We start from the raw sequence: 115,343 nt of genomic DNA, 5'->3' as shown, positions 1-115,343 counted from the left end.
CGATATGCAGATTATTGTGTTTAAGCAGAATGCACGAAGGGGAACTTGCGTCGCCTTGATAGCCAATGAACTGGTCGCTATCAATTAGAGTGACTTCCTCACCGTTATCCAGTGTCGCTATCAGCTTATTACCGATACTAGCGTTACTGATGCTGTATTTGGTTACGTCTTTATGAGAAACGCCATTTAGTGGCGCAGCATCATCAAGGAACTCACGAGCATAAGTCACGACTTTAGCGCCACGCACAGGGTTAAAGCTTCCACCTTTTTCCGCGCCGTCACTTTCGCTGATCACATCGGTTCCGTAGAGCGCATCGTATAAACTGCCCCAACGCGCATTAGCCGCGTTAAGTGCAAAACGTGCATTCATAATAGGTACAACAAGCTGCGGGCCCGCTTGTGTTGCAATTTCAGGCTCAACGCTTGCGGTGGTTACTTGAAAGTCTTCGCCCTCAGGCACTAAGTAGCCAATCTGTTGCAAGAACTGTTTGTACTCTGCCGCATCTAGCGTTTGTCCAGCACGCTCTTGGTGCCAAACGTCAATTTGATGTTGAAGATCGTCGCGCTTAATAAGCAATGCGCGGTTCTTTGGAGCCAAGTCTTCAAGGATGGTTGCAAATGATTGCCAAAAGTCTTCAGCGACAATGCCTGTTCCAGGAATGACCTGATCATTAATTAATTGGTAGAGGGTGCTATCAATGTTCAAGCTTCCCTGTTGAATACGACTGCTCATAAAATCTCTCTCAAGCTAACTGATGACTACTCAATATATTTACTTAACTGACTTAAATCTAAATAACTAGTTTAAACTTACTTAACGGGCGTAAATTTAGCTAATTTATGCCAGTTATACTGGATATTCATATAAAAAATACCCTACAAGCTGTGTTATCCCGTCACTCCACTCTCTATCTCGTTGGCAACACTTTTAATTAAGCGGCGCATCCATTGGTGGTCGGGATTGGTTTGTAATAATGGACTCCACGCCATTTTTACCTCAAAGGGCTCAATCGCAAATGGCGCAGGTTTGATCAACAACCTAGGATTATTGCGCTGCAATTGTGCAGCTTTGGTTGGAATGGTAAGAATCAAATTTCTCTGTTGAGCGAACAAAATCGCCGACAAGTAGTGTCGAGTAAACACCGTAATATTTCGTGTTTTACCAATACGCATTAGTGCTTCATCTATCCAACCCAGCTTTTGTGCTTCACTCGGATTGATCCCGACTCCGGTTCCCATTCCGGTTTTACTCACCCAAATATGTTGTGCCTTTAAATAAGACAAAATATCAAAGTTGTCGGCTATTGGATTGTCACAGCTAAATAAGCAAGAAAACCCGTCGTGCCAAAGGCTCATCTGGTGAAACGACTGTGGAATATCGTCAAAACGATTGATAATAATATCAACAGTTCCTTGCTCTACATCCTGATAACTCACGTCACTTGGCGTCATGATATCCAGTCGTATTTTCGGCGCGATCTCACTCAACTTTTTTAGCAATGGTTGAATGATGGTCGATTCAGCATAATCACTCGCCATAATACGAAACACACGTTCACTGTCTTCCGCACTAAACTCAGTGGTCGGTTGTAGCGTCTTCTCTACATTGGCCAGTATGTTGCGAATCAGCGGCTGTAATTTGTGCGCTCGCTCGGTAGGAACCATTCCTTCACTTGTTCTCACCAGTAGTGGGTCTTCAAATAAATCCCTCAGTCGGCGCAGTCCATTACTCATGGCTGGTTGAGTAATTCCTAGCTGATTTGCCGCACGAGTTACGTTTCTTTCACGTAACAACATGTCTAAATACACAAGTAAATTAAGGTCTATACGAGCAATATTCATAAGAAAAATACCGAATATAATAACTATAAATTAACAAAATTATCACATGCATGGTTATTCTTTGTCCATAGCAAAGTTTTAATCCAAGCCAATTTGGCTACCATACCCCACGTGAAACTAAGGAATAGTTATGTCGCAAATTACACAAGATATCGAAATGATAGAAGTTGCAAAAAGCGCTGCAGGTGCACCATGGGATGCAATTAACCCTGAATCTGCTGCTCGTATGCGAGCTCAAAACAAATTCAAAACAGGTCTGGATATCGCGCAATACACGGCAGATATCATGCGTGCGGATATGGCGGTTTACGACGAAGACAGCTCTCAATACACTCAGTCTTTGGGTTGCTGGCATGGTTTCATCGGCCAACAGAAGCTGATCTCTATTAAGAAGCACTTTGATGGCAAGACAGACCGTCGTTACCTATACCTTTCAGGTTGGATGGTAGCAGCACTTCGCTCTGACTTCGGTCCACTTCCTGACCAATCAATGCATGAGAAAACGTCGGTTGCAGGTCTAGTAGAAGAGCTATATACCTTCCTACGCCAAGCAGATGCACGTGAGTTGGGCGGGTTATTCCGTCAACTAGACGCAGCACGTGAAGCCGGCGATGTTAATCAACAGGACCTTATCCAAGACAAAATCGACAACCACGTGACACACGTAGTACCAATCATTGCCGATATCGATGCTGGTTTCGGTAACGCAGAAGCAACTTACCTAATGGCTAAGCAGATGATTGAAGCCGGTGCGTGTTGTCTACAAATCGAAAACCAAGTAGCTGATGAGAAACAGTGTGGACACCAAGACGGAAAAGTAACGGTTCCACACGCTGACTTCCACGCGAAACTTCGCGCACTTCGTTACGCATTCCTTGAGCTGGGTATCGACAACGGCATCATTGTTGCTCGTACCGATTCACAAGGTGCTGGTCTAACAAAAGAAATCGCAGTAGTGAAAGAGCCGGGCGACCAAGGTGACATCTACAACTCATATCTAGATGTTGAAGAGATTGATGTTGCTGATATGGCTGAAGGTGATGTTTGCTTCAACCGCGACGGCAAGCTGGTTCGTCCTAAGCGTCTGCCTTCAGGCTTATACCAATTCCGTGAAGGTACAGGTGAAGACCGTTGTGTATTTGATTGTATTGAAGCAATCAACGCGGGTGCTGACCTACTTTGGATTGAGACAGAGAAACCACACATTGGTCAAATAAAAGAGATGATGGATGGCGTACGTGAAGTGCATCCTAACGCTAAACTGGTATACAACAACTCACCATCATTCAACTGGACGTTAAACTTCCGTCAGCAAGCGTACGATGCAATGGTAGCAGCAGGTAAAGATGTATCAGCTTACGACCGTGCAAACTTAATGAGTGCGGAATACGACGAAACGGAACTGTCTGCAAGCGCTGACGAGAAGATTCGTACATTCCAAGCGGACGCATCTCGCGAAGCGGGTATCTTCCATCACTTGATTACTCTGCCGACTTACCACACAGCTGCACTGTCTACCGACAACCTTGCAAAAGAGTACTTCGGTGACCAAGGCATGTTGGGCTACGTTGCAAATGTTCAGCGTAAAGAGATTCGCCAAGGTATCGCATGTGTTAAGCACCAAAATATGTCTGGTTCAGATATGGGCGATGACCACAAAGAATACTTTGCTGGTGAAAATGCATTAAAAGCAGCAGGTGAAGCGAATACATCAAATCAGTTTGATTAATCGCTAACCGTTTTCCCCAATAAAATCTCCTCCTTCCCCATTCCCTGTTAGGTTTTCGGAGGGAGGAGGTTTTGAAATGAAGATTGTATTTATTATAAGCTTCATCTCAAAGCCTCAGATTTGTGTTCCACACCACGGTTAACTGAACAACTTCTGTTTAAGCTAATTACATTCCCGTTCGTTGACTTTCCTATTTATTGAGAGTGCCTATGACTTCAATTCCTACACACTTACAAGATGCAAAAACACTGCTATCAGAAAATGGTTTCGCGACGGGGGATACTTGGTATCACGGTACATCTTCAGCCTTACTTGCTTCAATCCAAGGTCAAGGGCTAAAACGCTCTGGCGATAAATCACTCACCGAAGCCGCCTTAAAAACCATGGCGACTATTGGAAACGACTACACAGAATCCGTTCAACCTATCTTTCTTACTCAGAGTAAAGAACTCGCGTATTACTGGGCTCAGCAAACGGTTCGAGAACGCACGGTTCGTTTTGCAGGCACAGAACTCCCTGTCGTTTTAGCAGTGAACCTACCAGAAAAACAACGTCAAAAAGTAAGGCCTGACGTTGGTGCAATGAGCCTACTAATGATGAGTGCTGGAGAGCAGTTCATGGAACACTTGGCTCAGATCTATCAAGAGAACAACATTGAAGGCCCAAACATAGAACTACGTAATGCCGATCGTATGGACTACCTCAACAAACTTGGGATGGCATACATTGATGAAGACATAAGTCGCGCTTGCGTGAAAGAGTTATCGGAACCCGAACTGGCTAACTAATATAGCTAGCTAATAACAGCTAACTATTAACTACTAGCTAGTTAATAGTTAATAACGTTTAAACCGCTCCTACTGACATTAAAAATGGCTCAGTTGAGAGCCATTTTTTTAACCACTTGTTGAGCTGTGCAACCCAACTTAACAGCCGAATTTGTTAAACTTGTTTATTGGCACAAACGGCCTTGTTGCGCGACTTCCATCATCTCGATATCACCTTGTAACGAACGATAGACGATAGTATTCCATACCTCACCATTATCCATTTCAAACTCAATAGCATAGTTCAAGCCAGCAACGACCTGAGTACGAACACTCAGAATTTGTTTGAGCTCAGCTGCAGTGTTCATTTGACCAAGAACTGCGTCTAAAGCTTGCTCTGCCTGAGGCGTGATATCACTTTTCGACCAACCACCGGTAAGGTTTTGAGTGCTACAGATTGGATTCGTATTCTCTTGTGATTGGTTCATAGCTTCTCCCTTCTGACTGCACCCAGCCAAAACCACAACGCCTACCAAAGTAACCAGTAATGTTTTTTTCATAAACCCTCTCTAATAGGTCAAGCCTCTAGTAACAAGCAATTACTCGCAACAATGTTTCATATGCTGTCAAGATTAAACCTCAAATGTCATCACTTCATCAGAAATTACGGTGTACCAAACCCATAATCACAGAGCAGTGTCAAAAAACAAAGCCGGACATTTATGCCCGACTTTTTGTTCTGCTATTGAGCTTATATTTAGACCAATTAGGTAGGGGGACGTTTTCGTCATTTCTAGTTGGACTGATGCCCTTTTATTAATACTATTGACTTAATACGTCTTATTGGTGCTCTCTACTTAGTGAACGTACACCAACATCTCAACATCATCCCCTTCTAAGTTTGCGCTGAGTAAGAAATGCAAATAACCCGCCTCGCTCACCGGAATTTGCAGATATTCATTACTACCTGTGTAGTTCGACGTATACTCGTGTTTCCCTGCGGTTGGCCAATATGAGCGACTAGCAAACAGATCGACATTACCGGTATCTGATTGAGTCGCTTTTTTATCCGTTAACCACACTCGCACCTCCTGCACACCTTCAGGAACATACACCGCAGCATAGCGGCGTTGATGAACAGTAAGTATTTGTGGCTGACCTGACTCGAAGATTATTGGTGTTAAATCATCTTGTTCTTGGACTGGTGGTAGCGTTTCTGTTTCTAACGATGCCAATAGTTTTACGTCATTGAAATCGGTGCGCCCTGCGATACTCATGTAGTAACGACCTGTTTGGATGTAACCCGACGCTTCTGGCTCAAACGTCACAACTTCATTACTGCCGTTACCGTATTGACTGAACTCGAAATCATAATAATGCGCCTCTTTGTTGTAACTCATATAAAGGTCTGCATCACTTTGACCCAGAGCACTACCTTCAATCGAAACCTCAAAATGCGTGGTGTTCTCTGGTACATCGACGTAGAACAACTGCTCACTGTACGCCTCGCCGCTCAACACCACACCTTGGTTTGCTGCAAGCACTATGGCTTGGTCTGTTGGATTTGTAGGATCAGTTGGTTCTGTGGGATCAGTCGGCTTTGTTGGTTCACTTGAAACAGTGTCTAGCCAACGCTCAAACTCACCATTGTATTGCAGCCCAAGCACTTTCACTTGTTGTGCCCATTCTGAAAATTTGCCAGCACGAGACAGTGCCAATAAGCTTTGTACCTCTTGAGGATGTTCTTCTATCATAAAGCGCACCGCCAAGTAGCCCCATCGGTAGATACGGTTAGAATCATGGGAGTAAGTGGTCGCAAGCACATCCGACAAACTCATCTTCCCGCTACGAATCAAACCAACAGCGGCATCGTAACCTTGCTTGTAATGCATGAACTCAGCAAAACCTTCTAGCCACCACACAACGTAACCATGTGCCAAGTTGTCGTTAAACGACCCGTATTGGTTAAAGCGCGCATCGAGATAGTGAGTGTACTCATGCTCTAAATTGAGAATTGAAAGGTCATCGCCGTTAGCGTAACGGTAAGCTACAAAGCGAGCGACGTTACCCACTTCTGATGGGTTTCCTTCTAAGTACTGACCACCGTTGTCTGTGGTGTTTCCAAACAAGAATGCAGAGTAATCAGTGTAGCTACCTTTACTGCCAAACACCGCGACTTCAACTCGCTCGTTATTATCGTCGGCGACAGGTTGTTGACCTGTGTTCGCTATTTGATGGAAGTCCGCCTCTTTCCCCGCGAGTACATCACACGCTTCTTGTGATTGTGCTTGCGTTAAATCTTGAGAACGAATAATCGCAGGTCCTTGGCACTCATGACGATTGGGAAGTACACGCATTGATAAATCACGCTTTGCTTGCTCTAAATCCAATCCATTCAAGCCGTCTGGCGCGTAATACCCCATCATCTCAACCGCCGCTAACCAAAGCTTGTCATGCTCACTACCAAGTGGGTTTTGTACCATCACTTGCTGCATAAAACGCAGCGCTTTGTCTTTCGTTGATTTATCTGGGCTTGCCAGCAAACGACCGGTTTCACGCACGGCGTTATAAACAAGGAAGCTCGCATCAGTATCTAAAGCCCACGTGTTATCACGAGCGAATACCGCCAACGTATCGATGTGCTGGGTATGGCTCGCCATGTAATCGTAGAAGTCATCTCTAGCTGCGTGCCCTGCCATTGCTCGAAACAGGTTGTTTAACCCGTCGACCCATTGTGAGTCTTGCGCCGTTTCTTGATTAAAGTGACGTAATGCCGCAAGTTGAGCATCCATTGTTAGTGGCAATTGCTTAACGTTATCGACCATTAACGTCAGGCTCTTCATTGCCCCGACTTGTTCGCGACCTTGGTCTAATGCATTTGTATTCGCAAGAAAAGCATTGGTCGATTGAGCAAAACGTTGACTCAAGGCTTTAGAGAAATCTTCAGCTTGCGCGTTATAGCGAACGTAATAAGCGGCACGAACAAACTCACCAAGGTTTTCGATTTTACGGGCTTGTTGTTCTTCCCCTCGATAGCCGGCAACTTCCAAGCTCAGCGCGATTTGAATGCGGCTAAGACTCGCTTCACTATAAATATTATTTAATGCATTTTCCGGTGCAGAGAACCAAGATCCATAGCACCTATTACTTGCAGCAGAGACAGAAAGAGCAAGATCAGCGGCCTGTTGAAGATCAATGACATCACATTGATGTTCGGCAAAAGAGAAGCTGGAAACACTGGCAAGGATGCAAGCGATCGCCAAACGATGACGCGGGAATAAACGGGTATGAGACATACTACACTCATTAGTTAATTATATATTTTGGCTCGCCGTTATATTCCTTGCGATTATCAAGGTGAATCTAGTTGCTTATGATTTATGAGATTGGTTCAAAAAATAGATATTTTTCATAATTTTATAAATTTAAAAGCTTATGCTCACCTGATTAGATCATATTAAAACTACAACTAACACATACAAACTGTTGATAGTAAGACAGTTTATTTTCATGTTAATTAAAACAGATATGATAAAGCTATATTGTTAAGGACGAGCACAAGTAGTAAACTTGCGCCCAATTGTGCAACATGTTTTATACAGTGCGAGCACAGGTAAAGTCACTATTACCCTGTTAGTGGCGTACCACATATCAATACTAAAATTAGTGCTCGTAAATCATGACTCGTGCAGACCAAATAATAACTATTATATAAACCTAGGCTAAGTTAACTCCATGAAATTAAAGTTGTCTTTAGACTCACTGTTGGCTAGCAGTCTGCCTATCGAAAAGAAACAGCGAACGCTGATCGAGATCATGCTCAACGCCTATCTGCCTCAAGAACGTACTGTGCTTTTCCAAACCATTACAGACTATCGCAGAAGCCAATTAGAATCGCTCTTCCCTAAACATCAAAACAAAAGCTTATCTGTATTATTTGAATTGATGAGCTACCGCGATCTCCTACAACGATATCCAAACACTTTGTCGATAGAAATGGCTTCGCTGGAAGCCATCGTTGGCCACTGTTATAAGCATTGGTTAGATTTTTGGTGTGAATGTGAAATTGCCTGGATAAAAGCAAAGGCACCCATCGATGTGAACGAGACACTTCATGTAGAACTACCTATCAAAGACAGTGCTTATTACGGTGCAATTATTGAACAGATAGAAGCTTCTTCACTTGTGGTACAAATACCCAGCCACCCTCAAGCCATGCCAATCTGTGATGCCATTGCTTTATGCAACCTTGAGGTTTTCATCAAAGGTGAGAAATGGTTTGAAATGTTACCTTTACTGCACCTATCACAAACAGGTAAACACTTTGTCTTACTCAAACATCCAACTGGTGAAGTACACACTACGCTGGTCTCATCTGCCTTAATTCAAGATTGGTCGAAGAATGAAACATGGCTAAGTTACGCGCCACCATTTAGCAATGAACAATGGCAATACTGTTTACCTAAGCAGGGTTACGATGATTTAGCAGGATTACAACTTTTCACACCACCAAAACTGCCGAAATGTCATTCTCTCGTAGAATTTGATAATCACTTCCAGTTACAATTGTCTGACAAAAACGCTGTGTGTGAAGTGTTGCGCTTGACAGTAAGTGGCAATACTCAACAAAAACTCTATTTTCTCTACCTTGCTCAGAAAGAATTGATGAATGCCTTACATCAAATAGAGTACAAAGTCGGCTTCACTATTATCGAGCAACCTTTCATGCTCCAATTTTATCAAGCTACCGATCCCAAAGCGTATTTCCATTCTGGATATTGCGAGTTGAATGACGACGGTACAACCATTTATCGTGGGTTCTGGAATTTCGAAGTGATGACCAAAGTATTCAATAACACCGATTTTCGTCGCTACAAGCGCACAGTGCGGGACAATAGAAAGCTCAGTTCTATAGAAAAAGTAAGCTCAGTAGATAAATCCAGTTCAGTAAAAAGAGATGAACATGTTTGATTTCGGCCTAGAGGCGATCGCTTATGCCAAAGCAATAACGCTCCTAATGACGGCAGCAATCGTCGTAATGTGGTTGCTCTACTATTGCTATCGCCTTAAACAAAAAAGAGAAGTAATCGCAGGCACGCATCATGTACCTTACATTGCTTATTCCGTCTGCATCATTGCTTGGATTGGTAGCAATGCTTATTTCCATACTGAGTTGTTACCGGAACTTGGCGCTTCGGCCGCTGTGTTTGCGGCAAAATTTGCCAACCTTGCATCTTTCTTTGCGTTTGCCTTCGCCTACTACTTCTCGTGTCAGCTCGCAGCCGAGCAACGCAATGGCAAAGTACACTTATGGCAACAAGCCATTTTCGTCAGCTCATCTGTCTATTCCCTGTTTATTAATTTAAGTCCAGGATTAACCGTTGAACACGTCGATATTACCGGCCCAAGCCAATTCGTTATTGAGTTTGGTCCTCATACGCCATACTTCTTTATCGGACTGGTGAGCTTTGTTGTCCTAACCTTAACCAACCTTGTCGCTATGCGAACCAATAGCAGCAAACTCATACTCGCCAAGACAAATTACATGATTGCGGGCATCTTAGTTTTCATGCTTTCAACTGCGACCATTCACCTTGGCATGACCTACTTCATGCGTGATTTCTCACTGACCTGGCTACCACCTGCTTTATCGATTAGTGAGATGATGTTCGTTGGTTATGCCCTGCTTACTTCACGCTTTTACAGTGTGAAATACCTCGCTTATATGAGTCTCAACGCGCTGTTAGTCTGCGCGATTCTAGTGATACCTTTCGGTGCAATCTTCATCCCACTGACCGATGACAATCAGTGGCTAGTAGCCATTCCTATCTGTGCGCTGATAGGCATTACTTGGCATGTACTCTACAAACGCGTGAGCCACTACGCCTCCCTCTTGGTTTACAGAAACAAGAAAACGCCAGTACAACAAATCCTTGCTTTGGAAGACGATTTCAAACTTTCGATTGATGATGCGATGCGTCGTTTAGGTAACCTGCTGCAGATACCAGAAGACAAACTGCGCCTCGTCAATAGCAACTACAACGAGACTTTTTACGAAGAGTACCTTTCAACCAATAAGTCCGTATTGTTATTCGATGAACTTTCTGAAGAACTCGATTACTCAGAGCCTACGAAAAGCTCTATCAAGGCGCTTTATGACAAAATGAGCTCGAATAACACCGCCTTGGTTATGCCTCTATTCGGCAAAGGCCAGTCTGTTTCGCACTTATTGATATCGTCACACAAGAATAACGACCAGATGTTCTCTAATGAAGAGATCCTAGCACTGCAAACCTTATTAACTCGTGTGCAAAGTACCATCGAAGCCGATCGTCGTATTCGCCAAAGCCGAGCACTAGCTAACTCGATTGCTCATGAAATGCGTAATCCTCTCGCTCAAGTACAATTACATTTTGAAGTGCTAAAGCAGCATATTGATAACCAAGCACCGGCTAAACAGATATTACTCGATATCGAGAATGGCCAAACGGCTATTCAGCGTGGGCGTCAGCTGATTGATATCATCTTACGCGAAGTCAGTGACAGTTCTCCGGAGCACGGTCCCGTTACCATGACCTCTATTCACAAAGCGGTGGATCAGGCGGTAAGCCAATACGGTTTCGAGAATGAGAAGATTATTGAGCGAATTCGTTTACCACAACATGCTGATTTTGTAGTAAAACTCAATGAAACCTTGTTCAATTTTGTCATTTTCAACCTGATACGGAATGCGATCTATTACTTTGATTCTTATCCAGAAAGCCAAATAGAGATCAGCACTAAAGCCGGATCATACGAGAACGTTCTGATCTTCCGAGATACAGGCCCGGGCATTGACGAAACCATAGCTCACAAGATCTTTGATGACTTCTTCTCTTATCAAAAAAGTGGAGGTAGTGGACTAGGATTAGGTTATTGCCAACGCGTGATGCGTTCATTTGGCGGCAAAGTTGAATGCCACTCTAAACTTGGTGAGTTTACAGAATTCCACCTTTACTTCCCTGTGGTGCCAAATGCACCCAAAGCAGATGCGCTTCGTACGCCTTACTTCAATGATTGGAAAAGTAATCAAACCGCAACTGAAAACAAAACCAACGCCAAGGTTAAGCCAGATAACCAAGCGGAAACGCAACATTCAGAACCAAGAAGTACAGTAACCCCAGAAAACCATTTGGCTCCAACCGTGCTTATCGTCGATGATAAAGAAGTACAACGCACGCTTGTTCAGATGTACCTGAGTCGACTTGGTGTAAATAGCTTACAAGCCAAAAACGGTGAGAACGCCGTTGAGCTGTTCAAAACACACAAGGTCGATTTGATCTTAATGGACGTACAAATGCCGATAATGAATGGTTTTGACGCAAGCCAAATCATCAAGGCACGCTCTCCTCAAACGCCAATCATTGCTTTGTCCGGCGAATCAGGACAGAACGAGTTAGATATGATCAGCCAGTTGATGGATGGTCGCCTAGAGAAACCAACCTCTTTGAATGCACTGCAACACGTGCTCGATAACTGGCTTGATAAAGGCTGGGCGTCAAATGCTTCCAAAGAAGCCGAAGGTGAAGAGTAGATGGCTAATGACTAATGGCTAATGACTAATGGCTAACAAGTTAATCAACGACTGATAAAAAATCCCCTCAAGAAAGGTTCTTGAGGGGATTTTTATTTGGGGATATTTCAGGAATTAGAAGAAATACTAAAGCTCTTTAATCTCGATCTGACGCAGCGTTTCCATGTACTCCAAAGTTTCATCCACATCGACTGGCTCATATAAGTGCAACACTCCCGCCCAGCCTTCAGACACTTCAAAATCATAAGCTTCACCTGAGCCACAGTTAAATGTCACTGACACCGTGCCATCACCGTTATCACGCATGGACTCGCCCGACGCATAGAAATGCTCAGAATCAATCCAACCGTCCGCACCATAGGTTGTCAAAGAGTAATAACCACCACGCCCTACAAAGTCCAAGTTTGGTGTTGGAATCCTCCATTCTTGGCAGCTTATTGTCTATAGTGAAACAGAGCGACGTATTATTCCCATGCTCAAAGCTACTGGCCAATTCGCTTTCAAATGAATTTTCCTTTGTGCAGTTTCCTCACATGCCCAACATGCCAAATGGCGACATAGGCATGACTATCGGGCGTAAACATCGCAATCAACCGAAAATGCGCTGGTTGGAATCATGTATCGAAGAGGTATTCAGAGGCTAGGGCCTCTAAAAAGTAGAAAACAAAGCTCGCCCTTACTGGTGATTAGCCTCTGCCATCGCCGTTTCAATCAAATCCAGCAGCCATTTGTATTTAGCTGAATGTTGGTTTTTCTTATGAAGATAGGCGAACACCTCCATCTCCTCGGTTCCCTCTTCCAATCCCTCAATCCCTCAATCGCGATTGAGCGCAATACACCTTTATGTTGTTCAATCACAGGAGGCATACAAGGGGCGATAATATTAGAGTGCTTGATCGTTTCAATTAACCCAACGATAGAAGTAGTCCGAAGCGCCATGTTAATCGATTTACCTTGGCTTATGACTTCCTCTTCCAATCGCGAGTGCTTGTTTTGGTCGAAGTAAGCGAGGTCAACATGAGCGAAAGGGAACGCCAACAAATCATCAATCGTTGCGATGGACGCCTTGAAAGGATGACCTTCTCTTACTGCCAGTACAAACTTTAAGGTCACGAGAGGTACGGCAATGATCTCAGCAGGCAAATTCTCAGCTTCGAAATGAATGACAAAATCAATCTCATCACTCTTAAGTCTTTCTAGGGAATTTTGGGAGCTAGTATGGCTTATCAGTCTTGAAAATGGACTTTCTACTGATAGCTGATGAAACAGTGCGGGAGTCAACCAAGGCAGAACATGAGGATTCGCATCAATTTTAAAATCTTCACTGAGGTCCACGGGATTAAACTGTTTTCCTTCTTCTATCGCCGTGACCAATCCATCCAATAACGGAAAAACGCGCCGATACAGGTCGTCCGAATAAGGCGTGGGTAAAAACTGCTGATGGGACAGCACAAACAATTCTTCACCTAAGGATTCTTTAAGTTTCTTGATGCTTTGGCTAACTGCAGGTGTCGAGACAAACAACTTCTCAGCCGCTTTTCTCAAGCTCTTTTCCTGATACACCACCACAAACACTTTCAATAAGTTCAGATCGACATTGTTCAGTTTCATGAGACACCATAAAGCACTGCTTAACGAATGGTTAAGTTTATATGAATTAACTTAACAAAGTCCACTTTGTATAGTTATCCCACCTTCACGAAGACACGGATGTAGTGAGATAACTCTATGAGGCAACTATGTTATTACAACGTTCCATCCTAACTCTAACCCCTCTCTTTTTAGCAAGTAACGTTCTCGCGGAAGAGGCCGAAATTCAAGATATGTCAGACCCATTGGCGGTCTACACACAAGCCGGCTTCGGCTACACCGACAAGGGCTTAAACCTAAAAGTTGGACAAACCTACGACACTGGTAGTGATACCACCATGGGCATGAATGTGTTTGAAATCAAAGGTATCGCTGGTGAGGCTATTGGTTGGAACGGTCGAGATGCAGACGACAGTATTGATTCCATCCGCTTTAGAAACTTTGGTGTAGACCTAACTAACGGCCGAGGCACTCAGGTTGATATGTCTTGGGATTTCGATAGCAACCAAGGCAGTGCGTCTTACAGCTTTATTCAAGCATTACCACAAATGGGCATGTTTAACTTCTACCCGCTTGCGGGTGTCGGTGTTGCTGCAGGTGAAGAATTGGTTGAAGGCACTGGAGGCAATCTCGACGCCGATCAGCTTCGCGACCGCTACAACATGCACGGTACTTTCTACGTCGCAGGTATGTACGCCAAGATGCAACTGACTGACAAGATTTGGCTGAACTATAACCCAATGTATTTAGGCACAATGTCGGGGTCTTCAACATTCAAAGATTTTGGCTTTGAGGGCAGTGATTCTGTACTCGCACATGAGTTTGCAGCGAGCTATCAGATCACTCCAAGAGCCAACGTTCGTTATTTCGCAAACTGGACTGAAAACACCAGTATCGAAGACGGTGATCACCGCATCGAATTTAACTATCAGTTTTAACTAAACATTTCTAACAAAGCAGTTTTAACTGAGCATTTCTAACGAACGGTTTCAAATTCAGCGAGAAGCTTCAAATAAAAAAAACAAGCTTCGAATTTTTGAGGACACAACATGAACATTTTATCTAAAGCAATAGCCGGCACTCTCACTTGCCCACTACGATCGACAGCGATGCTTGTTTCTGTAACGGCCTTGTTTTCAGCAACAGCGATTGCAGGAAACGATAACCCAACAGAAACTCTTCAAACACGCGCGGGAGACTTCACTTTCGAAACCGACTTTCTTCACGGTATTCCAACACAAGAAAGCTCAGCACAATTGTTTGAACTGATGGACTATCAGCGTGCGTCACAAGCTTACATTTGGTCGGTACCTTTAGTTTCAAACTACGCATGGAAACAAGCCTATGCTGATATGGGTGCTGAGGACGGCCAAATTACTTATGTTGAGTCTCACGAATCTAAGCTAGGAGGCTTAACTTACAACACCTCTACGCCTTACGCGATTACTTGGTTTAACGTAGAGAAAGAGCCCGTTGTTATAGAAATTCCCACAGATGAATTGCGCGGCGCAGTACACACCATGTGGCAAATTGGTATTTCTCAGATGACAGAGCCAGGCGTCTACGTGGTAAAAGCCAAAGGAGCAGAAACACCGAGTAATCTGCCAAAAGGCGCTAAGGTATTTGAATCGGATACCAACTACGTTTTCTTCGGTGTTCGCTTAATGGCAGAGTCAGATAAGCAACGTATGAAAGACTTAGAGGCTCTCAAAATTACAGACCTCAACGGTAAGCCACTGAGTGATAACGGCGTAAACTTCCCTGAGCGTGGTGAAGATGCCAAACACCCAAGAGGCATGGCATTTTGGAATACGCTGAATGAAGCCATTCAAGCTGAGCCGGTAGCAGAGCGTGATCGCATGATGCACGACATGCTACGCCCACTGGGTATTGAGAAAGACGAAGCATTTGCCCCATCAGCTCAGCAGCGTGACATTTTAGAGCAAGCTGTCGTCATGGGTGAAGCTATGGTTAAGAACATCGACTTCAACAAAACGGAACGCTTGCCACACGCAGCTTACGGTAATGAAGGTAATTCGTGGGAAATAGCAACCGCTTCGACTCCGAACCAAGATCGTGACTACGGTATGGATCTCGATGGACGTGCGGCTTGGTTTTATGAAGCGGTGACCAACGATATTGCCATGCACGGTTTTGAAAACGGCGGTTGGGGTCAGATCTACCTAGACAACTACCGTGATGACAATGCAAATGGGCTTAATGGCAGCAATCACTATACTTTGACGTTGGATGGCGATGTTAATTTCGCCGATTTGTTCTGGACGATCACTGTTTATAACGTTGAGAACCGCGCCATCATCGACAACGACATTGAGCGTGCCGATGTAGGTTCAAACATCGAAGGAACGGTCAAAGACGCACAAGGTAATTACACCTTCCACTTCTCGCCAACTAAACCAGCAGGTGTGAATGAGGCTAACTGGGTGCAAACCCGAGAAGACGAAAACTGGTTTGTTTACTTCCGTGCCTACTCACCAAGTAAAGCGTTTGTAACGCAGCAGCCAGAAACCTTATTGCCTAACTTCAAGCGTGTGAACTGATCATCAAAAGCGAGTCACATATGATCTGTTCACGCCACAAATAACTATCAGGCTTACAGATCAAAACAAAAGAGGAGCCTCAGGGTTCCTCTTTTTTACTTTGGCTAAATAGTAAAAACTAAGGGAATCGTCTTAGGAACCTAACCCAAGGTGAAGAGTCGATGGAAAGTAGCTAACAAGTTAATCAGCGACGAATAAAGTAACACCCGTTTCTTGGTTAATTGAAATGGATTGCGCTACTCCATTTCTTATCAACCTTAGACTGATAACATCCGAGCACCACTCGATATCAGAAACTCGAACCTCATCGTTTTGCGTCAAATTATGTACCGTGGCAACTTTAAGAACCGCTTCTTGGCTACGCAAAATCGTGTAAGCTAAATCACTGGTTGCAGGGTTGTCTGGCGCATACCCCAACAACAGAGTCGCTGAACTATCCGTTATCAGCTGCTGATTAAATTCGGTTTGTCCATCAATCGAATAACGTAAATTAGTGGACGCTTTAAGAGGCATCTCATGGCAACTCGTCATTCTTGCTAAAGGCCCATCTAGTGGATTGTCGCAACCTTGTGCCTCTGCCAAAGCACAGTGTTGTCCTCTGATATGCCAGACCAAATCCAACTGTTGTTGGTGAGGATTTTCCGCGGTATTGAATTCAATCGCCACATCCCCTAACCACAGAATTTGACGACGAAACACAACGTCTTTGTACGCGGCTAAATCCCACTGAACAATAGTATGGCTATCGACCGTCGGTAACTCACCACACCAATCTGTTTGTGTGTCTAACCATTCGTAGGACTGTTCTTTTACAAACGTATTCACCTGAGGGTTGGCTGGCGGTTGATTCTTCTGATTCACCGCCAAGGTGTTGTGCGTCACCGTATTTTTATAATACCCATAATGCAGTTCAGCACCGTACCCTGTTGTTCCCAAGTCAGGCAAAATTTCTTTACCATTTCGAGTAACGATCATCCCTAGTCGATCATAGTGATCATGCTCACCACCATACGGAGAGTGCTTAATTAATAGCATGTTATCGTGCTCTCGATCGTGCATGATCGTGACGCCTGATTGTTCTGCATGAATAGACTGGCACATGAGCAGCTCTGCCACAGGTAATGCATCAACACCGTACAACAGTGCGTCGATATTGTTGCGTGGCTTATCTTGATAGATGCTCTGCAACGCCGATGCAAATAAAGCGTCTCTGAACTCACGATACCCGAATTCGAACAAGTGGCTATGAGTTAACTTCTCTTGACCCGCAATACAGTCGTTCAGACGTGGAAAGTCACCCGTATTGATGAGTAGCTTGAGCGGGAACGCCAACATGGTATGGAAGTTTGGTACCGATTGTAGTGAGTACTCTGTTTTACATGCCATTTTTTCGAAATTCAGAAGTGCTTGTAAAGCGTAGTAATGATAATGGATAGAACCTTCAAACCATAAGCCCTCCCCCTTTACACCATACTCTAACTGATACTTCAAGCCATAAGGCGTGCTCACCGCAAAGTCGATGAATTTTCGGTCACCAAGTATCAAGCCTATCACACCAATAGTCGCAGAAATTTTCATTTCATGGTTATGCAATTGATCAGATCGATGTTGCATCAGGAATTCAGCGCCTTCGCGTAACAAGCGCTGTTCAATAAACAATTGCTCTTCGGTATTCAACTGATCTTTAACGAAATCATAGCCTCGGGCAAAATCAATATTGCAATTCGCTTCGCAAAGAGTCTGCGCGTTTGCTTTGCCTGGACCATTGTATGGAATACCGCCATGTTCTTCGTAATTCGGGTAGTATTCAGCATAACCTAATAAGATCTCACGAACTTTTTCGAAGTATTTGCGGTCTTGAGTAATGTGCCAAAGCAAGCCTAGGTCATTACACGCTTTCGAATTGAGCCCATTAAGCCAACGCCACCATGCTCCGTCATAAGGTTCCCCAGTAAGCACCTCGCCATCAACAGGGCATACATGTTCAGTGGGTCGGTCTCTATCCCAACTTAAGCGAACCCCATGCGTGGGGCAAAAATAATATAAATTCCATGTTGCGCGGGCATCAGGTGGAACGAGAGTGTCTGAAGTAAGCACAACCTGATTATCTTGAATAATTTGTTCGATTATCTCTTGGCTGGCATTTTGACGAATGACCGCCATTTCCTGAGAGGTAAACTGCAGCATAATGGATACCTATACTAAATCTTTAGATGGATGAAAATTGAAGTATTGTTTGGCATTTTGATAACAGATATTCTCGACACTCTGTTTAAGCAAAGGCTCATCATTCGGTAATTCCCCGTCATCGACCCACTTACCGAGTAAGTTACATAAAATGCGACGAAAATAGTCATGACGAGAGAGTGACAATACGCTGCGAGAGTCGGTTAACATTCCGACAAAGCGTCCTAGAGCCCCTAAATTTGCTAGATCTTGAAGTTGTTTTTCCATACCCGCCTTATGATCGTTAAACCACCACGCAGAACCAAGCTGGACTTTACCTGGCTGCGCATCACTGTCTTGAAAGGCGCCTATGATTGACCCAAGCACTGAGCTATCTTTCGGGTTAAGGCTATATACGATAGTCTGAGGGAGTTGGCGGTCTTGATCTAACAAACTCAATAAATGACTCAGGTTTTCTGCAATTGGGTTGTCACTGATAACACTGAAACCCGTACCGCCACCTAGATCATCAAAGCGCCGCTTATTCACATTAATTAACACTCCAATATGAATTTGCATCGACCAACCATGCTTATGATAAGCCTTGCCAAGCACTTCAAAAACGGCCGTCTTAAACTGCGAAATTTCTTCACTATTCAGCGCATCACCACGTTTGACCTTTGCTATAGCTTGATCAAGTACATCAGGGTGATAGTGTGAAAAATCTACAACTTTTAACCCCAAGTCAGATAATCGACAGTTATGCTGGGCAAAATAGTCCACACGAGACGTGATTGCTTGAGCGTAGCTTGCAAAATCGACGACATTAATGTCAGTGATGAACGCCAGTGAATTGAGTGTATTTTGAAAACTACTTTGATTCTCTATTTCAATCAGACTGTCAGCACGAAATGTCGGCAAGACTTGTACAGAAAATCCTGAACGATTCAGTTTATCGTGATAGCTCAGATCGCTAAGTGGATCATCAGTGGTGCACAAGGTATCGACTCGACTCTCTTTAAGCAGACTTTGGAATCGGTGAGACTCTTGGCTGAGTTTTTGATTACAGTGTTGCCAAATAACCTCGCAATTCTCTGAGTTGAGCAGTAAATCGAGACCGAAGTATTTCTTAAGCTCCAAGTGACACCAGTGATACAGCGGATTGCCGATCAGATACGGCATGGTCTCACACCACTTTTGAAACTTTTCATAATCACTCGCATCACCTGTGATGTAATACTCATCGACTCCGTTACTTCGTAATGCACGCCACAAGTAGTGATCGCAACTCAACCAAGCCTGAGCAATATTGTCGTATTGATGGTTGTCATAAATCTCTTTGGCCTCTAAATGGTTATGATAATCAATAATGGGAAGCCCTGCCGCGTAATCGTGATATAAACGCTTAGCAGTGTCCCCCTTCAATAGAAAATCTTTATGTATGTATGAAGACATAATTCAAACTCTTATAAAAAACTGTATTGATAAACTTTAGGGAAAAACTCAGTCATGAAATTGTTTCCTAAAGCCCCTCTACGAGGTGGTTCTATAGGCCAGAGAGACACTCTCTCTGACCTATACTCGTGTTACTTTTATCTAACTAGTTGTTGCTGATTACTTGGATGTAGACATTTCTAAACGAGGCGTTTTTCTCGCACTCTTTAATAACAGAGAACCCACAGTCACAATTACCGCGCCACAGAAGACAAAGGCCATGCGACCCCAGAACGGGTTCGGGATTAGTACCATCGCCGTTACAAGTGCACCGAAAACCAGAATGAGCTTGCCTAGCATATCGCGTTGTTGGCGATCCATTTCATCTTGTCCTTCCTCTTCGATAACAGGAGTCGCAACATCACTCCAAAACTCTTTAAGTTCTGTATTTCTTTTGCCCACTGGCTCTTTGTAGAACTTAGTTGTTAGACAGAAGAAACCACCCGTGATCACAAGGTGCCCAATAACCCCAAGCAGAACTTTTAGGTCACTCGCTTCACGTCCCGTGAACGGAACCTCTAAGTTTAATAAATTGGCAACAACGTCTGCTGTAAGCACAAAACTCACGATGTAAGACACCAGCATGCCCACAGCCAATGTCGCCCAAGCTGCCCAGTCGGGCGTTTTCTTAATAAACATACCGAAGAATAACGGCACTAGAATTGGCATCTGTAACAGCGTACTTACGTACATCATTGCGTCGAAAAGGCTCAAGCCACGAAGAGAGTTAATGAACAGAGCTACCATGATGATCAATATGCCGAAGACCATAGTCATGAATTGACTCACTCGCATCAGCTTCTTGTCATCCGCGTTTTTGTCTATGATTGGTGCGTAAAAGTTACGCACGAACACACCTGAATTTCGGTTTAGACCTGAATCCATTGAAGACATTGTTGCCGCAAATACAGCCGACATAAGCAGTCCCACCATACCAACCGGCATGACGTTTTCGACAAACACTAGGTAAACTGCATCCGCTGCTTTACTACCAAGTTCAGCCGCATGTACAGTTGCCGCTTCAGGATAGATAATTGCCGTTACCCAGGGTGGTAAGAACCAAATCGCCGGCCCAATCAGCATTAATACGAACGCAAGTAGGGCGGCTTTACGTGCGTTAGTAGAGTCTTTTGCCGTTAAGAAGCGATAAGAATCTTGCATGTTGTTGATGTTTTGCAATTGCTTAACGAACATGAAGATAAACCAAGATACGAACAGCAATGGATAGTTCATATCAGAGCCCATGACACTGTCGGCAGGGAATTGCTCGATAAGATTCGCTGGGCCACCAATTTTTGCCAATGCAGCTACCGCACAAACCACGGTCACCGCCATTATCACCACCATTTGTACAAAGTCTGAAGCTACTACACCCCACGCTCCGCCCAACACCGAAATAAAGAGAACAATCAAACCAGTCACAACGATCGTGGTTTCGATATCAACTTTAAACACAGCACTAACGAAAAGTGCGAGACCATTTAGCCAAATACCGGTGTAGACCACGCTTGTCGGCATTGTTGCCCACGTAAACACTTGTTCATTCGTTGCACCGAAGCGACGACGCACACCTTCAATAGGTGTAACAACACGCATTTGTCGAAAGCGGTATGAAAAGAACAACCACGAAAGTAGAAAGCCAAATGCGTTCGCCATGAAAATAACCATGATTGGGAACCCATCGGTAAAAGCTTTACCCGCAGCGCCAGTAAATGTCCAGGCACTAAACTGCGTCATGAATGCGGTAGAGCCAACCATCCACCACAACATCTTGCCTCCTCCACGAAAGTAATCACTGGTAGAACTGCCTGCAAAACGTTTGAAGATGACGCCAATCGCTATCATAAAGATAAAGTAGACACCAACAACGAGCATGTCGATATTCATTACGAACCCCTTTTCATTATTGTTCCGTTTAAGTGATTTAATTTTTAAAATACCGTTTCATTATTACATTAACGATATTTTATTTAAGGGTTTCCTGTGATTTTTGTGATCCAAACAATGCAAAAGTCATACAAATGAGATCGAGTTTGGATTATTGAGTTCTGCGCTTTTTAATTTAAAAAGATCATTGATGGATATTTAGATACATCGTGGCGAGAAGGGGCGAAAATAGATCAAGTAACCTAGGGGTATAGCGACCAAATTACGCGTCTAGGAGGTATACCAAGCCATGACTCAGGCGCCGATTGCTTTGGTATTAACTAAACATCAGCTATTAGTTATCCAAACTCCTGATATAAAAAAGCCAGCCTCATTGGGCTGGCTCTCTGAAATCAAGCGTTTCAATTAGTCCAAAAGCGAACGGACATAATCAGCAATTGCTTGGTTTTGGCAATTATCAAAGAAACACTGTTGGAAACGAGGGCTACCCACAGCAGTCTTCACTAGATCTTGATCGATAGCGCGCAGTGAATCAATAAAATTATCCTTCACTACCGCTGCTTTTACCTCATTAAGAAGCGCGGCATTGCGTTGTTGTGGCTCTGCTCGCTCTAACGGGTAACCTTGACCACGCTCACCTGTGAAAGCTTTTTCAAAGATGTAACGAACGTTCAGTTCACCAGCCCAACCAAAACCTTTCGCAAAAGCGAGCGCGATAGCGTTGCCGTTGTTGATTTGGTTGAACAAGAACGCATCAGAAGGTTCTAAACAGTAACCACAAACCACGCCTGGATGTAAGTTCAGCGACATCAAAGCACCTTGACCAGTGCCACATCCTGTCACAACAAAGTCAACAGCCTTTGAGTTAATCAGAATGCTCGCCATAATACCTAGATGAATATACGTTAAGTGGTGATCGTTCTCATCTGTCATTCCTAGGTTGAAAACATCGTGACCAAAACCACCAGCAACTGACTCTAGTTCAGCTGATACCATTGCATTTTTGCCTGCTTGACTGTTTTCCATCATTAATGCGATTTTCATTTACTTTCTCCCGCAGCATTACTGCAAATTTAAAAATTAGTGCTCAAGTGTTCGCTCTAAAAAATTTAGAGCTTAAACAAAGTCTTTACGCATTGGCGTAAAGTTATCAATTAATACGCCGGCTTCTAGGCAAACACAGCCATGTTCGATACCCGGCTCTTTGTACATAGTGTCGCCTGCGCGCACCACTTTCGTTACATCGCCAATCGTGAACTCAAAGGATCCCGACAAAACGTATGTGAGCTGCTCATGAGGATGGGTATGCAACGCACCAACTGCGCCTGTTTCGAAATGAACTTCTACAGCCATCACGTTCTCGCTATGAGCAAGCACCTTGCGGGAAACTCCCGCGCCAAGATCTTCCATTTTCACGTCTTCGTTATACACAAACATGTCGTTTTTATTCCTGTTGTTGCGGCGTAATTTTGCACTTGGCGTTATCTTGGTATAGACGAAAAATAGTAACGAGGTTAATCCCTATCACTGATATTTCCATCAGCGAGCCACCAATTGAACCAATAATCAGATTATTAGTTAGCCAGCATGCAGCTCCCAATAAAAAGCCGACTCTTAGTGCAATACCATTCAATCTAAATATTGAGTACGTTCCAATAATCGTTCCGGCTAAAGGCAGAAGTTGATACCAATACTGAGCAAAACCGATTCCGCTACCAACTGCGAGGGCAATAAAGAACCCTGCAGCCCACAGCGATTTTGTGTACATAGCAGTGCAAGTCCTGAGTGCTGAGTGCTGAAATCAAAGCACCGATTGCCGATGTAATAGAACCCAATAATAAAAAGTGGATAAGATGGTTAACGTTCAACATCAACATGACCACTTTGAGCTTTTTGTCGTCCTTCTGGTAAAAGGTCGAAAGGCCCAGAAGGAAACTTAGTAGCCCTACAGCTTGTGCAACGATCTCGTTAACCATCTTATATTACAAAAATCGTTAGCGTGCTAACCATCCACCATCGACAGCAATGGTATAACCATTAATATAATCCGATGCAGATGATGCTAAGAACACACATGGGCCAGCGACATCTTTAGGTGTACCCCAGCGATCAGCAGGAATGCGCTCAAGAATAGCTTGGTTACGATCAGCATCTTCACGCAGTGCTTGAGTATTGTTGGTTGCCATATATCCAGGTGCAATCGCATTGACATTAATGTTATCGCTCGCCCATTCGTTCGCCATCGCGCGGGTGATACCCATTACAGCACTCTTAGACGCTGTATACGAAGGAACACGAATACCACCTTGGAAAGAGAGCATTGATGCGATATTGATGATCTTGCCGCCAGTACCTTGCGCTTTAAACTGCTTCGCAACCGACTGAGACATAAAGAAAACAGTCTTAGTATTGATGTTCATTACGTCATCCCAGTTTTGCTCAGAAAACTCAATCGCATCTTCTCGACGAATGATGCCGGCATTATTAACAAGGATGTCGATGCGACCAAATTCAGTCAGCGCTTTATCTATAATTCCAGGAATCTCTTCTTGCTTTAGAAGGTCGGCACGTACGTCTAAAAACGTATGACCCGCTTTATTCATTTTTTCAATGGTATCTACTGGCTCAACACGATTAACGCCCACCACTTTACATCCAGCTTCAGCCAGACCAATTGCCATACCTTGACCAAGGCCAGTATCACAACCCGTCACTATCGCTACTTTACCTTCCAGATTGAATGACTCTAACATCATGTTTGCTTCCTCAATTACGTTTAGTGTTGTGGCATTTCTGTAATGTCGCCCACTCGATTTAGTCATACAATAAAACATAAAATCATTGCTGACAATTATTTTTGAAACGACATTTCAAAAATAATTTCTACTTATCCTAAAAGTTTGAAGTTGATCGTTATCTTTTTTTATTTTTTTGAAAAGGCTTTTTAGAAATTACGAAAAATGGTATTTTGTCTTGATATTAGATAGCTCAAAGGAAGAAAAATGGAGAAGTCCACCCAGCCAGAAGCCGTTTCATCGGTATTAAAAGTTTTTAATATTCTTGAATCTCTGGGGGAACAGAAGGAAATAGGCGTATCAGACCTTTCACAACGTCTAATGATGTCTAAGGCCACTACCTACCGCTTTCTACAAACCATGAAAATGCTTGGCTATGTATCTCAACAAGGCGAAGCTGACAGATACTCACTTACATTAAAGATGTTTGAGCTTGGCTCAAAGTCACTCGAATGGGTTGATATGATCACAATCGCCGAGAAAGAGATGCGTGTGATTTCAGAAGAGACCAATGAAACCATTCACTTAGGTGCGTTGGACCATGGCTCTATCATCTACATACACAAAATCGATTCTAGCTTCGCCCTACGCATGCACTCACGCGTTGGTCGAAGAAATCCTCTGCATACGACTGCGATTGGTAAAGTATTATTGGCAGAACGTGACGAAGAATTCGTTCGCACTCAGTTGGCAGACGCCGAATTTGTGAAAAGTACAAAAAATACCCTTGAAAATGTCGACCAACTTGTCGATGAACTTAAAGCGGTTAAGCTACAGCACTTTGGCGAAGATAATGAAGAACAAGAGCCAGGCTTACGTTGTATCGCAGCTCCAGTTTACGACCGCTTTGGTACCGTAATTGCCGGTGTCTCAATTTCATTTCCTACTATTCGATTTGATGAAGAGAAAAAAGCTCACTATGTGGAGTTACTGCACAACGCAGGCAGAAATATATCCAAGCAATTAGGGTTTAATGATTACCCAATCAAATAATAAAAAAGGCAGCAATTATTGCTGCCTTTTTATTACGCGTTGTCCCATCGATTACCAGCCCAAGAATCATGACAAGCCATGCTATGTGTAAATAGAAAGACTTATAGATCAGATAAATAGCTTCCACCGTCATCAGATCGCACGAAGACCTGCAAACCTATAACCCACCATGAACGATGTTCTCAAAGATCCCCTAAACCAGATATTCTAGGGATTTAGAAACAATCCCATGATTTAAAAGAGTAAAAGGGTTATACATAATGATGTGTTATCTAAATGACTGAAAATATCATGACGCTCACAGAGATCCTTAAAACTCCCAATGTCCGCTACTTCTTAATGTTTCGAAGTAGCTACTTTGCGCGTTTTTATTACCCTATTTTCACCCTACTCTATTTAGATTACGGCTTAACCCTGTCTCAGTTTGCCATGCTAAACGTAGTCTGGGCAGCCACCATTGTGCTTGCTGAAGTACCGTCGGGCGCATTCGCCGATACCTTAGGCCGTAAGAAACTGGTGGTGCTATCTTCGATTGTGATGTTTGTTGAGATCGCGATGATCGCCTTAGTGCCAACCGGAAACCCTAACTTGGTGTTCATTGTCTTTCTAATTAATCGGATTCTCAGTGGCTTAGCGATGGCACTGGCGAGCGGCGCCGACGAGGCATTAGCTTACGACACCTTAAAAGAACAAGGCAATGAAGAGTTGTGGCCCCGAGTGCTGCAAATCCAGCTTCGTGTCGCCTCAACTGTCGGTATCTTTGTCACTCTAATTGGTGCGGCGATGTACGATGTGAACTTTATGGCGAACATCTTTCATTTCTTTGGACTAGCGGAGCCAGAAAGCACTAAAGACCTGATGCGTATTCCCGTGTTCGCCACCTTATTTGTTGCGACGATCGCCATCTATGCCGCGATTAATATGCGCGAAGAGAAAAAGGTGATGCCAAGCGACCAAACCAAATTAGCAACCACCATCGCAAGCCTCAAGTTAACGATCGATGCAGGTAAATGGGTATTTGCTACGCCTTACGTGCTGTTCATCTTGCTCTACTACAGCCTATTCGAACACACCTCGCGAATGTTCCTAACCATGAACAGCCAATACTATCTGGCCATTGATATTCCAATTATCTACTTTGGTTTTATTGGCGCGGGTATCAGCTTGCTTAAGATTATATTGGCAGGGCAAAGCCGAAGATTGGCAGAAAGCATCGAGCCCAAAACCTTTATTGTGTTCATGGGGTTAGCAAGCATGGCGACCTACTATTGGATCAGTTTAGGTTGGTCGATTTATGGCGTAATTCCCGCGTTGGTACTGATCTTTATCATCATGACGATGAACATATTCATTAGCTACCATCTGAACAAAAAGACGGAATCACACAACCGAGCGACCGTTCTCAGTTTCAAAGGCCTGATGTTTAACCTTGGGTATGGCTTGATCGGTATTTTGTATGCCTACTACTATAAATTGGTGTCTCAGAGCTACACCGCACAAGAGATAGAACAAAACCTCGACTTCTTAGCTTCACTGTCTTCGTTCTTCTATTACTTCACCTTATTGTTCGTTTCGATCAGCGTACTGTTCTATTTCAAAAACAAAAAAGGACCCATTTTTTGAAGGGGTTAGCTGTATTTTGTCGAAATTAAAGCTTCACCTCTGGCTATAACAAGACTAAGTCGCTTCTTATATTGGTATGGTTTGTTAGTATAATCATTAATTTATATAACACATGGAAGCGTCATGTCTTTTAGTTGGATAGCTTTTACTCTTCTTGCTGCCTTCAGCCAATCTTGGCGTAATGCATTTCAAAGCAAATTAAGTGGCACAATGAGTGTGGCGGGAGTGACGCTGGCTCGCTTTATTTGGGCTGGCCCTATTGCACTTATTTACCTATGCGCGCTCTATCAATGGCAGCCAGTCGCTGTTCCTAGTTTTTCCGGCAAGTTTGGCTTTTTTATCGTTGCAGCAGCCATTATGCAGATCCTCGCGACCGGTTTAATGGTGATGCTATTTAAACTCGAAAACTACGCGATTGGAGCCGGACTCGCTAAGTGTGAGGCTCCCGTTTCGGCAGTGCTTTCTGTGTTGTTCTTTGGTACCGCGTTAACGGTGACAGGTTGGATAGGAGTACTTATTGGCACGTTAGGCGTGCTAATAATGAGCAGCTCTTCCGGTTGGCGAAGCCTCTCTCCCAAAGTCTTTCTCTTAGGTATGGCTTGCAGCACAGCCTTTGCTTTAACGTCTCTTTGGGTACGTGAAGCTAGCTTGAGTATTGGCCTGCCCTTCCCTCATAGCGCCGCATGGGTGCTGTTTCTCGTCATTTCCCTTCAGACAGTGATTATCTGTACGTATCTTTTTTTCAGAGAACGCGACACATTGCGCCAGATCTTTACCAAGTCGAAACTGGTGGTAATGACAAGCCTAGCAAGTGTAATTGGTTCTCTTGGCTGGTTTAGCGCGATGTCACTTCAAGCCGTGCCTTATGTAAAAACATTAGGGCAAATCGAAGTAGTCTTTATGGTATTGATCTCTTACTTCTGGTTGGGGCAAAGTATTGCTCGCAAAGACATTCTTGCGCTGATCTTACTTTCTATCGCAGCTGTGTTGGTAATGTGGCAGTAGTTGAACTACGTCATACCGTGGTGTTTAATCATTCCCTCATTCCTTACTTGGTTGAATCACTACAGTCTGGCATTATGCGCTCGAGAAATCCGTGCACATTCACGGTATAGATAGCACGAAGGTAGTCAGTGTTAGAAAACAACCAACAATTAAGTAACCAATACGACGAGCAGGGTTACTTTGTTCTCAGAAATTATTTCGATGAAGCTCAAATTGCATCGCTTAGAAAAGTCGTACTTAAATTCCATGAATCGTGGAAGGCCGACAACGAAGAGTTCTATCAAGAAGAAGCGTTTAACTCGTCTCTAATTACGGGAAGCCAATATTTACCTACTGATGATAGAACTGCACTCTTTGATTTCATTAGCTCAAAAAAAGTCATGGATGTCGTTGATGCGGTAATTCCGAACAACCCTGCATTCATGAACACGCAACTATTCTTCAACCCTGTAAACCCGGAGCAGAAAGACTTTTGGCATCGTGACTGTCAATACGATTATGACATTGATGACCAGATGAGAGTAATACTAGAAACGCAAGTATTACACCTACGCGTCCCCTTATTTGATGAACCCGGAATGGAGCTCATCCCCGGAACACACAAGCGATGGGACAATGAAGAGGAATACAATGTTCGCCAAGAAGTGAATGGTAAAGAGAGCAGTGATGACATCTCTGGCGGGAAGCAAATACCGTTAGCTGCAGGCGACTTGTTGGTATTTTCGGCGGATATGATCCATCGAGGCCGATACGGGCTGGATCGGTTGGCTTTGGATATATTGATCTTTGATTCTGCGGCCGATTATGTAGACTACGTCGATGACGATTGCTTGCCAACTCCATCAATGTTGAACAAGTTTAACGATCCTAGATTGTTTATGAACACGCTACAGTTAAAATCGATGCTGTGCTAGCAATCAATTAACATCGCGAATTTTTAACAAACTAGAGTAGAGAATATCGCACATATTACGGCTTAGAGTTGAAATATCTAATCCCAGATCGCTGATTTATGATTGGCGAGACCACGCCCTTATCTGCGCAATTTCATCTTCATCGATATTTAAAGATTGCAGGAATTTGAGATGTCCTAGCGGCTCCATCTGCTCAAAGCGTTTGTGCCAATTGATCATACCCTGTTCATCCATTCCTGATTCTTTAAGTATTTCTGTCCAACGCTCTTTGGTGAGTAGGCCTTGATTAAGAAGTTCAGGGTCTTTGAGTAACGCCATTATGGACTGTTGCTGCTGGCGCAATTTTTGAATTTCTAGATCGAGGGCAGCAAACTGTTGTCTTAGTACCACATCTCGGTCTTCATCCTGAGATTGCTGTAGCAGGCTCTCAATCTCACTGACGGGAATACCATAAGAGCGATAGGCAAGTATTGATCTAAACCTATCAAGTTCTCGCTCTCCATATTGGCGATAACCGTTAGATGCTCTAGCTGCGGGAGTAATTAGCCCCTTTCGCTCGTAGTAGAGAACCGTTGTTCGACATACCTCAAGTTGCTCACAAAATTGTTTGATGCTCAACACTTAGGGCTATCCTCTTTGGTTGTTTGATAGTGAGACCAAATCAATGGAATCAATGCACTGATAAGAATAATCAGTGCGCCAATCATTGACCATAAATCAGGAATTTCAGAAAAGACAACTAAGCCAATAATAAGTGAATAGATAATCTTTACATACTCAACATTGGCAATGATGTTGGCTTGCACCCATTTATATGCAGAGATACCAACATACTGAGCAAACGAAGAGATGATGCCAACTAACAGCAGTAGCATAAAGTCTTCGACTGTTGGTGTGCGCCATAAGTAAAGGGTTGGTATTAATGTCATCAAACCAATTGCCAGAGCTTGGTATGCCATCAATGTTATCTTTGGTTCGCTCTGTGCCACTTTCCTAACACACACTACCGCTACCGACGCGCCTAGTGCGGCAATCACGCCAGATAAAACATAAAGGTTATGGCTTGCAAAGGTCGGTCGAACAACCGTCATTACCCCGATAAATCCAACCACAATCGTGAAAATTCGACTGCTGGTGATCTGCTCTACCAATACGAAATGAGCGATTAGAGCCACAAAAAGTACCTGCAGAAAACCGAGTGCTGTTGCGTCAGAAAATGGAATGTTGCTCACTGAAATAAAGCCAAAATATAGAGCGGTAAAAGCGCCTAGTATTCTTAGTAGGTGAAGCGATATTTTGTTGGGCTTAAGCAGCACACCAATATTTTTTCTGATCGCAGGCAGGAGCAAGAGCATAAAGATGAGCTGGCGAAAGAACAGGATCTGAAATGTGTCATAGTCTGTACTGAGTTGTCGAACAAATACCCCAACTATAGTAAACAGTGCTGTAGATATAAGGGCAAGAGTGATCCCTTTCATTGTCGATGAAAGGTGGTTAAAGAGCTGAAGTATCTTTGATTGCTGTAAGTCTCGTAATTGGTACAACGAAATGTGCCTCTTTAGTCATGATAAGTATAAGGCTAATCATTCTAAAGTCGTTACCTGTAGACAGGTCAAGTGATATGAGTTGTTAACGGATAAAAGTAGTCTCTTTGAAACATGAAAAAGGGTAATTCTGAGTTAAAAATTGACGTTGGTTAAGATTTAAAGTGACAAGGTTTTGGACAAAATAATAGCTCGTCCTGTTTTTCAAATTGCTTACTCAAAGTGACAGAGGTAGTTTGCGTTATTTTATGCAGGGCCTTTAGAAACCGTTGTCTATCAGCCTTAGCTCTTATATGTCACTCTCATTTTGATCGATTTCAATTTTTTCGATTAAATGCAACCTATAACGCCTAGTTTCACTATCGTCAAACTCAGTTTCCAGCCAAATATCAACTAGTTTTATTGCTAGTGTCGGTTCAATAGTCAAGGCTCCCAAAGTAAGTACATTAGTATCATTATGTCGCCTAGCCTGCTCAACAGTATGGGATTCAAAGCCCATCACAGCTCTTATACCATTAACTTTGTTAGCACAAATATTCATTCCTACACCTGTCCCACAGATTAATATGCCCATATCTACGCGTTTAAGTTTAACCAATTTGGTTACTTTATCTGCATAGAGCGCTGAATGTGTACGTTCCTTATTTCCTGTACCCATATCAATAACGGTATGGCCTTTATTTTCAATATGAGTGACAAGCTTCTGCTTTAATTCAAGTCCAGCGTGGTCATTACCTATTGCAACTTTCATACAATTACTTTCTACCTCATAGGTTTTATATAAATGTAGTGGACAATTAAATTTAGCCACATAGCTCGATGAAAAAATATACCAAATGATGCCAGAGTGAAGCATATATTGAATCAGCCGAAACAAAGAACGGAATATTTCTGCGTTACGATGTTCCCCCTCCTCTCTTCTGCACAGCAACGTATCAATGAGTGGACTAAATTAGCATCTCACGGATAGTTTCAAGTATTACAAATCTCCAATCAAGTAGCCAATTCATTGAGCTATTACAAACTGCCCATCAACATGATTGGGAGCGTTAGGCGACGACATTTTTTACTGTCTCCGGTTCCTTTGCTTACTTAGTTTACCTCTAAACCATGCGGCATTAATAACGTGTTCCTTTTCCTATTGATTAGTTGTTATGTCTTTTTGGACAAATTTACACCAACCAGAGAGCTGTGATTTAAACACAGAAAGTGTAAGAAAATGTAAATAATGTAAATTCAATGCAAATGTAAATCATTGTCATTTACCTTGCGGAGGAATAAACGACTCGTTAGACGTCATCAAAGAATGAGCGCGGTTCAGGTTACGGATAATTTGTTTCTTCCATCGCTTAAACAACGACAGGGTCTATGGAAGCCAATACGGTCAATCTTTGGTATTGGCGAAACTGGTTACGCGAAGAAAAAATCTAACGATGATAAAAAATAATAAATAGGAGTTAAAAGTACAGTGTTTTTCAAAACAAAGGTATCGCTACTAATCAGTGCAGTATTAGCGAATCAAGCATTTGCAGAAAGTCATACGACTGAAGAGCCAATGGTGCCAGCTGAAACAATGACAATTGTGGGTAGCGAGTTTGCTCATTATAAGAATGATACCAACAACACCGCTATGCGTATGGAGATGACTCAATTAGAAACTCCGGGGCAAATTACGGTCATAGACAGTTCAATGTTCGAAGAGCAAGGGGCAAGTAGTCTTGGAGAAGTTTTAGAGTATGAGTCAAGTGTAACAACAGGGAATACCAAAGGGCACAACATTGAATACTTTACCATGCGTGGTTTTGATGTTGGTAGTGGTAGCGGGATCATGAGAGATGGTCATCAACTCTGGTCGTATTACCCACAACCGACCGAGCTACTAGAACGAGTCGAGGTGTTAAAAGGTCCATCAAGTTTACTTTATGGTCAATCAGAGCCTGGCGGTCTAATTAACATGGTGACAAAAAAGCCAACGTCTGAGACGCAACTCATTTTGCGCCAAGACATTGGCTCTAACGATAAATCTAAAACTATGATAGATCTCAGTGGCTCACTTAACGAAGATCAATCTTTGCGCGCAAGAACTATCCTAGTAAAGGATAGCTACAGCTCTTGGCGCGAATATGCTGATGGAAGCAACCCTCAAACAGAACGCATGATCGGTGCACTAATGGTTGATTATGACATCAATGAAAAAGCGATGTTATCTCTGCATTATGACTATTTTGATTATGACGGTGATGTTGATACTGGCTCTTACATTGTGGATGGTAAGCCAGTTGCAGGCAGCAAATATATTTGGGACGCTGATTGGGCTAATACTGATATTAAAGTTCAAAACTACGGTTTTGACCTTCTCCTATCACCAAGTTATGACACCAACATAAAGACGGGATACAACGCCCAAAGATATGAACGTGATTATCGTTACACATGGACTAACTTTAGCAACTATGAAGAAAATGGGACTGTCACTCTGACCCCCGGTGAACAGTATGACGAGTGGAACCATGATACCGCTTATGTTGATCTTACCCACAACTTCGATTTAGTTGGAACTGAGAATACTCTATTAATTGGTGCGAACTACTTGAGGTATTCTTTCGACCGTATAAATCATACAGGTGATGTAGTTAGTGCAAGTGTTGGAGAGTCTGTCGACTTCCCTGAATCGTTGAATACTAGCATAAGAGCGTCTTCTTACGATCTTTGGGGTACTTACATCCAAAACTTAACAAAATTCAATGATCAATGGCATCTTCTAGTGGGTGTTCGTTATGACGAGAAACATGATGATATTACTGAAAGCCAAGTTTCACCAAAAGCAGGGATTATTTACCACCCTTCAGATAATAGCTCTATTTATGTCCAGTACTCAGAAAGTTTCATTCCACAAGGTGAAGTGGGTACATCTTATATAAACGAAGGTGAAAAACTCGACGCTGAATTAGGTAAATCTTATGAAGTCGGAACCAAATGGGAGCTATTTGATCGTCGCTTATTTTTGACTGGGGCTTTGTTTGAGACAACTTTATCGAACATTCAACTAAGCGTTGAAAACCCAGATAATGCAGATGAAGATATTTTGACTCAAGATGGCGAACAGGTTCATCGAGGAGCTGAATTCGCAGCACAGGGGCTCGTTAGTAGTAAGTTAAGTCTTTCAGGATCTGCTACATATCTTGATGCAGAGATAACAAACAGCGCTTCTTACGAGGGTAATGTACCAGCGAATACACCTGAGTTTTCAGCGTCAATATGGTCAAATTACAAACTTAGAGATGACACCAATCTAAATCTAGGCGTTGTCCATGTCGGAAGCCGCTACGGTGACTCAGGTAACACTTTCAAGAAAGATGCATATACGCGTATTGATACCGGTATCTCTTACACTCAGAAGTACAACGACCTCAACATCGTAGCTCGCTTCAATATTGAAAATCTATTTGATACTGATTATCTAGATGGAGGCGGCAATACAAGAAGCACTCAATTAGGTGGTGAGGATGTTGATATTGGTGAGGGTCGAAATTATATGGCTAGCATCCAATTTGAATATTAATTAGCTGGCTCTCAGCTTAAGCCATTGCAACCAAAACCGTTTTTCAATAGGTGTGATGTTCGCGATGGCTTTTCTGATTTTAGGTTAAGTTATAAGCTGATTGGTTTTTACCTTTCAGCTTATAGCTTTAGCTATAATATCAGGATTCATTTAACACCGACCTTACTTTTAGGCTTCTTACCAAGGAAGAACTTGCCTAGATTTAAGTGCTCCTTTCCCCTGCGACACCTAGAGGCAATCAGAAGCCAGTATTTAACTCCATCTATCAGATACCTACCCAGAATATCTCTTAAAACGAATTGGCAGAGCGACTTTCGTAAGTCGATATAAAACAAAGAAACGATGAAGAACAATTTTATTTGTAGAAGAGTTTAGATCTAGTCTATTAATTGGTTTTGTCAGTAACCTTGGTGCATAACAATAGCTATTGTGTCAATGCTTTGGACACTCGACTAACATGAACTAAGCTCATTAGCTTAATTGATGGTTTGATGATTAGCTGCGCACTACCTACTATAAATAACCAAGTACCACTTTCAATCAGAGACTCATTTAAAAAGAAGAAGCTACCAACCAAAAACCAAACTGCAATTAATAAATCATTGAATGCTCCTAAAGCCTCATAACGACGCTGAATCACTATATGTTTTTTACCAATATCTACATCCAACTCTACACCTTGATTCACAAACTCTCCTAAATCGAACTACAGTTAAAGATACAAAGGGCTATTAGCTCATCAATATGTTAATTGCCCTATCAAGACTTTCATTGAAGCCATCAAGTGTTGGAAGTTATTCAGAGAGTATCAATTATCGGTAGATTACCGACATTAATAACACACTCACCTTTCCAAGTAGTACCCGATATAAACGCTTCTCTTTAGAGCCTACATAAACAATTACAGAGTGTAAACCAGGCGTAATTGAAAATTATTATGTCCTATTGATTTATACAGTGCTGGCTACACCAATGGCATAACAACAGTGGTAAACTCAACTCATTTATGAGTGTTCAGCTAACTTTGGGGCAGATCTGAGCTAGAAGCTAACTCATGACTTGATATAAAAACCTAGTTCAAGCATTCACCAAGCCAGCACGGCCCTCGAATCTCAAGTTATAAGCCGTCCAAATTGCCCTTCAATCGTTATCCCCTCTTCTTATATTGATCTATTTTCTCCTAATCGAAGTACAAGTTATTAATAATTCGATGTAAATCGCTAATTTTTTTAAATTGTTGTCTAGAATCTCATAGGGCCTATCGCTTCGGTAATTGCCAATAGAAACGACACCTTTTGATTCTGTTTTTGGTTTTAGGGAGATGAAATGGAAAGCCCAATTGTCACGCTCAAACATGCGAGCAAAAGCTTTGTTGATGGCAAAGAGACCCATAACGTATTGGAAGGCGTCGACTTCACATTGGCGACAGGCGCAAGTGTGGCTTTGACAGGAGCGAGTGGCAGTGGCAAAAGCACCCTACTCAACGTGATTGCTGGTTTCGAACCACTTTCAGTTGGTGAGTTGTGGCTAGATGGCGATAACGCGATGGTTTGGAAGGATCCGCAATGGAGTCGCTTTCGCCATCACAAACTCGGCGTTATCTTTCAACAGTTCAACTTACTCACCCCGCTCAACGTAAAACAAAACATCGCCTTCCCGCTTCATTTAAACCAACAAAAATGGAACGATTGGTGTGATTATTTGGTGGAAGCTTTAGGCATCAGCGAGCTACTTGATAGGCATGTTTCTGCGCTCTCTGGCGGCCAGCAGCAACGTGTCGCTATTGCACGTGCGCTAGCCCACAAACCCAAGCTACTGCTTGCCGATGAACCGACAGGCAACCTCGACCAAAAAGCAGGCTTGGAAGTCATGAAGTTGCTGAGTGAAATCACCACACAAGGCAACACTGCTGTACTGTTGGTCACACACAGCCCTGAGTGTGCCAGTTTTATGCAAACACAGTTGGTTTTAGATGATGGTCGTTTGAAGACCGTTGATTTGAAAAAGGCTCTATCGCAAGCCAGTGAGCAGCCCTATGAAGCAAGCTAGGTTTGCGAGCACCAAGTTCACCCATACCAAACTGACTCTAAATCTGTTCGCGGCGCACTATCGCCAATCACCGTTACAAGCTGCTGCAATTTTAATCGGCATCGTGCTGGCGGTGACCTTGTTTGTCGCCGTGCAAGCCATTAACCTTAATGCGAAACGTAGTTATTCAGAATCGACTGAGCAACTTAGCGCACAGGCGCAAAACTTAATCATTCCGCCATCAGGGCAAAACTACTTACCAGAATCGCTTTACTTCACCTTGAGACAAAATGGATTAAGTGCCGCGCTGCCTGTGATTGAAGGGCAAGTGAGAGACGAGCAAGGACGTCGTTGGTCAATACAAGGCAGTGAATTAATCGCCGCTCTCACCTCAAGAGCTCGTTACTCTGGCGTCGATGAAAAAAGCGATAACGAAAAAGACAATACTCGAGGCAATGATCCAAACATTTCCCTGTTCGATACCGCCTTACCTTTACCGCCACTCTTAGCGGGCGAGCCCATCGTGATGATGAGCCAATCGCAATACCAAAACTTGGGCGAAGTAGACACGCTCACTCTGGATGAAATCAAAACCAAAGTCGTGGTGCTACCAGACGAATGGCAACTGGGTAGTAGAATGCTGATGGACATTGGATTCGCTCAGCTACTGCTCAACAAACAAGGACAACTGAGCTACATCGCTGTGTTTAATCCCAATAACAACTCACTCGATAAATGGCAAAGCATCGTTGGCGAACAAGGGCAATGGATCACCAATAATGAAAGTACCGATCTCGGCTCGATTACTGACAGCTTTCACCTCAATCTCACCGCCATGAGTTTGTTGGCGTTTTTGGTTGGCCTGTTCATCGCTTACAACGGTGTTAAGTACAGTTTGCTGAAACGTAATCGGCTGTTGGTGCAAATTCAACAAGCTGGAATTGCGCCAAGCATCGTATTTTCAGCTCTGTTAGTCGAGCTGACTCTTTTAGTCACATTGGGTGCGTCGCTTGGTTTCATTTTAGGAATTCAATTAAGCCACTGGCTCCACCCCACCGTCGCGATAACGCTTGAGCAACTTTATGGTGCAACACTGCTTCCCGGTACATGGCAGTGGCAATGGTTAGCGCAAGCTTTACTGCTCACTCTAGCCGCAACGCTGGTTGCATGTTGGCAGCACTTTAAGCAGCGCGTCCGCCAGCCTCTCTCTTCACATGGTGGTTTTTATCAAGCGCCGGAAGCCTCGAACGAAAATCAGCTATTTGTTGTTGGTGTGGTACTCACTGTTTTGGCGTTGGCCGGTTTATGGCTTAGCGAACACCACCGGTTCACGATGGCCTGGCTCGGTGTGTTAGTGGTGTCGATACCTTTGTATCTACCGAAAACCCTAAGTGTGCTAGCGAGTTGGAGCGAAAAGCGCGCCCAATCAGGTTTAATACAATATCTGTTTGCTGAACTGCGTGAGCTGATCTCCCCTCTTTCCCTTGCCATGATGGCCCTGCTTCTTGCTGTTACCGCCAATATAGGAATGAATACCTTAGTTGGCAGTTTTGAGTCCACCCTAAAGCAATGGCTTGAACAGCGATTGCATGCCGACATTTACGTTAGCCCCGCCCAAGGTGAAATTGCCAATGTTGAACATGCCTTAACCCTGTTTGATAACGTTGAAACCGTCTACAAGCAATACTACGTTGATGATAACTTGCAAGGCTTGCCTATTTTGCTCGGCACCAAAGACAATGAAACACTTGAACAAACCATGGTGTTCCAATCTCATGTTTATAACTTCTGGACGCGCTTTTACCAAGGTGAATTAGTGGCGATAAGCGAACCTACGGCGGTGAAGCTCGGCTTGTCCCTTGGAAGCCAACTCAAATTAGACGCTATCCAAGACAATACATTGAGTGTTGGCGCGATTTTCCATGACTATGGCTCACCAAATGGGGAAGTGTTATTGGCTCCCAACTTATGGCTTGAAAACGGCTTTACGGACTTACCCACCAGCTTGGGAATCAAAGTATCTGGCGACCCACAACAGGTGTACGAACAATTACGCCAACAATTGAATTTGCATCCTAGTCAGCTTTACGATCAAGCCCAAATCAAGTCCATCGCTTTGGACATTTTCTCACAAACTTTTGCCATTACGCGAGCGCTCAATGGCGTCACTTTAATGGTTGCTGTTATTGGTTTGTTCTGTGCATGCTTTATGTTGCTCGACGCACGCAAGGCCGCTATTGCAAGGTTGTATGCGCTTGGCGTTAGTCGGAAGAAATTAATGGTTATGGTGGTGGGGCAAATCGTTGTTCTGGTCGCTTTTACTCTAGTGGTCGCCGTGCCGCTTGGTGCCATGGTAGGCTATGTACTGACGGACATCGTCACCCTTCGCGCATTCGGTTGGAGCTTAAATTACGTATGGAGCTGGAGTGACGCACTGAACATTGCTGTCATCACTATTTTAGTCGCAGTGGTTGCTACCTTAATTCCGCTGTGGCGTTTGGTCAGTAAGCCGGTCGTGTGCAGCTTGCAAAGTGAGGTGTTGTGATGAACCAACTAATTAAGGCAACAGCGCTCATTCTGTTGAGTTTATCTCTTATCGCATGTGAAGACTCACGGCCCCAAAACATGGGCTCAATCCTCAGCACTGAAAGACAAACTGACGAAGAAACGCAAACAGACAAAGCGCAGTTCACTACAGTGGTAAAAGGCATCGACATCACCTTTCCTGCCGACCATCAAGCACACCCTGATTTTCGTCATGAATGGTGGTATTTAACTGCCAATCTGACTGATGAAGAAGGTCACTCATTAGGTGTGCAATGGACTCAATTTCGTTTCGCAACCGCACCACAAGAAAGTGACCACAGCACTCAGAAAACAACATGGCAAAGCCAACAGATCTATATGGCGCATAGTGCCGTCACCACCAAAGACAAACACTATGCCAACGAAAAATGGTCTCGCGGTCAAGCTAAGCTAGCAGGTGTCGATTCTTCACCATTTCGAGTTTACCTTGATGATTGGCAATGGACCTCGGCTACCGATGATCTATTCCCTGCTACGTTGAATGCAGATTCTGAACAGTTTGGTTACTCGCTCAAATTAACTAACGATGCACCCTACCAAAAACAGGGCGACCAAGGCTACAGCACCAAGAGCGGTGACGCGAAGGTAGCTTCGTATTACTACAGTCAGCCGTTCATTGATGTATCAGGCAAAGTGATCATTAATGGAGTCGCACATCAAGTATCAGGCAAAGGTTGGATCGATAGAGAGTGGAGTTCGCAGTTTTTGCTCGACTCACAACAAGGTTGGGATTGGTTTGCTCTAAGGTTAAACGATGCAACCAGTTTGGTCGTGTTCCAACTTCGAGATTCAAAAACAGGCAAAGCCAGCTATTCCCATGCGAGGTTAATGCAGCGAGAAGGTTCTGGCATCGCGATTAAACAACAAGACATCAGCTTAACCGTCACCAAGAAAACAGAGATCGATGGGCGTGACTATCCAACAGAATGGCAAATTAAGATTCCGACGCAACAAATTAAACTGACTGTTTCGGCACTTAATCCAAATGCGAAAATGCCACTATCGGTGCCCTATTGGGAAGGACCAATCATGATTAAAGGATCCCACTCTGGTTCTGGCTATATGGAGCTGACAGGATATTAAGCAAAATATCTCTGGCTACTTAGGCATTTCAATCAGCAATTTGTACCCTACCCCATAAACCGAACGGATAGGGTTTGCTGTTGGTGCTACGGCATGGATTTTTTTACGGATGTTCTTTATGTGGGTATCAATATTTCTGTCTGATACATCGGCAAGGTCGCTGTAAAGCGCATTGAGAATATCATCACGACTATACACTCGGCCCGGATGCTCCACTAGCAGGCGAAGTAACATGAATTCTTTGGGCGTTAAGTCAAGAAAGCAGCCACCAAATCGGGCCTCATATTCGTCAGGCTTTAATACAAATTGTCCCAAAACTAACTCAGCGCTAGGTTGAGAAGAACGGTTAGATACTAGGTTTGGTTGAATGCGGCGCAGTACCGTTTTGATCCTCGCAATCACTTCTCTAGGGCTAAACGGCTTGCAGATATAATCATCAGCTCCGAACTCTAAACCAATTAATCGGTCAATCTCTTCACTTTTTGCGGTCACCATGATGATAGGTAATTGAGAAAATTGACGTACTTGTTTGCATATTTCCACACCATCTACATCTGGCAGCATTAAATCAAGTAACATTAAGTCAAACGCCTGCGATTTCACCGTCTCAACAACATTCGCACCCGACGCGAGGTGGGTCGCTTCAAAGCCGCTATTTTGGCAATACGCGATCAAGACTTCGGCAATGTATTCCTCGTCTTCCACAATCAAAATATGCGTCTTCATTCTCTCTTTCCTCTATCGAAATCTTATTGTGAGCCAGTATGGTGATGGATCGGTAGGGTTATCATCATTTTAACACCGCCCAGAACTGATTTTTTAGCACAAATAGTGCCTTGATGCGCCTCGATAATTTGATAACACAATGCTAAACCAATACCAGAGCCACCATGCTCTCGACTGCGAGATTGTTCTACTCGATAAAAGCGTTCAAATACCCGCGTGAAATCTTGCTCAGGTATGGATGGAGATGTGTCTTCGATTGCCACCTCAACGGTATTTTTGTCTTTGTGAAGGGATAAAGTAATGTTTCCCGGAGCATCGGTATAACGACAGCTATTCTCCAATATGTTGGTAAACAACTGCGTCAAACGTTCTCGATCAGCCACCACAAAACACGCTGCATGCTCTTTCGTATACAGCGATTCACACTCTAAACCTAGCCCCAATTCATCGGTCTTAACCTTAAAGCCAAGTAAGATATCTTTGAGAAGTTCAACAAGATCGAATGAAGATTTTTGGTATGACAAACCGCCAATATCAGTAATAGACAACTGATAAATATCACCGACTAAATGGCTCATGCTATCAATTTGATCAATCATCACCTGTAAGCGCTTTTCATCCGCTTTAAAAATCCCATCTTGGATCGCGTTAAGTTGCCCTCGAACCACTGTGAGCGGTGTTTTCAGTTCATGAGCAACGTCTGACATCCACTTTGAGCGTTCCGTTTTGTTCTTCTCCAGTGTCTGAGCCAGAACGTTAATATTGTCTGTGAGTACGCCAAGTTCATCGTTACTAGCGCTCTCCACCCTTGTTGAAAAATTACCTTGAATCAACTGAGTCGTACCTTCATTCACTTTAAAAATGGGCGCAACCAAGTGACGAGAGAAAAGCCAAGCTGTTATAAACGCAAGAGCGATAACGGCCAACGTAATCGCAACATAACTTTGGTATTGCTCAGCCAAAAATGCGTTGGCAGGGCTGTGTTCAGCCAGCCGCGAAGGGACATAACTGAGCCAGCCGATCACGACACCGTCTAACACAATGGCGTGAGTAAAGGCGCTTTCATCAATTCGAGAGCGGCCTACCACCACCGTTTTATCGACATCATATAAACTGAGTCTTCTCTGCGTTTGCAATAACTGGCTCATTCCCGTCGTATCCGTCGGTAAAGCGAGTGACTCACGCTCCTCTGGCCCTTTTCGAGTGCCCACCAAACGTCGCCAATGCTTCTCGTCTTCTTTTAGCGATTGCCACGACCCATTGGTTTGATAGTACTCTCCCAACTTTTGGCTGACTTGCTTGATATAGCTCGATTCGGCCTCTTTGATAAAGTCATGAAAACCCGACGACAGGTTCTGCATGATCAAAGCGAGCATAATGCACACCGCGACAAAGCTTGTGATACAAAAAGCAAAGAAGAACTTATGAATGAGTTTCAATTTATAATCTATCTTCAACGTTCTTTCCTTATCCTCGAGATAACGCATCCACCGGGTTTAATCTTGCTGCATTTCTAGCAGGTAAGAAACCGAAGAGAATCCCGATCAGTGTTGAGCAAATAAAGGCCGCAATAATTGAGTTTGTCGAATAAATCATACTCAAACCACTGCTCGTCGATGAGACAATCAAGCCCACAGCGTAAGCTAACCCTATCCCCAAAGCGCCCCCACACAAACACACTAAAACGGCTTCTATTAAAAATTGTCTTAGAATATCCGCTTGCCTTGCTCCAACTGCCATACGAATACCGATTTCTCGCGTTCGTTCGGTTACCGACACCAGCATGATATTCATAACACCGATGCCACCCACCACCAATGAAATAAAGGCAATAGCCGAGATAAGTAAGGTCATCGTTGATGAAGTTTGTTCGATATTTTCTCTGACCGTATCCGTATTCACGGTAAAGAAATCTTCCACACCATGGCGCATTTTAATTAAATTAATGATCGCTTGCTCTGCAGCGGTACTGGATACTTCGTCGCTCACCCTAACCGTAATATCATTAACGTAATTTTGGCTATAAATACGAGAATTTACCGTGCTATAAGGTAACCAAACATTCAGAGCATCACTATTGCCAAACGCCATTTCTCTTGCTTCGGTAACCGCGATAATACGCACTGGCAAGCGACCTAAAAAGATGACTTTGCCAAGTGCTTCACCATCAGGGAAAAGGTCATTTAAGGTATTGTTATCAATAACCGCCACTTGCTCTAGTGCATCGATACTTCCCTCATCAAATAACTGCCCTTGTGCGACTTCAAAACCTCGAACGCGAAAGTAGTCAGGACCAACACCTTGCACTTCTGCTGTCACCGCCTCATTACCATAGCGCACCGCCACATTCACACGCACAGTCGGTGTCACACTATCAACAAAGGAGAGATTCGTTAAAGCGTTTGCATCACTTGCTGTCAAGGTTCTCACTCGCCCAGCACGTCGGTCGCCCAGCCCAGAACCAGGTTTGATTTCAATAGTATTGGTGCCCATTGAAGCCATTCGTGACAAAACCTGAGCTTGAGAACCATTGCCAATCGCTACAACGGACACCACAGACGCAATACCGATGATGATCCCCAGCATCGTCAGAAACGTTCTTAGTCGATGGCTTCCCATTGCGGATAGCGACATTTTGAACGCTTCAACAACGCTGAACCACTGTGCAGAAAACGGCTTTGATATAGGTTTATTGACACTTTGTTTCTCTTCGATTCTTGTCGCTGAATATTCAGTTGAGGCGCTATCATTATTGGCACCGCTCGTTATATCACTCACGATTTCTCCATCAGAGATCTCGATTACGCGCTCCGCGGAGGCGGCGATCTTAGGGTCATGAGTAACCAGAACAATAGTATGCCCTTGTTGATGCAACTCACGAAGTAAGTCCATCATCTCTTTACCGCTATGGCTATCGAGAGCCCCGGTTGGTTCATCGGCAAGGATCACAGTACCACCATTAATCAAAGCGCGGGCGACACTAACTCGCTGTTGTTGCCCACCACTAAGTTGACTTGGCTTATGATCCATTCGCTCCGCTAGCCCCAACCTTTTTAACAGTTGCTCAGCTCGTGCTTGGCGGGACGCTTTGTTTTCGGCTGAGTAAAGCGCAGGGATCTCGACATTACCGATAGCAGTGAGATCATCTAACAAATGATAACGTTGAAATATAAAACCAAAATAGTCACGGCGTAATTCCGCTAATTGATCAGGGTTCATTACCGATGTATCTCGACCATTAACAAGATAAGTTCCTTCGCTAGGAGTATCTAAGCAACCTAAAATATTCATTAAAGTCGATTTACCCGAACCAGAAGCCCCCATTATCGCGATCATTTCACCGCGACGTATGGTTAGGTTAACGTTGTTCAATACCGTTAACTGATCATCACCTGCAGGAAAACAACGACTGAGTCCTGAGATTTCTAATAGAACGTCACTCATAACTAAGGTCTCCCGCCATTACCTTGACCACGACCTCCAGGACCTCCATTACCACGACCACCTTTCTCAGGCCCTAATGTCGATGACATATCAAAACCTGATGACGATTTGGCGTTCGCTTGACCAATAACAACTCGATCTCCTAGCTCTAGCCCATCCAGAACTTGTGCATACACTTTATTATTGATGCCAATCTCAACATTTCGCATCTCTAATGCGCCTTCAACTAAAACAGGGACACGATAACGATTCTTGCCGGGAAGCTTTTTAGTCAGGACTTGAGACGGAACCAATAGTGCTTCTTGTGCATCATCTAGTACGATCGAGACTTGCGCTGTCATACCAAAGCGCAGCAACCCTTCCGTGTTATCGACATCAAATACCGCGTTATAATAAATAGCATCATTATCACCAATGTTTAGCTCGCTATCGTCGCCAGTCAAAAGGGTTGGGCCAGGCTCAATTGATTTCAGTTCACCATAAAAATTGTGTTGTGGCGCGCCTAAAATCGAAAAATACACTTTTTGCCCCGTCGCAATGTGAATGATATCGGCTTCAGACACTTGTGCCTTGACCGTCATAACATCAAGTTGAGCGACTTCAACAATGGAAGGTGTCGATTGATTTGTGTTAACGGTTTGCCCCTCTTCAACAGAGACATAAACAACCGTGCCATCAATCGGTGATTCGATCTTTGTATAGCTTAAATCCAGTTGAGCGTCATCGACACTGATCAGCGCTTTCTCTTTTTCTGCAACCAGTTGGTCGAGTTCGGCTTCATAAACAAGAAGTTCGGCCTCTGCTGCGTCATACATGGATTGCGAGCTGGCATTTTTTAACAACATCGCCTTTTGTCGTTCAAAAGCAAGTTGTGACTGATAAATCTGCGCTTTTTTCGCTCGATATTGCGCATTAATGTTAGTGAGTGAAGCATGGGATTCTTTCAATGCGTTTTCTTGTGAAAGGTTATCAATTTGAGCAATAACATCACCAGCTTTAAGTGTGTCACCGACCGTCACGGCTATCGACTCTAACTTGCCTGAAACTTGAGCACCCACATTCACCATTTTGTAGGGATATAGCACACCGTTAGTGAGCACCACCTCTTCGATGTTACCGATGCGAACAGGCTCCGTAGAATAAGTGACGATTGAGGCATCGTTCTTCATATAAAAATAAGCGGCGACAGCACCGATAGCGATAACAAGTAAAGTGATCGTCACTAACTGTTTGATGTTTTTCATGCGAAGGTTTTCCCAATTTTTTCATTACTCCTAGGATAACGAAAAAATGTGAGGGAACTTTGAGACGTTAACACCATGCAACACACTGATAATAAATAAGTTTTATTAAAAAACATTAAATTGTGTGATAAATGTGTGGTGATAAAGAAACAACGAACAACAGAGAGACGTATAACTAAGCGTTTCTAAGTTCAGGAATGCAATCTGCATCAAGTTATTTGCAGCTATCCAATGACTCGTATAACCCCTGAGCCTTAACCCTGCCTTAACCATATAACTGCTATCCTTTTTTCTATGTTTGCAATTCTGCTTCTAGGATAAGGTTTCATTATGTTTCTACCCCGCGCGTTAAGATTGCCTTTGGGCTTACTTCTCTCTAGTTCTCTACTATTGGGCTGTGGCGAACAAGCTATGGAACAACGACCAGCCCCAGGTCCTATTCATGTCGACGTTTTAGACTTGACTCCAACAACACTGCGTTTGACGACCCAGTTGCCAGGACGAATTGCCGCGTTCAAGCAAGCAGAAGTGAGGCCTCAAGTAACAGGGATTCTCAAAAGCCGCCTATACAAAGAGGGCTCTCACGTAGAAGCCGATGATGTACTTTATGAAATTGACCCAACCACTTATCAATCCAACGTTAATAGCGCACAAGCTCAATTAGCGAAAGCACTGACGAGCGAAGATACCGCTCGAAAAACGGCACTCCGCTATAAAGAACTATTAAGAAAAAAACTGACCAGTCAGCAAGATTTTGACGATGCAGACGCCCTTTACAAAGAAGCCCAAGCTGAAGTCGCGATCCGCCAAGCAGAATTGGATTACGCCGATATTGAACTGTCTTATACCAAAATCAAAGCGCCTATCTCAGGTCAGGCTGGTCTTTCTTTGGTCTCTGAAGGCTCTTTATTGACCTCTGAGCAGTCTTCTTACCTGACGACTATTGTGCAAACCACGAACGTTTACGTGGATATGCAGCAATCTTCGTTAGCGATTACCAAAATCAGAAAAGAGTTTGCGACCTTTACCGACAAAAATGCTGAGATCCCAGTAACGATAACGTTAGAAGACGGCAGTGCGTATGACGAAGTCGGCCATTTAGAGTTTTCGGACACGCTCGTTTCAGACTCAACCGGTACGGTAACGCTACGTGCCATCATTCCGAACCCTGACAATACTTTACTCACCGGTATGTACGTACGCGCCCATATTTCGATGCCAGAAGCACGAGGCTACCTTGTTGTTCCGCAATCAGCTGTAGTAAGAAGCCAGTCTGGTGATCCTTCAGTTTTTGTCGTTAACCAAGACAACAAAACAGCGAAAAAGCCAGTCGTTCTCGGCAATGAAGTGGGTAACGGTTGGGTTGTTAAAGAGGGGCTTTCTAGCGGTGAACAAGTCGTCATCACCAACATAATTAACATGAAAAATGATGTTGCGGTTGTTGTCGATAGCAGAACAGACAGTACCGTTCCTGCTTTGGCGAGCGAGGAATAAACCATGTCCTTATCGAACTTTTTTATTAACAGACCGATTTTTGCTTGGGTGATTTCCATTGTCATTATGCTTTCAGGCATTGCGGCGATCGTCTCTTTGCCTGTCGCGCAATACCCAACAATTGCACCACCAGCCGTGACTATTTCAACGTCATACCCTGGCGCGTCAGCGAAAACGATTGAAGACAGCGTAACCCAAGTCATCGAACAAGGCATGACAGGGTTAGATAACCTTCTTTACATGGCGTCGAAAAGTGACTCTTCTGGTAGTGCGAGTGTGACCTTAACGTTTAGCGCAGACACTGACCCCGATATTGCCCAGGTACAGGTGCAGAATAGCTTACAGCAAGTGAGCAATCGCCTGCCTACAGCAGTACAAAACCAAGGCACATCTGTGACCAAGAGTACGTCGGGTTTCATGTCGGTCACCAACCTCTATTCGCCTGATGGCAGCATGAGTGCGGGCGACATTCAAGATTACGCAAACTCTAACATTAAGGACATCTTAAGCCGTGTTAACGGCGTAGGCGAAGTGACTATTTTCGGTCCATCTTATGCGATGCGTATTTGGTTAGACCCTGCAAAATTGAACAGCTACAGTCTCACCCCTGTTGACGTTTCTAATGCCGTATCGGTTCAAAACAGCCAAGTTACTGTTGGACAACTAGGCGGAACGCCAGCCGTTGATTCTCAGTTAATTAATGCCAGTATCACAGCGCAAAGCCTATTAACCAGCGTTGAAGAATTTGAGGACATCTTAATTAAAGTCGACAGTGACGGATCTCAAATTAAGCTCAAAGACGTCGCACGTGTCGAGTTAGCCAGTGAAGAATCTTCATCCATTCCAGCCTACATGGGTAAGGACTCTTCAGGTATTGCGATCACCCTCGCCACCGGCGCGAATTCGTTAGACACACAAAACGCGGTTGATGCAAAACTGGAACAACTTTCAAAAGGCTTTCCAGACGGACTAGTATTGGTTAAAACAACCGATAACAACTTGTTCATTCGCCTTTCTATCACTGAAGTGGTCAAAACGCTATTTGAAGCGGTTGGGCTTGTGTTTATCGTGATGTTACTGTTTTTGCAGAACTTACGAGCAACCTTAATCCCAACCATTGCCGTGCCAGTCGTACTACTTGGTACCTTTGGTGTCATGGCCATGCTGGGTTTCTCAATCAACACACTCACCATGTTTGGTTTGGTGTTAGCGATCGGTTTGCTGGTTGATGATGCCATCGTAGTCGTGGAAAACGTTGAGCGGTTGATGCATGAAGAGAATCTATCTCCTCTTGAAGCAACTAAGAAGTCAATGGGACAAATTACCAGTGCCCTAATCGGTATTACGATGGTGTTGTCGGTTGTATTTATTCCTATGGCCTTCATGTCAGGGTCAACGGGCGTTATCTACCAACAGTTCTCTTTGACGATTGTCTCGGCAATGGTGCTATCCGTTGTCGTCGCATTGATTCTTACTCCTGTATTGTGTGCAACGCTTCTAAAGCCTGTCGATAAAGCGTCGAGCAATAAGTTTTTTGCACTGTTTAACCGAGGGTTCGACAAGCTATCCAGCCAATACCGAGGTTCAGTTAAACACGCTTTACAGCGACCACTACGCTTCGTTTTTGTTTACCTAATGCTTTTTGCCGGCACGGCTTACCTATACAACGTGCTGCCAAGTTCATTTTTACCAAATGAAGACCAAGGTGACTTCATGGTTATGGTCACCACACCAACGGGGACCACATTACAAAAGACACAAGAAGTGATGTTGGATATCAAAGATTATTTTGAAGAGAACGAGTCACACACTGTCGACCACGTGTTTACCGTGTCTGGATTCAACTTTTCAGGCTCTGGACAAAATGCAGCAATGGCATTCATTGGCTTGAAAGACTGGTCAGAAAGGACGGAGCCTGGAACCGATGTGGATTCCATTATCGGCCGTGTTATGGGTGAATTTTCAAACTACAAACATGCACAGATCTTTGCTTTTAGTAGCCCAGCGATCCGAGAGCTTGGTACTTCAACAGGCTTTAACTTCTACTTAGAAGACGTCGGTGCTGTCGGTCATGACAAGCTGATTGAGATAAGAAACCAACTACTTGGTGCTGCGGCACAAAGTCCATTATTGCAAAGTACACGTCCAAATGGCCTGGAGGATACCGCGCAACTATTCCTTGATGTCGACTATGAGAAAGCCAAAGTGCTCGGTTTAGAAATCGATGACATCAACCAATCACTGTCGATTGCTTGGGCATCGTCATACGTGAATGACTTTATCGACCGTGGCCGCTCTAAGAAAGTTTACATTCAAGCTGATGCAGAATATCGCATGACACCAGAAGACCTGAACTTATGGTTTGTGCGTAATAACAACGACGAGATGGTGCCTATCTCAGCCTTCAGTACTTATCACTGGGGTCAAGGTTCTCCACAGTTACAACGTTATAACGGTAATCCTGCAGTGGAAATCGTCGGTGAAGCCGCCTCTGGTTATAGTACTGGTGAAGCGATGGCTGAAATCGATAGATTGGCAGCCGAGATCTCCAATGATGTACAGGTAAGCTGGACGGGAATGTCCTATCAAGAGATAGAAGCCGGCAACCAAGCGCCAATTCTGTATGCGATCTCCATCTTGATGGTCTTCCTCTGCTTAGCGGCTCTGTATGAAAGTTGGAGTATTCCAATTGCGATTATTCTGGTGGTTCCATTAGGCATACTCGGCGCACTGGCTGCGATTATGTTACGAGGGTTAGAAAACGATGTGTACTTCCAAGTAGGCGTGCTAACTACCATAGGTTTAACCGCCAAGAACGCCATTTTGATTGTTGAGTTCTCCAAAGAACTTTATGAAAAAGGCGTCAACATTATTGATGCAACGGTACAAGCATGTGAGATGCGTTTGCGCCCTATCATCATGACGTCACTGGCGTTCGGACTCGGCGTATTGCCTTTAGTGCTGAGTACGGGTGCAGGTGCTAACGCGCGTAATGCGATTGGTACGTCCGTTTTAGGCGGCATGATGGGAGCGACGTTGTTAGTGATTTACTTCGCTCCGCTATTTTTTGTCTTGATCTGCAAACTGTTCAAGTCAGATGACAAAGCAGAAATAGCAAACGACACAGAACAACCAAACTGAGCAATCACAAAACGAAGTAATAATAAAACCGAATACTAACAAAATGAAGATATGGTGAGCCTAGGAGTGGCTCATCATTACTCGCTGAAAACTTTCAAAGGATAGAAAATGACGAACAACCGACCATCTCGTATAGGAACATTATTACTAGTCATCGCTTTTACCGCATTACTCATGGTTGCGGTGATGATATTTGGATCTCGCATGGGCTTATGGGACCCTATTGTTGGCTTTGGCTACATTCGAAACTACCTCAACCCTATCGGCCTCTCTCTACTCGCTTTAAGTACACTCGGGCTCATCTACCAATGGATTACTCGTGATCGTACAGGTGCGCTCAAGTCTCTGGTTGCTGCATTCATAGGGCTTGGTCTCATCGCGCCAATGCTCCATGGCATAACTCACCCCGTAAAGCGTGAGCCTGCAATTCATGACATTACTACCGACACTATAAACCCACCTGAATTTTATAAGCTAGACGATACGCGTGCAGGTGCCAAAAACTCTCTGATTTATGCAGGAGAAGAAGTGGCTGCCATACAGAAAAAATTGTACCCATACATTAAACCTATTCAGTCGAACCTTTCTTCTGAAGATGCGTACGCAAAAGCACTGGATATAGCGAAAAATAGTGGATGGGAAGTGGTTGCAGGATACCCAGAGGCATTACGCTTTGAAGCAACGGCTCAAACAACTTTCTTTGGTTTTATGGACGATGTGGTCGTTCAAGTTACCCCAATAAACAACAAAAGCCGTATCGATATTCGTAGTGTGTCTCGAATCGGTCGCAGTGACAAAGGTGTCAATGCCGCTAGAATTGTAGAGTTCACCGAAAGTTTTAACCAGTAAGCCGTTTTAGTCACAACACCTACCTTCATTAAAGGATGAAATTAATATGAACCTAAAAAGTATGACCAACTTCATTGTTGCATCTAGCTTAATTGTTGCTCCTTCATTCCTCTTTGCAGCAGAGCCAAATGTACCGACAGAACCGCCATACATTGTCTTAAGTGATAATTTAGATGAGCCAAACGGTTATGGGTTTTGTATTGATACCTACGGACCTGGTCAATCAGAATTAATGCAAACTCATACTTGTAAACCCAAAGCGCCTGAAGGTTCTCCTCGCAACTATTCGGGTCATGATGTGAGATTTGAATTCAACAACGAAACAGACCAAATTCAGTCTTACGCGTTCGAAGGGCTGTGTATGCAAGGGCTTCTTGCGAAAGGAAAAAGCGAACTCGCGTTACTAGAGTGTAGCGACGCCAAAAACCAAGGTTTTGTTTACAGCGAAAATGATCAAACCATTCGATTAAAAGCGGACTCTAGCTACTGTTTGGCAGTGACATCAGAAACTCAAGAAGCGGGCCCATGGGTGAAACGTCCACTTGAACTGATTCAGTGTGAGGAAGCAGAACCGGTTCTAATGAAGTGGACTGTTGTTTCTAAGTAACAAGTACTCATTGGTTAATCTATTTATTTCACAACCCAATGCTTTACAGGTGACATTGCATATATGTAATGTCACCTTTATTTTGCAGGGAAATGAAAGATGGATGATTCTCATCGCTTATCACTCACCATTGAGAGTCGTAAACCGTGTTATCCAAACTTTAAAACGTTTAAATAGCATTCATTTTCGATAGCAACGAGCCTTAACTCAAGTATGTGTAAACACATAAATGAAGGCGACGTGATTTATTGCTTGTTGATGCGGTTAACAATAAAACTTAATGCCACAGCTGCAACACTAAAGCCTACTACACCTACCCAGCCGACCAATTCAAATACCTGAATACCCACAAACGAACCGAAGGCACCACCAAGATAGTAGCCAAGCATATAGACCCCATTTATACGGCTCTGAGCTTGTGGATCAATTGAAAATACGCGGACTTGATTCGATACCTGAGCACTGAACACACCAAGGTCGATAAGAATGATACCGGCGATCAACCCAATCAAGGTATCAGCAAAGAGCCCCGAAACAACAAAGCCAGCAGCAATAATGACTAACGCCATACTGATCATATTTCGAGAACCAAACTTACCTACTAATGAACCTGAAACTTTGGCACCAATCACACCAGCAAAGGCAATAACCCCAAACATCCCAGCTTGCTGAGCATTGTAATTAAATGGTGATTCGCTGACGTGCAAAGCTAACGTTGCCCAAAGTGCATTGAACGAAGCAAACCAAAGCGCGCCGGTTAAAGCAGATGTACGTAGTATCGAATGCTGCTTAATTAACGTTGCCATACTAGCAACAAGCTTAAGGTAAGGTATCTTGATTGTCGGAGTATTCGTCGGTAAAAAAGCGTATAACATTAAACCAAAGATCATCGCGATACTTGCCGACATCATAAACACAGCACGCCACCCAAACTGCTCACCAACAAAACCACTGAGTGTACGAGAAAGCAAGATGCCAACGGTCAGGCCTGTCATTAAAGTCCCAATGACTTTCCCTTTCGTTTCAGGAGTGCTTAATGACGCTGCAAATGGAATCAACTGTTGAGTGATATTGGCACTTAAGCCAATCGCAAAACACGCAACAACCAACACAATTAAGCTAGATGCAGAAAACGCAATAAATGATGACAACACTAACATTACCGATAGGATCGCAATGAGGCGTTTGCGCGGCAAAGTGTCCCCTAATGGCGATAAGAAAAGTAGCGCCACTGCATAACCAATCTGACTAGCCGCCGGCACTGCGCCGAGTTGTGCGCTTGTTAAACCGAGTTCTGTACCGATCTTGGGTAAAATCGGCTGGTTATAATAAAGATTTGCAGCGGTTGCTGAGACAGCGCTCGACATAAGTAATAAGCGCCCTGTACCCAGAGTTTCTGTCGTCACCTTTGACATGATTACACCTTAATTTTAGTTCATCGTTTTAATGAGTGATTTTGATGAAGTGAGTTTAAGGGTGACGCTTAAATAGCAAAAATACCTATTTGATGTAAATTCTATACGCAATTTGCATAGATGATTTCCTAACTCATACTCTGTTGAATTGCTTTAATTTCACTCTGTACTATCGCTGCAAATGCACTAGCAGTGGGAGATTGAGCATGTAAATGGTGTGTCATCACCAATGGCATCTCTACATCCACAGATTCAAGGTTAATAAAGACACAACCCTCACAACGTAAGTCACGAATAGCATAAGGAGCTACCGAGACACCTAAGCCAGAAGATACCTGGGTTAACACCGTTTGCATGTGGTTGGGTTGTTTTTTTATATTTGGAGAAAAACCGGATAAATCACATTGAGTAATGATGGAATCAAATAACCCCACGGCTTGCTCACGTTCAAATAAAATGAAGGGATCGAACTGCAGTTGCTTTATTTGAATGATCGAACATTGGGCGAGTTCGTGTGTGATTGGCACAACCGCAACGAGCTTATCTGCATAAATCGGAACGGAAACGTAGTCATCATCAATCAGATTTGGAAGTGGGCGAGAGAAACTGATATCAATCTCCCGCTTTTCAAGAGCTTCGATTTGTTCAGAAGCTGTCATCTCAACAAGATCGACATCAATAGTTGGATTTTCAGTAATATACTGCCGAACTAAACGAGGCAAGAAACTCAACGTTGCGCCCCCAAGGTAACCAATTGTCAAAGTACCAATATGACCAGAAGAGGCTCGAATTGCGGATTGTTTCGCTTGTTGAGTATGTTCTATGAGTTTTATGGCGTCTGTGAGTAAATGCTTTCCAGCAGCACTAATAACGACTTCGCGAGATGTGCGAAAAAATAGGCTAACCCCTAGTTCATGCTCAAGGCTTGTAATGTGGCGACTAATAGCAGGCTGAACTGTGTTCAATTCCTTTGCTGCTTTTGAAAAGCTTCTGTGTGTGGCTACAGCTACAAAACTTTTTAATACTTTGATCTCCATATGACCTCAATATAAACCTTGATGGTTAACAAGCGCGAACACTGCGCGTGTATATTATTTTATTCTCAATGACAAAGAATTGACGAGTAAACCTAAAGCCAAGAACAAGTTACAACAAACGGTTCTTATATTGTTCTGGCGTTTGGCCGGAATATTTCTTGAACATACTAATGAACGGACTAGCTTGGTTATAGCCTAAAGTCAGTGCGACTTCTTTAACGGATTGCCCATTTCTTAACAGATCCATAGAGTACAAGTAGCGTACTCGAAGTCGCCATTCAGTAAAGCTCATCCCCAGTTCACTTTGACAGTGGCGCGATAAGGTTCGCTCTGTCGCGTGCACTTTATCGGCCCAATCTTTCAGTGAGATATCATCAGTTGGGTTCTCTTCAATCGCAGCAAGAATGGGCGCAAGATATTTATTATCAGTTGAAGGCAAAAAGTGATGCTCAACTTGACGCTCTGCCAATTGATCCAACAATACTCGCACTAATCTTTGATCTTGTTCGCTCGCAGCAACGTTAATATCACGCTGACGAAAATCATCGATAATCGAGGATACGATTGGTGTGATCTTTATTAAACTGGTTTTCTCAGGCAGATGTTGCGTTAGCTCATGGGAAATATTCAAAGAGCAATAATCTAAGGGTTTGCGATTATAACTGCAGTGCATGACTCCAGCAGGTACCCAAATAGCTAGGTGTGGCGGGGCTAGAAAGCGTGTACCTTCAGCTTCCATTTCTAGAATACCGCCACTGATCAATTGTACTTGTCCCCAAGGGTGGCTATGCACGCGAGTTTCAGTGTTCGATAAGAAAGCTTCGAAATTCATAAATACGTTGGATGGTGCCTTATCGATTGATAAGGATGGGTGAAGGTTTCTTGAGTGTTTTTTCAAACTTGTCTTCCTATCGCGCCTGATGTCTTTTTAAAGATATCTGTAAGTATAACGACCTGTCAAACTAGCCGCATCAACTCATTTGCGACGGAATTCACATGCATTATCTTTTACCATTTTTTACAGTCTGCATCTGGGGTGCAAATGCTATCGTCAATAAGCTCGCTGCAAGTACCATAGAGCCGAGCGCGATGAGTTTTTACCGTTGGTTCATTGCAATGTTGATTCTGACACCTTTCTGTATTCGGTCGGTTATCAAGCAATGGCCAATCATTAAACCTAATTTGTCTAAACTGGCGTTCCTTGGCTTTTTGGGCATGGTGTTAAACCAATCTTTGGGTTACTACGCCGGCTTAACGACAACCGCCTCTAATATGGCGTTGATCACTTCATTAGTACCATTGATCAGCGTGTTCCTTAGCGTACCCTTGTTAAGCAAGTCTATTTCTGGCCTAAGCATTGTTGGCGGCGTATTGTCGCTGTCTGGGTTAGCTCTGATGTTAGGGAAAGGCGATCCTTTATTCTTCATACATCAAGAACTGACTCAGGGTGATGGCTATATGTTAATAGCCGCATTCGTTTATGCTTCCTATTGTGTACTGCTTAAACGCTGGAAAATGCCGTTAAGTAGCTGGGTAGTGATTTATATCCAAGGATTGTTTGCGGTTTCTATGTTGACGCCACTTTGGTTAACCAGCGAACAACTGTTGCCATCCCAACAAGCTATTCCTTTGATTGCTTACGCTGCCCTTGCTGCTTCTATTTTGGCCCCTTGGATGTGGGTGAAGGCGATTGACACCATTGGCGCAGATTCAAGTGCCATGTTCATGAATTTAATGCCCGTTATCGCGATTGTACTTGCGTCTACTTGGTTAGGTGAAGAAATTAACCAATTCCATATCATTGGAGGCGTGATGGTAATCTCTGGTGTCATTCTTGCTCAAATCAAGAGAAAACCAAGGCTTGAGCTTCCGCTTCCTCAACAAAGCTAAGCTCTCCCCCTCATTTATCAACGATGTTCTCAACGAGATATCCTCGCAGTACCTGCTACCACAGCAGGTATTTTTTTACTGCTTCAAACCACGGCTACTCATAGCTACCTCGTTTAAAACCACTTCCTTAGATAAGCTTTGTCGATCTAATTTTTTGTTAACAATCCTCTTAAAACTATTTAATCGTTGCTTCTTCTCTTGCAACAAGGTTATGATTTACTTTAAAGGCATTCATACCGTTTAGTTAAAGTGTTCGCTTATCGGCAGTGTAAATAATGAAGGATTACTACTACAGTGAGCCTTTGCAACAAGTTGACCAAACGTCAGATCAACCTGAATATTTGGATCTTTTACGTGATTAAGAAAAACAACTTAATGTGTTTTTATAATTAATACCTTTACAAGATTGCGGTCAGGGCCAATTTCCCTTTAATAATGACCAATCAATAACTCGACAGGCAAAGTTCACTCAAAGGATCTATACTTTGTTCAAAGAGTAAAAATGAGCTGAATAGTAAAAAAACTTTAACTACCACTTTAGGATTAATGAGGATAGAATCACTTTAACTTAACCAGATGAACAACGGTTAGTTGGCTAAAATAAAAAGGTACCGATATGAGTACCGAACGGCTTAGAAACACCTAGCGCTATGCTAGGTGTTTTTTTTTTGAAACCCACTTTCGAAATAACTTACACCCATCTTGCCCTTTCCTGTTTATCACTCATCTCGATCGCCAGAAAACACCAATGTTCATAGGTTCGTCATCCGTTTGAAAAAATAATCTTAACAGTGAGATTATCCACTTTAATTTATGTCATCTTAAGTATATTGTTATTAGCAAGTAACGAGCATGTTATGCAGCAAAATAATAATAAAGGAAGATAGATGAGCAGTAACAACAGCCGACAAGATGGCAAACGAGACGTTACTCTGCGTTTTTTAGCTGAGCCCGGAGATGTGAACTTTGGTGGTAAAGTTCATGGTGGCGCAGTAATGAAGTGGGTCGATTTAGCAGCCTATGCCTGTTCTGCAGGTTGGAGTGGCAAATACTGCATCACCGCCTATGCAGGTGGTATTCGATTCGTAGCACCCATCCATGTTGGCAACCTTGTCGAGGTAAGTGCGAAGGTCATCTATACCGGCTCATCGTCAATGCACATTGCAATAGACGTCCAAGCTAGCGACCCCAAAGAACTCAACAATCGTCTGACGACTCACTGCATCGTGATTATGGTAGCTGTCGATGAAAATGGTACCCCAACCAAAGTGCCAGAATGGATCCCTGATACCGAAGAAGACATTGAGTTGAGAGACTCGGCTATTCGTCTTATGAACATGCGAAAGCAAATCGGTGAAGAGATGGAAGCACACGTGAAATACCTCAAGTAAGGTCAATCAAGGATCTCACATACGCCTATTTCCATGCCAAGCAGATGCTTGGCATTTGTTTTACCTAACCCACTTTAAACACAAACGAAACAGTTCTGGTCTTGTGACTCTGCGACAAATCATTCCAAAGTAAATAAAACATCTCTAAGACCAATATTTCCGATAAAGCGTGATACTCAACCAAAGAGTTGAAATGAATCCACTATCGAATATGGATTTGCCTTCTCTGTAATAAAGTCGTCATTTTGCTCTGATTAAATACCGCCAATCATAATGGATGTATTAGAATTTTTTCGGAGCCACTCTTGAGCGTCACACGCCCCACTCTTAGCGAATCTACACTGAACAATTTGAAGGCTGTTGAGTATCAATGGGTTAGAACTTTGTACGTAGAAGGCTACGACAGCAATGAGATTAACCACTATATTCAAACTTGTTTTGGTGGTGACCACACGTTTGCCGATCTGTTTAGACGCGTAGCACTCGATCAAGAAAGTATCTATGTACTGTTACAGCATTTAGGCTGTGCGCCTTCTAGTCGAGAGTTTTAATCTTCACACAGCCTCGATTCTCTATGTCTGATAAGAGTCTAGCTCAAAGTATGCTGTTGAGAGCTACTCTCAATAGGCCAGTTGTATTTGGCCTTTATAGACACTTTCGGTGAAATTCAGACGCTCGTTGCATGCAAATCATTGAAGTATCACGCATTGAATTATTAGCAACATATCAATAGACCTGCTGCCCCTTATACTGAGCGTCTGATTTATGAGACAGAGTGATTATTTTGATAATAAAAGATTTAGGCATGGAATGGCTCAAATCTAAGTCACCGAGATAAGCAGATAAGCAGATAAGCAGATAAGCAGATAAGCAGATAAAGGCTGGTACAAATACATACCAAAAAGTAGCAGACATAAAAAAACCCAAGTAAATACCTGGGTTAGAGTTACAAAAACCACTAATCATTAATAGCGTAAGGAACCTGATTAGCGGCCAGCTATGCGTAACCTGAGGGTTATTTTTATTACTGATCGGCGGCCAAACCAAATGATGTAATAAAAATGCCAATATAGAGCGACCTAAAGGTCGCTCTTTTCTTTCTTATAGAGTACAGCTTATCCTTTTACACCACCTGCCGTCAAACCGCCAACTAACCAACGTTGAGCAAGTAAGAACACGATAGTAATCGGAAGTGCTGATAGTACAGCCGCTGCCGCAAAGTCACCCCATAGGTAGTTCTGAGGGTATAGGTACTGCTGCATACCTACTGCTAGTGTGTAAGAGTTCACATCTGTAAGTAAGATAGATGCTACTGGCACCTCACCAACTGTCGCGATGAAAGATAGAATAAACACAACCGCTAGGATTGGCACAGACAGCGGCAGTAGAACCAGTCTGAATGCTTGCCAAGGCGTTGCACCATCAAGGGCTGCTGCCTCTTCCAGAGAGTTATCAATCGTTTCAAAGTACCCCTTAATCGTCCATACGTGAAGTGCAATACCACCTAAGTAAGAGAAGATTAGACCACCGTGTGTGTTCAAGCCTAAGAACGGAATGTATTGACCAAGTTTGTCAAACAGCGCGTAGATTGCTACTAGAGCAAGTACTGCTGGGAACATTTGGAAAATCATCATCGCTTTCAGGATAGTTTCTTTACCTTTAAAGCGCATACGAGCAAATGCGTAAGCCGATGTCGTTGACAGTGCCACGATTAAAATCGATGTAACACCCGCGACTTTAATTGAGTTCCATAACCACGTTAGTACTGGGAATGGAGGTGGTGTCACCGAGCCGTCAGCATTCGTTACCGACATACCAAGAGCCAGTTTCCAGTGCTCCAGTGATGGGTTATCGGGAATCAAACTACCGGTTGCGAAGTTACCTTCACGGAACGAGATAGCGATGATCATCAGTAGTGGGAAGATAATCATTGCCAAGAAGCACCACAACACTGCATGCGTTGCCCACACTCGGTATTTAAGGCCTTTACCTTGTACCATAGCCATTGTCGTGCTCCTTAATCTTGAGACAGTTTAGTGAAACGAAGGTTTAGTAACGCTAGTGCACCAACCAATAGGAAAATAAGCGTTGCGATAGCACTTGCTAGACCGAAGTCTTGGCCGCCGCCGCCTTCGAATGCAATTCGGTACGTGTAGCTTACAAGCAAGTCTGTGTAACCCGCTGGCTCAGAAGTACCAATCATGTTCGGGCCACCGTTCGTCAATAGTTGAATCATTACGAAGTTATTGAAGTTAAAGGCAAACGCTGCAATCAATAGCGGTGTAAGCGGCTTAATCATCAATGGGAATGTAATGCGCTTGAAGTTATCAAGGAAGTTCGCACCATCAATCGCTGACGCTTCGTATAAATCATCAGGAATCGCTTTAAGCAGACCCATACATAGAATCATCATGTAAGGGAAACCTAGCCATGTGTTAACCATCAACACCATGGTTTTCGCTAAGATAGGGTCTGAGAACCAGTTCGGGCTTAAGCCGAAGATATTCTCGAGCACCATGTTGATCTCACCAAAGCTTTGGTTGAATAGACCCTTAAAGATAAGAATCGAGATAAACGCGGGGACGGCGTAAGGCAGAATCAGTAGAACACGATAAATAGAACGACCTTTCAACTCTTCCCATTGCACGATATTCGCAAGCACAAGCCCGATAACAAGCGTGAACGCTACGGTACATACCGAGAAGATAACCGTCCAAATAAAGATGCTGATAAACGGTTCTTTAATACCGTCATCTTTCCATACACGCTCAAAGTTATGTGTGCCAATACTAACCACAAAACCTGGAGAGATGGTATTACCCGTAAACTCACCGTTTGTATCAACAGGTTGGTAGAAACCCACATCCATATTTGGCTTAAGAACTTCACCCGTTTCATTGTTGATTAAAGTTTCTTCATCGTCTTGTAGCGTGTAAAGCGGAGCAACAGAAGCAAACTTACGTAAGCCACTCATGCGGATGTCACCACCGTCCGGTAGATTGAAATCAACACCACTGATCGCAGCTCGGTTTTGGATGATCGCTTTGATTTTCTCTTTTTCACCTTGCGCAGACTCGATGACAGATAGGTCCATCTCTGTTGCTGTCATATTGTCTAGAGAAAATACGTCAGTCGCTAACAGTTGATCGCCATCTTTTACGACGATCTGGTGACCGTCATCTGTCTTGTACAAAGTAAATGGGTAGCTCTCACCGCTTTGGAAAGAACGGTCTAAAAGAACGGTTTGAGTACGCTCTAGAGAAAGCTGATTTTTCGCGCTGTAGTTAGTAAACGCAAGCCCTACGGTGTATGCCAATGGGAAAAGAATGAACAGGATCATTCCGGCAATACCTGGGTAAATATAACGGTGGGCGTAAGTTTTTTTACTACCAAAAATGTAAAGTGCCAAAGCCGTTAAGATCACTGTAAGCAGCGCAAAAGCGAGCTCACCGCGAGAATACATAAGAATTGTAGCGTAGCCGTTTATTAAGCCAACGCTACCAAGCAACCCCCATTTGATGAAGACGCTTTTACTGCCTGGAAGGCTTGATGGTGCTGGGATAGCATCTGTACCTTGAACTGACTGCATAGAGGAACCTGCTAGCGATATAGATAAAAAATAGAAAAGTAAGGAGAGGTTACCCCCTCCTTAAAAGGTAGTGCTTGGGTGTTACTTAACCATACGACCTTCAGCAGCTTTTAGTGCTTGGTCTACTGATTGACGGCCGTCAACTACGTTGCCGATCGCTTCTTCCATGCTGTACCAGAATGTTGTGAACTGAGGGATGTTAGGCATGATCTCACCGTTCATCGCGTTGTCCATTGTTGCTGCAATACGAGTATCGCTGTCTAGTTGACGTTGGAAAGAGTTAAGAGCAACAGCGCCTAGTGGCTTGTCGTCGTTCAGGCTCTTCATACCTTCATCTGTTAGCAGGTAGTTTTCCATGAACTCAACAGCTAGGTCTCGGTTTGGAGACGCAGTGCTGATACCACCCGCCCATACACCAACGAAAGGTTTAGACGCTTTACCGTTGAACTTAGGTAAAGTTGTTACGCCGTAATCTACGCCAGCTTTCTTGATGTTTTCCCAACCCCAAGGACCGTTGATTGTCATTGCAACGTTGCCCGCAACAAATTCAGACTCAGCAACTGAGTAATCCATGTCTGCAGAGATAACTTTGTCTTGTACCATCTTCTCGATGAAACCTAGAGACTTCTGAACACCCTCAGTCGCTACGCCCGCATCTTTAATATCGTAACCTTCTGCCGTCTGTTTGAATGCGTAACCGCCGTCAGCTGCAAGTAGAGGCCATGTGAAGTAAGCGCCGCCACGTAGAGGCCACATGATCGCTTTTTTACCATCTTTTTGAAGCTCAGCATCAAGTGCTGGGATTTCTTCCCAAGACTTAGGTGGGTTAGGAACAAGCGCTTTGTTATAAATTAGAGAAACTGACTCAACCGCTACAGGGTATGCGATTGTTTTACCTTCGTATGAAACAGCGTCCCATGCGAAGTCTACGATACCTTCTTTAGTTTCTTTAGAAGGTTTGATATCAACAAGAAGCCCCGCTTCTGCATAGCCGCCAAAACGGTCATGTGCGTAGAAAATCATGTCTGGGCCATCGCCAGCCGCTGCAACTTGAGAGAACTTCTCTTCTAGTTTGTCAGGGAAAGCGACTGTTACTTTAACACCAGTATCTTCTTCGAAGCGTTTACCTACTTCAGCCATGCCTTCATAAGCTTTGTCACCACCTACCCAGATAGTTAGTTGTCCTTCTTCGATAGCAGCATTTGCACCAAAAGAACCCAGAGCAACTATTGTACCTAGAGCTACAGCGCTTAGAGCGTTTTTCATGTGAATATCCTTTTTATATTTATACGTAGGGCACATCTACCAAGACGAGCCAGTTTTCAGGGCTTATGATCTGAGAAAATAGCCTCTAGCTCATCATCCTAGCCACTACGCCCTAGCTATTATGGCTTAAAATCGTGATCGCCATCCGGTCAGATTAGAGATTGGAGTCACAAAACACATACTCATCGTGATCAACATCACCGTTATGGCGTGGATTTATTTGAACTGGATCGCCAATTATTAATAACCCCATTTATCTACTCCTCCCCTACTACTCCCCCTCGTTAATTTTACGTTGGGAGGATGTACCGTTTCGCTAATTCATCGAAACTGCATTCATCCAAGAGTGGATAGTAAGAACCCTTTACCAGTAAGTGTTATGTGTAACAGCATTGTTCATTTAGTTGGCTTCACTGCCCGCTAGTGTCTTTATTAAGCATTGAGTTAAATCTGTGATTGAATCACGGGGGAGGTTTGGCTCGATGTGGGGGAAATAGACACCAGTTTGGCTATGACGGGTGGGCTTGGTTAAAGAAATCCAAGTCTCACCCACTTTTTTTCTTACTCACTCAATACTTACCAATTCCTACAGTTACTGCTGACCCGAAAATTTCTTATAATGATAAGCAGTAAAACTTAAAATTTGATCGATCGAGGACAAGCTAGATGGCGAGTGTCACGTTAAAAAACGTTTATAAATCATATGGTGATGTACAGATTTCTAAGGACGTAACCTTAGACATCAACGAAGGTGAATTCGTAGTATTCGTTGGACCATCAGGTTGTGGTAAATCGACGCTATTACGTTGTATCGCAGGTCTAGAAGACATTACGTCTGGTGATTTGTACATTGGCGACCAACGCATGAATGACGTTGAACCGTCAAAGCGTGGCGTGGGTATGGTATTCCAATCATACGCGCTTTACCCTCACCTTAACCTATACGACAACATGTCTTTCGGCCTCAAATTAGCGAACGCTAACAAAGCTGAAATTGATAAGCGTGTTGAACATGCTGCAGAAATCCTTCAGCTTGGTCACCTTCTTGAGCGTCAGCCTAAAGCCCTATCTGGTGGTCAACGCCAACGTGTTGCGATTGGTCGTACTCTGGTTTCTCAACCAAATGTATTCCTACTTGATGAGCCGCTATCAAACCTTGATGCTGCTTTACGTGTTCAAATGCGTTCGCAAATCACTAAACTACAACGTCAACTTGGTTGCACCATGATCTACGTTACCCACGATCAAGTGGAAGCGATGACTATGGCCGATAAAATTGTTGTTCTTGATGGTGGTTATGTATCTCAAGTCGGAAAACCGCTTGACCTTTACCACTACCCTCAAAACCGTTTCGTTGCTGGCTTTATTGGTTCGCCGAAGATGAACTTTATGTCTGTTCACATCGAGCAAGCGGAAGCTGAACGCGTATTGGTACAACTTTCAAACGGCATGACTTTCTGGATTCCAGTCGATGGTACCACTGTCAATGCAGGTGACCGTATGTCTCTGGGCGTTCGTCCTGAGCACTTATTGTCTGCTGAAACAGGTGATGCGACGATTGAAGCTGAAGTGATGATGGTTGAGAAGCTAGGTAACGAAACACAAGTTTACCTAAACCTCGAAAGTGCCGATGCTGACGTTATCTATCGCCAGCCAGACACGTTGACGATTGAGTCTGGTGACAAGCTAGCGATTGGTATTCCTGCACACCGTTGTCACTTGTTCCACAGTGACGGTCGCGCATGTCGTCGCCTATACAAAGAGTACGGCACAGACTAATCGGTTCCGCCTTTTAAGATATAACTTGCCCATATCCAATCCCTCTTACGTTGTAAGGGGGATTTTCTATTTAGGGCGACTAGTTTTACTTTCATTAAATCACCTCGCCAGCAACTCTATAAACGTATTCAATTTTTTATTGATAGCAATAAAAAGGCCTAGCAAGCGCTAGACCTTTATCTATGAGTCAGGCTATAAGCCCAACCACCATTATCACTTCTTTGAGACATGCACCAGTCTAAATCAACTTAGTGAATTGGCGTATCATTCTGTTTGTTGAACTGGCCAAAATGCTTCTCTAACACTTCTGGCGTTAGTTTGCCTTCTGCTTCTAGTCGTTTGAACTCAGCGACGATCGCTTTTTGCTCTTCAAGTGATGGTAGTTTTACTTCTGGCTCATCACCCATTTCTTGAGTCATCTGCTCTAGTTCTTTTTCAAAATCGCTCATGATACTTACCTAAATATTAAATCTAACGAGATTTTACTCATTTACGACCTGTGATGCTAGAGCGATTGAGTCCAAAGCCCGAAACCAGATCAAGCGAACGTCAGTTTAAACACAGGGCTGGCTTGAAATTAGAAAGAGCTGGATTCACGATTAAATGAAGCCAGCTCTCTGTCAACGTCATTAGCTCAAGCAGTATTACAGCTTAAACGAGCCAACCATCTTATCTAGACGAGAAGAAAGGTCTCTAAGCTCTTGGCTCGCTTCTGCAAGCTGCTCGGCCGTACCCGTTGTCACTTCGTTGATTGCGTTGATCTCTTCAATGTTCTGGTTGATTGTATGAACTACGGTTGATTGCTCTTCCGTTGCCGTCGCCACTTGAGTGTTACGGTCTGTAATATCAACAATACGATCTGAAATGCCACTCAGCACATCTACCGCTTCATCCGACGCCGATACACCTTCAAGCGTGATCACCTTACCCGCACTCATTGCCGTTACTGCATCTTTAGCATCGCTTTGCAGTTGGTTGATCATCTTCTGAATCTCTTCCGTAGAATCTGCAGTGCGGCTTGCTAAGTTACGTACTTCATCTGCTACAACCGCAAAACCACGACCTTGCTCGCCGGCACGGGCTGCTTCAATCGCTGCGTTCAATGCGAGTAAGTTGGTTTGATCTGAAATATCGCGGATAACACCCAGAATAGAACCGATATCTTGAGTTGTAGAAGCAAGCTGTTCAACCACTTGACCCGTGCTTTCGATATCTTGCGCTAAACGACTGATCGCGTCTTTTGCTTTGTTTACAACAGAACGACCCACTTCAGTATTACCCGAAGCTTGCGTTGCCGTTTCTGCTGCTGTTGCCGCGTTCGATGCAATCTCGCTGATGGTCATACCCATTTCATTAATGGCAGCGACCACTTGAAGAGTTTGATCACGTTGCTCTTGGCTGTTGTCGTGGGTAATGTGTGCTTTGTTAGACACGCTCTCTGCCGCCACTTGCAGTGCTTGGCTAGTCGAACACACTTCTTTCATCGACTCGTGAATCTTTTCAATGAACCCGTTAAAGCCCTTTGAAAGCTGTGCAATTTCATCGTTACCTTTCACTTCAATACGCTGTGCAAGATCACCGTCACCTTCACCAAGGTCACCAAATCGCTTAGCCAAAAGCTTAATCGGTTGAGTAATGCTATTCGCAAGTACTACGCCCATTAGGATAAATACTAATGCCACAACCGCAGTCATGATCAGCATCTTTTGCGCTGTCGCATCGAGCTCTGCAAACACTTCACCAGTCGGAACTACACCAATAACAAACCAGTCCATTGAAGACACATACAAGCTCGCCACGAACAGCTCTTGGCCTTGGCTTTCAGTGGTAATCAGGTTAAAGCCCGATTTGTTCAGTAATTGACTTGCTTGAGGACCGTAGAGTTGTTGAAGTGAAGAGTCACTGCGTGAACGCTCGCGGTGAATTTGAACATCACCTTGGCTATCGGTTAAGAATACGAAGCCTGTATTTTCAATCTTGAAACCGTTCAGTAGGTTAACCATGTCATCCATCGACTTTGATAAACCTGACATTGCCAAACCAGAAGGCTGCTGATAGTTAGCAAACATCTTCACTTCGCCATTGGCTTCTTGGAACATGCTTACCATGGTTGGTTGTCCAGATTGCGTAAAGCCAAAGAACCAACCATCTTGTTGTTGGTTTAACTGACGTAGGAAACCATTTTGGTTCCAGTAGTAAGCAGTTTGACGGTTCGCCACTGAGGCATCGTTCAACTGATATTGGTTACGAACATTATTCAGTTGTTTAACCAGCTTGTTTTCTAATGCCGGATCGCGGTCGGTCGATTCGATAGCATCAGAAATAAATTCATTTGAAGCAATTTGCTCCGCTGCTAATAATAGCTGAGACACTTCACGGTCAATTTCACCATTGATTCGCTCCAACATTCCAGGAAGCTCAATATCGATCAGTCGATGACTCAATACATCTCTTGCTTGTTGTTGTGCCATCGCGCCGACAATTACTGTCGATGCAAGAACCGCAAAGGTAATGCCAAGTACAACTTTTTGCTTGATACTCAGAGAGTTAGTTTTGAACATATTTAGACCTTTAAAAAGAATCGCTCGTTGTTTGTAAACTTTGAACAGGACTTTGTTAACGCGCCCCAACAAAGTGATGCACAATCTGAGTTATATATCGGCCACAACCAATAAAACTGGAGACTTTTCTCTCAAAAAATTGCACATATGATGTAACAACCGAAATCATTCAAATTAAATATGAATTAACTAAGCCAATATCGTACTGTCGAGAGTCGGCTTTAGCTATCAGCCCTTAGATCTAACTGAACTCAAACAACTCCCCACAGCCAAGCTTTTGTATATAAAAACCAATTGATATAGTAATAATCACAACCTAACAATATTTTTAGCTAACCACTTGTAAATCTTTCCAATTTTGAAAAAATAAATTACGCAAATGCACTGGAACTTTTTGCTACAAATCAGTGACCAATACTCAAAATAAAATCAAATGGATACCCAGAGAGTCCAAAATGCACAAAACAAATTTCGAAGTCCTTCAAAACTATCTAGAGTCTCAAATCATTGGTCAAAAAGAGCTCGTTAAGCAACTGATGATCGCCCTTTTAGCGGATGGTCATATCCTCGTTGAAGGGCCTCCCGGCTTAGCAAAAACTCGCGCCGTAAAATCACTGGCTGATTGCGTTGAGGGGGATTTCCACCGCATTCAATTCACACCTGACTTACTGCCTGCGGACTTGACTGGTACCGATATTTTCCGACCAGAAACTGGGGAATTTACCTTCCAATCAGGCCCGATTTTCAACTCGCTTATTCTAGCGGATGAGATCAACCGTGCTCCGGCGAAAGTTCAAGCAGCAATGCTGGAAGCGATGGCAGAGAAACAAGTGACTGCCGGTCGAAAGACCTATGCTCTGCCTGAACTGTTTTTGGTAATGGCGACACAGAACCCAATTGAGCAAGAAGGGACATACCCTCTGCCAGAAGCCCAGTTAGACCGATTCTTGCTTCACCTTGAGGTCGAATACCCAGATATGGAAAGCGAGCTGGAGATCTTGCGCCTGAACCGAGGCGAAGCTCAAGGTAACGAATCTATTCAGCCACAACAGATATCTCAGCAAACGATCTTTGAAGCGCGCCAAGAAGTGCTCAACATTCATATGGCAGACACCATTGAGCAATACATCATCAGACTGGTTATGGCGACTCGCCAACCCAAGCAATACAGCGATCAACTTGATCAATGGTTAGATATGGGTGTCAGCCCACGCGCAACTATTGCTTTGGATCGCTGCGCGCGTGCTCACGCATGGCTTGCTGGCCGCGATTATGTAACGCCACAAGACGTTCAAGCGATGGCATTCCCTGTGTTACGCCACCGCCTGCTCCGTAGCTACCATGCTCAAGCTGAAGGCGTTACGGCCAATCAAGTCATCGCACATCTTATTTCATTGGTTGGCAGCGCATAAGGACACGCGTATGAATAATCAACTACCCAACTATAGTGACGGCGTCACGTTGAATTTGGATGAGCTGCTGCAATACAAAGCTCAGTCTGTTCGATGGTTGCCTCCAGCCAAGAGCCTTTGGTCTCAACTTAATGGTCAACACGAGAGTAACCACAAAGGTCGCGGGATGAATTTCTCTGAAGTTCGTCAGTACCAAGCAGGAGATGATATCCGAAGCATTGATTGGCGCGTCACAGCAAGAACGGGCAAGGCGCATACCAAGCTATTCTCTGAAGAAAGAGAGCAGCCTGTCATTTTGTTTTTGGATCTATCAAGCAGCATGATTTTCGGCTCAACCTTGTTGTTGAAATCAGTTCAACTTGCACACTTTACTAGCCAACTGTGCTGGCTCACTGTGGCTCAAAAAGACCGAATTGGCGCAGTAATAGATACTGGCAAAGAGATCATTGAAATCAAGCCCAGTGCGAGTAATCATGCGCCATTACGCATTCTTCAAAAAGTCATAGAAATCAATAATGCAGCGCTGACCAACCACGACAATCACAGCGAGACAACCTTAGAGCTTGGACTGACATCTCTTCATCAGCTTTGTCCAAAAGGCAGTGATATTATTATCCTCAGTGACTTTGTACGCTACCAAGAAAGTAACTACTCACTTATCAGCCAAATACGCCGGCACAACAGAGTCCGTTTCGTGCATTTTCATGATCCATTAGAGCAAGGTGAAACCGCCTACAAGGGATCTAAACAAGTGACGGACGGCAGTAAAACTCAATGGTTTAACTTCTCCTCGAATAAAGAGAAGGAAAAACTTAACCACGCGTTTTTACTAAAGAAGAAGCAGTTGCAGAAACTTGGTTTATCTCTCGCGATACCTTATAGCTCGCTGTCTAGTGCACAGTCATTAATGAGCCAGATATCAGGAGTTCAGTCATGAATCAGCCCTTAGATTTGAGCCCTGTCATTGCACCAGATGCACCGACTTGGTGGCCTTTAGCGTGGGGTTGGTGGGCATTGATTATCACGGCTATTGCTCTGATCGCCTTAGTGTTTTTCATTGTAAAACGCAGACAAAACAACCAACACGCGAAGAACGAAGCACTTGCTCGTTTTCGTCATGGTCAGTCTTCAGATAGCTTGTCTCCGCGCACAGCTCAAGACATCGTTCGTCAGGCAGCACTAAGCTATTTCCCACGCGAAAAAATTGCAGGTCTAGCAGGTGATGATTGGTTGAAGTTCTTAGATGCGCAATTAGAGAAGCCGTTATTTGTAGCAAAACAATCCCAGTGGCAGCAAGCGCTCTATCAAGATGCAGCCTTAATGAACGACGAACAGAAAATGGATCAACAGCAATTGGTTAATGATTGCGAAACTTGGCTTTGTAAAGCCCTTCCTCCAAAGCGAGGTCGTTATGAGTGATTTTCTAAGCCCTTTGTTTCTAAGCAGGGACTTGCTAAACATCGAGTTCGTTTGGTGGTGGATGTTCTTCATCGCGCCACTGCCGTTTCTCGTTTACTTGTTCTCACCAAAGTCAGAATCAAGCAACGCCCTAAGGCTTCCATTTCTGCCAGAAGACAGCCATACCAAAACACCGAGCAGTCGCTTACCAAAAGCGTTGTCAGTTATTATTTGGATTCTGCTGGTTACGGCGAGCGCTCGCCCTGTATGGTATGGCGAACCGGTGGAGTTTCAGCCGAAGCATCGTGATTTGATGTTGGTTGTCGACCTCTCCTACTCGATGAGCCAAGAAGACATGAAGTTCAATGGCGAATACATCGACCGCTTGTCGGCTGTGAAACGCGTATTGAGTGACTTTATTGATCGCCGTAAAGGCGACCGAGTCGGATTAGTACTATTTGCTGATCACGCCTACTTGCAGACCCCGCTTACGCTAGATAGAAATACGCTTTCACAACAGCTCAATCAAGCAGTGTTAAAGCTGATTGGTACTCAAACTGCGATTGGCGATGGCATTGGCCTTGCGACCAAGACCTTTGTTGATAGTAATGCGCCTCAACGTGTGATGGTACTACTCAGCGACGGCAGTAATACTGCAGGGGTGTTAGACCCATTAGAGGCCGCAGACATCGCAAAAAAATACGATGCGACCATATACACCGTCGGTGTTGGCGCAGGCGAAATGATGCTCAAAGAGTTCTTCATGACTCGTAAGGTCAATACTGCTCAAGACTTGGATGAACGCACGCTAATGGAAATAGCCAAACGCACTGGCGGTCAATACTTCCGTGCGCGTGACAGCAAAGAGCTGGCGACCATTTACGACACTATCAACCAGTTAGAACCCGTGACAAATGCCACCAAGGTTTGGCGACCACAACAAGAGTGGTTCGTATGGCCTTTGTCTGCGGCAATGTTCTTCGCATTTATGCTGTTAGCCATTAGGAGAAACAATGTCTAACTTTACTTTTATCTACCCATATTGGTTCTTAGCGCTTGTCGCGTTACCCGCGATTTGGTGGCTTAGTAAGAAGCAATCTAAGCAAGGGTTATTGGCGTCTCATATCGCTCGCTACTTGGCGCCAGAATCAAGCAAGCCATCAAAAAACCGCAGTACTTACTTTGGTATCTGGTGGATGATCGGTGTTATTGCATTAGCCGGCCCCAGCTTTCAAAACAATGAACAACCGAGCTTTGAAAAAACGCAGGCTCGAGTTGTGATGATGGACATGTCGATGTCTCTATACGCTACCGACATAAAACCAAATCGCCTGACTCAAGCACGATACAAGGCTCTTGACCTGCTTTCGTTGTGGAAAGAAGGCTTAACAGGAATGGTCGCGTACGCTGGCGATGCTTACACCATTAGCCCGCTAACGTCCGACATCAACACCATCAAGAGCCAAGTGCCAAACTTGTCTCCGGATATTATGCCTTACCAAGGCAGCAACGCCCCCGCTGCGGTTAAGCTTGCCATTGAGATGATGACTCGCGCTCATATCTACCATGGTGACTTGGTATTGATTGCTGATGACATAGATGACCAAGAGAAGAAAGAGATCGACTCGCTGCTATCTGGTAGCAATTGGACGCTATCCATTTTAGCGGTGGGTACTGAAAGTGGCGCACCAATCTCTTTGCCAACAGGCTCAATGCTGCAAACCAACTCAGGGCAAACTGTGGTCGCGAGAACCCACTTAGAGAACATGCGCGACCTGACTCGCAGTTATGGTGGCACGTTCACTGAGGTTCAATTTGATAACTCAGATGTTGAACATATCGCCAGTTATCTCGACCGAGTTGCAACAACCTCTGAAGTGACCAAGACCAATAACTCACTCAACACCAGAGTCAACAATGGCTTCTGGCTTCTGCCATTCCTATTACTGCCCGCACTTGGGCTGTTTCGGAAGGGTGTTGTTTGGTGCGGATTAGCTGTGGTTTTGTCGTTCAGCCAACCGAATACCGCGTTTGCAAGCCCTTGGAAAACCGACGATCAGGTGGGTTATCAGCTTTATCAAGATGAAGACTTCCAACAAGCTGCAGAGCAGTTCCAACAACAAGAGTGGAAAGGCATCGCACAATACAAAGCCGGTGACTTCGAAGCTGCAGAGCAGACACTACAAGGTTTGAATGGCGAAGATGCTCGCTACAACCTTGCAAATGCACAGGCGCAGCAAGGCAAGTACGATCAAGCGATTGAAGAGTACCAACGTATTCTCGAAAACAACCCTGAACATGCTTATGCGAAGAAAAATCTAGAGCTTGTCGAACAGGCTCAGAAGCAACAGCAACAGCAACAGCAACAGCAACAGCAACAGCAACAGCAACAGCAACAGCAACAGCAACAGCAACAGCAAGACAATTCTGAGTCCAAAGACCAAAACGAACAAGGTCAGCAGGGTCAGCAGGGTCAGCAGGGTCAGCAGAATGATTCTTCGCAAGATTCGCAGGATCAACAACAAAGCTCTGCAAACAATGAAAGCTCGCAGAACCAAACGAATAGCCAAACTCAAAGTGCAAACCAACGGCAAGCCCAAAATCAACCGGATGAAAAAGTAGGTGAAGAAGACAGTAAGCGAGCAGCGCAATCTAAGCAGTCAGGTAAATCCGATCAGTCCGAAGAGCAAGACCAAAAGGATTCAAAACCTCAAAGTGCGAGCGCACAGCAAGCTTCAAACGAAAAAGGTGAAGGCGATGGTCGACAAGCTTTAGCGCAAACCTCAGATCAGCCGCTATCGAGCGATCCTGATATGCGAAAACTTGAGCAAGTAGAAAGCGCTCGTGACCCGAGCCAACTGCTTAAAGCGCAAATGATTCTACAAGCACGACAAAAAAGTGCTCCTAACAACCAAAACAAAAAGTGGTAACCATGCGATTTTTAAACAAGCCATTTTTATCAATGCTACTGACACTGCTAATCGGTGTTTTCTCGTCACATTCTGTATTCGCAGCGACCGCTGTTGCGAGCGTTTCGCAAAACAGTGTTACCAAAGATGAAGTCTTCCTACTTAGAGTGACGACCGATGAAAAAGTATCGTCTGGTGCTTTAGATCTAGCCCCCCTTCAAAAGGATTTCTATGTCGGTACCCCAAGCTTTGGGTCGTCGATGAGAATCGTAAATGGCAGCCGCACTGTGTCTAGCGAGTGGAACATTACCCTTGCCCCACTTCGATTAGGCCGATTGGAGATTCCTAGCTTTGATATTGAAGGCGCAAAAACCCAACCGATCACCATCAACGTTGCGGTTAATAAAGCAGCTCCAAAGCAGAGTGATATGGCCGAGTTTCAACTCGATCTCAGTAAAAACTCGCTATACCCACAAGAAGTGGCAGAGCTTGATGTAAAACTCATTATCAAGGCTGACCCGAGAAGACTACAAGATCCAAAAATAGCTCCGCCAAATTCACAAGGGTTGAAGGTAGATCCCATTGGTGAGTCAAAGCAGTATCAAGATGTTATCAACGGACAAGAAGTTACGGTGGTCCAACAGTCGTTCCATATCTCGTCCCAAAAGCCCGGACAGTTTAAGCTGAACGGACCAAAGCTGACAGGAGCCGTTGTTTACTCAACCAACAACTCAAGCACAACGCGCCTTTTCCAGCTCGACACGCCTGTTAAAACCTTAGATGTAGCCGTCAAAGAGGTGCCAAAAGGCTACCAAGGTGAGTGGTTACCAACATCAAACTTCAAACTGATACAACAATGGTCAGATAGCCAAGGCAATGAACTGGGGAGTAGCAATGCTTTAGGTGACGACAAGCAGAAAATTGAAATGGAAGCGGGTGATTCGTTAACTCGTACCATTACTATGACGGCTAGCAACTTAACGCAGCACCAACTGCCGAAACTGAATATCACCTACCCTAAAACGGTACGTGTTTATGAAGAAAAACCGAAATTTGGCACCACCCAATCCGGTGATGCTGTCGTTGTCTATAAGCAGGTACTAATCCCTAAGGAATCAGGAAGCATCTCTCTTCCTGATGTTTCTCAAGCTTGGTTTAACACAGACTCACAATCACAAGAAACCAGTAACGCTCTTGGTCTTGAGTTGTCGGTTCAGGCAAGTGAACGCGCTAGCTCAAGCTCGCCAACGCCTGTTATGGAGACACCAACTCAGCAAGCCAGCCCGACGATTGTTACCGTTGAAAACCCAGGAATGTGGCCTTATCTAACCGCGCTGTTTGCAGCATTATGGTTAATCAGCTCAGCGTTTGCTTTCTACTTCTGGTCACGCCGCGGTACAGTAGTAAAACCAAAGCAAAAAGATGAACGTCAATCCGATACGGCAGAAGCGCTTATTGCCGCTCTGAAAATGAAAGACGGTGTGAAGACGAGAACTTTGTTCGAACAGTGGAAAACAGAAAACCCAGACTTGAGTGGTGAAACGTTGGAAACAATCGAAGCCGAGCTCGCCAAGCTAAATCAGAGTCTCTACGCTGAAGCAGATTCACCAAATCAGTCATGGGAGCCTAGATTGGCGATCAATACGATTAAAAAGCCAAAGCGACTTTCTAGTAAAACTCAGAAGAGCACACTAGAGAAGCTCTAACTATACGTAACTCTAACTAAAGTACATAGACAACAACCCGGAGCCGTGATGGTCACCATTTGACTACCACGGCTTCTTGTTTTCTTAGGCTTCGTTTTAAGAAAATAGAAATAACGAGAAAACCAAATCCGTTCGATTTCGTTAGAATTTGAAAGCTAGGGTCGAGACTAAGAGCTAAGAAAGCGTTGCCGAAACCTTTCTTCTCTTGAGTGCAGAAACAATTCGATTTCGACCTGAGTCTTTGGCTTGATATAAGGCTTTATCGGCCTTGCCATACAATAAATCGAAGTCGAATTGGCGTTGATCAGAGGTGATTGACGCATAACCGACAGACGCAGTTAGATATTGGCTAGTGCTGCTTTCACAATGGAGGATCTTAGCCTCTTCAATACATTTTCGAATCGACTCCGCACGTTGCTTGGTTTTGGAGTGATTGGTACCGATCATCAATAACATGAACTCCTCACCACCAATGCGGCAGAAGGTTTCTTTGTCATTGTAAACATGATCGTTTAATATTTTACCTATCGTGCGCAAAGCTGCGTCACCTTCCGTGTGACCATAAACACTGTTGTACAAACCAAAATGATCGAGGTCGACTAGGATCAGCCCGAAAGTGACTTCATGTTGTGTGACGAACGCCCCTTGGCCGTCACAATTTAGATCATCTAAAACCTGAGTCAACATACGGCGATTACCAAGGCGGGTCAGCGGATCGAGCTTAGATATCACTTCCAACTGTTGGTTCGCCAGTTCTAATTCTTTAGTTCGCTTGCTGACTTCTTGTTCCAATGTTTCGTTAAGCTTTTTGAGCTCTTCTTGTGCCATGGTTCTTTGCAGCACTTCAGCAAGACTTGAGGCAAAGATACGAATCACTTCACGTAATTGCGAGGTTAAAGGGCTACGAGTTAACAAGTTATCTGCAGCAATAAACGCAATAGGCTCACCCGTATTGGTTGTGAGCATCGTCATGGCTGTCCAACCGACACCCACAATATTGAAGTCGTGATAGATAGGTACTGACTCTTCAAAGGCGACTTGATTCGGACAAGCCCGAGCGGCAGCAACAATATCGCGCTCCACCAGCTCAGAACGGTAGTAAGACTCATCGACAATATCGCCTTTAATATCCGTGCCCCACGTACCTTGCATGTAGCTGCAATTTTTATCAGTAAGGAAAACCGCCAGTCGATCGATCCCTAGGTGTTGAATAGCAAAACTTACCGCTGACTTGCACACTTCGCTAACAGTATCACAGCGAGATAGCTCAACCATGCTTGAATGAAGCATGCGTATATTCTGCTCCTGCCGTTTACGAATGTAGATCTGAGAAAGAAGTGAACCAAATGACTCGAGCATTTGCTTTTGATAGTTGGTAATTGGCGAACGGTGAATGTAATTGTCCATCGCGATCCAACCCACCGGTTTCTCTCCTTCACGCAAGATAAGCATACCATTCCAGCCCTGCCCAACCACTTGCCCAGCGGTGTATAACGGAGCTTGCTCAATGATAACTAAATTGGTGTGATTATCCGACAATGCCTCAATGTACTCTGATTCTAACTGATGTAAATCATACTGAGTATGATGCTCACTGTTTGTTTTACCCGCTTCATCAGTGCCATACGTTCCACTAAAACAGCGCTTTTTCATATCCAGTAGCATGAAAATAGCTCGGTCAAAACCAAGCCTATCTCGAACAGCCTCAACAGAAGCTTTATACAAGGCATCCAAAGATTCTGGGTTAGAAAGTTCTAACGCCACCTGGTGAACCAATTTCATGTTCTCTACGAACAATTCACGGAGCTTAATTTCATCAAGATATTGAGCTTCTCGTGTGTCTCTGTGTTTTATCTCAGTGGCTGCATTCTTTTCAGCACGAATACATTGCCAACGAGCTGCTGCTAACTGTAGGACATCAAGCCCTTGGTTAAAGGTTTGATTGACCTTTTCTGTATCGCAATTTTGAACAATTAAATAAGTTCTACAGGCAGGCGCATTATCAAGCATCATGATAAATGACTCGCCACCCAACACGTCGATATGTTCCCACTTGCATGTATTGATAGCCATAGGCAGCACACCGTCAGCGGTATCGAACTGGGAAATCCAAGGCCAAAAGGTTGAAGGGTAATGAACAAGAGCAGTTAACTCGCCACAAGAAAATAGAGGTAACGAATCACTTTGCGGTGTTGGTTCCGAGAATATGCCAATTCCTTTGGGAGTCAGCACCTCCTCAAGGTAATCAAAAAGAGATTCAGCTAATAAACGGTGGTCGCGTGTTGCAGATATTTGTTTTGCAAAGGCTTTAACAGGCACAACTTCCGTCCATTGGCTAAAAAGAATAAAGCAAAAATACAGAAGCCTTGATATGCAATCAATGTAAGTAAAAATGAGATGTTAAGCGAGTCGCAATTTCGCTTTTAACATTATCACAAGCATGAGAAGGGCGACAAAAATGGGATTTCCTGCCCAATTTTCAATCGACGTTGGAGGTTTTTTAAAGGCATAAAAAAGCCCCACATAAAGTGGGGCAAAACTTCCATCGCTTATAGTTATAGTGATAATTCTGTCGATCGATTCGATTATCTAACCTGCGTTTCAGTTAGCGTGCTTTGGTATTTGACAGCGGAAACAAAAGGTCATAACAACACTTAAATAATCAATTAACCAAAGTCACCGTTTACGTAACCTTTGGTACGATCATCTTTGGGTTCGCTGAAGATAACACTTGTTTCGTTGTGCTCTACAAGCTCTCCCATTAGGAAGAAAGCTGTGCGGTCTGAAATACGACGCGCTTGCTGCATAGAGTGCGTTACGATAACGATAGTGAAATTCTTCTTCAGGTCTTCCATCAACTCTTCAATTTTATGAGTCGCAATTGGGTCGAGTGCTGATGTAGGTTCATCCATCAAAATCACATCAGGTTGCATCGCGATTGTACGAGCAATACACAAACGTTGTTGTTGACCACCCGATAGGCCGAATGCGTGTGCTTTCAAACGGTCTTTCACTTCATCCCACAGCGCAGCACCACGAAGTGAACTTTCAACCACTTCATCAATATGCTTTTTGTCTTTAATACCCTGAGCACGTAAGCCGTAAGCGACATTTTCGTAAATGCTCATTGGGAATGGATTGGGCTTTTGGAAAACCATGCCCACTTTGATACGTAGGTCTGCAACATCGATATTGCCGTAGATGTTGGTACCGTCCATTTCAAGAAGGCCTGTGATTTTCACACCCTCGATAAGGTCATTCATTCGGTTAAGGCAACGCAATAATGTTGATTTACCACAACCCGACGGACCGATCAAAGCCGTCACTTGACGCTCTGGCACTGGTAAATTAATTGATTTAAGTGCTTGGTTGTCGCCGTAAAAAAGGTCTAAATCTTTAATATTAAATTTGTTCATATTCGTAATCTCGTAATTCGTCAAAGTCTGTACTGCGTTTGTTTTATGAGCTCATTTGGCTCAAGAAAGCTCTGCTTAGTAAGTTGCAGTGTTAAAACGTCTTGCGATCAACTTAGTGAGTGTGTTGATCAGCAGTACAAGAACAATCAGTACTGTTGCTGTGCCGTATGCTTGATTCCATTCTTCAATGGTAAACAGTTCCGTCGTTAACTTATATAAGTGAACAGTTAGTGTACGGCCAGAGTCCATCAATGAATCTGGGATACGAGCAACCATACCAGCGGTCAAGAATACGGGTGCTGATTCACCAATAACACGACCAATACTCAGAATAACTGAAGTGATGATACCTGGCATTGCACTTGGAAGAATCAAACGCCAGATTGTGTAGATTTTAGAAGCACCCAACCCATACGAACCTTCACGGTAAGTTTGAGAGACTGCCATCAACGCTTCTTCAGTGGTACGAATAATCACTGGAAGAATCAGGATACTCAATGTCAACGCACCCGATAGGATAGAGAAACCTAAACCTAAAATAGCCACGAAGAATGTCATACCAAACAAGCCAAAGATAATCGACGGTATGCCCGCTAATGACTCGGTACAAAAACGAATGATTTTAACTAAACGGCTGCCTACTTTTGCGTATTCAGTCAGATAGATTGCTGTCATGATGCCAAGCGGCGCCGCAACCGCGATCGAAGCGATAACCATGTAAATCGTAGAGATGATCATCGGGAAAATACCGTGCTCATCACCAGTACGAGTGTAATCGTCAGTAATGAACTTCCAATCAACGTGCTGTAGACCGTTAGAAAGGATGTACCACATTATCCAAAATAAGAAGCCCACAGTAAGAGCAGCAGCAGCCCAGATAAAGCCACTCAATACCGCATCTTTACGTGCGCGAGCTTTCTTTAGCGCAACTTTATTCATCGTTTTACCTTGCGACTTCGTAGGGTTAGCTTGAGGTGTTACGTTATTTTCTAAAGACATGATGTTTACCTCGCCTTCTCACGGTTCAAGTAAAGTAGAATCGCGTTCAGAGACATGATGAACACAAGGAGAACAACACCCGTTGCGTACAACGCACTTGCGTGAATACCACTTGCGTAAGACATTTCAATCGCAATATTCGCCGTCAGTGTACGAGCTGAATCTAAAATACCTTCAGGCATCGCTGGTGCATTACCCATCACCATAATGATTGCCATCGTTTCACCTAATGCACGACCAATACCAAGAATCACACCAGTCATGATGCCTGAACGAGCAGCAGGAACGAGAAGCTTGAAGATGGTAAAGATTTTTGAAGCACCTAACGCTAAAGAGCCTTCTTTATACGTTCTTGGCACCGCGCGAATTGATGTTTCAGAAACTGTGATTACCGTAGGAAGGATCATTACACCCAATACAATAATACCAGCCAAGATCGTGTTACCCGCAGGCACTTGAAACACATTTTGAATCAGGGGAACGATAATAACGAGGCCAAAGAAGCCATAAACTACCGAAGGGATGCCCGCTAGCAATTCAACAGCAGGACGAATGATGTCTGCTAGACGCTTTGGCGCGATTTCAGCAATGAAGATTGCCGTTAATACACCAATAGGCACCCCAACTACTACCGCACCCAATGTCGATACGACAGAAGCTACAATCATGGTAGCAACACCGTAAAGTGCTGGTGGTAGCCAGTTTTGCCCTAAAACGATACCTGATAGGCCCGCTTCACGGAATGCTGGGATACTTTCTCTAACGATGAAGTAAGCAATAACAGCAAGAGATACGATGCCGATAATTGCGCTTGTAAGAAATAAGCCGTGAAAAATACGCTCTTTCCAATCTACACGCTTCTTTTGACGTAAGCTGCGTTTCAGTTGAGTCGCTTCGCTATTCATAAGCTGTTCACTATTCGTTGCGATGGTCATAACAAGTCTCACATATCGATAATCCTCAACACGCTATGTAAGCGCAGGATTAACTCGAAGTGGGATAGAAAAGGCTCAGCCTGAAAAGGTAGGCTGAGCAATATTATTAATTTGGGTTTAGATTAGTTAACTGCGATGTAGCCTTTGCTCTCAACAAGAGACTGAGCTTCGTCAGTTAGCATCCAATCTAGGAACTTTTGAGTTTCAGCAGAAGGTTGACCTTCTTTGTAAAGCACTAGGAAAGGACGAGCCACTTTGTAAGAACCGTTCTTAACGTTGTCTACTGATGCTTCAGTACCGTCGATAGCAAGTGCGTTAACTGAGCTATCCACTGTACCTAGAGAGATGTAGCCGATTGCGTAAGGGTTAGATGCAACCATTGTTTTTAGTGCGCCATTGCCGTTCGCAACTTGAGCACGTTGAGAGATTGCCGATACCTTTGTACCAGAAATTTCCATTTTAAGAGCCATGATGTCTTCGAATGCACCACGAGTACCAGATGCCGTATCACGAGTGATTGCTACGATTGGCTTGTCTGCACCACCAACGTCTTTCCAGTTTGTTACTTCACCCTTGTAGATAGCCGTTACTTGCTCAGCTGTTAGTCCGTCAAGACCATTCTTAGGGTTAACAACAACTGCGATACCGTCACGAGCAACCACTTCTTCAACGAGTGTTGCTTCTTTCTCGCTATCTTTAAGATTACGAGAAGACATACCTAAATCTGCACTACCGTTCTTAGCTGCTTTTACACCAGCAGAAGAACCTGGGCCTTGTACTTCAACAAATACGTTTGAATTCGTTTTCATGTATGTTTCAGAGAAAACTTCCATCAGTGGAGTCACGCTGCTTGAACCAACTGCTGAAATAGTTTCTTTAGCTGAAGCTGGAGTCACTGTTAGTGCACCTAAAAGAGCGATTGCACCGATAACTGTCTTTTTCATCACAAATTTCCTTTAATGGCGTTATTGCCGTAATGTTGTGTTTTGCTTGAACGGTGCCCACTTTAGAATCCAAATATGACAGTTGTGTTTCACTTAATTGAAGCCTATATGACAACTGCAAATTAATGGCTCATTTTTCCTCTTTTTAATGAATCGGTAGTTACACATCCATCAGGTTCGCTTATCTCCACACTTATTTGTGTAGGATTCAGACGCCAAACAACCAACCTCCCTTCTATTTATATCGAACGACAACCAATATATTTCTATGTTTTTCAATCAAATAGGCGTAACACAATTGAGAGTAATGTGCAGCTAAAGCGCAATTTTGAGCAATAAACAATCATGTATATCAAATACCTATCGCATATAACAAAATGAATACCTTTACTGATTGAATTGTCAGTCTCATTAGTTAGAATCCCCAATCAATTTTAATAATAATAATTCTCATCTACTAAATTATTCAAAGAGGGACATTAAATGCGCCAACTTCTCAGTGGCTTATCTATAAAAATACAGACCCTTATTCCGGTTCTATTTTCCGTCGTCTTATTATTGGCTGGCGTCATTATCGGTGGGGATAAACTCGAAAGTGCTTTTAAAGATGTGTCAGTTTCAACCGATGAGTTGATCCTACATAAAGAAGAACTCAGTGAAATCGTCGACAACAGTTACGGTATGCGTATCAAAGCGATTTACAGCTTATTTAATGCAGACGATGTGAAAACCTTAGTTGAGACACTAAACCAAAAACGTGACCAAAATGCGCGTCTATTAGATTCATTGAACACCGTTACAGGGATGCAGGAAGAAGTCACTGCAATGCGTAAAGCGATGAATCACTATGTCGATTTTTCTCGTATCACCATGCTCCCTCTCTTGACCGCAAAACACGGCAATACAGCGCTTCCCTCTAATTTTGATGCCAGTTACCAAACCGCTATCGACCAATACCGTCACGCGGGAAATGAAATGGTACAAGCTATCAATACTCTTTCTAAAAAGCTGAATCACATTGCTACCCAAGAAGTCCACATCAACGGTCAACAACATACCAGCACGCTCAATACAGCGACGATCGCACTTTTAGTCATCCTTTCTGCTGCTCTGCTTATTAGTTGGACACTGGCTGGCGTCATCGTTACACCAATCAGTAATATTCAGGAAACCATGCGTGAAGTGGCAAAGGGCAACCTGTTAGTTAAAGCAGATGAACAAGGTAACAATGAAATTTCACGTCTTGCACAAGACGTAAACCAATCTGTTGAACAACTGCGAGACACCGTAAGTTCACTATCTCGGATCAGTATCGAAGTGGCGTCAGCATCGACAGAGCTCGCGGCTGTAATGACACAATCAAGCGCAAACTCAGATCAAGAGAAGCAAGAAGTGGAGCAAGTTGCTTCTGCTGTAAACCAACTTGAGAGCACAGCATCGCACGTAAACGAGAATGCAGTACAAGCCGACTCAGCTTCCAAGCAAGCCGACGAAATGGCAACACACAGCATGAGCTTGTTTAATGAGAGCAACCAAGCTAATGAGCAAATGGCGACTCAGCTGAGCGAAGCGGCAAACGTTGTAGGCACGTTAAAAGAGCACTCCGAGCAGATTGGTAAGGTAATTGAAGTAATTCAAAGCATCTCTGAGCAAACTAACCTTCTTGCACTTAATGCAGCAATCGAAGCCGCACGAGCTGGTGAGAGTGGCCGTGGTTTCGCAGTGGTAGCCGATGAAGTTCGAATGCTGGCTGCTCGTACGCAAGATTCAACCAAAGAGATCCAAGCAATTATCGAAGGCTTGCAGGTTCAATCGGGTAACGCCAATGAGAGCATGAGCAGTTCACTGTCTATGTTAGAGCACAACCAAACGCTCTCAGGTGAGGTGAGTGCTGCCCTTTCTGGTATTGCTAACTCAGTAACCGACATGACAGAAATTAACACTCAGGTTGCCTCTGCCGCAGAAGAACAAAGCCAAGTGACTGCAGACATCAACCGTAATATCTCAAACATCTACAGCCTAGTAAGCCAAAACGTAACCGGTATTACTCAAGCCGCAGCAGCGAGCCACGAGCTATCTAACTTAGCCGAGCAGCAAAAGCAGCAGTTGGATTATTTTAAGGTATAGGGTTTAAAGTCTAAGCTTCAAGGTCTAAGCTTCAGATCTAAGTTAAGACCTATATGCCAAAACCTAAAAGGCCGTGGAAAACCACGGCCTTTTTATTTACGCATTAAGAACTAAATCATTCTGCAACTAACAAGACGCTAAATTTATATTGTGCGGCGTTGTACTGGTAAACCTCACCATTAATCGAATCAAACGTCATCACGCTCTGACCATCACTCGCAGGAGTTGAACTCCATATATAAACGGCTAAGTTTCCAGCTTCAACGTTAAACGTATCACCAAACACCTTGTGACTCATTGCTGGAGAGTGACAAGCCACTTCTTTTAATGACACTAATTCTTTGATGTTTGGCATGCGCCACTCTTTTTCACCACCGAACTTATGCAACGCATGACTGCCACTCTGATCATTGATTGATTCAACCATAGAGAGCGCACTCTGCCAGTGATACGTTTCAGCAGGCCCACTACAAGCTAATGTCTTCGTATCCCAAGTTTTACCCAGTTGGCAACGCATCCAAGTTAACCCTGTCAGTTCATCGCTAAACGTCCCATTATCATTCGCAACATAACGCGTGCTCGGAGCCGATTTTTCCATATCTAAACTGCACTCTTGTGCCATTGCACCCGCAGAAAACAGAGCCATTAAAGTGATGGAGAGTAAATTTTTCATATCTATTGACCTTGTAGTGAAACTAAACGAATTGGGAATTGGAACGAGTCATAATTATCCGAAGAATCAACATCACCTGAATAGATCTCTATAGAACCAACAACCCCCCTGTCTGAACCCTGGGTTCCAATCTCGTTGTAATAGAAGCCACCTTCAACAGCTGTGTTTGTATATTGGCTATAAGTAATGGATTGAGTCCATACCGAACCAGTGTAAGCCGTATAGTCAATACCAAGGGTTTGATGTGGGAAGTACTTGTAAGTTAAACCATAAACTTCACCATCCGAGTTGGTTTCTGTCTCACCGAAGTCGAGCACGTTGTAGAATTCATTGAATGTTGGCAAGCGCCAATCTGACTTGCCGCATAAGTTCATTGCATTGATATGTTCAACGTAATCTTGAGTGGTACATATCGCATCGCCTTTCGTTTTACACGTCGCTAAATCAACATCTTGATCGTAAGGCGTTACTAGTCCGGGTAGCTCAAGCGCTAATATGCGATCTTTATATTGAATAGAGCTTTCGTCATCCGTTTTCGATTCCCAAATCAAGCCACTGCGTTGATCCAAAACACAAGACCACTCCGCAGCATCATCAGCAAGCACCTGACCACTTGAATCTAACTTTGCGAACTGGAAACCATTGCCGGTATTGTCATTCAGCTCTGTTTTATCAAAGCCGTATTCTGCATCTTGACCTGGGAATGAACTCTGTGGTTCAACGACATTTTGTGTGTCATCGATATCTGAGAAATAGCGTAAAACACCCGTATCATTCAATGCTGTCGCAGCTTTTAGCTCTCCTTCGAGGAAATTTGCAAAAGCAGTAACTTGGTCATTAGTGAGTACTCCACTTACATAATCGGCCGCACTCTTATCAAATTTCGCACTCAATTGAGCCAGCATGAACGCACGATTAGAGTGCTTAAACGCCTTAATTGTTGATACGATATTTTGTTCCAGACTCGCAAGTTCAGATGCAGATAAATCGTCTTGAATATCGCCAGATATAGCGATGCCACTTTTCGCCAACTGAGCTTTTAATTTGTTGTTAGCTTCAGCTACCGTCAATCCGTCAGCAACATAACCCGCCAATAGTGAACTGATACCATTAATCTCATTTCCCGTATTTTTTTGAAGACCGGGAGCGGCAATATAAGCGTAAGAAGAGGCAGAAGCGCTCGTGCTATTGGCTGCAATCCCCGTATCCACCTGAGCTAACAAAGGAACCGATAAAATCGACTTCTTAGTACTAGTAATACTAAATTCGCCATTCGCGTTAGCCGTCGAGCTTGGTTCTCCACTATCACACATGTAGTTTTGATTTATGTCTGCACAGACCTTACTTTGTAAATCTACATTCTGTGCTGTCACTGTACCTGACACGGTATAGGTTGGTGCTGCTGATGCAGAGGTATCGGAACCGCCCGAACCACCGCAGCCAGCAAGAGCCAAAGAGATGGCCAAAATTGTCAATTGAGGTTTCATAGAGTTATCTTCTTGTTTTGTTTTTAAAGAGCCTTGCCGTTAGAGACAAGTAACGCGTACCAAATGACCTGCCGAACGAGAACAAGGACATGAATAGAATCAATATTGGTGAGGTTGAGCCACCGGAAGAGTCACTCGCAACGGTTGGTTCTTGAGGTGAAGTCGTTGTTTCACCACATTCGTATTTCGAAATAGTACCGAGTCCCCAACGCTTTAGATTCCCAGTTTCACCATTCACATAATCGGCGATCTCTAAACGCCAAGACCCGTTAATAGGCTCACCTTTAAACGAATCAAGAACCGAGTCATGCTTGAGCGTGAAGTAACCATCAAAACCAGAAAATCGCGTCGATTTATGGTTAAGTAAATCAACTCGTGTTCCCTTCGGAGAAATCAGAGTGACCACTAGATCGCTTAAACGAGAGTGTTCGATATCTAAATACAGACCGAAATTTTCGTCTGCGGTCTGAGCCGTGCCATTTAGAGTGAAATTGAATGTTTTAAAGCCAACGATCGGCTGATTAGTTGAGCTAAACCGGCTATCAGGAAGGTAACTGTTCACTTCTTTGATATCGGATTCGAGTACAGGTAAGCCATATACAAGAGACAAATCATGCTGCCAATTGTGTAATTTGAGGGCGTCGTTGTATCGGTAGTCGACACTCGTATTCATGGCGACTGAAGAACCACACATCTCGCCGGTCGGAAGTGTCGCCTCTATCGACAACTTATCAACCGGATCGCTAACGAACGACTTCACCAATTCTGAAATATTGATTTGGCCATCCACTTGAGCCTGTCTTAATGTTGGGTACAACTCAATCGTCAACGGCTTCTTTGGATCAACATAACGGTCAGGAGCCTCTACTTTAAATGGCTCGATGATCAATCCATGCACATCAAACTTTTGCTTCAATATTTCAGCATAATCTCGATTTGGATATAGTTGTTGAGCCACAAACAGAGTGCTCTCAGCTAGGTCATGCATTTTCAATCCACGACCTAGCCCATACATAGACTCGAGTACGATTGAATCGAACTCGTTAAAAGCGATCTCACCATACTGCTCAACTGAGGCTTTCAGAGCCTGGAATAAAGGCGTTGACCAAAGCTCATCACCTAGTTCACCAGCAACACTTTCATGAGGGCGATATTCTGCTTGTCTAAAGTAACGTGCCCTTTGGTTCCACAGGCTACGCGTGGTATTCCTTACCCCGAAGTAACCATCCCAGTTAAAGACAGTATCTATCTCGAACTCTTGCCCGCGAGTCTGTGCATTTTCATATTGAATACGAAAGCTAAAACTACCCGCCCAGTAATCTCCAAACCCTTCACCGATGGCACCTGTATGGCCGTAAGCCCAATCTTTTACGATGTGATAATGAATCCCATGGCCAAGCTCATGCAGAATCACATCACCATCTAATGCATCAGGTGAGCCACCGCCAATACCAAATAAAGCCGCTTTGGGGCCATAATAGTACGTCGAGTTATCTGCAGATAAGCCTCTGCCATCGAACTCAAGAGGGGCATCAAACAGATCAAAGCCCAAGCTGCTGATATAACGTAAAGACTGATCTAGATGAGCAAATACCATCAATTGTAGGAATCGCACATCTTGCCAATCCACATTTTGCAGCTCGTTCAGATCCGCAAACTTTGTGAGCCCCTCAGCTGCGAGAAAACTTGAAGTGTCACGGTTCGTTACAGCACCTGAGTCTGGGTCAAGTGAATACAAGGCTGTTGCATCAACCTGAGATATACGAGCATTGGTAAGGTAGATACCATCGCTGTGGTTCAATACCTCCACATCCGCTTGCACGTAGTGTGGGAGGCTTGGATATTGACTCACATCGGTGAGCAAACTTTCTGGTGGCGCAGCTCTATCCATGGTTCTTAAATCAGGACTGAACACATTCACATGCGTCGCAACCACTTGGCCACTGCTTAAGCTCGGCGCACGCTCTGCTTCTAATAAGCGAGGAACTTCTAGCTCAGCAGCCGTTGTCGGATTTCCGTTGAGTAACACGGTATTTTCTAAGCTTCTGAAAACGCGTGAAACCTGCTCGTCAGAGTTAGTGGATAGAACCACAGATTTCTGTTGTTGGTACTCACCTTTGATCAATAAGTCGAAGTTATAGTGGTGTCCCAACTTAGACTGTGTTTCATAGCGAAACCTCAGCGTACCAACGTCAGGATAAGCTTGTTCTAAATACGCTTTGGCTTCCTGCTGCGTTGTTACAACAATATTACCGAGAGGGTAATCCCATTCGGCAGCACTGCTTGTTGCTGAAACCAACAACAAAGCAATGTATAGAGGACTCTTTTTCATATGTCCTCCTTAAAACGCATACTTGGCGTTAACGGTGAAGTAACGACCAGGCTCTGTAGAGTAAACTTTATTACTATCAGCTATGCCCGCGACATCTTGGTAACGGATGTATTCTTTGTCGAAAAGGTTGATAACGTTAGCGCTGACATCCAAACCGAAGGTCCAAGAGTAACTTACGCCAAGGTCAACACTCGCCCAGCCAGAAGTAGTCGCACAGTCAGTAACGATACCTAAATCATCTTCACATTGAGGGACGTTATCCATCGCTTGCGCCCAATTAACCTGCGCATAAGCGGAGAAGGCGTTATCGTCATAAGTCACCTCGGCATTACCTTCCCAAGGTGTTAGCGTACGAACTTTTTCTCCATCCTCATCTTCTCCATCAACGTAGCCGACTTTAGTACTCACACTCCAAAAATCGCTTAAACGGTGTGCAAGAGAAGCTTCAATGCCATATGTCTCGACTCCATTTACGTTTTGATACTGCTTGTAGTAGTTACCTGTATTTGGATCCGGCACAAATGAGATCTGTTTAACGTCGATAAAATTATCGAACTTTTGATAGAAAACGGCCGCATATAGCTGTGTTTGTCCATTATCAAACTTACTGCCTAATTCAAACGAATCACTGGTTTCGGCCTCTAGGTCCATATTAGGCACAATGACAAATGGGGTAATTGGGACAAAATCATGGTTCTGATAACCATAAATTTTGTCATAACCCGGTGCTCTAAAGCCGTGGTTGTACGAAAGGTATGTATTTAGCGAGTCTGTTAACTGATAACTCACCGATAAGCTAGGAGAAAACTCACTCGAATTTTGTTCCTTCACTTCATAGTCATTGATTGTGCTCTGTGATTCAGGTTTCAACTGGTGTAAATCAACACGGGCTCCTGCCGTCACAGTCCAATGGTCAATTTCAATCGCGTCACGAATAAAAGCAGCAAAATTGTACGAGCGGGCTGGAGCAAAAGGGACATCCGCGTTAAGTGACACTCCGTTCCAATCTAAAACAGAAGATTGACTTGGACGCTCATGGAGGTTGGTCTCCATATTCACACCATAAGACAAGGTATGGTTCATGTTTTGATGTTGGAATGCGCTAATAAAATCGGCGTTTACACCGAGAAGCTGATCCGTAAAACCACGAATATCAATCGTTCTACGTAACTCAGAAACGTTATTGTTGTTTCGAGACATCAAACGATTAGTGGTATCTTCATTAGTCATATCACGCCAATAGATCTTGGCATCTAATTCCTCAAACCAAGTATTGGCAGGTAGATACTCAAACCCCGCATACGCAGAGAACGTCTCGGTATAAGACTGTTGGTCAAAATCTTCAGTGTCCCATTTACCGTCCTTTTGGATCTTAGAAGACCCTTCTTTACGACTTGAATTCTCTTTGTAATACTCGACATTGCCTTTGAGCATCAGAGCGTCACTTGACCAGTAGTTCAGGGTGTAACCACCACCGACGCCATCGATACTTCGGTTATATAGGTCTTCATCAAAATTACGGGTTTCTTCACCTTCCCAATAAGAAAGATTAACCAAGCTTTCGAATTTCCCCGAACGGAAAGCAAGGTTTGTCGCACCTTTGTATTTATTACTGATACCGGTATAGGTTGCAGAGACGTCGCTATAGAAATCTTTATCGTCGAGGTAGTCTCCCGGCTTTTTAGATCTCACAACCACAACACCACCAATCGCACCGGACCCATACACAGACGAGCTCGCACCTTTGATGACTTCAATACTGTCGAGGTTCGACATATCGAATGAGTTGCGCCCTATTTTGTCGTTGATGTCATTAGCCCCAAAACCATCAGCAGATTTTATCCCGTCTTTAACAATCAAAATCCGGTTACCTGTCATACCGCGAATAGTAATGTTTTGCGGTCGGCCTGCCCCCCCAGAAACACTGACTCCAGGTTCACTTTTTATTGCGTCGTAGAGTTCTGTTGCGCCTTTTTTTTCTAGGTCTTCGCCCGTGATCACAGCAACTGAACCTGCTACTTCAGATAACGGTTGCTCTATTTTGTTCGCCGTTACGAGCACCTCTTCAAAGTGGTAAACCTCAGATTCGGCGTGCACGACGTTGACAGCAAGTACACTCAGTACTGCCGCTGATAGGGGGGAAAGCTTCATTTACTGCTCCGCTTTAATGTCTTTCAGGGTAAGTGATAAAAGGAATGCGTATTCAAACGCTTGTTGCGCTAAGGATTTTCGTCTATCTGTCGAATGTCCTTGAGTAAAGTTTGTCGACAATAAATAGGGCCCACTTCCAGTCGTTAGCTCGCTTAATTTTGCGTAATACTTAGCCCCTTCCCAATAGGGAACGCGGCGATCGTTGAGGCCAACTTGAATCAATATCGGTGGGTAATTTTGTTCGCTAAGATTCAGATAAGGGTCATATTGCTGCATGAGCTTCAATTCATCGGCAATGTTTGGATTGCCCCACTCACCGTACTGCTGAGCTGTTAGAGGTAATGCAGAATCAGACATGCTATTAACAACATCAACAAATGGCGCTTTAAGGACAGCACCATCAAACAAGTCAGGAGCTTGATTTAAAGCTGCAGCAACAAGAGTGCCACCAGCACTTCCACCCATCGCATAAATAGGGCGCTTACCAAGATTGTATGCTGTCAAATCACGAGCAACTGCGATGAAATCCAAGATGGCATTTTCTTTTTTAATCCCCTTACCGGCTTGATACCAAGACTCACCATAAAACCCGCCCCCACGAACATGTGCAATTGCATAAATAACACCTTCATCAAGTAAGCTAATAATTTGTGGCATGAAATAGGGCTTCATCGCCATGCCATAAGCTCCGTATCCATACAAAAACACTGGTGTGGTCTTAGTCAATTTGTCTTTGCGATAAGCCAGTGTGACTGGAATTGTTACCCCACCAGAATTCACCATAACTTGCTCGGTTTGATACGCTGATTGTTGGTATTGGGGGTAATCGTCTTGAGAGAACAAATCTCGTTGCAGAGTTTGTGTATTTAAGCTGTCCCACTTAGCGGGCTGGGTAAGGGACATACTACGGATATGGAGTTTATTACTGCGGTAGTCGCCCACTTGGCTTACCCAAGCAACTTGGCCTGCGTCAGCCAATAACTGGCTTGAACGATAGCGGTTATCTTTGTCGAGAAAATTTAGAGACTGAGACGCACCACTTTGGCTAACAACCACAGCGCCGGATTCAAACAAATAGAAGTTACTGATTCTAGACTCGTCCGTTGGTTCAAAAACCGCTCGCCAGAGGTTGATATGTGGAGCCTGAGTAAGTGGTGCAGAGTAAAAAGCAAAATCATTGCGGTCGTGATTGCTGTTTGCAAACAACATAGAATCCGAAACATCAACGTAGTATTCCACCCCAGTTTTTCGTGGTAATAGTGGTTTGGAGATTTCACCGTTATCGAGGTTTAACAAACGTTGCTCGCTGGAGTTTTCACTGTTTGCCTGAACGACAGCAAATTGCTTATCACTTGAAAGGTAATACGAAAGCAACCAAGCGGAATCCAACTCTTCCGTTAATTGAATCGGCTTTGACTCATTTAAGAAGTATTTCGTTAGCGCATAAGGTCTCGAAGTTTGTTGTTCAAGTTGAATCAAATACAGAGATTGACCGTCTTTCGACCACGCAAGCGAACTGTCTACATTTTGAGCTACTAGTGTGACTTGCTGAGTTTTAAGATCAACAACACTCACTCGATACTGTTCAGTACCCGTAATATCTTCTGCTATTGCGAGCTTGGTTTTCGTTGAGTCGAGTGCCCAATCACCTAACTGATAGTAATTGTGCTCCGCAGAACGAGCATCAATGTTAAGCAACTCGGTCAAATCCTTACTCCCAACTAATCGGGACAATAAGGTTCTTTTGCCCTTGTGATTTAGGATCGCATACTCGTAGCCACCGATTTCCTGCCATGGTCTATCGGCTCGTTCAGGACGATTGTCTTGCCATTTCTTTTGTAGGGATTCGCTCAGAGATCGAATACGTTCTTGATGCAACTGAGTTTTATCATTCTGTTGATTGAGATAATTAAGTACTTTATTCGCACTACGGGAATCATCTCTGAGCCAAGAGAACTGATCCGAAGCACCAACTCCTGCCGACAAGACCAAAACAAAAGCTAACAACACAAATGCTTTCATAAACAAAACAAATCCATACGCTAAATTAATAAATTTCGCGCATGATGCACCCAAACGATAATGAGATCAATTATCATTTGCATAGATATGTGATGCCAGTCACTAGAAGAACGCTAATTTATGATGCGTTACCATTGCAATATCAGGTGTTATTTAAATTTGTATATGAATGACAAGTCAGTCAATAATATTGATTATATTGGACTTATCGGCATTAATTAAAGAAAGCAATCGTTTTCTTATCTTTGATAAAATGACTTAAATCTAGAGCTTTTGAGTTAGTAGGCATCATCGACTTAACTAGTGTGGCCGGTTTGCATGGTTGATTTTGCGAACTAAATTCACAGTCCCAGACTCGCAGCTCTGATTCGTTCAATTGCTTGAACCCTTCGAACCTGTTCTGGCGCGAAGCGCGCCGCCCTAAGTTGAGCAATTGTTTCTTGTAGTTCGCTTTCAGAGAGGGCGGAGTCGTTCAAAATGTCATTTCGCTCGGCAAAGTAAACCTTCAAATTTTCTTCAAATTCGGCTCTTTGCTGATCCAGAGATTCAAGCCTTTGGGTTGCTTCTTCACCGACCAGTTCGTTTCTCTTCAAATATTTCGCTTGTTCATCTAGACCTTCAGAGCTAGAAAGCTGTTGGAGTAACACCTGGTTCTGATAACTCGACTGAACGTAATTGGGGTGTTCAGACAAATACGATTCGAACCTTTGTTGGTAATCTTGCTCGGCTAAACCTTCCTGTCTCAGAAGCAATTTCTCTAAGGCTATTTCCCTCATTTTATTGTCATGGGTAAACAGAATACTTATCTCACTCTGACTAAAAAATTGAGCCTGGAGATCGAGTAACGTTTGATTGAGCAAACGCAAATCTTCTGCTGAGATCGTATCGAATTGAACATCTATAGATGTCAACGCTGATTTGTATTCAAGATATTTGGTAAACAGTGCCTCATCGACAATGACTGTTGGTGATTGTTCGTGGTGCCTTGCGACATTGTCACGAATATCTTCAAGGGTTAATTCTGTATTGCCTGACACGAAATATTCCATCATGTCTTTGGCTGATGCGTTATCGATGTCGGTATCTTGTTGAGAGGCGACCTTTAATGAAGAAGCGCTTCGTTTTTCGTCATTATGTAAATCTGGGTCTTCCTTTTTTAGATATAAAAAGACCGCCGCTGTGCTCATCAGGGCTATCGTGGTTATCGACAAAATGGCGGTCTTTTTCATTATGTGTTCCTTAAGGTCTTAATAAATGGGTAGGCAACCTAAAGGCCAGCCAGCTTCAATCGATTGGCGTGTTGACGATAGAGCGTCACAGGGTCGGTCTCAAAGAGATGGTGAATCCCCAGCAAACCATTAATTTCGTCTAGGTGATTCATTTTATAATCGTCGCCAATCACTTTGCCTAAGTGCGCGCTGCATGCCCCCACTAGTCCGTCATTCGGTTCATTGAAGGCTAAGCCAAGGATTGTCATCGCTCCGTCGGTAGGATCAAGAAGGTTGGTAAAAGTGGATGACCCTGTCCATGAATAGTAATAAACACCGTTATTGGCTTGCCATTCACCATCACCGCACTCAGACGTCGGAACGCCTTCAGGGTAAAACTGATTGAATGCAAGTGAGCCTTCCGTCGTTAAAGCTTCAAGAGATGCGAGACCGTCTTGGTCAAGATCCGTTCCACCAGATAACAGGTTAATGAGCGTAGTTAATCCACCAGCCAACTTAACCGCGATACCTTCTGCGGGAGAACCTTCTGACACGCTTCCACGCACGAGATCGGCAACTTTAGATCCTTTATGGACGCCACCAATACTTGTCACAGAGGCAACCAGATCAGGACGAACTGATGCGACATAACGCGCTGTCGGTCCCCCGTGGCTGTGACCGACAAGGTTCACCTTACTTGCCCCTGTCGCGGCTAACAGTGTCTCAACTTGAGCCAACAACTGCTCGCCACGGACTTCAGAGCTGTTGGTCGCTGATACTTGCGCTACATAGACGCTCGCACCATCTTTGGTTAGAGATTCAGGTACGCCATAGAAGTAATCCACACCCGCTAATGTATCGAAGCCAAACAGACCATGTACTAACATAATGGGATATTTCGTTTCTGTGTATCCACTGGCTTCTAATGCCGATGCGCTTGTGCCTGCGTAGGCTCCAAAACTGGATAGACAGGCGATCGTCCAAATTAATATCTTTTTCAATGCTCTTTCCTTAAACAGATTAGACCTCTGATGAGTAAAGGAACCCTAGGTTAGAATTTTATAAAAAAGAAAATTGGAGATTGATATTTGTGATGATGAACTTGAATTAAACAGCGGTGATTAACATTCAACCTATGTCTCCTAACAACATGCCCAACAGTAAATAACTGATTTAAATACATTATTACATGACTTAGAAAAATCGAATTCGATTCCACAATAGTGGCTCACGTCCAGGTTACTCGTGAGTACTCACCAATGAAAGCCTACTAGGGAACAAATACTAACCAAAATCCAATGGCAAACTTCGTCTTATATTTGATTGTTCAAACAATATAAAAGCCGTTGAAAATTTGATGCTTATGCCAGTTATGGGACAACCAGAGGTTGAATATGTTGACGAGAATTATTGACATTAGATATAGGTCGTACCAGTTATTCGCTATTCAGTTATTAAGAATAACAAGCAACACAAAACAACGTCTTTATTTGGCTTACCTAAATACAATAAGAGATTGCAGTGATGAAAAATACGGCTTTGATGCTCGCGTTAACCATCCCTTTTGGTGCTTATGCATCTGAAGAAAATTCTATACCCACTCCTGAATCGATTACGTCTGCACAGGTTCTAAAAACACAAGGAGAACAAACCTATTCCTATGTTCGATGTTGGTATCGAACCGACGCATCACATGATTCTCCAGCCACAGATTGGCAATGGGCAAAGAAGGAAAATGGAGATTATTACACGATAAATGGATACTGGTGGTCTTCAGTCTCATTCAAGAATATGTTTTACAGTGACGCCCCACAACCTGAAATCAAACAGCGTTGTGAACAGACTCTCGGCCTCCAACATGATGTCGGAGACATCACCTATTTTGCCGCAGACAATCGCTTCTCTTACAATCACTCAATCTGGACCAACGATAACGCTGTGCAAGCCAATAGTATCAATCGTATTGTTACCTTTGGTGATAGCCTTTCTGATACTGGCAACCTATTTAATGGCTCTCAATGGGTTTTCCCAAATGCAAACTCATGGTTTCTAGGGCACTTTTCAAACGGTTTGGTTTGGACCGAATATTTAGCTAAAGCCAAAGACGTTCCTCTTTATAACTGGGCCGTGGGTGGCGCAGCAGGTACCAATCAATACGTCGCACTGACTGGTGTTTATGACCAAGTTACGTCTTACTTGACCTACATGAAAGTTGCGAAAAACTACCGCCCGGAAAATTCGTTATTTACGTTAGAATTTGGCCTCAATGATTTCATGAATTACGGCAGAGAGGTCGCCGATGTAAAAGCCGACTTCAGTAGCGCTTTGATCCGCTTAACAGAATCTGGAGCGAACAATATCTTACTATTCACATTGCCCGATGCGACCAAGGCTCCGCAATTTAAATATTCGACCGAGCAAGAGATCATTAAAGTTCGTGGCAAGATTTTAGAGTTCAACCAATTCATCAAAGCTCAAGCCGAATATTATCAAGGCATGGGGAAAAACGTGGTGTTGTTCGATGCAAACGCACTCTTTGCCAGTATCACTAATAATCCTGAGCAGCATGGCTTTAGGAATGCGAGTGATGCCTGCCTAAATATCAAAAGAAGCTCATCGACCGACTATTTACGAAGCCACAGTTTAACCAGCGACTGCGCGACATATGGCTCGGATAGTTATGTATTTTGGGGCGTGACACACCCAACGACAGCAACTCATAAATACATCGCAGACCATATCTTGGCGTACTCGTTCTCAACGTTCAATTTCTAGCGAGGAAGAGCTCATCGAGCCTCATGAGTTGCCGCCTGTAAGTACCGAAAGTTAAGGCTTACACAAGGTACAGATACAAAAAAACCGCCATCATCGGCGGTTTTTTATTTGCATCAACCTTTCAAAGCTAAGCTTTTAGGTCACGCAAGTTGATTACTCGTCGTCCGCTTTTGGAGCAACTTTCTTCTTAGGGATAAACACGGTATCACCCACTGCCACATTCTTGTGGAAGCTTTTATCGCGCTTAACCGGTTTCTTAGGCGTTTTCTTAGCTTGAGTATTGGTTTTCTTCTTCGCTGGACCGCCTTTAGCAACAGCGGGTTTACGCGGCTTAATGCCCTTAAACTTACCTTTCAAACCTTCTAAAATAGAGAAAGTAAGATCTTGCTGAAGGTAAAGTTCAACGCGCTTGAAGCTGTCCCAGTCTTTTGGACCAACCAATGAAATCGCATCACCTTTATTACCAGCACGGCCAGTACGACCAACACGGTGAACGTACTCTTCCGTGTGCTTAGGCATATCAAAGTTGATAACGTGGCTTACGTTTGGAATATCAATACCACGAGAAGCAACGTCTGTTGTTACCAAGATCTTGTATACCGCGCGCTCAAATTGGCTCATGATCGCGTTACGTTGCGTTTGGTTTAGGTTACCACTTAGTGCAACCGCTTTAAGCTTCTTCTCGTTCAGCTTTTCCGTTAGACGGTCGGTATCTGCGCGAGTTGCCGTGAAGATCATAACCTGACGGTATTCAGCTTCTTCTAATACACGGTCAAGAATCGCCTCTTTGTGGTCTAGATGATCACACAAGTAGAACTTTTGTGTGATATCTAAGTGTTGCTCGTTAGAAACACCCACCGAGATACGCTTCGGCGCGTCTAACATCTCATTTGCAATACCATTCACTTCCGCGTGATCCAGCGTTGCAGAGAACATTAGAGTCTGACGTCGACGGTGTTTAGCGGCATTCGCAATACGACGTAGTTCAGGAGCAAAGCCTAAATCAAGCATACGGTCAGCTTCATCAAGGATTAGCGTCTCAACACCATCTAAAAATAGGGAGCGGTGCTCAAGGTGATCCGCAAGACGGCCTGGAGTCGCTACAATAAAGCGAGGGTACTTACGCAGAGCTTTAACTTGGTCGTTAAAGTTTTCACCACCTAAGATAAGTGCGGCTTCGTAAGACAAACCACCAAGCATACTACGGAGTTCGCCATAAACTTGCTTAGCTAGCTCACGAGTAGGAGCCAAAATTACACCACGAGGATCTTTAGCAGAAAACGCTTTGGTTTTTAATGCTTTGTGTATCATTGGCAACACAAACGCCAACGTTTTTCCTGATCCCGTTTTTGATGAAGCCAATAGATCCTTACCGGCAATAGCAACAGGGATCGCTTTTGATTGGATCTCTGTCGCTTTCTTGAAGTCGTAATGTTTTAAGTTCTTCAGTAAGCGGTTGTCTAAGCCTAAATCTTTAAAGTGCAAAGGACTCTCCAGTCTTGATGGTATTGAATAAAATTAATTTAACGTGACATGATACCGCGAAAGTACTTTATAAGGATAGAGATCACAGTAAATTTATCCTTATATCTCAAGTTGCCTAGTATATTGTATGCATTGACACTAAAGGGATAGTCCTTCCAAATAAGACAAAAATCGATTCTAATCTCTCCATCTCATAAATGAGACAGAACGTGATGCTTAGCTAATTACCTCAAAAATTTAGCAATTTCTTTAGTTATTGTTTTTGCAGTTAAAAAATTAGTCGCTACAATCATTAATGAAGCGACTATATGATAAAGAATGTATAGCGCATCTTTTGATGATAAATAAGCAAGGAGTTCTTATGAATAAGACGTTAATCGCAGCTGCAGCCTCAGTTTTCATTTTAGCTGGTTGTTCTTCTGAGCCAGAAGAAGCTGCAATGTCAGAAATGGATCAATTGACTAACCAAGTTGCTGAACTAAGCAGCGAAGTTGAAGCGCTTAAGAGTGACAAAGCTGCCGCTGAAATGAAGGCTCAAGAAGCATCTGCAGCCGCTATGGCAGCAAAAGAAGAAGCGGATCGTGCTAACGACCGTATCGACAACATTGCAGAGTCTTACACTAAGTAGTAAAGACATACGCAATTAAGCTGTAGATTATATCAGTCGCAAAATGCAGTAAATTGATAGCACCACCTCCGAATAGAGGTGGTGTTTTTTATTTGGAATAAAGAAAAAAGAAAGGGTAAAAAGAGTGAGAGAAAGTGAACAGCAGTGATGCTTTTCAAAGAACCTTTCGAACTAAAACTTAGTCACAAATGGTGCGGTGGTGCTATCTCAACCGGCACACCATTTTGAGCAAAAATAACCGCTTTAGCCTTTGAATTTGGCAAATCAGCATCTTCAAGCCACCATTTTAGTTCAACCGGAATCTGCAACGCCTTCTTAGAACCATCACTTCGCGTCAATGGTTCATGCGCTTCAACAAACACGCTTCTATCGGGTTCTAAAGAGACTTTGATCGGCTCATCGATGATTGTGACTTGCTCACCGCGGTTAACCTGTTCAAAAAGCCATTCGATATCTTTCGGTTCCATGCGAATACATCCGGAGCTGACTCGCAAGCCTATACCAAAATCTTTATTAGTGCCGTGTATAAGATAATCACCCGCACCATAAGCAAGTCGCAATGCATACTCACCTAGAGGATTCTCAGGACCCGCAGGGACCACTCGTGGTAACTCAATACCTTTCTCTAAATACTCTTTACGAATTGAATTGGGAGGAGTCCAAGTTGGATTAGGTCTTTTCTGACTTATCTTGGTGATCATCTCGGGTGTATCACGCCCTACTCGACCAATGCCTACAGGAAAAACATGAACCTGGTTCTTATCCGGCTCAAAAAAGTACAACCTTAACTCAGCAAGATTGATGACAATCCCTTCTCTTGGGGTGTCAGGCAAAATGAAACGGCTAGGAATACTTAACACGTAGCCTTCTGCAGGAAGAAAAGGATCCACCCCTTTGTTTGCTGCCATTAAAGAGAGAAAGCCAATATCGTATTGTTTCGCAATGTTGGCTAACGTTTCGCCAGCAGCCACTTCGTGTTGTTGTATCCTGCCGACGATGCGGCTTTCCGCCGGAGGTAGTTCAAAGGTCGCCGCAGACACACACGACGAAGCCATCGCCGCCACAAGCAAGGTGACCCTCACTAGAGGCAAAGCTACCTTACGTATCTGTGTTCTCATAGAGTGCAAAGGCGTAGTGTTAGCGCAATACGACATACAATTCCTTGGTTTGTCTTTTATCAAAGTTTAGATTATCGCTGATCAAATGTCTCTACAACGGTTAGTTACAACTAAAAAGCCAATCTGTTTTGAGCCAATCAGCGCGTTCTTCTCTTTATATACAACGATCTTACCAAACAAAATCGATTGCCTTTAAGCTTTCAACAGATTTGGTTATCAATATTAATAAAACTATAATGGTAGACCTGTTTTGTGACTAAAGTCTCATGGAGCCTCGTTCCAACTCGCTAATATTGCCTCAACAAAACGAATTCAATTCAACAGAATCGGTAATTGATTAAATCCTGTTCCTATCATTACCGCATAAACTTTGGAGAACGACCATGGCTACACCTCATATTAATGCTCAAGCTGGTGATTTCGCAGAAACAGTACTTATGCCGGGCGACCCGCTTCGCGCAAAATACATTGCGGAAACATTCCTTGATGACGTGAAGCAAGTTTGTGACGTTCGCAACATGTTTGGTTACACAGGCACTTACAAAGGCAAGAAAGTTTCTGTAATGGGCCACGGTATGGGTATCCCATCATGCTGCATCTACGTACATGAGCTTATCGCTGAGTACGGTGTGAAAAACGTTATTCGTGTAGGTAGCTGTGGCGCGGTACGTGACGACGTTAAACTAATGGACGTTGTTATCGGTATGGGTGCTTCAACTGACTCAAAAGTAAACCGTATTCGTTTCAACAACCACGACTTCGCTGCTATCGCTGATTTCGGTCTGCTAGAAGAAGCAGTAAAACAAGCGCGTTCACAAGAAGTTCCAGTTAAAGTTGGTAACGTATTCTCTGCTGACCTTTTCTACACTCCAGAAGCTGACCTTTTCGAAAAAATGGAAAAACTAGGCATCCTTGGTGTTGATATGGAAGCGGCTGGTATCTACGGTGTTGCTGCAGACTTAGGAGCTAAAGCCCTAACAATTCTTACAGTATCTGATCACATCATCCGTGGTGAGAAACTAAGTTCAGAAGATCGTCAAAAATCATTCAACGACATGATGACCGTTGCTCTTGAAACAGCAATCAACATCTAATTAAAAGAAAATAGCTATCTCTTTTACACTAGCTAGTTTTTGACAATACATAGATTGAAACGCAATACCTCGCAGCCAAGTTCGCTTGGCTGCCTAAATAACCCCGAGGGGGCGATCGTGTCCAACGACAAGCTGCCAAAAGATGCGGATGGATTACAACTCAACTTTTGTAAAACATTGGCGTGTGACAACTTTGGCTTGAGCGATGCAAAACGATATGTTTTGCAACATGCGAATCCTAAGCGTCCAGCGATGGTTTGTCGTGAGTGTGGAGCTTTCCCCCCCTTACTTAACAATCGTGAAGTGTTAAGCGAACTTCATCGCCTAAGACAACTTCACAGCGATGGCCTTCCTGCTTGTCGTAATGATGATTGCGAGAACTTTGGCCTATCGGTTCATACCCATAAACATCTTTACCATGCCTTTGGCTATAGTGGTGACAGGCAACGCTATCGATGCAAAGACTGCCAATCAACCTTCGTTGATAAGTGGTCTGGATCCAATAAAAAACTTCAGTTTCAAGAGAACCTCATGGGCTTATTGTTCATGGGTTATTCCGTACGTGAGATCTGCAGAAAATTAGAGATCAACCCAAAGACTTTCTATGATCATGTTGACCATATCGCGAGTCGTTGTCGTCGTAAGTTGGCAATGATCGATGCACGATGGGTTAATCATGCAAAAAATTACCAATTTGCTTCGCATTATCAGCGACTACAGCCGCAAAGTAATAATGGTGTCCTTTGGATAGCAACGGGCGAGGCACATTCTGGTTATATCCTTTGTCAGCACGTCAATTACTCTCAGAACGAAGAACCGTCTGGGAATGTCGATCATAACCCTTACGACGACGTTGCACGCTTTGTATCAAAGGAGCATTCGTCAGAAGCGAATCTAGAGCTTCCCCAGCCATCAGATAAGCTAAAAGAGCGTATTGAACAAAAGTACCAAGTGATTCTTGCCAGAGGTAACGTTGAAGACCCAATGGGGAACCTCACCGCATTCAGCTACCCTTCTAAAGGCGCGCTAGTTCGACCACCCTATACCTCTTATGCTCATTTCTTGCATGTGCTTGATATGTGTGACGAAAACAAACACGTCGCTATTTATATGCCACAAGATCCATTACTAAGATCTGCCGCTCTCAGCGTTTGTTTGCCGCGCATTCAGAGTCAAAATATTGACCTGATGTATGTTGAAGAAGATTCAGGCTGGCAAGACGATCAAAGTTTTGAAAAAATCGATATCGTCCATATGAGTTGGTGGCGTGATCGCTGGGCTATCGCAAATCAAGGTGACAACCAGAAAGGCATATGCTACCTAACAGGTAATAATCCAGAGCCAAAACAGTGGTTTAACACTGCTTCAATTCAGCAAACTAAGTTTTATCAGCAGCGGTTTCAACTGCTATTTGATAGCTTTATCAATGAACCTAGACGTAAGCTTCGTCCTGGGGGCATCCTTCCATTGCTCGATATATTCAGAGCTTGGCACAATCTGTGCTACCAAGATAAGCAGGGCCTTACAGCCGCGCAGCGCTTAGGTGTCGCGGAGCAGCCATTAACCCTAAAGCAACTACTTTCATAGCAGCGAAGCATATAGATATTTATTCGGGAACTCATTGATTTTAAAGCAACAACATGAGGTAACACCCATAATTGGAAAAGATAGATGTTTCTTTGACGCTCTAGGAAAGATAATTGGTGCTTATCCTAAATCACACTCTTATAATGATTGTGTTATCAATATGCTCGATAATTATGGATCTAAGCCTTGGACAAAAATCAGTACCTTCTTGAAACAGAATTAGAACAACTCAAAACTCGCGTCGATTCTGAACCGTTAGTGATCCTTGAGATTACTCAACAATGTCTCGTCAGGTCAGAACAAGTTTTGTTTGAAGAGGGGGCGATCCAGTCATTAATGTTGATGGCCAGATGTTGCTGGAACCTAATGGACTACCAAAAAGGTTTAAAATACATCAAGGAAGCCTACAAGCGACAAAGCCGATTAGACACCGATCTTTTTCTCCCTGAAATTCTCCACCTGCACGCACTCCAATTCTGGGGGCAAGCCAAGTATTACTCTGCCCAACAATTCTGGATCAACGCCTTAGAACAATCTGCGCTAGTTGATGAGGTAGAGATACAAATCGAATGCCTCATTGGTCTTGGCAACATTTGGCGAATGACCCACGAATACAAGCTAGCGCGCTCTACACACCAACTTGCCGTAAAAGTTGCAAACAACAGTCGTATCGGTTGGTTAGAAGGCAAAGCAAGAATATTGCTCGCGTGGGATTACTACTTACTCAATAACTATGTTGAAATGCTGTCGGTACTCGATGGTGCGGAAGAAGCCTTAAAAGATCATAAAGATAATACCTGGCATGCCGAGGTGTGGGATTTCAGAGGTCTTGCGCTTCTTGGTTTAGAGCGTTTAGATGATGCAGAAAAGGCAACAGCCAAAGCGCACAGCCTAGCTGTTGAGCATAACCTCGTATGGATGAAAGCGCATTCCTATATCAGTCGAGCTCGATTAGAGCTTCTGAGAAAAAGGCCCGAACATGCCGCTGAATTGCTTAAACTCGCTGAACAATCTGCAAACGAATTCGATAACGGTGAACTACTCAGTCAAATTTGTTATCAACAATCGTTAGTCGCTGAAGAAAACCAAGATTTTAACGCAGCTTTAATCGCCTTTAAAAAATACCGCCAATATTCTATCGGTATGCTTCGAGAGCAAACCAACCGCGTTGGCCTAGATAAAGCACGCAATTCAAAGCGCCAACTTGAACAGCGAGCAAGAAAATTGATTAACCGTATCCGTGGCCAACACGAATACGACCCTGAAAAGCACCTCTCTCATGTCGTTTCCGAAACCTTTTGGTGGGAACAACTGGTGCTCTTTAAAACAGAGCTCAAACGTTCAAACCACAGCATTATTATGTTTCAGCACATCGATACCGATTACTTAGATGTCTGCACCGAGATTGCTCATACCTTGTGTAATCAGAATGACTTCATTTCAAGACTGAGTTCAGAGCGAGTCGCTCTTATGCTTTCTGAAAAAGGGGAAGCTGCAGAGAAAACTTTCCAAACTCTCAGCACCATGCTTGAAATTTATCCGTGGCATAGAAAAGGACTAAAAGGTTCGAAGCCAACCGTCAGCCTCAATGACATATTGACGTTCCCGTTCACTCTTGAACAACTAGAAGAAGACGATGCCGAGGTGCTAAATTGATGGAAACTCTATTAAGCAAGATCACCGATGCCGGTTTAGATCCTTCATCGGTCTCAGGTGAAGAAGCAATCATCTTCTGGAACCATATTCGCCAACACGTTTCGACAACCAAAACGGAGCAAGCGCACTGTTATATCATCAGTTCTGAATATCGCGCTGAATTACAACAAAATCAAACCAGTATCGAAGAATTAAGGCATGCACTAAACCTTCTGCACTTGCCTGTTGATATCGAAGACATTCTTACGGTAAAAACCAGCTTAAGTGACCGCTTGGTTGAAATTGGCGATTATACCTCAGCATTGAATGAATTCGTGAGCTCATCGTCAATCGCCGTTGAACACGGTTACATTGATGAATACGTCATGGCTATTTTGGGTATGGGCAACCTCTGTGATGCCTACGGAGATCACAGTAGAGCCCTTCGCTACTACCAGAAAATCAACAGTATTGACCATGCCATAAGTAGTCGCTCACTTCGACTCAAGTTTAAGCTTCATATGGTGGCAAGTTTGCTGTTGCTTAATCGTATTACTGCGGCCAGTGATTTGCTTAACGAGTGTGATGAACTCAGTATTCTCGTCAGCGACAAACAACTCACAGCTCAAATACTGCTTTACCAAGCAAAAGTGCTTCGCGCTAAGAAGAAACATCACGACGCACTGCGTTGTCTGACTAAGATTCAGTATCCAGTCAATAATACTCAAGCAAATTGGCTTGCTACGATGACTCGCTTAGAGACGGCATATTGTTTAAGTGCTATTGGTAAACAAGAATACGCAAGCATGATCTTATCGAGCACAGACAAACGTGTGAATGAATACTCATCCCCCGTTCTCGCAAAGCGCTTCTACGACTCCTTGAGTGATGTGTGTATGAACCAAGGCCGCTTTCAAGAAGCATTGAACTATGAGAAAAAGGGCTACCGCATTGAAACGGATCTCATGAAACAGATCCCTATCAGCGAACTGGGCTCGAGCCAACTACGTCGTCTTTCGCGATTTGAACTACAACTGAAGCTAATTCTCTCTGAACAAGAAAATCGTGAGTTGAAAGAAACCACCGAACAGCACAAAAACGCAGTGGCTCAACTACAACAAGATGTTTTCACCGACCCACTGACAGGTTTACACAACCGTCGTTGGCTAGACGTAAAACTCAAAGACCTGCTCCTACACGAGACACCTTTCGCATTGATGGTTGTCGATATTGACCACTTTAAATCAATCAATGACGAACTCAGTCACTTAGTGGGTGATAAAGCGATTGTTAGTGTTTCTCAAGAGCTGCGTTCTTACTTTAAATTTAGAGGAGCTTCATGTGTTAGGTTTGGTGGAGAAGAATTCTTAGTTATCCTTGAAAACACTAACCTTGATAAAGCGGAAATGCACTCTGAGAATTATCGAGAACGTATTTTCCAATTCGGCTGGCATGAGATCTTAGGAGAGCGCGGTCTAACCGTAAGTATTGGTATCACAATACACCGCGAGGGAGAGAATACTCAACGTACCTTCTACCGAGCAGACAAAGCCTTGTACCGAGCTAAAGCTAACGGTCGTAATCAAACTTGTACCGAATAATTTAAGCCAAACTACTGATAGAAAAAAAGAGAGATTCCACCTAACGCAGCAAGTGTCCCGATGACACTTTGCTTCGAGATCTTTTCCCCTTTGAGCACATAGATCACCAAAATAAAGACAGGGCTGGTCGCTATTAATGTTTGTGCAATTGCTGGGTTGGCATTTTTCAACGCAACCTGCTGAAGCCACAGCGCCAAAAATGTTCCGACAAATATTGCCCCTAAAAGCCACAGCTTGTCGAATTTGGTCATCTCCCATAAATCTTTTTTCATAGACGAGTAAGGCTTACTCTCAACAAAAGGGATAATCAGCATCACGACAAACACGCCTATCGTGAGGCGAATCAGCGCTCCTAACAATGGGGGAATATCACCAGCCACCAAAGCATAATGGGAAATCACTACTCCAGAAGCCTGACAAACACTCGCCACAAGCCCAAATCCAATACCACTCCATTGTGCTTTGTTTTTAGAATCGGCCTCCCCATTCACAGACTGAGACGGCTGAAAAACGACAAATGTCACGGCTAAAGTCGTGATAACAACACCGAGCCAACTTTGCAACGTCAATGCAGCACCTAAAAACATTAATGCCAATACACCAGAAAGAGGTGGAGCCAAAGATTCAAGCAACAAGGTTTTATTCGCGCCAATTCTTTTTAATGCCGCAAAATACGCGCTATCTCCAATCGCGATGCCAATGACACCAGAAATGGCCAGTATCCAAAAGTGATTCGCACTCATTTCAAACTCTGGCATTGGAATAAGGGGCATCACAAGTAACATCATGCCAGAAGCCACGACGCCTTTAACAATATTCAACTGCATCGCAGAGAAGCGATGACCGAACTGTCCGTAAATCCATGTCGCACACGCCCACACAATAGCCGCACCTATCGCGGCAAGTTCACCTATATACATCCGTATTTATCCTCAGTGATATGTATGCCATTTCAACCTAGCCTGCATGATTTCTGTTACGATGATTCGGCTAATTACGGTTTGTCATTCTGAAAATTTCATATTAACACCCACTTTTTGGCGTTAATCGAACCTAAAATTAGCCACCGACTCACCTTGCCTCTAACTGGATTTTATAAAAACCAATAACTATTATGCTCACATTAGAAGCGAACACACATTATTTTCAACTCGATAAATCATTTTTATAACAATTACTTGGATGATAGCGTAGTATATTTATAACTAATATCTAACATTACAAGGATCTGTTATGTTTTTAGACTACTTTGCGCTCGGCCTACTTATTTTCGTAGCATTAGTAATCTTTTACGGCATCATCGTTATTCACGATATTCCCTACGAAATAGCAAAAGAACGCAATCACCCTCATCAAGATGCTATTCACGTCTCAGGCTGGGTTAGCCTATTCACCTTACATGCTATTTGGCCCTTCCTTTGGATCTGGGCAACGCTATGGCGTAAAGATCGTGGCTGGGGCTTCGCTAAATTAGAAGAAGAACAACACGACATTCATCATCGTGTTGATATTTTGATCGACCAGGTTAGCACGCTTCAGGAAGAAATTGCTCAACTCAAACAGGCAAATTCCGTAGAAGTGAATACAGACAAAGTTCAAAACAACGATCAAGATCAGGAGGTTAAGTAATGGATTTACTGCTGATAATGACCTACGCGGCACTTTGTATCACTATTTTCAAAGTGTTTAATATCCCGCTAAACAAATGGACTGTACCTACCGCCGTTCTTGGTGGTGTTATCATCATAGGTACATTGATCCTATTGATGAACTACAACCACCCTTTTACTCAAATTGGTAACCAAGTTTACTCAACAACGCCGGTTGTTTCTGGTGTAAGAGGTAAAGTTATAGAAGTGCCTGTAGAGGCAAATAAACCTCTTAAGCAAGGGGATATTCTTTTCAAGATCGACCCTATTCCATTTGAAGCTGAAGTCGCACGATTAGAGGCGAAAGTAAAAGAGGCGAGCCAAGGCGCTCTCGGTATGGAATCGGAAGTAACCGAAGCCGAAGCCGCAAGAATCAAAGCCATCGCAGAGCGAGATAAAGCCCAACGTGAATTCTCTCGTTATAAACGTGGTTATGACAGTGGCGCCTTTACTGAGCAACAATTAGACACTCGCAGACAAGCTTACAAAGCATCGGAAGCCGCCGTGAAAGTGGCAGATGCAAATCTAGAACAAGCAAAAATCGCCTTAGACTCTGAAATTGGTGGCGAGAATACCGCGGTTTTGAGTTTATTGGCCGAATTGCGTAAAGCTCAGTTCGATCTAGAGCAAACCGTGGTACGAGCACCGACCGATGGTTACGTAACTCAACTTGCTCTGCGCCCTGGTGTAATGGCTGTGCCACTTCCACTAGCACCCGTTATGACTTTTGTTCACACCGAAGAACAGTTCTATACTGCAGCATTCAGACAAAACTCCTTACAACGCCTACAACCTGGTTACGAAGCAGAATTTTTGTTTAGAGCGCTACCAGGGGAAGTATTCAAAGGGCGCATTGATGAGGTGATTCCAGCTATCGGTGAGAGCCAATTCCAAGCTAGAGGCGCGCTTCTAGGTACTGATGCATTGCGTACCAGTGGTCGTGTGTTTGTTAAATTAAGCATCACCGATGATCTATCGGAATACCATTTACCTATGGGTACCGCGGTTGAAGTTGCCGTTTATTCTGACAGTTTCACTCATGTATCTATTATGCGTAAAGTGCTTATTCGTATGAAAAGTTGGCAAAATTATCTATACCTTGACCACTAAACTGTAGTGGAACAAAGAGAAAACTACTTAACACATTGTTAATATGAATGATAAAGCCAGATCTGTTCTGGCTTTTTTGTTGCTTGATTAACCATAAAGTTGTGCTTTTTACGCCACATTAGCCTACTAAGGTGGAATTTTAGACATCTAGACACTTATCTTCCCTTATGGAAGGGTTCTACTGTATAATGCGCGCCTTATTTTTTATATTTGCCCAAAAAATGTTCTCATTGAGACGCATATTACTAATGGCGAATATTCGTTCTTTATCATGCTTTATCTTTCTGTATTCGAGGTTATCTATGAACTTTTCAGCTAAAACAGTCGTCGTTATTGCCATTGGCGCGGCGCTGTACGGCATTGGTGGTTTACCTATGTTTGGTGTCCCAGTGTTTGCGAACACGACATTGAAACCAGCAATGGCCGTCCTTGCACTGTTTTCGGTTCTATTTGGCCCTATTGTTGGCTTCTTGGTTGGTTTTATTGGCCACTGGGTTACCGACTTATTTGCAGGTTGGGGCGTATGGCTAACTTGGGTATTAGGCTCAGGTATCGTAGGTATGGTTATCGGTCTTTTCCCAATAATAACCAAAAATCGCCTTCAGCAAGGCGAGCTTCCAATGAAAGATTTTGTATTGTTCGTGATACTTGCCCTTGCAGGTAACGTTGTGGGCTATGGCTGCTCTGCGTTCCTAGACACCATCCTATACGCTGAACCGTTTACTAAAGTCTTCACACAACTGTCTATCATCGCAGCGGGTAACACAGTTCTGATCGCTGTTGTGGGCTTCCTGATCCTAAAATCAGTCGCTAAACGCAACAAACAAAGCCGCAACCTGACTGAGGCATAAGCGATAATGACTATAGCATTTTCGAACTTCTCTTTTAGATATGAGTCGCTGGACAAACCGACGCTAAAAAATATCAATCTAAGGATAGAGAAAGGAGAGAAAATCGTCATTATTGGGCCAAGTGGTAGTGGTAAATCTACCCTAGGTCAGTGTCTCAATGGCTTGATACCTCATGCAATCAAAGGTGAGGTAACCGGCTCTTTAGAGATAAACGGCAAGAATATCTCTGAGTTTTCGATGCACGATTATACCGAGCAAGTCGGCACGGTATTACAAGATACTGACAGCCAGTTTGTAGGTTTGAGTATCGGTGAAGACATCGCTTTCGCACTCGAAAACCAGTTGATGTCGAACATTGACATGTACCCGTTAGTTAAGTCGACTGCAAAAATGGTCGATCTAGCGGACATGCTTGAACGTTCACCTCATGACCTTTCAGGTGGTCAAAAACAGCGAGTGTCCTTAGCGGGCATCTTAGTTGATGACGTTGATATATTGCTGTTCGATGAACCTCTAGCAAGCCTTGACCCGAAAACAGGTAAGGCAACGATTGAGATCATTGATCAGCTGCATAAAGAAACCAACAAGACCATCGTGATTATCGAGCACCGCCTTGAGGATGTCCTGCATCGCGATATCGATCGCGTGATCTTAATGGAACGTGGTGAAATCGTCGCTGACACGACACCCGATGAAATCTTAGCTTCTGAATTACTTGATACACACGGTATTCGTGAACCGCTTTACTTGTCGGCGCTTAAGGCGGCGAAAGCCCCACTAACCTGCGAAGATAAGCTGTCAAACCTCAAAGCTTTAGACTACAAAAGGTTCCGCCCTGCTGTTCAAGCTTGGTTTGCTGAGCGCCCTGCCCCGGTAGCAGATAAGCAATATCCACCTTTACTTGAAGTTCATGGTCTGACTTATTCTTACGACGGCGAGAAAAACGCACTCGAAGATGTGAGCTTCAAGATTGGCAAAGGTGAGTTTGTTTCGATTCTAGGCAAAAACGGTTCGGGTAAATCTACCATAACCAAACTCATCATGGGTGTGATCGATGCCGATTCAGGCTCTTCCTATCTAAATGGTGAAGACCTATCTGAACTTTCTATCTTTGAAAGAAGCCAGAAAGTCGGTGTCGTGATGCAGAACCCAAATCATATGATCTCGCATCATATGATTTTTGATGAGATTGCTTTTGGTCTTCGTAACCGCAACATTGCAGAAGAACTGATCACAGAAAAAGTAGAGCATGTTCTTGAGTTGTGTGGGCTGAGTAAGTTCCGCCATTGGCCGATCGAAGCACTAAGCTACGGCCAGAAAAAACGTGTAACCATCGCTTCTATCTTAGTGTTGGAACCTGAACTTCTCATCTTGGATGAACCAACAGCTGGCCAAGATTACCGAAACTACACGTCAATGTTAGCGTTCATCCAAAAACTCAACCGCGACCTAGGTATCACCGTTGTGATCATTTCACACGACATGCACCTCGTTTTAGAATACACCACGCGTTCAATTGTGATTGCAGACAGCAGACTCATCGCTAATGCGGCGATGACAGAAGTATTTAGCCAACCATCACTTCTAGAACGCGCAAATCTTTGTACCACCAGCATTTATGAACTCGCGACCATGATGAAAATCGACGATACTAATGCGTTCATGCAATACTTCATCGACTACGAGAGAAGTGCTCAATGAACGCATCAAAAGTAAAATTCGGCATCAATTACATTGATACAAAATCACCGCTTCACGCACTCAACGGCATCACCAAATTTGCACTCTTCTTGGCTTGGGTAACCGTGGTGTTAACTACGTTTGACCTAAGATTGATTACGCTGCTTATTGTGACTGGTTTATACCTGTTGAAGCTTACCAATGTCCCTGTACGCGTGTATAAGCCTTTGTTATTGGGTACGGCGAGTGTATTAAGCCTAAATGCTTTATTCATGTACCTCCTTGCGCCACAGCAAGGTACTGAGCTTATCGGTAGCGAGAACATATTGTTAACGCTACCTGGCAACTACTCGTTAAGCCAAGAGACCCTGTTTTACTTAGTCACGGTAACGCTTAAATACATGAGCATGTTCCCGATTGCGTTGATATTCGTATTTACTACGCATCCAACTGAATTTGCTGCCAGCCTCAACCGTATCGGTGTTCCTTACAAAATAGCTTATGCGGTGAGCTTAACGCTACGTTACTTGCCAGAAGTTAAGAAAGATTTCGTCAATATCATGCACGCCCAACAGGCTCGTGGTGTAGAGCTTTCGAAGAAAGCGCCCCTAATTACTCGAATCAAAAATGTAGCCAAGGTCCTAGGCCCGCTTATTTTCTCTAGCTTGGACCGCGCAGACGAGATATCTAATGCAATGACGTTGCGAGGTTTTGGTCGACACAAAGCGCGTACTTGGTATAGCTATGCACCTTTGAAACGTGTCGATTTTGTTTGTTTAGCCGTTATCGCATTAGTCGTAATACTCGCCATCACAAAGCGAGTACTTGAAGAGCAGCTGTTCTGGTACCCTTTCTAGCCTTGCAAAGTCATAAGACAACACTGTTAAAGAATCAAAGGCCACTTAGTTAAGTGGCCTTTTTTCACACTAAACAGTAGTTTATGTATAAATTATCGATTAATTATATCTTTTTATGCGTAATTTTTTGTTTTTTAAGGTCTATTACGGAATATTTTGTTAACATCCTCAATCCGTAATTTCTATACAGAATGTCACACCTAATGTGGGATTTATAATGGCTCGAATAACTCAATTACAGAAACTAGAAAATCAAAAAAACTACGATGAAATCGTATTGAACCTTTTTCTGGCTGAAGGACATGAAGCTCTAACTTATGCAAGGATTGCTCAGGAAATTGGCATTAGTTTAACAACGCTTCAGGGCTATTATCCATCGACACGTGCTATCCGAACAGTGCTTCACAAGCACATGTTATCGATTGTTATAGAAAACCTAGACTTCGCTTCGGAAGAGGTCTTTCTTCAATCATGGCAAAATGCTTTAGACAATGAACAATTCCGATACGTTATCAAACTGATGTTTTTTCATGCCTCACAGGTCAAAAGTCCCGAAGCATTCAATGTCAGTTCAGATGGTCTGTTTCGCGAAAAAATGCTGAATAGCTTCGGGACCGACTCTGCTCGCATCCTTGAAACGGTAATAGGACGTTCAATGTTCTACCTAACTAACCTTGGAACACCATCAAATTAGTTTCGAAGCAATAAAAATGGGAGCTTAAAGCTCCCATTTTTTATTTTAACAATCGGTTAATTCAGTTTATAAAAAACCGTCGATAACGGTGGTAGGCGTAGCTCAATCGATGTGTCTAGCCCTTCGCTTTCTACTGATTCAATCTCAGCGACTTTCTTCACTTCAAAACCGCTACCTGCGTAATCAACCGAGTCTGTATTCAACAATAGTGAATACTTCCCTTTTGCTGGAACACCTAATCGGAAATGCTCGTGAGGGACTGGCGTAAAGTTAGAAACTACCAATACACGCTCACCTGACTCACTGATACGCTCATGCGCAAGAATGCTCGCTTCTGCAGAATCTTGTAGACGCCATTCAAAGCCTTTCGGGTCAAAATCAAGGTCATGCATTGCAGCTTCAGAGCGGTATAGGTTATTCAGGTCTCTGGTTAAGCGCTGAACACCTTGATGACGATCGTAATCCAGCAAGAACCATTGCAGTTGATCATCGTGGTTCCATTCAGCCGTCTGACCAAATTCAGCACCCATGAAATTCAACTTCTTACCTGGCTGTGCATACATGTAACCCATATAAGCACGTAAGTTGGCTGTTTGTTGCCATTCATCACCAGGCATCTTGTTATGGATAGACCCCTTACCGTAAACCACCTCATCGTGTGACAAAGATAATACATAATTTTCACTGTGTGCGTAGACCAGCGGGAAAGTAATCGTATCGTGGTGATATTTACGGTTAATCGGGTCCTCTTGGATGTAAGATAAACTGTCGTGCATCCAGCCCATATTCCACTTAAAGCCGAAGCCTAAGCCGCCCATAAAGGTCGGTGCCGAAACACCAGGGAAAGCAGTCGATTCTTCAGCAATCGTCATCGCATTCGGGAAGTGTTTATAAACTTCTTCGTTCATCCACTTAAGGGTAGCAATGGCGTCATAGTTTTCGTTGCCGCCATCTGCGTTCGGAATCCATTGGTCATGGCTACGCGAATAATCGAGATACAGCATCGAAGCAACCGCATCAACACGGATGCCATCGATATGGAATTGTTCGAACCAGTACAAAGCGTTTGCTACCAAGAAACGACGAACATGCTCTTTGCCTAAATCATAAATGTACGAGTTCCAGTCTTGATGCCAACCACGACGTGGATCTGGATCGTGGAACAATGGCGTACCATCGAAGTTTGCTAGGCCGTGATCATCACTTGGGAAGTGAGCAGGAACCCAATCTAGTACCACACCTAAGCCAGCTTGGTGACATTGGTCGACAAAGTATTTGAAATCATCAGGAGATCCAAAACGACTAGTCGGTGCAAATAGACCAACAGGTTGATAACCCCAAGAACCGTAGAATGGGTGCTCTGAAACTGGCATTAGCTCAACGTGTGTGTAGCCAAGATCCGTCAAGTATGGAATTAGCTCTGCCGCAAGCTCGCGATAATTTAAGAACTCTCCTTCGGCGTTACGCTTCCAAGAACCTGCATGCAGTTCATAGAACGAAAGTGCTTCTTTGCGCTTTTGCGTAACAGGGCGATTCTGCCATTGACTATCTTGCCACTCGTAACGAGCGTGGTCGTAAGTCACTGATGAGAACGATGGGTATTGCTCTGAGTAGAAGCCCCATGGGTCAGCTTTATGTGGTAAGCCTTCACCATTTGGCCCTTTTAATTCAAACTTGTATTGAGCGCCTTCTTCCAGTTCAGGAATGAATAGGCCCCACATACCGTAATCTAGGCGTTGCATTGGGTGGCGACGACCATCCCAAGCGTTGAAGTTACCCACCAAACTTGCCGCCGTTGCATGCGGTGCATACACCAAGAAACGCGTACCTGAAATCGTCTGTCCATCACGCTCTAGCGTAATAAACTGAGCCCCCATGTGATGATACATATCTTTAGGTGTATGAAGATCTTCATAACTCGCGTACAGATCGTGGTACTGGTATGGATCATCGATGATCTGCTCTACCCCAGCCCAATCAACCGCAAGTTTATAGTGAGTGAAACGTAGGTCTCTTTTTTGCTTAAGGATGAAGCCACTTTCACCCTCTCGCGCTAACTCAATACGAGGTTCCTTTCCAACGATCAACTCTACTTTATCTGCCCCTGGAATCCATACTCTTAATGCACCTTGATCTGAAGGTAAGTACGGCCCTAAAAACGCAAACGGGTCAGTGAAACAAGCCTGTGATAGTTGGGTATATATTTGTTTTTGCTTTGAAATCGAACTTAGTTCCAAAACGTTTCTCCCTAACCAAACATCCAAAAAATATAATACAAAAATGCCCGCTATTAGTGCGGGCAATATAACGACAATTTATTCTACCAGATGAGCATTCATTATTGAGTGACCGAGGTTGTAGTTTCGTACGCCGTAAGCAAAAAACCACTTATTTTCAAGTCACTCAACGTCATTACTTACCTGCTTTTTCTCGAACGTCTGTCAGCTTAGAAGCGATACGATTGACGCCTTCATGAGCGAAAATTTCGTCCAAGTTCATGGATAGTTTACGACGCCAGTTCGGGTATTCATCTACAGTGCCAGGGATGTTTACTGGCTTGTCCATCTCTAACCAATCTTCCAACTGAACACTCAATAATGTTGAACCACCAGCCGCAACGTGTAGTTGAAGTGCTTCAGCAAGATAAGAGTCCATCGGTACTTGGCTTGCATCACGACCAACACCTTCAGGTAAGAAGCCATGCCATGCCACTGAATCTAAGATACCTTGTTTGCACTCCAGACGGTCATCGAACAAGGTTTCTAGCTGTTCTGCATCTGGGTATAAACCAATCTCTTGACCCATTTTCAAGTCATCACAGTGCCAGAAGCCGCGAAGCGTTGGCATATCGTGAGTACACAATGCTGCCATCGATTGTGGTGCGTAGTGTTTCGGTGAAATGAAACCACCATCGTCTTCCGATGTTTCGAAGAAGAACACTTTGTAAGAATGTACGCCCGCATCCGCTAGGATATCAACGATTTCGTCTGGCACGGTGCCTAAATCTTCACCGATAACGCTGCATTGGTAACGGTGAGATTCAAGCGCCAGAATCGAAAGCATATCTTGCACTGGGTAGTAGATGTACGCGCCTTGGGTTGCGTTCTCACCTTTTGGAATCCACCATAAACGCAGCAGACCTAAAACGTGATCAATACGAAGTGCACCACAATGTTTCATGTTGGCACGAAGCAATTTAATGTACGCGTCGTAGCTGGTTTCTTGAAGTACTTCAGGGTTCAGCGGTGGTAAACCCCAGTTTTGACCTAAAGGACCAAGAACATCCGGTGGAGCACCGATACTCGCATCCATCACTAGGTTGCCTTCATCTGCCCACGTTTCGCTACCTGAATCCGCAACGCCTACCGCTAAGTCACGGTACAGGCCAACAGCCATCCCCTTCTCTTCTGCAAGAGACTGGGCATCGTTGATTTGGCAATCCGCTAACCATTGCAGGTACATGTACAGATGAACGTTTTCTAGGTTCTCTTTGATGTATTTCTGTGTTGCTGGGCTTTCGAATGTGCGGTATTTCTCAGGGAATACAGGCCAGCCCCACATACCTGAATCTTCAGCATGTAACTCACCATGCAGAGCATCAAACGCCGCTTGATGCATCAGGCTTTCACCGCCTTCTTCAACAAACGCTAAGAACGCTTGTGCACGATCGCTGTTTTTATCTAAATGACGAGTCTTAAATTCTGCGAATAACAGAGGCAAGATGCTCATCTTAAGCTCGGACACTTCAGTGTAATTCACCCAGTGTGCTTCACGAGCTTTCTGTAGGCGCTGTTGGAATTCAGCACTGCCTACCGTTTGTTGTGCTTCAGCACTTAACGCGAATTCAGGTACTGAGCTCACATCAATGTATAATATGTTCAACCAACGACGTGAGGACGGGCTGTATGGGCTCGCGCCTTCTGGGTTCGCTGGGAATAATGAGTGGATTGGGTTTAGACCAACAAAATCACCACCGCGAGACGCGATATCGGCAACAAGTTGTTTTAGATCGCCAAAATCACCAATGCCCCAGTTGTGCTGAGTTCTGAGAGTGTAGAGTTGAACGCTTGGTCCCCAAAGCTTTTTGCCTTGCTCGATTAGTGATTGCTTGAAACACGCTTTTGGCGTAATGATTAATGTCATCTCGTAAGGCTTCTTACGGCGCTTACGGCTCACAATTAGCTTGTGGTAACCCCATGCCAAATCACTTGGCAATGCAAACACTAAAGGGCCACCCTCTGCACGCTCATCACGAACGACTTGAGATTGAAGATAGCCTTCAAGTACCTCTCCTTGCTCGGTTTCTAAGCGCCAGCTGAACTCACTTTCACGAGCACTTACACCTAGATTAAGCGCCACTTCTACTGGCTCACCGTCACGCAAGACAAGAACAGGGTCTAGTACATCTTTTTTGTGTTTTCTTTCTGCTGATTTTAGCAGTGCATCATCGCTGCTTGTATCGTAGCCCAATGAAGCCAATAGAGACGTAATCGTCTCGTCTGATACTTGTGCTTCATCGCCCCACGCACTAACGTAACTGTCGGCAATATTTGCCATTTCTGCGACTTGTTTTAATACGGTCTGTTCTTTCATCGCTCTCTCCGAAAACGTTCTAACGCTTTCAATTTTGTAGGGTTGTTATTTAATCTGTTGTTCATCAATCAGCTTGTGAACGATTCAGTTTA

The 115,343-nt window shown here is 43.8% G+C and carries 85 protein-coding genes and 2 pseudogenes (1 of these 87 cut by a window edge); 41 read left to right on the top strand and 46 right to left on the bottom strand.

The features are described 5' to 3' along the window. Both L8S15_RS03805 and L8S15_RS03800 read right to left on the bottom strand, forming a co-directional pair. A protein-coding gene (locus L8S15_RS03805) for a malate synthase G (protein WP_280572020.1) crosses the window boundary here: on the bottom strand, positions 1–733 show its beginning. Its footprint begins 1,451 nt before the window's first position; only the first 733 of its 2,184 coding nucleotides appear in the window; the start codon lies at positions 731–733; its stop codon lies off the left edge, out of view. Between the two features lie 155 nt (positions 734–888). Continuing rightward, positions 889–1,842, bottom strand: coding sequence for a LysR family transcriptional regulator (locus L8S15_RS03800; protein ID WP_280572019.1), 954 nt, complete (start codon positions 1,840–1,842; stop codon positions 889–891). Positions 1,843–1,972: 130 nt separating this feature from the next. Between L8S15_RS03800 and L8S15_RS03795 the strand changes: the two genes are divergently transcribed. Together L8S15_RS03795 and L8S15_RS03790 are read left to right on the top strand one after the other, a co-directional pair. Then, positions 1,973–3,571, top strand: coding sequence for an isocitrate lyase (locus tag L8S15_RS03795; protein ID WP_016794523.1), 1,599 nt, complete (start codon positions 1,973–1,975; stop codon positions 3,569–3,571). Positions 3,572–3,780: 209 nt separating this feature from the next. Continuing rightward, a complete protein-coding gene (locus L8S15_RS03790; RefSeq protein ID WP_010431336.1) occupies positions 3,781–4,359 on the top strand; it encodes a hypothetical protein in 579 nt (192 codons plus the stop codon). Positions 4,360–4,523: 164 nt separating this feature from the next. On the opposite strand, the gene L8S15_RS03785 is transcribed toward L8S15_RS03790, so the two are convergent. Both L8S15_RS03785 and L8S15_RS03780 read right to left on the bottom strand, forming a co-directional pair. After that, complete coding sequence (locus L8S15_RS03785; RefSeq protein WP_010431338.1) at positions 4,524–4,898, bottom strand: cystatin domain-containing protein; 375 nt, start codon at positions 4,896–4,898, stop codon at positions 4,524–4,526. A gap of 297 nt (positions 4,899–5,195) precedes the next feature. Next, on the bottom strand, positions 5,196–7,634 hold the full coding sequence (locus L8S15_RS03780; RefSeq protein ID WP_016794522.1) for a M9 family metallopeptidase: 2,439 nt from the start codon (positions 7,632–7,634) through the stop codon (positions 5,196–5,198). 439 nt (positions 7,635–8,073) lie between these two features. Here L8S15_RS03780 and L8S15_RS03775 point away from each other — a divergent pair, with 439 nt between their 5' ends. Then, complete coding sequence (locus tag L8S15_RS03775; RefSeq protein WP_016767888.1) at positions 8,074–9,309, top strand: acyl-homoserine-lactone synthase; 1,236 nt, start codon at positions 8,074–8,076, stop codon at positions 9,307–9,309. After that, positions 9,302–11,911: a hybrid sensor histidine kinase/response regulator gene (locus L8S15_RS03770; RefSeq protein ID WP_280572018.1), complete on the top strand. Its 2,610-nt coding sequence runs from the start codon at positions 9,302–9,304 to the stop codon at positions 11,909–11,911. The genes L8S15_RS03775 and L8S15_RS03770 overlap by 8 nt, the downstream gene beginning before the upstream one ends. A gap of 126 nt (positions 11,912–12,037) precedes the next feature. Here L8S15_RS03770 and L8S15_RS03765 read toward each other — a convergent pair whose 3' ends face one another. Further along, positions 12,038–12,313, bottom strand: a complete 276-nt coding sequence (locus tag L8S15_RS03765) for a hypothetical protein (protein ID WP_010431347.1) — start codon at positions 12,311–12,313, stop codon at positions 12,038–12,040. A 274-nt stretch (positions 12,314–12,587) separates the two neighbouring features. Beyond that, positions 12,588–13,522 (bottom strand): annotated as a pseudogene (locus L8S15_RS03760) (LysR family transcriptional regulator). Between the two features lie 128 nt (positions 13,523–13,650). Between L8S15_RS03760 and L8S15_RS03755 the strand changes: the two are divergent. Then, complete coding sequence (locus L8S15_RS03755) at positions 13,651–14,439, top strand: hypothetical protein (protein ID WP_280572017.1); 789 nt, start codon at positions 13,651–13,653, stop codon at positions 14,437–14,439. A 111-nt stretch (positions 14,440–14,550) separates the two neighbouring features. Beyond that, entirely contained in the window at positions 14,551–16,062 is a 1,512-nt protein-coding gene (locus L8S15_RS03750) for a DUF1214 domain-containing protein (RefSeq protein ID WP_010431355.1), read from the top strand. A 180-nt stretch (positions 16,063–16,242) separates the two neighbouring features. Here L8S15_RS03750 and L8S15_RS03745 read toward each other — a convergent pair whose 3' ends face one another. The 7 genes and pseudogenes from L8S15_RS03745 to kduD all read right to left on the bottom strand — a co-directional run bounded on the left by L8S15_RS03745 (position 16,243) and on the right by kduD (position 24,365). Continuing rightward, positions 16,243–18,249 (bottom strand): heparinase II/III family protein, encoded by a 2,007-nt coding sequence (locus L8S15_RS03745; protein ID WP_280572016.1) that lies wholly within the window; start codon positions 18,247–18,249, stop codon positions 16,243–16,245. Between the two features lie 9 nt (positions 18,250–18,258). Beyond that, positions 18,259–19,683 carry a glucuronate isomerase gene (uxaC, locus tag L8S15_RS03740; RefSeq protein WP_016784293.1) on the bottom strand — a complete coding sequence of 475 codons (1,425 nt, stop codon included), beginning with the start codon at positions 19,681–19,683 and terminating at the stop codon, positions 18,259–18,261. Between the two features lie 159 nt (positions 19,684–19,842). Then, positions 19,843–21,609, bottom strand: a complete 1,767-nt coding sequence (locus L8S15_RS03735) for a sodium:solute symporter family protein (protein WP_010431362.1) — start codon at positions 21,607–21,609, stop codon at positions 19,843–19,845. A 405-nt stretch (positions 21,610–22,014) separates the two neighbouring features. Next, positions 22,015–22,653, bottom strand: coding sequence for an RpiB/LacA/LacB family sugar-phosphate isomerase (locus L8S15_RS03730; protein ID WP_016789899.1), 639 nt, complete (start codon positions 22,651–22,653; stop codon positions 22,015–22,017). Between the two features lie 72 nt (positions 22,654–22,725). After that, positions 22,726–23,046, bottom strand: a complete 321-nt coding sequence (locus L8S15_RS03725) for a cupin domain-containing protein (protein WP_016784295.1) — start codon at positions 23,044–23,046, stop codon at positions 22,726–22,728. Between the two features lie 7 nt (positions 23,047–23,053). Next, positions 23,054–23,585, bottom strand: a pseudogene (locus L8S15_RS03720) (YgjV family protein). Between the two features lie 18 nt (positions 23,586–23,603). Further along, positions 23,604–24,365 (bottom strand): 2-dehydro-3-deoxy-D-gluconate 5-dehydrogenase KduD, encoded by a 762-nt coding sequence (kduD, locus tag L8S15_RS03715; protein ID WP_010431375.1) that lies wholly within the window; start codon positions 24,363–24,365, stop codon positions 23,604–23,606. 246 nt (positions 24,366–24,611) lie between these two features. Here kduD and kdgR point away from each other — a divergent pair, with 246 nt between their 5' ends. The 4 genes from kdgR to L8S15_RS03695 all read left to right on the top strand — a co-directional run bounded on the left by kdgR (position 24,612) and on the right by L8S15_RS03695 (position 28,939). Further along, complete coding sequence (gene kdgR / locus L8S15_RS03710; protein ID WP_010431377.1) at positions 24,612–25,397, top strand: DNA-binding transcriptional regulator KdgR; 786 nt, start codon at positions 24,612–24,614, stop codon at positions 25,395–25,397. Between the two features lie 291 nt (positions 25,398–25,688). Then, entirely contained in the window at positions 25,689–27,020 is a 1,332-nt protein-coding gene (locus tag L8S15_RS03705) for an MFS transporter (RefSeq protein ID WP_032544939.1), read from the top strand. A gap of 123 nt (positions 27,021–27,143) precedes the next feature. After that, entirely contained in the window at positions 27,144–28,025 is an 882-nt protein-coding gene (locus L8S15_RS03700) for a DMT family transporter (protein WP_010431385.1), read from the top strand. A gap of 128 nt (positions 28,026–28,153) precedes the next feature. Then, positions 28,154–28,939, top strand: a complete 786-nt coding sequence (locus tag L8S15_RS03695; RefSeq protein WP_016767874.1) for a phytanoyl-CoA dioxygenase family protein — start codon at positions 28,154–28,156, stop codon at positions 28,937–28,939. 96 nt (positions 28,940–29,035) lie between these two features. Here the strand turns inward: L8S15_RS03695 and L8S15_RS03690 are convergent, their stop codons facing one another. The 3 genes from L8S15_RS03690 to rpiB all read right to left on the bottom strand — a co-directional run bounded on the left by L8S15_RS03690 (position 29,036) and on the right by rpiB (position 31,234). Further along, positions 29,036–29,560, bottom strand: coding sequence for a MerR family transcriptional regulator (locus L8S15_RS03690; protein WP_010431390.1), 525 nt, complete (start codon positions 29,558–29,560; stop codon positions 29,036–29,038). Next, positions 29,554–30,417 (bottom strand): DMT family transporter, encoded by an 864-nt coding sequence (locus L8S15_RS03685; RefSeq protein ID WP_016784300.1) that lies wholly within the window; start codon positions 30,415–30,417, stop codon positions 29,554–29,556. The genes L8S15_RS03690 and L8S15_RS03685 overlap by 7 nt, the downstream gene beginning before the upstream one ends. A 355-nt stretch (positions 30,418–30,772) precedes the next feature. Beyond that, positions 30,773–31,234 carry a ribose 5-phosphate isomerase B gene (gene rpiB, locus L8S15_RS03680; RefSeq protein WP_010431394.1) on the bottom strand — a complete coding sequence of 154 codons (462 nt, stop codon included), beginning with the start codon at positions 31,232–31,234 and terminating at the stop codon, positions 30,773–30,775. Positions 31,235–31,951: 717 nt separating this feature from the next. Between rpiB and L8S15_RS03675 the strand changes: the two genes are divergently transcribed. After that, on the top strand, positions 31,952–34,045 hold the full coding sequence (locus tag L8S15_RS03675) for a TonB-dependent siderophore receptor (RefSeq protein ID WP_016793203.1): 2,094 nt from the start codon (positions 31,952–31,954) through the stop codon (positions 34,043–34,045). A gap of 424 nt (positions 34,046–34,469) precedes the next feature. Here L8S15_RS03675 and L8S15_RS03670 read toward each other — a convergent pair whose 3' ends face one another. After that, positions 34,470–34,733 carry a YrhK family protein gene (locus L8S15_RS03670; protein WP_010431397.1) on the bottom strand — a complete coding sequence of 88 codons (264 nt, stop codon included), beginning with the start codon at positions 34,731–34,733 and terminating at the stop codon, positions 34,470–34,472. A 638-nt stretch (positions 34,734–35,371) separates the two neighbouring features. Here L8S15_RS03670 and L8S15_RS03665 point away from each other — a divergent pair. From L8S15_RS03665 to L8S15_RS03655, 3 genes are read left to right on the top strand one after another with little or no spacing between them, the layout of a single operon-like run. Next, the gene (locus tag L8S15_RS03665) at positions 35,372–36,094 is read left to right on the top strand and encodes an ABC transporter ATP-binding protein (protein ID WP_010431399.1); all 723 of its coding nucleotides are present in this window, start codon (positions 35,372–35,374) and stop codon (positions 36,092–36,094) included. Then, entirely contained in the window at positions 36,081–38,618 is a 2,538-nt protein-coding gene (locus L8S15_RS03660) for an ABC transporter permease (RefSeq protein WP_280572015.1), read from the top strand. Before L8S15_RS03665 ends, L8S15_RS03660 begins: the two co-directional genes overlap by 14 nt. Then, positions 38,618–39,742 carry a lipocalin-like domain-containing protein gene (locus L8S15_RS03655; RefSeq protein WP_280572014.1) on the top strand — a complete coding sequence of 375 codons (1,125 nt, stop codon included), beginning with the start codon at positions 38,618–38,620 and terminating at the stop codon, positions 39,740–39,742. Before L8S15_RS03660 ends, L8S15_RS03655 begins: the two co-directional genes overlap by 1 nt. Before the next feature lie 15 nt (positions 39,743–39,757). Here the strand turns inward: L8S15_RS03655 and L8S15_RS03650 are convergent, their stop codons facing one another. The 4 genes from L8S15_RS03650 to L8S15_RS03635 are packed head-to-tail and all read right to left on the bottom strand — an operon-like array spanning position 39,758 to position 45,156. Continuing rightward, on the bottom strand, positions 39,758–40,468 hold the full coding sequence (locus tag L8S15_RS03650; RefSeq protein ID WP_280572013.1) for a response regulator: 711 nt from the start codon (positions 40,466–40,468) through the stop codon (positions 39,758–39,760). Between the two features lie 23 nt (positions 40,469–40,491). After that, positions 40,492–41,925, bottom strand: coding sequence for an ATP-binding protein (locus tag L8S15_RS03645; protein WP_280572012.1), 1,434 nt, complete (start codon positions 41,923–41,925; stop codon positions 40,492–40,494). 10 nt (positions 41,926–41,935) lie between these two features. Further along, positions 41,936–43,912, bottom strand: coding sequence for a MacB family efflux pump subunit (locus L8S15_RS03640; protein ID WP_280572011.1), 1,977 nt, complete (start codon positions 43,910–43,912; stop codon positions 41,936–41,938). Positions 43,913–43,914: 2 nt separating this feature from the next. Further along, positions 43,915–45,156: an efflux RND transporter periplasmic adaptor subunit gene (locus L8S15_RS03635; RefSeq protein ID WP_016784304.1), complete on the bottom strand. Its 1,242-nt coding sequence runs from the start codon at positions 45,154–45,156 to the stop codon at positions 43,915–43,917. 330 nt (positions 45,157–45,486) lie between these two features. On the opposite strand from L8S15_RS03635, the gene L8S15_RS03630 reads away from it, so the two are divergent. The 4 genes from L8S15_RS03630 to L8S15_RS03615 all read left to right on the top strand — a co-directional run bounded on the left by L8S15_RS03630 (position 45,487) and on the right by L8S15_RS03615 (position 51,247). Further along, positions 45,487–46,650: an efflux RND transporter periplasmic adaptor subunit gene (locus tag L8S15_RS03630; RefSeq protein WP_280572010.1), complete on the top strand. Its 1,164-nt coding sequence runs from the start codon at positions 45,487–45,489 to the stop codon at positions 46,648–46,650. 3 nt (positions 46,651–46,653) lie between these two features. Next, the gene (locus L8S15_RS03625) at positions 46,654–49,791 is read left to right on the top strand and encodes an efflux RND transporter permease subunit (protein WP_016767862.1); all 3,138 of its coding nucleotides are present in this window, start codon (positions 46,654–46,656) and stop codon (positions 49,789–49,791) included. 108 nt (positions 49,792–49,899) lie between these two features. Beyond that, on the top strand, positions 49,900–50,640 hold the full coding sequence (locus L8S15_RS03620; RefSeq protein WP_016767861.1) for a DUF1499 domain-containing protein: 741 nt from the start codon (positions 49,900–49,902) through the stop codon (positions 50,638–50,640). A gap of 46 nt (positions 50,641–50,686) precedes the next feature. Further along, positions 50,687–51,247, top strand: a complete 561-nt coding sequence (locus L8S15_RS03615) for a ricin-type beta-trefoil lectin domain protein (protein WP_010431427.1) — start codon at positions 50,687–50,689, stop codon at positions 51,245–51,247. A gap of 245 nt (positions 51,248–51,492) precedes the next feature. Here the strand turns inward: L8S15_RS03615 and L8S15_RS03610 are convergent, their stop codons facing one another. The 3 genes from L8S15_RS03610 to L8S15_RS03600 form a co-directional block, all read right to left on the bottom strand. Then, complete coding sequence (locus L8S15_RS03610) at positions 51,493–52,662, bottom strand: MFS transporter (RefSeq protein ID WP_010431430.1); 1,170 nt, start codon at positions 52,660–52,662, stop codon at positions 51,493–51,495. Between the two features lie 128 nt (positions 52,663–52,790). Next, positions 52,791–53,699: a LysR family transcriptional regulator gene (locus L8S15_RS03605; RefSeq protein ID WP_010431433.1), complete on the bottom strand. Its 909-nt coding sequence runs from the start codon at positions 53,697–53,699 to the stop codon at positions 52,791–52,793. A 109-nt stretch (positions 53,700–53,808) separates the two neighbouring features. After that, on the bottom strand, positions 53,809–54,597 hold the full coding sequence (locus L8S15_RS03600; protein ID WP_010431438.1) for a helix-turn-helix transcriptional regulator: 789 nt from the start codon (positions 54,595–54,597) through the stop codon (positions 53,809–53,811). 98 nt (positions 54,598–54,695) lie between these two features. Between L8S15_RS03600 and L8S15_RS03595 the strand changes: the two genes are divergently transcribed. From L8S15_RS03595 to L8S15_RS03585, 3 genes are all read left to right on the top strand, one after another. Continuing rightward, positions 54,696–55,589 (top strand): DMT family transporter, encoded by an 894-nt coding sequence (locus L8S15_RS03595; protein WP_010431441.1) that lies wholly within the window; start codon positions 54,696–54,698, stop codon positions 55,587–55,589. A gap of 887 nt (positions 55,590–56,476) precedes the next feature. Beyond that, positions 56,477–56,980 carry an acyl-CoA thioesterase gene (locus L8S15_RS03590; protein WP_010431444.1) on the top strand — a complete coding sequence of 168 codons (504 nt, stop codon included), beginning with the start codon at positions 56,477–56,479 and terminating at the stop codon, positions 56,978–56,980. 305 nt (positions 56,981–57,285) lie between these two features. After that, positions 57,286–57,531 carry a hypothetical protein gene (locus L8S15_RS03585; RefSeq protein ID WP_016767859.1) on the top strand — a complete coding sequence of 82 codons (246 nt, stop codon included), beginning with the start codon at positions 57,286–57,288 and terminating at the stop codon, positions 57,529–57,531. A gap of 564 nt (positions 57,532–58,095) precedes the next feature. On the opposite strand, the gene malG is transcribed toward L8S15_RS03585, so the two are convergent. From malG to malE, 3 genes are all read right to left on the bottom strand, one after another. After that, positions 58,096–58,986 (bottom strand): maltose ABC transporter permease MalG, encoded by an 891-nt coding sequence (gene malG / locus L8S15_RS03580; protein ID WP_010431447.1) that lies wholly within the window; start codon positions 58,984–58,986, stop codon positions 58,096–58,098. 11 nt (positions 58,987–58,997) lie between these two features. Further along, positions 58,998–60,569 carry a maltose ABC transporter permease MalF gene (malF, locus tag L8S15_RS03575; protein ID WP_010431449.1) on the bottom strand — a complete coding sequence of 524 codons (1,572 nt, stop codon included), beginning with the start codon at positions 60,567–60,569 and terminating at the stop codon, positions 58,998–59,000. Positions 60,570–60,650: 81 nt separating this feature from the next. Next, positions 60,651–61,835: a maltose/maltodextrin ABC transporter substrate-binding protein MalE gene (gene malE, locus L8S15_RS03570; protein WP_010431451.1), complete on the bottom strand. Its 1,185-nt coding sequence runs from the start codon at positions 61,833–61,835 to the stop codon at positions 60,651–60,653. Positions 61,836–62,501: 666 nt separating this feature from the next. Here malE and malK point away from each other — a divergent pair. Next, positions 62,502–63,614, top strand: coding sequence for a maltose/maltodextrin ABC transporter ATP-binding protein MalK (gene malK / locus L8S15_RS03565; RefSeq protein WP_010431455.1), 1,113 nt, complete (start codon positions 62,502–62,504; stop codon positions 63,612–63,614). Positions 63,615–63,862: 248 nt separating this feature from the next. Here malK and L8S15_RS03560 read toward each other — a convergent pair whose 3' ends face one another. After that, positions 63,863–64,063 carry a hypothetical protein gene (locus L8S15_RS03560; protein ID WP_010431457.1) on the bottom strand — a complete coding sequence of 67 codons (201 nt, stop codon included), beginning with the start codon at positions 64,061–64,063 and terminating at the stop codon, positions 63,863–63,865. A 195-nt stretch (positions 64,064–64,258) separates the two neighbouring features. Continuing rightward, entirely contained in the window at positions 64,259–66,175 is a 1,917-nt protein-coding gene (locus L8S15_RS03555) for a methyl-accepting chemotaxis protein (RefSeq protein ID WP_010431461.1), read from the bottom strand. A 455-nt stretch (positions 66,176–66,630) separates the two neighbouring features. Between L8S15_RS03555 and L8S15_RS03550 the strand changes: the two genes are divergently transcribed. Genes L8S15_RS03550 through L8S15_RS03525 form a run of 6 tightly spaced genes read left to right on the top strand, consistent with a single transcriptional unit; the run spans position 66,631 to position 73,600 of the window. After that, positions 66,631–67,587, top strand: coding sequence for a MoxR family ATPase (locus L8S15_RS03550; RefSeq protein ID WP_016767410.1), 957 nt, complete (start codon positions 66,631–66,633; stop codon positions 67,585–67,587). 10 nt (positions 67,588–67,597) lie between these two features. After that, positions 67,598–68,524 (top strand): DUF58 domain-containing protein, encoded by a 927-nt coding sequence (locus tag L8S15_RS03545; protein ID WP_016792234.1) that lies wholly within the window; start codon positions 67,598–67,600, stop codon positions 68,522–68,524. Then, positions 68,521–69,006 carry a DUF4381 domain-containing protein gene (locus tag L8S15_RS03540; protein WP_016789912.1) on the top strand — a complete coding sequence of 162 codons (486 nt, stop codon included), beginning with the start codon at positions 68,521–68,523 and terminating at the stop codon, positions 69,004–69,006. Before L8S15_RS03545 ends, L8S15_RS03540 begins: the two co-directional genes overlap by 4 nt. After that, the gene (locus L8S15_RS03535; RefSeq protein ID WP_280572009.1) at positions 68,999–70,006 is read left to right on the top strand and encodes a VWA domain-containing protein; all 1,008 of its coding nucleotides are present in this window, start codon (positions 68,999–69,001) and stop codon (positions 70,004–70,006) included. Before L8S15_RS03540 ends, L8S15_RS03535 begins: the two co-directional genes overlap by 8 nt. Next, a complete protein-coding gene (locus L8S15_RS03530) occupies positions 69,999–71,915 on the top strand; it encodes a VWA domain-containing protein (protein ID WP_280572008.1) in 1,917 nt (638 codons plus the stop codon). The genes L8S15_RS03535 and L8S15_RS03530 overlap by 8 nt, the downstream gene beginning before the upstream one ends. Positions 71,916–71,917: 2 nt before the next feature. Next, on the top strand, positions 71,918–73,600 hold the full coding sequence (locus L8S15_RS03525; protein WP_016792231.1) for a BatD family protein: 1,683 nt from the start codon (positions 71,918–71,920) through the stop codon (positions 73,598–73,600). Positions 73,601–73,774: 174 nt separating this feature from the next. On the opposite strand, the gene L8S15_RS03520 is transcribed toward L8S15_RS03525, so the two are convergent. The 5 genes from L8S15_RS03520 to L8S15_RS03500 form a co-directional block, all read right to left on the bottom strand. Then, positions 73,775–75,919, bottom strand: a complete 2,145-nt coding sequence (locus tag L8S15_RS03520) for a GGDEF domain-containing protein (protein ID WP_010431504.1) — start codon at positions 75,917–75,919, stop codon at positions 73,775–73,777. A 347-nt stretch (positions 75,920–76,266) separates the two neighbouring features. Next, entirely contained in the window at positions 76,267–77,016 is a 750-nt protein-coding gene (gene pstB, locus L8S15_RS03515) for a phosphate ABC transporter ATP-binding protein PstB (RefSeq protein WP_010431506.1), read from the bottom strand. Positions 77,017–77,091: 75 nt separating this feature from the next. Beyond that, positions 77,092–77,955 carry a phosphate ABC transporter permease PstA gene (pstA, locus tag L8S15_RS03510; RefSeq protein ID WP_010431509.1) on the bottom strand — a complete coding sequence of 288 codons (864 nt, stop codon included), beginning with the start codon at positions 77,953–77,955 and terminating at the stop codon, positions 77,092–77,094. A 65-nt stretch (positions 77,956–78,020) separates the two neighbouring features. Beyond that, positions 78,021–78,950: a phosphate ABC transporter permease subunit PstC gene (pstC, locus tag L8S15_RS03505; RefSeq protein ID WP_010431512.1), complete on the bottom strand. Its 930-nt coding sequence runs from the start codon at positions 78,948–78,950 to the stop codon at positions 78,021–78,023. A 122-nt stretch (positions 78,951–79,072) separates the two neighbouring features. Continuing rightward, entirely contained in the window at positions 79,073–79,894 is an 822-nt protein-coding gene (locus tag L8S15_RS03500; RefSeq protein ID WP_010431515.1) for a phosphate ABC transporter substrate-binding protein, read from the bottom strand. A gap of 483 nt (positions 79,895–80,377) precedes the next feature. Here L8S15_RS03500 and L8S15_RS03495 point away from each other — a divergent pair, with 483 nt between their 5' ends. After that, positions 80,378–82,021, top strand: a complete 1,644-nt coding sequence (locus tag L8S15_RS03495) for a methyl-accepting chemotaxis protein (RefSeq protein WP_280572006.1) — start codon at positions 80,378–80,380, stop codon at positions 82,019–82,021. 115 nt (positions 82,022–82,136) lie between these two features. Here the strand turns inward: L8S15_RS03495 and L8S15_RS03490 are convergent, their stop codons facing one another. From L8S15_RS03490 to L8S15_RS03460, 7 genes are all read right to left on the bottom strand, one after another. Next, positions 82,137–82,694, bottom strand: a complete 558-nt coding sequence (locus tag L8S15_RS03490) for a DUF1566 domain-containing protein (protein WP_010431524.1) — start codon at positions 82,692–82,694, stop codon at positions 82,137–82,139. Between the two features lie 2 nt (positions 82,695–82,696). Beyond that, positions 82,697–84,181 carry a DUF1566 domain-containing protein gene (locus L8S15_RS03485; RefSeq protein WP_016797901.1) on the bottom strand — a complete coding sequence of 495 codons (1,485 nt, stop codon included), beginning with the start codon at positions 84,179–84,181 and terminating at the stop codon, positions 82,697–82,699. 4 nt (positions 84,182–84,185) lie between these two features. After that, on the bottom strand, positions 84,186–86,513 hold the full coding sequence (locus L8S15_RS03480; protein ID WP_280572005.1) for a proprotein convertase P-domain-containing protein: 2,328 nt from the start codon (positions 86,511–86,513) through the stop codon (positions 84,186–84,188). 9 nt (positions 86,514–86,522) lie between these two features. After that, complete coding sequence (locus L8S15_RS03475; RefSeq protein WP_280572004.1) at positions 86,523–88,664, bottom strand: TonB-dependent hemoglobin/transferrin/lactoferrin family receptor; 2,142 nt, start codon at positions 88,662–88,664, stop codon at positions 86,523–86,525. Continuing rightward, entirely contained in the window at positions 88,665–90,686 is a 2,022-nt protein-coding gene (locus tag L8S15_RS03470; RefSeq protein WP_280572003.1) for a prolyl oligopeptidase family serine peptidase, read from the bottom strand. A 341-nt stretch (positions 90,687–91,027) separates the two neighbouring features. Continuing rightward, positions 91,028–91,915, bottom strand: a complete 888-nt coding sequence (locus L8S15_RS03465; protein ID WP_280572001.1) for a lipase secretion chaperone — start codon at positions 91,913–91,915, stop codon at positions 91,028–91,030. Between the two features lie 38 nt (positions 91,916–91,953). Then, positions 91,954–92,895: a triacylglycerol lipase gene (locus tag L8S15_RS03460; RefSeq protein ID WP_010431550.1), complete on the bottom strand. Its 942-nt coding sequence runs from the start codon at positions 92,893–92,895 to the stop codon at positions 91,954–91,956. A gap of 523 nt (positions 92,896–93,418) precedes the next feature. Between L8S15_RS03460 and L8S15_RS03455 the strand changes: the two genes are divergently transcribed. After that, a complete protein-coding gene (locus L8S15_RS03455; protein WP_280572031.1) occupies positions 93,419–94,669 on the top strand; it encodes an SGNH/GDSL hydrolase family protein in 1,251 nt (416 codons plus the stop codon). A 153-nt stretch (positions 94,670–94,822) separates the two neighbouring features. On the opposite strand, the gene L8S15_RS03450 is transcribed toward L8S15_RS03455, so the two are convergent. Then, on the bottom strand, positions 94,823–96,154 hold the full coding sequence (locus L8S15_RS03450; RefSeq protein WP_010431556.1) for a DEAD/DEAH box helicase: 1,332 nt from the start codon (positions 96,152–96,154) through the stop codon (positions 94,823–94,825). 361 nt (positions 96,155–96,515) lie between these two features. Here L8S15_RS03450 and L8S15_RS03445 point away from each other — a divergent pair, with 361 nt between their 5' ends. Beyond that, positions 96,516–96,782, top strand: coding sequence for an Lpp/OprI family alanine-zipper lipoprotein (locus tag L8S15_RS03445; RefSeq protein ID WP_016767397.1), 267 nt, complete (start codon positions 96,516–96,518; stop codon positions 96,780–96,782). A 182-nt stretch (positions 96,783–96,964) separates the two neighbouring features. On the opposite strand, the gene L8S15_RS03440 is transcribed toward L8S15_RS03445, so the two are convergent. Continuing rightward, on the bottom strand, positions 96,965–97,936 hold the full coding sequence (locus tag L8S15_RS03440) for a L,D-transpeptidase family protein (RefSeq protein ID WP_016789924.1): 972 nt from the start codon (positions 97,934–97,936) through the stop codon (positions 96,965–96,967). Positions 97,937–98,283: 347 nt separating this feature from the next. On the opposite strand from L8S15_RS03440, the gene deoD reads away from it, so the two are divergent. The 4 genes from deoD to L8S15_RS03420 all read left to right on the top strand — a co-directional run bounded on the left by deoD (position 98,284) and on the right by L8S15_RS03420 (position 103,817). Then, positions 98,284–98,994, top strand: coding sequence for a purine-nucleoside phosphorylase (deoD, locus tag L8S15_RS03435; RefSeq protein WP_010431568.1), 711 nt, complete (start codon positions 98,284–98,286; stop codon positions 98,992–98,994). Positions 98,995–99,111: 117 nt separating this feature from the next. Further along, entirely contained in the window at positions 99,112–100,581 is a 1,470-nt protein-coding gene (locus tag L8S15_RS03430; RefSeq protein WP_010431571.1) for a hypothetical protein, read from the top strand. 186 nt (positions 100,582–100,767) lie between these two features. Further along, positions 100,768–102,237 (top strand): hypothetical protein, encoded by a 1,470-nt coding sequence (locus L8S15_RS03425; RefSeq protein ID WP_016767394.1) that lies wholly within the window; start codon positions 100,768–100,770, stop codon positions 102,235–102,237. Then, positions 102,237–103,817, top strand: coding sequence for a GGDEF domain-containing protein (locus tag L8S15_RS03420; protein WP_010431576.1), 1,581 nt, complete (start codon positions 102,237–102,239; stop codon positions 103,815–103,817). Before L8S15_RS03425 ends, L8S15_RS03420 begins: the two co-directional genes overlap by 1 nt. Before the next feature lie 11 nt (positions 103,818–103,828). On the opposite strand, the gene L8S15_RS03415 is transcribed toward L8S15_RS03420, so the two are convergent. Further along, positions 103,829–104,737 carry a DMT family transporter gene (locus tag L8S15_RS03415; protein ID WP_010431578.1) on the bottom strand — a complete coding sequence of 303 codons (909 nt, stop codon included), beginning with the start codon at positions 104,735–104,737 and terminating at the stop codon, positions 103,829–103,831. 313 nt (positions 104,738–105,050) lie between these two features. Between L8S15_RS03415 and L8S15_RS03410 the strand changes: the two genes are divergently transcribed. The 6 genes from L8S15_RS03410 (at position 105,051) to L8S15_RS03385 (ending at position 110,658) form a co-directional block, all read left to right on the top strand. Then, on the top strand, positions 105,051–105,446 hold the full coding sequence (locus L8S15_RS03410; protein WP_010431581.1) for a DUF3302 domain-containing protein: 396 nt from the start codon (positions 105,051–105,053) through the stop codon (positions 105,444–105,446). Beyond that, a complete protein-coding gene (locus L8S15_RS03405) occupies positions 105,446–106,576 on the top strand; it encodes an HlyD family secretion protein (protein WP_016767392.1) in 1,131 nt (376 codons plus the stop codon). The genes L8S15_RS03410 and L8S15_RS03405 overlap by 1 nt, the downstream gene beginning before the upstream one ends. 302 nt (positions 106,577–106,878) lie before the next feature. Continuing rightward, the gene (locus L8S15_RS03400; RefSeq protein ID WP_010431596.1) at positions 106,879–107,427 is read left to right on the top strand and encodes an ECF-type riboflavin transporter substrate-binding protein; all 549 of its coding nucleotides are present in this window, start codon (positions 106,879–106,881) and stop codon (positions 107,425–107,427) included. Between the two features lie 6 nt (positions 107,428–107,433). Further along, positions 107,434–109,128 carry an ABC transporter ATP-binding protein gene (locus L8S15_RS03395; RefSeq protein ID WP_010431598.1) on the top strand — a complete coding sequence of 565 codons (1,695 nt, stop codon included), beginning with the start codon at positions 107,434–107,436 and terminating at the stop codon, positions 109,126–109,128. After that, positions 109,125–109,964 carry an energy-coupling factor transporter transmembrane component T gene (locus L8S15_RS03390; protein WP_010431601.1) on the top strand — a complete coding sequence of 280 codons (840 nt, stop codon included), beginning with the start codon at positions 109,125–109,127 and terminating at the stop codon, positions 109,962–109,964. Before L8S15_RS03395 ends, L8S15_RS03390 begins: the two co-directional genes overlap by 4 nt. 217 nt (positions 109,965–110,181) lie before the next feature. After that, on the top strand, positions 110,182–110,658 hold the full coding sequence (locus L8S15_RS03385) for a TetR/AcrR family transcriptional regulator (RefSeq protein WP_010431603.1): 477 nt from the start codon (positions 110,182–110,184) through the stop codon (positions 110,656–110,658). A gap of 56 nt (positions 110,659–110,714) precedes the next feature. Here the strand turns inward: L8S15_RS03385 and glgB are convergent, their stop codons facing one another. Both glgB and malQ read right to left on the bottom strand, forming a co-directional pair. Then, positions 110,715–112,895 (bottom strand): 1,4-alpha-glucan branching protein GlgB, encoded by a 2,181-nt coding sequence (gene glgB, locus L8S15_RS03380; RefSeq protein ID WP_010431606.1) that lies wholly within the window; start codon positions 112,893–112,895, stop codon positions 110,715–110,717. Positions 112,896–113,070: 175 nt separating this feature from the next. Further along, on the bottom strand, positions 113,071–115,251 hold the full coding sequence (gene malQ / locus L8S15_RS03375; protein WP_016767391.1) for a 4-alpha-glucanotransferase: 2,181 nt from the start codon (positions 115,249–115,251) through the stop codon (positions 113,071–113,073). Positions 115,252–115,343 lie beyond the last annotated feature (92 nt).

The sequence above is a fragment of the Vibrio sp. S/42/10 genome (assembly GCF_029890535.1).
Classification (GTDB): domain Bacteria; phylum Pseudomonadota; class Gammaproteobacteria; order Enterobacterales; family Vibrionaceae; genus Vibrio; species Vibrio cyclitrophicus.
The sequence above is the reverse complement of the archived record's forward strand: the minus strand, read 5'-3'. Positions and strand labels throughout refer to the sequence as shown.

What these genes read in the sequence shown, in the direction of transcription:
- uxaC (WP_016784293.1), bottom strand. Translation starts at nt 19,683, where the DNA reads ATGTCTTCATACATACATAAAGATTTTCTATTGAAGGGGGACACTGCT.
- L8S15_RS03700 (WP_010431385.1), top strand. Translation starts at nt 27,144, where the DNA reads ATGTCTTTTAGTTGGATAGCTTTTACTCTTCTTGCTGCCTTCAGCCAA.
- pstC (WP_010431512.1), bottom strand. Translation starts at nt 78,950, where the DNA reads ATGACCATCGCAACGAATAGTGAACAGCTTATGAATAGCGAAGCGACT.
- L8S15_RS03610 (WP_010431430.1), bottom strand. Translation starts at nt 52,662, where the DNA reads ATGTCAAAGGTGACGACAGAAACTCTGGGTACAGGGCGCTTATTACTT.
- L8S15_RS03620 (WP_016767861.1), top strand. Translation starts at nt 49,900, where the DNA reads ATGACGAACAACCGACCATCTCGTATAGGAACATTATTACTAGTCATC.
- kdgR (WP_010431377.1), top strand. Translation starts at nt 24,612, where the DNA reads ATGGAGAAGTCCACCCAGCCAGAAGCCGTTTCATCGGTATTAAAAGTT.
- L8S15_RS03500 (WP_010431515.1), bottom strand. Translation starts at nt 79,894, where the DNA reads ATGAAAAAGACAGTTATCGGTGCAATCGCTCTTTTAGGTGCACTAACA.
- malK (WP_010431455.1), top strand. Translation starts at nt 62,502, where the DNA reads ATGGCGAGTGTCACGTTAAAAAACGTTTATAAATCATATGGTGATGTA.
- L8S15_RS03555 (WP_010431461.1), bottom strand. Translation starts at nt 66,175, where the DNA reads ATGTTCAAAACTAACTCTCTGAGTATCAAGCAAAAAGTTGTACTTGGC.
- L8S15_RS03770 (WP_280572018.1), top strand. Translation starts at nt 9,302, where the DNA reads ATGTTTGATTTCGGCCTAGAGGCGATCGCTTATGCCAAAGCAATAACG.
- malF (WP_010431449.1), bottom strand. Translation starts at nt 60,569, where the DNA reads ATGCAGTCAGTTCAAGGTACAGATGCTATCCCAGCACCATCAAGCCTT.
- L8S15_RS03390 (WP_010431601.1), top strand. Translation starts at nt 109,125, where the DNA reads ATGAACGCATCAAAAGTAAAATTCGGCATCAATTACATTGATACAAAA.
- L8S15_RS03525 (WP_016792231.1), top strand. Translation starts at nt 71,918, where the DNA reads ATGCGATTTTTAAACAAGCCATTTTTATCAATGCTACTGACACTGCTA.
- L8S15_RS03415 (WP_010431578.1), bottom strand. Translation starts at nt 104,737, where the DNA reads ATGTATATAGGTGAACTTGCCGCGATAGGTGCGGCTATTGTGTGGGCG.
- L8S15_RS03665 (WP_010431399.1), top strand. Translation starts at nt 35,372, where the DNA reads ATGGAAAGCCCAATTGTCACGCTCAAACATGCGAGCAAAAGCTTTGTT.
- L8S15_RS03490 (WP_010431524.1), bottom strand. Translation starts at nt 82,694, where the DNA reads ATGAAAAATTTACTCTCCATCACTTTAATGGCTCTGTTTTCTGCGGGT.
- L8S15_RS03630 (WP_280572010.1), top strand. Translation starts at nt 45,487, where the DNA reads ATGTTTCTACCCCGCGCGTTAAGATTGCCTTTGGGCTTACTTCTCTCT.
- L8S15_RS03635 (WP_016784304.1), bottom strand. Translation starts at nt 45,156, where the DNA reads ATGAAAAACATCAAACAGTTAGTGACGATCACTTTACTTGTTATCGCT.
- L8S15_RS03590 (WP_010431444.1), top strand. Translation starts at nt 56,477, where the DNA reads ATGAGCAGTAACAACAGCCGACAAGATGGCAAACGAGACGTTACTCTG.
- L8S15_RS03410 (WP_010431581.1), top strand. Translation starts at nt 105,051, where the DNA reads ATGTTTTTAGACTACTTTGCGCTCGGCCTACTTATTTTCGTAGCATTA.
- L8S15_RS03625 (WP_016767862.1), top strand. Translation starts at nt 46,654, where the DNA reads ATGTCCTTATCGAACTTTTTTATTAACAGACCGATTTTTGCTTGGGTG.
- L8S15_RS03445 (WP_016767397.1), top strand. Translation starts at nt 96,516, where the DNA reads ATGAATAAGACGTTAATCGCAGCTGCAGCCTCAGTTTTCATTTTAGCT.
- L8S15_RS03595 (WP_010431441.1), top strand. Translation starts at nt 54,696, where the DNA reads ATGCATTATCTTTTACCATTTTTTACAGTCTGCATCTGGGGTGCAAAT.
- L8S15_RS03530 (WP_280572008.1), top strand. Translation starts at nt 69,999, where the DNA reads ATGTCTAACTTTACTTTTATCTACCCATATTGGTTCTTAGCGCTTGTC.
- L8S15_RS03440 (WP_016789924.1), bottom strand. Translation starts at nt 97,936, where the DNA reads ATGTCGTATTGCGCTAACACTACGCCTTTGCACTCTATGAGAACACAG.
- malE (WP_010431451.1), bottom strand. Translation starts at nt 61,835, where the DNA reads ATGAAAAACGCTCTAAGCGCTGTAGCTCTAGGTACAATAGTTGCTCTG.
- L8S15_RS03660 (WP_280572015.1), top strand. Translation starts at nt 36,081, where the DNA reads ATGAAGCAAGCTAGGTTTGCGAGCACCAAGTTCACCCATACCAAACTG.
- L8S15_RS03785 (WP_010431338.1), bottom strand. Translation starts at nt 4,898, where the DNA reads ATGAAAAAAACATTACTGGTTACTTTGGTAGGCGTTGTGGTTTTGGCT.
- L8S15_RS03730 (WP_016789899.1), bottom strand. Translation starts at nt 22,653, where the DNA reads ATGAAAATCGCATTAATGATGGAAAACAGTCAAGCAGGCAAAAATGCA.
- L8S15_RS03735 (WP_010431362.1), bottom strand. Translation starts at nt 21,609, where the DNA reads ATGAATATCGACATGCTCGTTGTTGGTGTCTACTTTATCTTTATGATA.
- L8S15_RS03795 (WP_016794523.1), top strand. Translation starts at nt 1,973, where the DNA reads ATGTCGCAAATTACACAAGATATCGAAATGATAGAAGTTGCAAAAAGC.
- pstA (WP_010431509.1), bottom strand. Translation starts at nt 77,955, where the DNA reads ATGAATAAAGTTGCGCTAAAGAAAGCTCGCGCACGTAAAGATGCGGTA.
- L8S15_RS03475 (WP_280572004.1), bottom strand. Translation starts at nt 88,664, where the DNA reads ATGAAGCTTTCCCCCCTATCAGCGGCAGTACTGAGTGTACTTGCTGTC.
- L8S15_RS03420 (WP_010431576.1), top strand. Translation starts at nt 102,237, where the DNA reads ATGGAAACTCTATTAAGCAAGATCACCGATGCCGGTTTAGATCCTTCA.
- L8S15_RS03455 (WP_280572031.1), top strand. Translation starts at nt 93,419, where the DNA reads ATGAAAAATACGGCTTTGATGCTCGCGTTAACCATCCCTTTTGGTGCT.
- malG (WP_010431447.1), bottom strand. Translation starts at nt 58,986, where the DNA reads ATGGCTATGGTACAAGGTAAAGGCCTTAAATACCGAGTGTGGGCAACG.
- L8S15_RS03705 (WP_032544939.1), top strand. Translation starts at nt 25,689, where the DNA reads ATGACGCTCACAGAGATCCTTAAAACTCCCAATGTCCGCTACTTCTTA.
- deoD (WP_010431568.1), top strand. Translation starts at nt 98,284, where the DNA reads ATGGCTACACCTCATATTAATGCTCAAGCTGGTGATTTCGCAGAAACA.
- L8S15_RS03745 (WP_280572016.1), bottom strand. Translation starts at nt 18,249, where the DNA reads ATGCTGCAGTTTACCTCTCAGGAAATGGCGGTCATTCGTCAAAATGCC.
- L8S15_RS03790 (WP_010431336.1), top strand. Translation starts at nt 3,781, where the DNA reads ATGACTTCAATTCCTACACACTTACAAGATGCAAAAACACTGCTATCA.
- L8S15_RS03780 (WP_016794522.1), bottom strand. Translation starts at nt 7,634, where the DNA reads ATGTCTCATACCCGTTTATTCCCGCGTCATCGTTTGGCGATCGCTTGC.
- L8S15_RS03465 (WP_280572001.1), bottom strand. Translation starts at nt 91,915, where the DNA reads ATGAAAAAGACCGCCATTTTGTCGATAACCACGATAGCCCTGATGAGC.
- L8S15_RS03395 (WP_010431598.1), top strand. Translation starts at nt 107,434, where the DNA reads ATGACTATAGCATTTTCGAACTTCTCTTTTAGATATGAGTCGCTGGAC.
- L8S15_RS03725 (WP_016784295.1), bottom strand. Translation starts at nt 23,046, where the DNA reads ATGTTTGTGTATAACGAAGACGTGAAAATGGAAGATCTTGGCGCGGGA.
- pstB (WP_010431506.1), bottom strand. Translation starts at nt 77,016, where the DNA reads ATGAACAAATTTAATATTAAAGATTTAGACCTTTTTTACGGCGACAAC.
- L8S15_RS03750 (WP_010431355.1), top strand. Translation starts at nt 14,551, where the DNA reads ATGAACATTTTATCTAAAGCAATAGCCGGCACTCTCACTTGCCCACTA.
- L8S15_RS03685 (WP_016784300.1), bottom strand. Translation starts at nt 30,417, where the DNA reads ATGAAAGGGATCACTCTTGCCCTTATATCTACAGCACTGTTTACTATA.
- L8S15_RS03615 (WP_010431427.1), top strand. Translation starts at nt 50,687, where the DNA reads ATGAACCTAAAAAGTATGACCAACTTCATTGTTGCATCTAGCTTAATT.
- L8S15_RS03640 (WP_280572011.1), bottom strand. Translation starts at nt 43,912, where the DNA reads ATGAGTGACGTTCTATTAGAAATCTCAGGACTCAGTCGTTGTTTTCCT.
- L8S15_RS03400 (WP_010431596.1), top strand. Translation starts at nt 106,879, where the DNA reads ATGAACTTTTCAGCTAAAACAGTCGTCGTTATTGCCATTGGCGCGGCG.
- L8S15_RS03480 (WP_280572005.1), bottom strand. Translation starts at nt 86,513, where the DNA reads ATGAAAAAGAGTCCTCTATACATTGCTTTGTTGTTGGTTTCAGCAACA.
- L8S15_RS03800 (WP_280572019.1), bottom strand. Translation starts at nt 1,842, where the DNA reads ATGAATATTGCTCGTATAGACCTTAATTTACTTGTGTATTTAGACATG.
- kduD (WP_010431375.1), bottom strand. Translation starts at nt 24,365, where the DNA reads ATGATGTTAGAGTCATTCAATCTGGAAGGTAAAGTAGCGATAGTGACG.
- L8S15_RS03545 (WP_016792234.1), top strand. Translation starts at nt 67,598, where the DNA reads ATGAATAATCAACTACCCAACTATAGTGACGGCGTCACGTTGAATTTG.
- L8S15_RS03405 (WP_016767392.1), top strand. Translation starts at nt 105,446, where the DNA reads ATGGATTTACTGCTGATAATGACCTACGCGGCACTTTGTATCACTATT.
- L8S15_RS03560 (WP_010431457.1), bottom strand. Translation starts at nt 64,063, where the DNA reads ATGAGCGATTTTGAAAAAGAACTAGAGCAGATGACTCAAGAAATGGGT.
- L8S15_RS03755 (WP_280572017.1), top strand. Translation starts at nt 13,651, where the DNA reads ATGTTATTACAACGTTCCATCCTAACTCTAACCCCTCTCTTTTTAGCA.
- L8S15_RS03470 (WP_280572003.1), bottom strand. Translation starts at nt 90,686, where the DNA reads ATGAAAGCATTTGTGTTGTTAGCTTTTGTTTTGGTCTTGTCGGCAGGA.
- malQ (WP_016767391.1), bottom strand. Translation starts at nt 115,251, where the DNA reads ATGAAAGAACAGACCGTATTAAAACAAGTCGCAGAAATGGCAAATATT.
- rpiB (WP_010431394.1), bottom strand. Translation starts at nt 31,234, where the DNA reads ATGAAAGTTGCAATAGGTAATGACCACGCTGGACTTGAATTAAAGCAG.
- L8S15_RS03550 (WP_016767410.1), top strand. Translation starts at nt 66,631, where the DNA reads ATGCACAAAACAAATTTCGAAGTCCTTCAAAACTATCTAGAGTCTCAA.
- L8S15_RS03605 (WP_010431433.1), bottom strand. Translation starts at nt 53,699, where the DNA reads ATGGAGATCAAAGTATTAAAAAGTTTTGTAGCTGTAGCCACACACAGA.
- L8S15_RS03540 (WP_016789912.1), top strand. Translation starts at nt 68,521, where the DNA reads ATGAATCAGCCCTTAGATTTGAGCCCTGTCATTGCACCAGATGCACCG.
- L8S15_RS03650 (WP_280572013.1), bottom strand. Translation starts at nt 40,468, where the DNA reads ATGAAGACGCATATTTTGATTGTGGAAGACGAGGAATACATTGCCGAA.
- L8S15_RS03535 (WP_280572009.1), top strand. Translation starts at nt 68,999, where the DNA reads ATGAGTGATTTTCTAAGCCCTTTGTTTCTAAGCAGGGACTTGCTAAAC.
- L8S15_RS03655 (WP_280572014.1), top strand. Translation starts at nt 38,618, where the DNA reads ATGAACCAACTAATTAAGGCAACAGCGCTCATTCTGTTGAGTTTATCT.
- L8S15_RS03385 (WP_010431603.1), top strand. Translation starts at nt 110,182, where the DNA reads ATGGCTCGAATAACTCAATTACAGAAACTAGAAAATCAAAAAAACTAC.
- L8S15_RS03485 (WP_016797901.1), bottom strand. Translation starts at nt 84,181, where the DNA reads ATGAAACCTCAATTGACAATTTTGGCCATCTCTTTGGCTCTTGCTGGC.
- L8S15_RS03775 (WP_016767888.1), top strand. Translation starts at nt 8,074, where the DNA reads ATGAAATTAAAGTTGTCTTTAGACTCACTGTTGGCTAGCAGTCTGCCT.
- L8S15_RS03495 (WP_280572006.1), top strand. Translation starts at nt 80,378, where the DNA reads ATGCGCCAACTTCTCAGTGGCTTATCTATAAAAATACAGACCCTTATT.